Genomic DNA, 115,343 nt, shown 5'->3' with positions numbered 1-115,343 from the left:
TGAACCGGTCGCCTCTGGGTCCGAACTGCATGCTGCCGATTTGCTGCCACTGGTTTTGCGACATCAACGCCTGATGCACTTTCTCAATCACGGCTCGACTACCCTCCGCTGCCGCCTCGTCACCGAGGCTGCGTCATTTTGCGCTATGTGGGCGTGCCTTGAAACACCGGCTCCGGCAAACCTTGTCGCCCGGGCGTTGCGATAAACACGCCGCCCGCATGCGAATCGCTCGCGAGCGCGGTCGCGTCGAGATCGATGCGCGCGCTCGTGATGTACAGCGTGTCCAATTCCACGAAGCCCTGCGCTGGAAGTCCGCTTGGGGGACCGCCAAACGCGACGCAACTCGGCTGCGCCGTCGGCACGTCGACGCGCTCGGTTTCCACGCCGTCAGGGCCATATCGCACCACTCGCCTGCCGCCCCATTGCGCGTTCCACAAACCCCCGTCGCGGTCGATCGTCGAGCCGTCGGGCTCGCCAGTTGCGTCGGTCAATGTCGTGAACACGCGGTCGTTGGCGATGCTGCCGTCCGCGCGATAGTCGCACGTACGAACTTCACGCGCCGGCGAATCGCAGTAGTACATTGTCGCGCCGTCGGGACTGAACGCGATGCTGTTCGCGATCGCCGGCGCGGGCAACGGCAAACGCTCCAGCGACAAATCGTGATTCAGGCGATAAAACCCGCCCACAGCTTGCAGCGGCGAGCCCTCGTCTTTGGTACCGAATACGAAGCGCCCCTGACGATCGCAGCGGCCATCGTTCACGCGCGTATTCAAGCCAGGTTCGACGTCGACGATACGCTGCGTCTCGCCGGTTGCCAGATCAAAAAACGCCAGATGGGTTGCCAATCCAAGCAGCAGATAGCGCGGATTGGCGCACAGCGCGAACGTTGCGAGCCGCTCGGGCATGCGCCAGGACGTGCTGCCCCCTTCGCTCGGGTCATAGCGCCACAGGCGCGCGCCTTCGATATCGGTCCAGTAGAAGCGGCCGGTTTCCGCGCACCACGTCGCGCCTTCCCCGAGCGTGCATTTCGTGTCGAGCAGCAGCGCCGCCTGAGGTGGCGGCAACCCCGCGCGCGTATCCGTACTCACGCCCAGCCCCCGTCGACGATCATGTCCTGCGCAGTGATCATCCGGCTGTCGTCGGCGGCGAGGAACAGCGCCATGCGGGCGAGATCGGCGGGTTGCAGTTCAGCGTCGATGCACTGACCTTCCTTGATCGAGCGGCGGCCCGCGTCGTCGAGCCACAAACGCTTCTGCTTTTCCGTCATCACCCAGCCCGGCACCAGCGTATTGACGCGAATATTGAAGTGACCGAGGTCGCGCGCGAGACCACGCGTCAACCCCTGCACCGCCGACTTCGACATCACGTACACCGGATAGCCGCCGTTCTTCAGCATCCAGCTAATCGAGCCGAGGTTGATGATCGAACCGCTGTTGCCGGCTTTCATGTCCTCCATCACCGCTTGTGCCGCGAAGAACTGATGACGGATGTTCACCGCGATGCCTGCGTCGAAAGACTCGCGCGTGACTTCGCCGATCGTGTGGCGCTTGTCGTTTGCCGCGTTGTTCACCAGCACCTGAATCGGGCCGAGCGCGGCCTTCACGTCGGCGATCGCTTTTTGCAGCGCGTCGACGTCGGTCAGATCGCAAGGCAAAAACAGCGGCTTGTGTTTCGAATCGCCGAGTTCGTCGGCGAGCGCTTCACCCGCTGTCGCATCGATATCGAAGAACGCGACGCGCGCGCCCTGCGCCGCGAAATGCTCGACGAACGACGCGCCGATACCGGTCGCGCCGCCCGTAATCAACACGGTTCGGTCGACGAGACTCGGATAGCGGGCAAACGCGTTATCCGCGAGACGGTCGTTTGCATTGGCCGGAGACGACATCGTTCGATTCCTTTAAGAGCAAAGTGAGGTAGCCGCAGGTTTAGTCCCGCGAACCGCGGTTCTTCAACTGGTCGAGCAGCACGGCGGCAAGCAGAATCGCGCCGCGCACGAGGTACTGATAGAACGCGTCGATGTTCATCAGGTTCATCACGTTCTCGACCGTGCCCATGATCAGCACGCCGATCACGACACCAGAAATCGTCGCGCGGCCGCCGAGCAGCGACACGCCACCCAACACGCACGCCGAAATCACGTTCAGCTCGAAGCCTTCCGCCGCATTCGGCTGACCCGACGTAATCCGCGAAGCCAGAATCACACCGGCCAGCGCGGTGACCGCACCCTGAATCAGGAAAATATAAACGCGCGTGCGTTCGACGTTGATACCGGCGAGACGCGAAGCTTCCGGATTACCGCCAATGGCCAGCGTATTGCGGCCGTACACGGTCTGATTGAGCATCACGCCGAACACGATGAAGCACAGCAGCGTGACCCAGATCGGCAGCGAAACGCCGAAGAAGCTCAACCCGCCCAGCGCGATAAACGTATCCGACGACACGCCCACGGCCTGCCCGTGCGACACGATAAAGCCGAGACCCCGGACGATTTCCATCGTGGCGAGCGTCGTAATCAGCGCGTTGATGCGCAGATACGCGATCACCGCGCCGTTGACGAAACCGATCACAGCGCCCGCAAACACCGCCGCAATGATTGCAATAAACGTATTGCCGGTCGCATTCAGCACCATCGCGCAGAGCACGCCCGCGAACGCGACCGTCGAGCCCACCGACAAGTCGAAATCGCGCGAAGCCAGGCAGAACATCATCGTGCACGCGACCATGCCGATCTGCGAAATCGACAAGGCGAGACCGAGCATGTTCTCGATCGAGAAGAAGTGATCGACCATCAGCGACATCGTGATGAACATCACGACGAAGATCAGAATCAGGCTGTACTCGGTGATCTGCTGCCACCATTTCGCCTTGTCGTTCGACTGCGGAATCAGCGCTTCGGCCGCGCTTTTCGCGGCTTGTTGCGCGAGGTTTTCTCTGGCTTGCATTTTGAAGACTCCTCCCGTTCCCCACGGGTTGCCGGACTTTCGTCCAAATAATGTTCAGGCCGCTTGCTCGGTGGCTGCGGTTCCGGGCAGCGCGGTCGAGCTTTGCGGCAACGCGAGGCCCAACACCGCTTGTTCGGTTGCTTCCTTGCGCGACAGCTCGCCGGAAATCCGGCCCTGACGCATCACGACGATCCGGTCGGACACGCCAAGCACCTCCGGCAATTCCGACGAGATCATCACAATCGCGCAGCCGCGCTCGGCGAGCTGATAAATCACGTTATAGATCTCATGCTTCGCACCGACGTCGATTCCGCGCGTTGGTTCGTCGAGAATCACCACCTTCAGATCCGGCTCGGCCAACCAGCGCGACAGAATCGCCTTCTGCTGGTTGCCGCCCGACAGAAAACGAATCTTCTGGCGGCGGCTCGGCGTCTTGATCTTCAGCAGCTTGATAAAACGGTCGGCGGTTTCCGCTTCCTTCTTGCGGTCGAGGAACATCCCCGCGCGCAGATAGTGGCGGCGGCAACTGATATTGATGTTCTCCGACACGGTCGCCATCGCGACGATGCCCTCTTCCTTGCGGTCTTCCGGGCACAGCACGATGCCGTGTCTGATCGCCTCACCCGCACTGCGCACCTTGATCGGCTTGCCGTCGAGCACGATCTCGCCGCCCTTCTTGTGGTCGGCGCCATACACGAGGTGCATCAGTTCGCTACGGCCCGCGCCCACCAGACCGAAGAAGCCGAGAATCTCGCCACGCCGCACTTCGAAACTGGCCGGCTGCGCGAGCGCATGGCCTTCAATCGCTTTCGCCGCGAAGCGCACGTCACCCAACGGACGCGCTGAATAGTTATAGATGTCGGCGATTTCGCGGCCCACCATCTCGCTCACGATGGTGTCGCGCGACACGCCTTCGAGCGTGGGATGCGAGGCGATCTTGCGGCCATCGCGGAAAATCGTGCAGGCGTCGCAGAGTTCGTAAATCTCGTCCATGCGGTGCGAGATGTAGATCATCGCGCGGTTGTCCGCGCGCAGATCGCGCACCAGCTTGAACAGCACTTCGGTCTCGCGATGCGACAGCGAGCTGGTCGGTTCATCCAGTGCGATCACGCGCGCGTTGCGCAGCAGCGCCTTGCAGATTTCGACCATTTGCCGTTGCGCGATCGAGAGCTTCCGCAGCTTCGCATTCGGATTGAGCGCCACGCCCATCGCTTCAAGGCGTTCACGCACGAAGCGTTTTGCCTCGCGCTTGTTGACCCAGCCGAGCGCATTCGGCAGTTGGCCCAGCAGCAAGTTTTCCGCGACCGTCAGATCGGGCACGTATTGCAGTTCCTGGTGAATCACCGCGATCCCCGCCGCGATCGACGACGCCGCGCTCGTAAAGCGCACCTCGTTGCCATCGATCATCACGCGACCGGAGTCGGGCTGGTATTCACCACCGAGAATCTTCAGCAGGGTCGATTTCCCTGCGCCGTTTTCGCCCATCAGGCCGTGCACCTGGCCGACGTTGACGTCGAAGGACACACCGTCGAGCGCACGCACGCCTGGAAAGACTTTGCCGATATTGTCAAAACGTAGCGTCGCTGACACTTCGCCTCCTTTATCGACCGGAGTGAGTGCTTCTGCACTTGCTCCGGTCCCATGCAATCAATTGCTGCTTCGTGTGAACCGTGCTTCTATCGCGCCCCATGGGCGCAAAGCGTGGCCTGTCTCAACTGCTCGTCTTTTATTGCTGTTGCCGGCGCGCCCAATCCTTGGAGAAACGACGCACCGGCAGTTCACTTCATTTGACTACGCTACACCCGCTTAATTTGCCGCGAGGCCCATCTTCTGGCGCACATCGGCGACGTTGTCACGCGTGGCCAGCATGCCGGTCGTCAGCGTGAGCATCGGCGGTTCCTTGCCTTGCGTGATCCAGTCGTACATCAGCGTCGAGGTTTCTTCGCCGTGACGCTTCGGGCTGATGATGACCGTGCCGTAGAAGCCGGTCGGGGTCGGCTTCTTGAACTCGTTCAATGCCGAGTCCGAACCGCCGATACCGATGCCGATCATGTTGTCCGCCTTGAAGCCGCGGCCTTCCGCTGCGCGCACCGCGCCGAGCACGCCTTCGTCGTTCAGCGCGTAAGCCACCCAGTGCTTGAACTGCGGGTTCTTGGTGAACGCGATGTTGGCTGCGTTGAAGGCGTTTTCCGTGTCGGTCTTCGCTTGCGGCGCTTCGATCACGTTGGCCTTCGGGAAACCGGCGGCGACGAGCGCAGCGGTTGCACCGGTGGTGCGGTCAACTGCGGTGGGCAACTGGTTGTAGGTCACGTCGATCGCGCCGACGTCCTTCATGTCCCAGCCGCGCTTCTTGATTTCCGCAGCCAGGCCGTCGCCCACTTGCTTGCCGATGTTGTACGCCGAGATGCCCATATGCGGCACCGATGCGATCGGCTTGCCCGCGCCGTCCACGAGGCGGTCGTCCACCGTCATCATCTTCAGGCCGTCGGCCTTCGCCTTGGCGACGATGCCCGGTCCGAGCTTGACGTCAGGCGTGCAGATCACAAAGCCTTGCGCTTTTTGAGCCGACAGGTTGTCGATTGCGCTCATGACCTTTTCACCCGACGGCGCGCCGATCTTGACCAGCGTGAAACCCTTCTCCTTGGCGGCCATTTCCGCGAACTTCCATTCGTCCTGGAACCACGGTTCTTCAGGCTGCTTCACGAGGAAGCCGATCTTGACCGGATCCGCGGCTTGCGCCACCGGTGCGTTGAAGAGCACACCCGTCGCCGCTGCTGCCAGCGTGAGGAAAATTCTTCGTTTCATAATGCGTGTCTCCTGACCAATTGATAACGAGAAGGTATCGGCCGCGTCTTCTTGTACCGGTTGTGACACACGCGGCCAGCGCGTCGTCCGGTGAAACCTGGCTATCGGTTAATGCTCGTTCTTGCTACGGGTTCTGCTTTCTGTTGCGTACGGGTTCGCTACGGTCAGTCGTTTCAGTCGTGATAGAGCGCCGAGCGGCCGCCATCCACGGTGATGCAGGTGGCGTTGATGAACGGCGCTTCATCCGAGGCGAGGAACACCGCCGTCATCGCCACTTCTTCGGGGCGGCCGATGCGCTTCATTGGTTGCAGATCGAGCGTGGCCTGTTTCGCGGCGGCCGGATCGGCTTGTTCGTTCCACCAGTTGTGCGTCAATTGCGTTTCGATGTAACCCGGCGCGATCGCGTTGACTCGCACATTGCGCGGCGCGTATTCGATGCCGAGCGCGCGGGTCAAGCCAATCACGCCGTGCTTCGCGACCGGGTACGGAAAACAGCCCGGAATGATCTTGAAAGCATGCGTCGACGCGATATTCACGATGCTGCCCGCGCCGCGTTCGACCATACCCGGCAACACCGCGCGACAGCCGTTCCACACGCCGTCGAGATCGACCGCGAAGCAACGGCGCCAGTCGTCGTCGGTCATCGTCAGCGGATCGCAGAACACGTTGATGCCGGCGTTGTTGACCAGCACGTCGAGCGCGCCGAACGTGCGTTCCGCCTCGCTCACCGCGTGCTGAACCGAGGCCGATTGCGTCACATCGGTCTGCACCGCAAGCACTTTTGCTTCGCTGGATCCGTGCGCTCCGCGCGTGTCGTCTACGCCTGCACTTGCTTCGAGCGCCGCCCGGATTTCACGCGCGGTGCGCTCGGCCATTTCGATATCGAGTTCCGCCAGTACGACCACCGCGCCCTCGCGCGCAAACGCGAATGCGATCGCCGCGCCGATGCCGCGCCCGGCGCCGGTGATCAACGCGACTTTGTCGGCGAGGCGCTTCATTTCTTCGCGCCTGCGCGGGCGATGCGCAACCCGTTGATGAACGCCTTCGCATGCGAGGCCGTTACCGCCGCGCTCTGCCCCGGCTTATACAGCGCCGAACCGAGACCGAAGCCGTTCGCACCGGCAGTCAAAAACGGGCCCATGTTGTCCGGCGTGATTCCACCGACCGGCACCAGCGGCACTTCCGCCGCGATCACCGCGCGCCACGCCTTCACGACCTGGCAGCCGAGCTGTTCCGCAGGGAACATCTTCAGCACATCCGCGCCGTTTTTCAGCGCGATGAAAGCTTCATTTGGCGTCGCCACGCCCGGCGCGCAGGCCATGCCTTGCGCTTTCGCGGCGACGACGACCTCCGGGTCACTGTGCGGCATCACAATCAATTCGCCACCCGCCGACTTCACGTCGTTGACAAAACTCGGATGCAACACCGTGCCCGCACCGACGATCGCATCGGCCGGCAACGCCTTGCGGATCGCCGCGATGCTGTCGAACGGCTGCGGCGAATTCAACGGCACTTCGACAATACGAAAGCCGGCTTCGTACAACGCCTGACCATGCCCGGCGGCATCCGCGGGCGTCACGCCGCGCATGATCGCGATCAGCGGACAAAGCTCGAACGCCGCGATGAGACCCGCGTGCGGCATGTACGGGGCGGGCAGATTGATGTGAGGTTGCATGTCGGTTCCTTGTTTCATGAGCGGCGGCGCTGCCGGTTAGCCGGCGTGCGCGGCTTGCGACGTGGGGTTGACGAGCCCCGCCTGGGTCGCGACGCGCCACAAACCGCGCTCGGTGGCGTGCTTCACCAGCTCCGCGTGCGTGCAGCCGAATTGCGCCAACGCCACCCGATAGCGCTCGCACAGCGCTTCATTGCCGATCAGGCGCAAGTGCTGCCCGGCGAGCGAGTTTTGCTGTTGCGTGAGCACGGCTTCGAGACCGGCCAGTTCGTGCCCGATCAGCAAGCCCGACAGATAGTCCGGCTGCTGTTCGCGCGAAAGTTCTCCGGTGAGCCCGAGCGTGCGAGCGCTGAATACGGTGGCCAGCATCCCCGCCTGACCTTTGTCGCGTGCAATCTTCACGCCGTGCAGGAATGCATCGGTATCCGGACGATCCGGCGTGACCATCGTGCGGCCGAGAATGGTGTGCTCGCGCAATGCCGCGAACACTTCACCGGTCATGAAGGTATGAAAACGTTCGATGCGGCCCGCCTGCACGACGGCCCATTTCGCGTGGGTGCCGGGCAAGCCGATCAGCGCGCGCTGGGTGCTGTCTTTACCGTCATGTTTTCCACCATCCGTCGCGCTTGCGTTCTCGCCGATCGCGCCGAAAATCTGCGTTTCTTCGCCGCGCATCACATTCGGCAATTCGCCGCGTTGCAGAACGCCTGGCACGATATGCAACGTCACGCCGCACGCTGCCTCCACGCGCACAATGCCGGCAACCAGCGCTTCGGCACTCGCCGGCGCGTCGACATATGGCACTTCGACCCAGCCTTGCGCGCTGCCGACCATGCCTGCCGCGATGACCGGCAAGCCCGGCGTCTGGTCGAGCCAGGTGCGGCACGTATCGTCGAAAGCGGCGTCGAAGCCGCCTTGCTCGGCGCTACGCGGCAAATTCATGATGCCGGCCGTCGAGGCGCGCGTATCCAGCACGTTGCCTGCGGCGTCGAACAGATAGGCGCGCAGCGATGTCGTGCCCCAGTCGAGCGCGATCAGTGCTGCGTGCTCGATCTTCGTGTCGACGGCGCCGGCTGCGGCGTAGTTGACTGCCGGCGTGGGAGAACCCGCATGCTTCATCGCTTGATCCTGCGAGTGGCCGGCTGCGGGGCACGCCAACCGAGTTCTTCCGAGATCGAGCGCGCTTCGCGCTGCACGACCGGGATCAGCTCATCCATGCGTTCGAGCGACATATACGGAATCGTGCTCGCCACTGACAGCGCCGCCACCACCGCGCCGGACGCATCCCGCACTGGCGCCGCGACGCAACGGATCGACGCTTCGTTTTCTTCGAGGTCGAAGGTGTAGCCGCCGGCGGCGTAGTTCGTCATGCGCTGCATGAAGGTCTGCGCGTCGGGACGGTTATCCGGCTTGAAACTGACGCTGGCGAGCGCGCGCCGCGATGCGTCGAACAGCGACTGCCAGACGTTGGGGGTGAGGTCGAGCATCATGGCTTTACCGATACCCGTCGATGCGAGCGGCATCCGGTGACCGACGCGCGAGCGCATTTCCAGACCGCGGGTGCCGGGAATCTTGTCGATGTACAGGACGTCGTCGCCATCGCGCACGCCGAGGTGGATCGTATCGAGCGTTTGTTCGGCCAGCGATTCGAGATGCGGGCGGGCGACTGCGGTGAGCGGCATCTGTTCGAGGGCGATGGTGCCGAGTTCGATCAGCTTCGGGCCGAGCAGATAGCCGCCTTGCACCTGACGCAGATAGCGCGCTTGGACGAGGCTGCTCACCAGCCGGTGCGTGGTGCTGCGGGTCGTGCCGAGCGCGGCGCCGAAGGTGCGCAGATCGCGCACGCCGGCCGCGGCGGCTTCCAGAATCGCCAGTCCGCGCAGCAGGGTTTGGGTGCCAGCTTGTTGCGGTGTGATGTCGAGCAGCGTGCTCGGCAACGCGATTTCGTCGGTCACGGCCGGTTGTGCGGCGACGCGCGGGGCTTTGGCGGCCTGGATCCGCTGCGGCTCGGCGCCGGACGCATGATCGGCTGACGGCGCCAGCTTGGCTTCGGACACGCCGGCGGCGTGAGTGGGCATCGCTTTGTTCATGGCGATTGGCTTTTCGGTGGTTTTTTGCGCTTACAGCGCGGGGCCGGAGAGGAGGCCAGTTTTGCTCGCGGCACGGCGGGTGCTGCCGGTGGCGCGGGTGTACGGCTGCTGCCTTTGAGTCTTGGGCATGGTTTGGCTTGTCTCCGGTTTTTTTCTTGCTGCTGATCGCGGCCGGTTTTTTTCGGCTGGCGATGCGTGTTGGCTGGATTGTAGGGCGGTTTTTGAGAAATCTTCAATATGTGAGTGTTTGATTCATATAATGGGATTTTGCCTTGCCGGGGGGCTGGGGTTTGGTTGGTTGAGTTGCCTGCGGCGGTGGGCTTTTCTTGATGTGTTTGCCTGCGTGGCGCTTGTGGGTTGTTCGCCTGCGGCGTTGGCCTTTCCTTGTTTTCTTTTTGGTTTATTAGCGTCGCCCCTGTGCGGGGCGGCACCTACTTCTCTTTGCCGGCCGGGCGAACCCCACGGCGAGCCGTTATCGGTGTTGATGCGCAACGGCAAACCGTAGTGCCCGAACGCTTCCCGTAATCCCGCCTGCACGGTTGCGGTATCGGTTGGCCCACAGGCGCGCAGCAGGATGCTGAAGCGCGAGTGGTCGTCGAGCACGGTCAGGGGATTTCAACGCCCTTCCTGAAGGGTCTCGAAGTGTCCCTTGAAATCCATCTGCCAGAGTACGTTGGGCTGCTCGTGCTCAAAGCGCTTCCAGGGTTCGCTCATCGCGGAATCGGCCGGCAGGATCAGGTTGTGCCGGTGCAGGATGTCGGTCACGGTGCTGGGCTGTGGCGCCGCCTCAAAGCCCAGATCCCGCAGGCGTCGACTGATCTTGCGCCCACCCCAACGCGGATGTGCCTGACGCAGCCGCACCACTTCCTGCTCCATCGCAGCGGGTGTCTTCGAGGGACTGCTGGCAGGGCGTCGGGATTGATCTGACAGCGCATTCTCGCCGCGCCTGAGCCATTTGTAGCCGGTCTGCCGGCTGATGTTAAAGCGCTGGCACAGCTCGGTGATCGTCAGCGTGTCCTGACTGGCCAGATGAACAAATTCCTCTCGGAGGCTCATGGTGTCTCTTGCGTTCCAGGGCATGGTTGGGACCGGGCGTTTTAATACCCGGAAGTGTCAACCATGTCCCCGCACACCTGTCAGCCATGTCTCCGGTCTATACACGGCCGGCAAAGAGAAGTAGGTGCCGCCCCGCACAGGGGCAACGCGAATAGACCAATAACAAAACGAGGAAAGGCCAACACCCCAAGCGAACAACCCAAAAGCGCCGCGCAGGCAAACACATCAAGAAAAGCCCACCGCCGCAGGCATACAAACGAACAACCGCCGAACAGGCAAAAACCCAAACCTCAGTCCGGCAATTCCGCCGCCCCCATCCGCCGCGCGATCACGCGCGAACGTTGAGCCAGATACCCCGAGCCCCTGTGCTCGTCAAAATACTTAGGCTGCGGCAGCATCACAGCCAGCCGAGCCGACTGCGCAGCAGTCAACTTGGCCGCGGAAGTCTTGTAGTAATAATGCGCGGCCGCCTCAGCGCCATAAACCCCATTCCCCCACTCAACGGAGTTGAGATAAATCTCAAAGATCCGCTGCTTATCCATCAAAGTCTCGAGCATCCACGTAATGATCAATTCCTGACCCTTGCGGATATAACTCTTCTCCCGGGATAAAAACAGATTCCGCGCCAACTGCTGGGTAATCGTCGAGCCGCCCCGAACAATCTTGCCCTTGGCCTTATTGCGCTCCCACGCCTGCAAAATGGCGTCGGTCTCGTAACCATTGTTGTTCACGAAATTCGCGTCCTCGGAAGCGATAATCGCCCGCTTCAAATTGTGCGAAATCTGCTCGTACGGCACCCACGTATGTTGCACCGAAAGATCAGGCCGATCCTCCGACAACCGCCACGCATCCGAGCGCATGAAGGCCGTTGACTGAGGATTCACGTAATTCCACACCGCGATCTGCGCGAAGTAAAACGCCTGCGTCGCAAGCCACGCGATCGCCACCACCGTGCCCAGATAAAACACCCATCGCCCCGGACCTGGCCGGCTCGCGCGCCGCGTCGCTGTCATCGTGCGTGAAGTCCTAAAGTCGGTGAATCAGTGAGTCTGCGTGTTCCAGAAAGAAACGGTCTAGGCGTGCGACGGCGCCGTCAACAACGCTCGCAATTCGGCCAGCACCGGCGCGCCGTCAGGCCGCACGCCTCGCCACACGTAAAACGATTCGGCCGCCTGCTCGACCAGCATGCCGAGACCATCGGCGCCGCGCGCACCCAGCTTTCGCGCGTGCTCCATAAACACCGTCGGATGTGCGCCGTACATCATGTCGTAAGCGAGCGTGCCGCTGCCGAACGCGCGGTCGTCGCACTCAGGCAACGACGCATCCAGACTGCCCGCCGTCGCGTTGACGATCACGTCGTATGTGCCCGCTTCGATCGCTCGCGCGCTTCCGCCGGTCAGGCGGCAAGCGGCGTCGCGCGCGGCTTGCGCGAACTGGTCGACGAGCGCTTCCGCCTTTGCCGCCGTACGGTTGACGATGGTCAGCGTGTGCGGCGCGCGGTCCAGCATCGGCAGCACGACGCCACGCGCGGCACCGCCCGCGCCAAGCAGCAAAATCCGCGCACCCTTCAACGAAACGCCAAGATTCACCTCGATATCGCGCACGAGGCCGAAGCCGTCCGTGTTGTCGCCGTAGACACCGCTCGCGTCGAACCGCAGCGTGTTCACCGCGCCCGCTGCCGCCGCTCGCGGCGACAGGGTATCGGCGAACGCGTGCGCGTCGAGCTTGAACGGCACCGTGACGTTCATGCCGCGTCCGCCCGCTTCGATAAAAGCCTTCACGTGCGGCACGAAAGCGTCGACCGGTGCCAGCAAGTGGCCGTACTCAATCGGCTCGCCGGTCTGCGCGGCAAAGCGGCCGTGAATGAACGGCGACTTGCTATGGCCGACCGGGTTGCCGATGACGGCGTAGCGGTCACGTGACTCATTCGTGCTCATCGTCCTGGCTCCGCGACGTGCTGCTGATCGGCTGCGGCTGCCGCATCGCTGGCGCCGGCGCCGTTTTCGGCGTCGCCCTGCTCTGCCGCACCGCCGTCGAGGTCGGCTTCCGCCTGGGCCTCGGCTTCGCCTTCGGCGCTTTCATCCGCCACGTCGATGATTTCTTCTTCGCCCTCGTCGGCTTCTTCAGCCTCGCTGCCGCTCGTCACGGTCGGCGCGTCGAGTACGTGCAACAGGCGCACGGACGCTTCGACGGTCAATTCGTCGATCGACATCACTTCCATCTGCAAGCGCGTGCCGCGTGCGTGCACGCCGAGACCCGGCACGTGCAGCAACAGCGGAATCTCTTCGAGGCGCACGAGATCGCCCTTCACCACCGACGCCACCACCTGCTTCCGGTTCTCCTGCTTCAGCCAACGCAGGCACCAGAAGTACTCCATGCGGCGCTGATGATCGGCATACGCACTGTAGGTGTCGTCGAACCCTTGCACGACGGCGAACAGATCGGCGTCCTTCGGCTTGAACGGCGCGGCCAGTTTTGCGGTCACGCCATGCTGCACGCAGGCGATCAACTGCCATTGGTTCACGAGGTCGACATAACGGCGCAGCGGCGACGTGCTCCACGCGTATTGCGTTACGCCCAGGCCTTCGTGCGGCGCGGCGTTGGTCTGCATGCGGGTGCGCTTCGGGCCGGTCGGCGCGCCGAACGCGCGTTGCGAGCGGTAGATGCCCGGCACGCCGTGGTCGTGCAGGAACGCGCCCCACGACGAGTTGGCGAGAATCGCGAGCTCCGCGACGATCGTGTCGAGCGGCGACCCGCGCCGGCGCGGCGTGATCGTGATGTGCTCGCCTTCGACATAGAAGTTGAAATCGGTGTTGCGCTGCACTTCGCGGCGCAGGCCGTAACCGGCACGCGCCGTCTGACGCTTTTCGAACAACGCCTGCGCGAACGGCCACAGCACGGCGATGTCTTCCTTGTGCGGATAGTCACCCGTGCCGGCAGCCAGCGCCTCTTCGGTAACCAGTTCGTCCAGCGTGTTGTGGCGCAAATTATTCTTCACGAACACGCGCTCGGCGCGCGTTTCGCTCGCCACGATTTCCTGCGTTTCGCGATTGATGATCACATACAGCGACAACGCGGGCCGCAAGCCGCCTTCAGCCAGCGTGAACGCCTCGACGACGCTATCGGGCAGCATCGTGATCTTGTCGCCTGGCATATAGACGGTCGACAAACGCGTGCGGGCAATCGCATCGATATCGTCGCCACGCGCGATGCCGAGCGCCGGCGCAGCGATGTGCACGCCGATCCGCACGCGGCCGTCGGCCAGATGCTCGACGGAGAACGCATCGTCGATTTCAGTGGTGGTGATGTCGTCGATCGAGAACGCCTTGACATCGGCTTCAGGCAGATCTTCCGGCAACGCGCCAACCGTCACCGGCGGGAAACCGGTGCCGTGCGGGAAAAACTCGGAGAGGAACTTCGCCTCGTGCAACGCGCGGGCCGACGGAATACCACCGCATTCGAGCATCAGCCGCGCCTGCGAGATGCCGCGCGCCGCTGCCGCGCCTTCGAGCGCCTTGTATTCGATCGTGTTCTTGTCGGGCCTCGTGAGCAAAGCCAGCGCCTTGCTGCCGCTGAAGCCTTCCGGCAGGCGGCCTGCCTTCAGTTCATCTTCGTAACCGGCCTGCACCAGCGCCTGCTGACGCTTGCGCTCCAGTCCGGCGAGCGCCATCTTGAGCTGTTCCTGCGGCGCGCGCTGGTACATGCCGCGGCCCTTGCGGCGAAAGTACACCGGCGAGCCGTGCATGCGCAGCACCAGCGCCGCGCGCTCGATGGAACCAAACGCTTCGCCGAAGTACTCGGCGCCCAGCGTGGCAAAGGGGAATTCGTCATCCGGCGCGCACTCCCACAGGAAATCCAGATCGATCTCCTGCGCGGCGGCGTCGGCCTGCTGCATCAACTCGGCGGCGCTCGGCTTGTCGAATTCGATCAGCACGTCTTTCGCGCGCACCTTGGCGCGCCGGCCGCCCGGCAACTCGACCTGAAAAGCATCGCCCTGGCGCGACAGCACGCTGCCCGCCTTGAAACTGCCCGATTCCTCGAAGAAAACGTTCACTCAATACTCTCGTTCTGACTTGCATCCGCCGGCGCGCCCGATTGGGTTCAGCTATCGGTCACTGCGTGCGCGGCACGGCAACGTGTTCGTGGTAGTGGATCCGCGGCGCGATACGCGCGCCTGCGGGTTGAATCTGGTGATCCGCAACGGACTCGCTGCTGGATCGTCGGCGTGATCAGGCCGCTTCGCGCGGCGCCGGCGGCTCGACGTCTTCGGCATCGCAAAAGGCCAGCACCTCGTCGACGTATCGCGCGAATTCGCTGATCGCGTGGTCACTCCCTTCGATCAGCGTAGTGCGCGCGCCCGGATAGTGCGCAAGCATTTCGCGGTAATCGAGCACTTCGTCGCCGGTGGCGGCCATCAAATAATAGCGTTCGGGCCGCGTGATTGAAGCGACGCCAAGCGCGCGCAGCTCGTCCAGATGATGCGGCTCGACCGTAATGCTGCCGCCGCCGTGCCACAACTGCTGCTCGCCGAGATAAGCGCTCAGGTCGCGCTGCGGCACCACCGCCGGGTTGAGCAGCACCGCCGGCCAGCCGTGCTTCTCGGCGAGATACGTGGCGAAGTAGCCGCCCAGCGAACTGCCGATCACCGTCACGTTGTTCGGCTTCGCGGCGGCCACCAGCGATCCGGCGAGCGCCACGGTCTCGAACGGCGAGACCGGCAGCATCGGGCAGCACCATTCGTCGGCGCGGCCGAGCTCGCCGAGGCGCGCCGCCAGCACCCGCGCCTTGAACGATTTGGGTGAGGAGCGGAAACCGTGCAGGTAAAGGATCACGACGTGCCTCGTACGGATAGTGCGTCGAGCAGCTTCTGATGCACGCCGCCGAAGCCACCGTTGCTCATCACCAGAATCTGGTCGCCGGGGCGCGCTGCGTGGACCACGGCTTTGACTAGCGCGTCGAGATTGTCGAAAGCTTGCGCTTTGCCGCCGAGCGGCGCGAGTGCTTCGCCGAGATTCCAGCCAAGCGCGTCACGGCCGGCAGGCGCGCCGTAGCCGAACACCAGGTCGGCGTCGGCCAGACTCGCCGGCAGTTGCGCTTTCATCACGCCGAGCTTCATGGTGTTCGAGCGCGGCTCGAGCACGGCCAGAATTCGCGTGTTGTCGTGGCCGACGCGGGCGCGCAGCCCGGCCACCGTGGTCTCGATCGCCGTGGGGTGATGGGCAAAATCGTCGTAGACGGTCACGCCGTCGACGCTGCCGCGCACTTCCATGCGGCGCTTCACATTCCGGAAGCTCGCCAGCGACTTCGCGGCTTGCGCCGGCGGCACGCCGACATGGCGCGCGGCGGCGATCGCGGCCAACGCGTTCATGCGGTTGTGCTCGCCCTGCACCTGCCACTCGACCACGCCAACGCGCTCGCTGTTGTGATAGACGGCGAAACGCTCGTCGACCGGCTCGCCGTCTTCCGCGGGCAACGTCTCCCAGCCGCCTTGCACGCCGAACCGTTCGACTTCGCTCCAGCAACCGCGCGTCAGCACGCGCTCCAGCGCGTCTTCACGACCGTTCGTGACAATGCGGCCGATGCCCGGCACCGTGCGGATCAGATGATGGAACTGCGTTTCGATCGCCGCCAGATCCGGGAAAATGTCGGCGTGATCGAACTCGAGGTTGTTCAGGACCGCGGTTTTAGGCCGGTAGTGAACAAACTTGGAACGCTTGTCGAAGAAGGCGGTGTCGTATTCATCGGCTTCAATCACGAAGAAGCTCGAATCGGTCAGCCGCGCCGACACCCCGAAGTTCAGCGGCACGCCGCCGATCAGGAAGCCCGGATTGAGACCCGCGTCTTCGAGCAGCCAGGTCAGCATCGAACTGGTGGTGGTCTTGCCGTGCGTGCCGGCCACCGCCAGCACCCACTTGCCGTTCAGCACATGCTCGCCGAGCCACTGCGGACCGGAGACGTAAGGCAGGCCGCGATCCAGGATGGCTTCCATCAGCGGATTGCCCCGCGAGACCACATTGCCGATCACGAACAGGTCGGCGTTGAGGCCGTTCAACTGCTCGGCGTCATAACCTTCGATCAGACGAATGCCTTGCGCCTCGAGCTGCGCGCTCATTGGCGGATAGACGCCGGCGTCGCAGCCCGTCACGGTGTGACCCGCGCCGCGCGCGAGAACCGCGAGTCCGCCCATGAACGTGCCGCAGATACCGAGGATGTGGATGTGCATAAGCCTGTCGTGCCGCGCGGGCGTATTTTTTGCGAGAGATGGGAAGTGCAGAGGAGCGGTCGAAACGACCGTCTGCAAAGGACGCTATTGTAACCGACGCCTCTGAATCGCCCTATGAACGGGGCCGCCAGATTGGCCGGGTGCCCCACCCAGGCAAAGCACCCGGCCCGAACCGCCCGGAAAGGGCGGTCATCAATCTCTAGTATGATTGAGAGATGGTTCGCAAATCACATTTCGATCCGCAGCGCGTGCGCGAGGAAATCGCCATCGCGGCTGCCCGGATGATCGCCGAAGACGGTCTGGACTATGCAACGGCCAAGCGTAAAGCGGCACGGCAGGTAGTCGGCGAGAGCCGTGTTGCCGGCGAATGGCTGCCGGATAACGACCAGATCGAAGAAGAAATCCACGAATATCAGTCGCTTTTCCAGGGTGACAGCCAGCCGGCGCTGTTACGGCGGCTACGCCTCATTGCAATCGACTGGATGGAGCGGCTCGCGCCGTTCAATCCGTATCTGACCGGCGCAGTGCTCGGCGGCACTGCTGGCGAGCACTCGGATATTCACCTTCAGGTGTTCTGCGACAACCCGAAAGAAGTCGCGATCTACTTTCTGAATGCCAACATTCAGTACGACGTTTCGGAGACACGGCATTTTGCCGGCCGCGGCTACGTCGAGACGCTGAGCTTCCTCTGGCGCCCCACCCATGAAGGGCGCGAGGCGGAACCGGCCGGCATCCACGTCGCCCTGTACGAAACTGACGACTTGCGCGGCGCGGTACGGGCCGACGCACGCGGCCGCACTGCCCGGGCGAATCAGCAGGCGGTTCAGGCACTGCTCGACAGCAGCGGTGTCGCCCCTTCAACTAATTAGACAGACCTGGAATGAATACGAGACGGATTCTGGCAGGCGCGCTTGTCGCGATCGTCGCTGCGGGCGGCGGGGTGCTGGCCAATCACTGGTTAAGCGGTAACCCGGAAGTCGCCCACGCGGCGCAACCCGGTTCCACGCAGAGCGCGGTCGAGCAACTTTGGACCGCGCCGGTCACGAACGTCGACGGCAAGCCGCAATCGCTAAGTTTGCTCAAAGGTCACCCAATCGTCGTCAACTTCTGGGCGTCGTGGTGCGGACCGTGCGTCGAAGAGATGCCTGCTCTTTCGCAGCTTCAGCGCGACTATGCAAAAAAAGGCATCCAGTTCGTCGGACTTGGCGTCGATTCGGAGAAAAACGTGCAAGCGTTCCTGCAGAAGGTGAAAGTGGCCTACCCCGTCTACGTGACCGGGTTCGGCGGCGCCGACCTCGCGCGCGCGTTCGGCAACACCGCCGGCGGTTTGCCCTTCACTGTCGTCATTGACGCAAAAGGCAACGTTCGCGCGACAAAACTAGGCCAGATCGACCCGCACGCGCTGAAACAGACGCTCGACGCGCTCTAATTTTCACATTCTTTTGACGATCAGATCGGGGCCAAAGGCGCAAAATTACGCGCAAATCGCCCAAATTTGAGAGAAGATGGGCGCCCGGAGAGGCCGTGAAAGGCCGCCAAGATCAATCCTAACGCGCAGGAAACTAGACAAGTTTCTCTAATCAGCGCTAAAGTGCGCCCAATTCCACGGAAAAAGAAGCGACCATGACGCGACTGCTGGTACTGCACGGCCCCAACCTCAACCTTCTCGGCACCCGGGAACCCGAGGTCTACGGCCGCGTGACGTTACCGCAGATCGATCAGGCGCTGGCGGACCGCGCAGCGGACGCAGGCGTCGAACTCGCGTCGTTCCAGAGCAATCATGAAGGCGCTCTCGTCGATCGCATCCAATCCGCACGGACTGAAAAAACCGATTTCATACTGATCAATCCCGCCGCGTACACGCACACCAGCGTGGCCATTCGGGACGCACTGTCGGGGGTCGGCATCCCGTTCGTCGAGATTCATCTGTCGAACGTACATCGCCGCGAACCGTTCCGGCATCACTCGTATTTCTCCGACCAGGCAGAGGGCGTCATTTGCGGCCTCGGCTGGAAGGGATATATGTACGCGCTCGAATTCGCGCTCGACCGGCTGTCCGCCGGCTCGTCGCGCGGCTGATTCCAAACACGTCTAATTTGCGCCGGCTGCGTATGCGCCGGCACTTTACGCATTGAAAGGGGCTTCCTGATGGATCTACGTAAACTGAAAACTCTGATCGACCTCGTCTCGGAGTCCGGTATTTCCGAACTCGAAGTGACCGAAGGCGAAGGCAAGGTCCGCATCGTCAAGAATGCGCCGCCGGTTTACGTGCAACCGTCCGCTTCGTACGCTCCGCAATATGCCCAGCCGGCACCGATGCCAGGCGGCGAAGCGCCGGCCGCAGCAGCGGGCGCCCTGGCTACCCCGGTCGCCGCCGCGCCGCAAGGCCATCTGGTGACCTCGCCGATGGTCGGCACCTTCTACCGTGCGCCGTCGCCGGGCGCCGAGCCGTTCGTCCAGGTGGGCGACACGGTCAAGGAAGGCCAGACGATCTGCATCATCGAAGCGATGAAGCTGCTCAACGAAATCGAGTCGGACAAGTCCGGCGTGGTGAAGGAAATCCTCGTCGAGAACGGTCAGGCGGTCGAGTACGGCCAACCGCTGTTCGTGGTCGGCTAACGCGGCACGCTTTGCGCCTTTTTTGCGCTTGCCGCCCGCGCACCTGCCCTCCCGGGGTGCGCGACCGATCCTCTGAGGCAGCCTGTGTTGCGATCAACCGGGCGCCCATTGATGAGTCGAAAATCCGCTATGTTTGAAAAAATTCTCATTGCCAATCGTGGCGAGATCGCGCTTCGTATCCAGCGCGCCTGCCGCGAACTCGGCGTCAAGACAGTCGTCGTCTATTCGGAAGCCGACAAGGAAGCCAAGTACGTGAAGCTCGCCGACGAGGCGGTCTGTATCGGCCCGGCACCTTCGAATCTGAGCTACCTGAACATGCCGGCGCTGATCAGCGCAGCAGAAGTCACGGACGCCGAAGCGATCCACCCCGGCTACGGCTTCCTGTCGGAAAACGCCGACTTCGCCGAGCGTGTCGAACAGTCCGGCTTCACCTTCATCGGCCCGCGTCCGGAAACCATCCGGATGATGGGCGACAAGGTGACCGCCAAGCAAACCATGATCAAGACCGGCGTGCCCTGCGTGCCGGGTTCTGAAGGCGCGTTGCCGGACGATCCGAAAGAGATCGTGAAAATTGCCCGCCAGGTTGGCTACCCGGTGATCATCAAGGCCGCCGGCGGCGGCGGTGGTCGCGGCATGCGCGTGGTGCACACGGAAGCGGCGCTGGTCAACGCGGTCAACATGACGCGCGAAGAAGCTGGCCGTGCGTTCGGCAACCCGCAGGTCTACATGGAGAAATTCCTGGAGAACCCGCGGCACATCGAAATCCAGATCCTGTCCGATTCCTTCAAGAACGCGATCTGGCTGGGCGAGCGCGATTGCTCGATGCAGCGCCGTCACCAGAAAGTGATCGAAGAAGCGCCGGCGCCGGGCATCGCGCGCCGCCTGATCGACCGCATCGGCGATCGCTGCGCGGATGCCTGCAAGAAGATGGGCTATCTTGGCGCCGGTACGTTCGAGTTCCTGTACGAAAACGGCGAGTTCTACTTCATCGAAATGAACACGCGCGTGCAGGTCGAGCACCCGGTGACCGAATTGATCACCGGCGTCGACATCGTGCAGGAGCAGATCCGCATCGCGGCAGGCGAGAAGCTCGCCTTCCGTCAGCGCGACATCGTGTTCAAGGGTCACGCGATCGAATGCCGGATCAACGCGGAAGATCCGTTCAAGTTCATTCCGTCGCCGGGTCGTTTGACGTCGTGGCATATGCCGGGTGGCCCCGGCATCCGCGTCGATTCGCACGCCTACAATGGCTATTTCGTGCCGCCGAACTATGATTCGATGATCGGCAAGCTGATCGCTTACGGCGCGACGCGCGAGCAGGCGATCAAGCGGATGCGCATCGCGCTGTCGGAAATGGTGGTCGAAGGCATTCAGACCAACATCCCGCTGCACCGCGAGCTGATGCTGGACGCGAAGTTCGTCGAAGGCGGCACCAGCATTCACTATCTGGAAAACCGGTTGGCCGCGAAGCAGCAGGCCGCGCCGGAAGAAGCGTAAGTCATGAGTTACCGGGAACTGATCGCCGAACTGGCACGCGAGCACGCGGAGGAATTCTCCGACGCGCTGCTCGAGTTGGGTGCGCTGTCCGTATCGGTCGAAGATGCGGACGCCGACACGCCCGACGAGCAGCCGCTGTTCGGCGAGCCCGGTCTCACGCCGGATCGCACGGCATGGCAGCGTTCGCGGGTGATTGCGCTGCTGGCGCCAGAACACGAGCCGGCGGTGCTGCTCACCGCGGCGGCCAATGAGGTGGGCCTGGAAACCGCACCGACGTTCACCGTGCGGGAAGTTGAAGAGCAGGATTGGGTGCGTCTCACGCAATCGCAATTCGATCCGATTCCGATCGGCGAGCGCATCTGGGTCGTGCCCTCGTGGCACGATGCGCCGGACCCCGACGCACTCGTGCTGGAACTCGATCCGGGTCTCGCCTTCGGCACCGGCAGCCATCCCACGACACGTTTGTGTATGGAATGGCTGGAGCAATCGGTGAAGGCGGAGCAATCCGTGCTCGACTACGGCTGCGGCTCGGGCATCCTCGCGATCCTTGCGAAGAAGTGCGGCGCCAATCCGGTGTACGGCATCGATATCGACCCGCAAGCGGTCGAATCGGCCCGCCACAACAGCGAGCGCAACCGGGCGGACGTCACGTACGGCTTGCCCGACGAATGCCCCACCGGCGAGTTCGATATCGTAGTCGCCAATATTCTGTCCAACCCGCTCAAGCTGATGGCGTCGATGCTGTCGTCGAAGGTCAAGCCGGGCGGCCGGATCGCGCTGTCAGGCATCCTCGCGCGCCAGGCCGACGAAGTGGCGCAGGTCTATGCACGCTGGGTCGACATCGGCGTATGGCGCGAACACGAAGGTTGGGTATGTCTCACGGGAATGCGCCGCGAAAGCCATTAGAATAAGGCGTATTGTCCAACCAACGGCCTCTCGGCTTACCGGCTCAATATGCTCCTGGCAACGCGTTGCCCCTTCTGCGAAACCGTCTTCCGCCTGCAACCGGCGCAGCTCGCGTTGCGCCGCGGCCTTGTGCGCTGCGGGCATTGCCATGAAGTATTCGACGCGTCGAGCAGCCTGTTCGAACTGAACGAGGACGGCGACTTCTCCACCGCCAAACCGGTCGCCGCAGCGGCGGCGATCGAGGCGTTGTCCGGTGTACGGCCCAAGGACCCCGATTTCAGCGCCGAAGCGTGGAACCCGTGGGCACCGGCGCCCGACACCGCGATCGACGACCGCCTGCTTCACAACGCGCGCAATCTGCCGCTTACGGCGGTGTCCACCGGTGCGGGTGTCGCGGTCACGCCGCGTCATGCTACCGAGCCGGAACTGCCGGCGAGCGCGTTCGCCACGCCACTTCCGCCCGACCACGAACCCACGCTTGCGGACACGCCACGCGAACCCTTCGCTCACGAGGCCGACGCGCCTGCTGACACCCCGCGCGAGCCTGTCGCCCAGTCGGCGGAAGCGCCTGCGGAGGCAGCGCCGCGGGTCTGGCACAAGACTGAGCGCCCTTCTGAACATCTTGCCGACGCCGACGAACCGGTTTTGCACGAGCCGGCCAGCTTGCATGGCATTCCTGACAATGAACCGCATTTTGGCGCGGCCGGCTTAGGCGCGGCCGGCTCCGGCGCGACCAGCGCGGGTGGCCTCGGCTCACGCGGCGGCAGCGGCTCTGACACCGGCGGCCCCGGTGGCCCCAGCACAGCCTCATTCGGATCGAGCGGCGAACCCTTCGCGGTCCACCCGGTGAATGACGGCGGCGATCCGTTCCAGGTGGTGCGTGAAACGCGCCCGGCCGAACCGCGCCGCCTCGGCTGGATCATCGCCGGCTCGGTGGTCGCTGCACTGCTGGTTATCGCCTTGCTCGCGCAACTCGCCTGGTGGCAGCGCGAAACCGTGCAGGTCGCCTTCCCGCGCTCGCAGACGCTCTATGTCAAAGCCTGCGCGCAGCTTGGCTGCCAGATCACGCCGCCGCACGACATCGACGGTTTGCAGGTCGAACCATCCGATCTGCGGCAGATCGACGGCCCGCACAAGCTCGAACTGAAGATGCCGCTGCGCAACCGCTTCAATATTGCGCTGGCCTACCCGGCCATCGAGCTCACGCTGCTCGACGACCAGAACAACGTCGCCGTGCGCCGCGTGCTGTGGCCGCAAGACTACGTCGCACCCGGCACGCCGATCGCGGCCGGCCTGCCGGCGCACACGACACAGACCATGATCGTTCACCTCGACACGGGCAACGCGGTCGCTTCCAATTTCCGCGTACAGATTTTTTATCCGTAACGCATCCTCGCGCGCCCGGTACTGACCGGGCGTATTCACCGTCAAACCTGACGAATTTTCGGAGCGCAACAACATGAGTCAAGTCACGCTGGGTGGCAACCCGATCGAAGTAGCCGGCAGTTTCCCGACCGTGGGCCAGAATGCCCCCGCCTTCTCGCTGGTGGGCAAGGATCTGAAGCCGGTATCGCTAGCCGACTTCGCCGGCAAGCGCAAGGTGCTCAATATCGTCCCGAGTCTCGACACGCCGACCTGCGCCACGTCGACCCGCAAGTTCAACGAAGCCGCAGCCAAGCTGACCAACACGGCCGTGATCGTCGTGTCGGGCGACCTGCCGTTCGCCGCGTCGCGCTTCTGCACGACCGAAGGCATCGAGAACGTCGTCACGGCGTCCACGTTCCGCGGCCATGAGTTCGCGCAAGCCTACGGCGTCGACGTGACGAGCGGCCCGCTGACGGGTCTGACGGCACGCGCCGTGGTGGTCGTCGACGAAAACGACAAGGTCGTGCACGCTGAGCTGGTCGGCGAAATCAAGAACGAACCGAACTACGACGCTGCACTCGCCGCGCTGAAGTAAAACCTTCGCGCGCGACACGCCGGCGCCGCGCTTCATGCGCGGCGCTGTCACATCGTCGCGCCCATTCCCTTTATCGATTTTTACAGGAACGCTCGCCTTGGATACGTTGATTTGCGGTTCGCTCGCCTACGACAACATCATGACCTTCGAAGGCCGCTTTCGGGATCACATCCTGCCGGAGCAGGTCCACATCCTGAACGTGAGCTTCCTCGTGCCGACGATGCGCCGCGAGTTCGGCGGCTGCGCGGGCAACATCGCCTACTCGCTGCATCTGCTCGGCGGCAACGCGCGCATCATGGGGTCGCTCGGCGCGATCGACGCGCAGCTCTACATGGACCGCTTCAAGCAGCTCGGCCTCTCGACGGAGAACGTGCTGGTGGTGCCGGACACCTATTCGGCCCAGGCGATGATCACCACCGACCTCGAAAACAATCAGATCACCGCGTTCCACCCGGGCGCGATGATGCAGTCGCATCTGAATCGCGCCGATCAGGCACGAGGGATCACGCTCGGCATCGTCGCCCCCGATGGCTACGACGGCATGATCCAGCATTCCGAGCATCTGGCAGCGGCCGGCGTGCCGTTTATCTTCGATCCAGGCCAAGGTTTGCCGCTGTTCGACGGTGAGTCGCTGCGCCGCATGATTGAACTTGCTACTTACGTAGCTGTCAACGATTACGAAGCCAAACTGGTGAGCAACAAAACGGGTTGGTCGATCGAAGAAATCGCCGGCAAGGTCGAGGCGCTGATTGTCACGCTCGGTGAGCAAGGCGCCCAGATCCATCACGCGGGCGGCGTCGAAGCGATTCCGGCGGTCAGGGCACAGCAGGTGCTCGATCCTACAGGCTGCGGCGACGCGTTCCGCGGCGGGTTGTTGTACGGTATCGAGAACAAGCTTGGCTGGGCCACCACCGGGCGTCTGGCGAGCCTGATGGGCGCGCTGAAGATCGAACACCAGGGGCCGCAAAACTACACGCCCAGCCGGGCGGAGATCAACGAACGGTTCAAGCAGGCGTTCGGATACGACCTGCCGTAATACCGCAAGCTATTGGAGTTAGGGAATGAGAACAACGAGTCGCCTGGTCGTGGCCGCCTTGATCGCCGGTTCACTGGCCATGTCGGGGTGTGCGTACAACAGCAGCTCTGCCGACGTCTACACGGCGTCGCAGGCACAGCGCGAAGAAACGGTCCGCATGGGTACGGTCGACAGCGTTCGCGCCGTCAAGATCAGTTCGAACAACGGCCAACCGAGCGGCTTGGGCGCGATCGGCGGCGGCGCCTTGGGTGCCGTGGCCGGCAGCGCGATTGGCGGCGGCCGCGGCTCGATCGTGACGGGCATCATCGGCGGTCTGGCCGGTGCGGTGGCCGGTAACGCGGTCGAAAACGGCGTCGCCGTGCACGACGGTCTCGAGATCACCGTGCGACTCGACAACGGCGACATGCGAGCAATCACGCAAAGCGCCACCGGCGAAATCTTCCGCGCCGGCGAGCGCGTCCGTCTGCTCTCCAGCGGCGGCGTCACGCGCGTCACACACTAAAAGTTTCCCCTCTCGCGCGGTCGCGCTTTACGCGCCGCCGCGGCGACCTCAAACGCATGCCCTCCCCTGTGCATGCGTTTTTTTCGCCTGCCGGTTTGGAAGTCGTTCGTTGAACCAGGCGCGTGTGCGAACGCCAAAAAAAATCCCGTCGCCAGAAACCCGGCAACGGGACCCTGACCGAGTAGCGCTCGGTCTTGCTGCTGCTTAAGCGCTACTCGATCATCGACACTTGGTACGGCGTGTCGAAGTACTTCAACAGCTTATTGGCCAATTACGGACGGCTGCCCGTCGGGAACGGCCATGCCGCTGCCGGGTTCAGCGCGGTCTTCACCGTCGCCGCCGGTGCGCTCGAGACAGAAGTCGCAGCGGGTGCAGGAGCCGCCTTCTTGGCGACAGCCTTCTTCGCAGGAGCAGCCTTCTTGGCAGGAGCAGCGGCCTTCTTCGCGGCAGCCTTCTTGGCAGGCGCAGCCTTTTTAGCAGCAGCCTTTTTCGCAGGCGCAGCTTTCTTGGCAGCAGCCTTCTTGGCAGCAGCCTTCTTAGCCGGTGCGGCCTTCTTTGCTGCGGCCTTCTTTGCCGGCGCTGCCTTCTTCGCTGCAACCTTCTTCACTGCCGCTTTCTTTGCCGGCGCCTTCTTTGCTGCAACCTTCTTCACTGCGACTTTCTTTGCAGCGACTTTCTTCGCCGGAGCAGCTTTCTTAGCAGCAACCTTCTTGGCCGGTGCTGCCTTCTTCGCTGCAACCTTCTTCGCTGCAACCTTCTTCACTGCGACTTTCTTTGCAGCGACTTTCTTCGCCGGAGCAGCCTTCTTAGCCGGCGCAGCCTTCTTTGCTACAACCTTCTTGGCCGCGGGTTTCTTAGCTGCCGCTTTCTTTGCAGTTGCCATCATTTTCTCCTTCAGGTTTTCAGATGAGAGTCAGTTCAAACTACACCCTTCGTCAAAACCCGCTTCCCGCGGACGCTTCTCAGGGCGCGCGCTACGAAGCGGGCTATTCATCGGCGTACGCAGGTGCTGCGCGCTTACGCTAATGAATGCGGTAAGGCGCGCCGTGCCCTTGGGCACCGCGCGCCAGATCTGGTCGGCGCTGCATTGCAACGCCGGCAATTGCTTGATCGGGCCGCTGGCGACGACGCCAGCGGCTTTTTCCGGGGGAAGTTTGCCCATCCCACTGAAGGGTTCGCAAAGTGCCAGCCATGTTTGTGGGCCGCGAAGGCACGCGGCGCACCGGGCACAATTTGCATCAGGCGGTTCTGCTCCTAACTAAATTGCCGCGGCCGAAGCTCGACGGCATCCCCAAAATGAATGCATCTGCGACACGAACCCGGATCACTCCCAGGTCAGCGCGCCGCCAGTCTGATATTCGATCACTCGCGTCTCGAAGAAGTTGCGTTCCTTCTTCAGGTCGATCATCTCGCTCATCCACGGGAACGGGTTTTCCTCGTTCGGGTACAGCGGATCGAGACCGATCTGCTGGCAACGGCGGTTGCAGATGAAGCGCAGATAGCTCTTGAACATCGACGCATTCAGGCCGAGCACCCCGCGCGGCATCGTGTCTTCTGCGTAACGATATTCAAGTTCGACCGCTTGCTGGAAGATCTCGCGGATTTCCGCGCGGAACTCAGCCGTCCAGAGTTGCGGGTTTTCGAGTTTGATCTGGTTGATCAGGTCGATGCCGAAGTTGCAGTGCATCGACTCGTCGCGCAGGATGTATTGGTACTGTTCCGCCGCGCCGGTCATCTTGTTCTGACGGCCGAGCGCCAGGATTTGCGTAAAGCCGACGTAGAAGAACAGGCCTTCCATCACACAGGCGAACACGATCAGCGAGCGCAGCAGGGTCTGGTCTGCCTCGAGCGTACCCGTCTTGAAGGCCGGGTCGGTCAGCACGTGGATGTACGGAATCAGGAATTCGTCTTTCGCGCGGATCGAGGAGACCTCGTGGTACGCGTTGAAGATTTCGCCTTCGTCGAGGCCCAGCGATTCGACGATGTACTGGTAAGCGTGCGTGTGGATCGCCTCTTCGAACGCCTGGCGCAGCAGGAACTGGCGGCATTCGGGCGCCGTGATATGGCGGTAGGTGCCCAGCACGATGTTGTTGGCGGCGAGCGAATCCGCCGTCACGAAGAAGCCCAGGTTGCGTTTGACGATGCGGCGCTCGTCTTCGGTCAGACCGTTCGGGTCCTTCCAGAGGGCGATGTCGCGTGACATGTTCACTTCTTGCGGCATCCAGTGGTTGGCGCAACCCGCCAGATACTTTTCCCAGGCCCACTTGTATTTGAACGGCACCAACTGATTGACGTCGGTCTGGCCGTTGATGATGCGCTTGTCGGCGACATTGACCCGCGCTTCGGAAGCGGCAGCCGCTCCGTCAGAGTGAGAGCCGGAAACAACGGGAGCGACAGCGATGCCGTTCGCGAAGATGTCTTGAGCCGAGGGAGCGTGAGGAGCGGAACGCGTTCCGACTTGCGAACCGACAGCCGATCCCGCAGCGTTGCGCAACACATTCTGTTGCGTAGCGCTCGAGGGAGTTACGGCAGTGATCTCGTCATCCCAGTTGAGCATAAATGTCACCATCAATTTAGAACGGTTTGTACCATCTTTTCACGAGCGATAAAAGAGTTCGCTGATGAAAAATCCTGTTTTCGATTCGCGTTGCTACGTTCATACAACACTTTGTTCAACAGACTGTGTGTGTCGCCTCAAGTGAAGCGTGTTGAACGTGTGTCGTCGAGGTGCTTCGCGAGCTCGAAGAGCAATGTGTCGAAGCGACGTTTCGCTGCTCTATCTATCTGTATTGCGGAGTGTGCTTGCAGCGTTTTGCGAGTGCTTCCTGCTGCCTCGCCGACGTGACGGTTGCCTCGTGATTGCCTCGCGGTTGCTTCTTCCTCAGTGCTAGCGAGGTGAGGTTCAACGCAATGCCGGGCGATGCATCGGGCCGGCTGAGTCGATCGACCATCGGCCGGAGCGTTTGCTGAGCGCTTCATGTCGAGCGCTTCGTCTGTGCCGCCGACTGCTGACTGCTTCGTCTACTGCTTGCTTACCGCTTCACGACTTCAGTTGCTTGCCGTGCTTCGCTGCTTTTCGACGAGCGGCGCAACGTCGATTTCGTTTCGCCGCGCCGCTCGTCTACTTCACTTCTGCATCACTTCCGTCAGGCTTGCTGATCGCTGCATGCAGGTCTTTACCTACACCTACCGACAACCCGTTTAGCAAGCAGCGATCCTGCTGCCTCCTTCGCTCTCGCCTGGCGATTGCCAGGCAATTGCCAGGCGCTTACTGGCAAGCCTCGCATTCGTCGAAACCCGGATCGCCCGGACGCATCATGCACACCGGACCATCCGCTTCCGGTGCTGCTTCGACTGCAACTGCCGGTGCTGCCGCCGCGACCTGGATGCCGCCCGAAGCTGAACCACCGCTCGCGCCGAAGCCGCCTGCCGCGCCACCGCCGACTCCACCCGCGCCGCCCGAGCCTTCGCCACCACCCGAGCTCACCGCGTTCAGCGCGCCGTGCGCCACCGTCGACTTCTCGACGTGCGTCGCCGCCATCGTGCGGAGGTAGTAGGTCGTCTTCAGGCCACGCACCCATGCGAGCTTGTAGATTTCGTCGAGCTTCTTACCCGAGGCGCCGCCCATGTAGATGTTCAGCGACTGGGCCTGGTCGATCCACTTCTGACGACGCGAAGCCGCTTCGACCAGCCACACCGGATCGAGTTCGAACGCGGTCGCGTAGATCGCGCGGAGGTCGGCCGGGATGCGGTCGATGCGCGAGAGCGTGCCGTCGAAGTACTTCAGGTCGGCGACCATCACTTCGTCCCACAGACCGCGTTCCTTCAGGTCGCGCACCAGGTAGTCGTTGACCACCGTGAATTCGCCCGACAGATTCGACTTCACATACAGGTTCTGGAACGTCGGTTCGATACAGGCCGACACCCCGATGATGTTCGAGATCGTCGCCGTCGGCGCGATCGCGACGCAGTTCGAGTTGCGCATGCCGTAGGTGGCGATACGCGAACGCAGTTCGGTCCAGTCCATCGATTCGCTCGAATCGACTTCCACATAACCGCCACGCGCTTCGGCCAGCAGCTTCACCGAGTCTTGCGGGAGGATGCCGCGATCCCACAGCGAGCCGCGGTAGCTGGAGTAACGGCCGCGTTCCTGCGCCAGTTCCGTCGACGCGTAGTAGGCGTAGTAGCAGACCGCTTCCATCGACGTGTCGGCGAACGCGACAGCCTCTTGCGACGCGTACGGCGTGCGCAGCAGGTGCAGGCAGTCCTGGAAGCCCATGATGCCCATGCCGACCGGACGGTGCTTCAGGTTCGAGTTACGCGCCTTGGCCACCGCGTAGTAGTTGATGTCGATCACGTTGTCGAGCATGCGCATCGCCACGCTGACGGTGCGCTTCAGCTTGTCGTGGTCGAGCGCCAGGGTGCCGTCGGCCTGTTCCTTCAGGTGGGCGACGAGGTTCACCGAGCCCAGGTTGCAGACTGCGATTTCGGCGTCGCTGGTGTTCAGGGTGATTTCCGTGCACAGGTTCGACGAGTGGACGACGCCGACGTGCTGTTGCGGCGAGCGCACGTTGCACGGATCCTTGAACGTGATCCACGGATGGCCGGTTTCGAACAGCATGCCCAGCATCTTGCGCCACAGTTGCGCCGCCGGAAGCTTCTTGAACAGCTTGATCTCGCCGCGCGCGACCTTGTCTTCGTAAGACGTGTAAGCCGTTTCGAATTCCGCGCCGAACTTGTCATGCAGATCCGGGCAGGTGGACGGCGAGAACAGCGTCCAGTCGCCCCCTTCCATCACACGCTTCATGAACAGGTCGGGAATCCAGTTCGCCGTGTTCATGTCGTGGGTGCGGCGACGGTCGTCGCCCGTGTTCTTACGCAGCTCGAGGAATTCTTCGATGTCCAGGTGCCACGTTTCCAGGTACGCGCAGACCGCGCCCTTGCGCTTGCCACCCTGGTTGACCGCCACCGCCGTGTCGTTGACGACCTTCAGGAACGGCACCACGCCTTGCGACTTGCCGTTGGTGCCCTTGATGTGCGAACCGAGCGCACGCACACGCGTCCAATCGTTGCCCAGACCGCCGGCGAATTTCGACAGCAGCGCGTTTTCCTTCAGCGCTTCGTAGATGCCGTCGAGGTCATCGTCCACCGTGGTCAGGTAGCACGACGACAGTTGCGAGCGGCGCGTGCCCGAGTTGAACAGCGTCGGCGTGGACGACATGAAGTCGAAGGTCGACAGCACGTTGTAAAACTCGATCGCGCGCGCTTCACGGTCGATCTCGTTCAGCGACAGACCCATTGCCACACGCATAAAGAATGCCTGCGGCATTTCGATGCGCACACCGTCGTGATGCAGGAAGTAGCGGTCGTACAGCGTTTGCAGGCCTAGGTAGCCGAATTGCAGGTCGCGGCTGTTGTCGAGTGCCGCGCCGAGGCGCTTCAGGTCGAACTGCAGTAGCTTGTCGTCGAGCAGTTCGGCTTGCACGCCGCGCTTGATGAATTGCGGGAAGTACTCGGCGTAGCGGTCGGCCATTTCCGTTTGCGTGACTTCCTCTTCGAGGATTTCGCGGCGGATCGTGTGCAGCAGAATGCGTGCGGTGACCTGGCTGTAGGCCGGGTCTTTTTCGATCATCGTGCGGGCAGCCAGGATTGCCGAGTCGTAGACCTGGCTCATCGGCACGCCGTCGTACAGATTCTTGACCGTTTCCGCGATGATCGGATCGGCGCTCACGACCTCGCCCAGGTTCGAGCAAGCCAACTCGATGACGCCGCGCAGCGCTGCCATATCGAGCGGACGCGTCACGCCGTTATCGGTGACGTTCAGACCCGGCGTGCTGGCGACAATCTGGTCGTCATGACCGCGCGCCTGAGTGCGCTTCTCGCGATACAGCACGTACGCACGCGCGACGTTGTGTTCGCCGCCGCGCATCAGCGCGAGTTCGACCTGATCCTGGATGTCTTCAATATGGAACGTGCCGCCGTTCGGACGGCTGCGCACGAGTGCGCGCACCACGCTCTGCGTGAGTTGCTCGACCAGTTCGCGCACGCGTGCCGACGCCGCGCCTTGACCACCGTTGACGGCCAGAAATGCCTTCGTCACGGCGATGGCGATTTTCGACGGTTCGAACGACACCACGCTGCCGTTACGGCGGATCACCTTGTAGTCGGCGTAGGTCACTTGCGGCGCGAGCGGCTGGGCGCCTTGTGCCTGGCTGAAGGCCTGGCCAGTCGGTGAGCCCTCGTACCGGGTCGTCGAGTTGTCGGTGGTTTGCATGTGCAAAGCTCCTGGTCTTGGAAATGTTGCGGAGAAAGCCGCGGATTAAAACGAACGCTGCGCCGCCGCGTGCGCAAGCGATGGGGTGCAGGAAAACGGCTGGCTCGCCTGGGTGGCGGGATGCGACAGCGATGAAGCCTGGTTCGAATTGATAACGGTCTTCATCATGTGTATCGCGATCACTTTCTGGCCCTTTTCCTGAATGTTTCTGGACGTTGCCGGTTCCCGCTACCGGCACCGCCGCAGGAATTTTTTCGCTGCCCGGAATGCCTGCGGCGCCATGCTCGGAGAGTGGGCGCCGCCGACTTATGCACCCAGTTGTGCACTCAGTTATTCACATGGTTATGCACAGAGCAACACAAGATATAGTGCAAAACTGAATTTCAGGCACCAAGTATAGTGTAGTTTCAAGACAGGTCAAATCGATTTATTTGCTTTCGAAGGCTTGACATTTGCATCGCGCGGCGCGAACGCAGCGCGATGCCGACTCCCCGGAGAACAAGGCAGCGCCTTGTTCTCCTCGCATCACGCGAAGTCGCACGCAGGGTCGTTACGGCGTTTTGGAAAACTTGAGATAGGGGAAGTACTGATCCGCCAACGCGGTGTCGCGCTGCAGACGTTGCCACTCGAAATGGGGCCCTGGGTCGGTCTTGCGGCCGGGGGCAATGTCCGAGTGACCGGCAAGCCCTTCGACCGGATAACGCGCCTTGAGCGCCGTCACCAGTGCGCCGAGCGTGCGGTATTGCGCCGCTTCGAAAGCAGTTGCGTCACTGCCCTCCAGCTCGATGCCAATCGAGAAATCGTTGCAGCGCTCGCGGCCGAAAAAATTCGATGGGCCGGCGTGCCATGCGCGCTCGTTGCAGGACACGAATTGCTCGAGCGCGCCGTCGCGATGGATCACGAAGTGCGCCGAGACCCGCACGCCGCGCAGATGCTTGTCGTAGTACGGGTGGGCGTCGCAGTCGAGTGTGTTCAGGAACAGTTCGGCGATCGCCGTGCCACCGAACTCATTGGGCGGCAGGCTGATGTTGTGCACGACGATCAGCGTGGGCACCGCGCCTTCGGGTCGTGCTTCGAAATTCGGCGATGGCAGTTTGCGTGCGGTGCTCACCCAACCGTCGGCGTCGACGGTAAACGCGACGCTCATCGGGCGTCGCGCCCCGAAGGACGCGCGCCATGACGCTGCGCGTGCGCGGCGCTGCAGAACGCCTGCCCCGCCACCACCACGGAATCGCTCTTCGGCGCGTGCACGCCGCACTCCGCACAGCGGATCATCGGTTCGGCGAGCTGCGGCTGCGCTTGCGGCGCATTCGGCCCACGCGCCGCGCCGTTCGGGCCTTTTGCACCACTGGCACCACTGGCACCGGCGGCGCCATTCGCGCCAGCGCCCGTGCGCTGCGACGCTTGCGCGTCATGACGACGCAGCGCCTTGACCAGCCATTGGCCGACGATGAACAACAGGATCAACAGAAAAATTTGTCGCATGGCAGAACACTCACACTACAGCGCGGTGCAACAGCACCTCGAATACGAAACGACTGCCGACGTACGCCAGCAGCAGCGCGACGAACGACGCCAGCACCCAGCGCAATGCCGCACGGCCGCGCCAGCCGGACACCTTGCGCGCGGTCAGCAGCGCGCCGAACATCACCCAGGAAAGAATCGCGAAGACAGTCTTGTGATCGAGCCGCAATGCGCGATCGACCAGTTGCTCGCTGAACAGGATGCCCGACACCAGCGTGAGCGTAAGCAGCACGAACCCGGCGCCGATCAGACGGAACAGCAACTTTTCTAAAGTGAGCAGCGGCGGCAGCGTATCGAGCCAGCTCGACAGCCAGCCGTTGCCCGCCGCAGCCGCATTCCGTTGCGACATGCCACCGCGCATGGCGTGCAGACGCCGCTCGACCATCAGCATCAGAATCGCGTGCAGCGCCGCGATCGCGAACAAACCGTACGCGATATTGGCGATCAGGAAATGCAGCTTGAACATCGGCGCGGCCGAATACGGCAGCACGCGCACACCATTGAATGCCAGCGGTAATAAAGAAGCGACGCAGGCGAGCGGCAACACCAGCAGACGCAGGCCGTCTAGCGGAAAGAAAAAACTTTCGATCCAGTAGATGCCGGCGCCGAGCCAGAACATCGCCGACAGCGCGAACGCGAAACCGAACACCATCGCGTTCTGAGGAAAGATGGTGGTATGCAGCAGCACGCCGTGCGCCAGCAGCGCGACAAACAGCAGCGCGCGGCCCGAGCTGCTCATGCCGGAAGCAACCGACGAACCCGATGCGCCCGGCCTGCCCGCGGCGACGGGCACCGCCGGCACGCTCTCAAGCATGGGGCGCACGGCGGTGTGCCGGTGCGAGCGCCAGCCGGCCACGGCGAGACCGCCGTAGAGGAGCGCAGTGAGGGCATACAGTACAATATCCATATTCGAAGTTTACACTAGGCCCCTGCTCCGCGACGTCTCCCGCATCGCGCCCCGCTCCGGCCGCACTGTTCATCGCACCCCATGCTCGACAATCTGACTCAACGGATGGCGCGCGTCGTCAAGACACTGCGCGGCGAAGCCCGGCTCACCGAGGCGAACACCCAGGAAATGCTGCGCGAAGTGCGCTTGGCGCTTCTCGAGGCGGACGTGGCACTGCCCGTCGTGCGCGAATTCATCGCCAAGGTGAAAGAAAAAGCGCTTGGCGAAGAGGTGATCAGCAGCCTGTCGCCAGGTCAGGCGCTGGTCGGCGTGGTGCAGCGCGAGCTGACCGCGATCATCGGCGGCGACTATGAAGGCAAGGCGGTCGAACTGAATCTCGCCGTCACGCCGCCAGCCGTCATTCTGATGGCGGGTCTGCAAGGCGCCGGTAAGACCACCACGGTCGGCAAGCTCGCCAAGCTTCTGCGCGAAAAGTACAAGAAGAAGGTCTTGACCGTCTCGTGCGACGTTTACCGCCCGGCTGCAATCGCGCAGTTGAAGATGGTGACCGAGCAGGTCGGTGCCGACTTCTTCCCGTCGGAACCCGATCAGAAGCCGGTCGATATCGCGATCGCCGCAGTCGATTGGGCCAAGCGCCACTATCACGACGTGCTGCTGGTCGACACGGCCGGCCGTCTGGGTATCGACGAAGCGATGATGCAGGAAATCACCGCGCTGCACAGCACGCTGAAACCGGCGGAAACGCTGTTCGTCGTCGACGCCATGCTCGGTCAGGACGCGGTCAACACGGCGAAGGCCTTTAGCGACGCATTGCCGCTCACCGGCGTGGTCCTCACCAAGCTCGACGGCGACTCGCGCGGCGGCGCTGCGCTCTCCGTGCGCCACGTGACGGGCAAGCCGATCAAGTTCGTCGGAGTCGCCGAAAAGCTCGACGGCCTCGAAATTTTCTATCCGGATCGCATGGCGAACCGGATTCTCGGCATGGGCGACATTCTCGCCCTCGTCGAAGAAGCACAGCGCGGCGTGGACGTTCAGGCCGCGCAGAAGCTCGCCGACAAGGTCAAGAAAGGCGGCGACTTCGACCTCAACGATTTCCGCGCGCAACTCACGCAAATGAAGGGCATGGGCGGCCTGTCGTCGCTGATGGACAAACTGCCGGCCCAGTTCCAGCAAGCTGCCGCCGGCGCCGACATGGGCCAGGCCGAAAAGCAGATGCGCCGCATGGAAGGCATCATCAATTCGATGACACCGCTGGAGCGCGCGAAGCCCGATCTGATCAAGGCCACCCGCAAACGCCGCATTGCCGCCGGCGCGGGCGTGCAGGTGCAGGAAGTCAACCGCATGCTGAATCAGTACGACCAGATGCGCACGATGATGAAAAAGCTGAAGGGCGGCAATCTGCAGAAGATGATGCGCGGCATGAAGGGCATGATGCCCGGCATGCGCTAAGCTCTAGCAAGACGGCGGCGCGCGTGCTTCCGTGCATGAACAACGGCACGCGCGGCTGACTCCGGATTTATGCGGGTTTATTCTGTACCGCACACCGCCGCTCTCACTCACACTATGTATACAGTTACCGCCCGTCAGACGTCATGAACCGCGAAGAAGCTCTCCACATTTTTAGCCACTCCGAAGAAATCGTTTCGGCCGATGACGTCAACGCGTCGATCAGCGGCATGGCTACCGCTATCCGCAATGAGATGAGCGAGGACTTTCCGCTCGTGCTGTCGGTGATGGGCGGCGCGGCGGTGTTCACCGGCATGCTGCTGCCGCACCTCGATTTCCCGCTCGAGTTCGACTACATCCACCTGACCCGCTATCGCAACACCACCAAAGGCGGCAATGAGATGCAGTGGCGCGTGGCGCCGGCCGAGTCGGTGAAGGATCGCGTCGTGCTGGTGCTCGACGACATTCTCGACGAAGGCGAGACGATGGCCGCGATCCGCGACCGTATCCTCGCCATGGGCGCGAAGCGCTTCCTGAGCGCCGTGCTGTGCGAGAAGATCATCCCGAAGGCGAAGCCACTGCGCCCGGATTACTGTGGTTTCGAAGTGCCGGACCGCTACGTGTTCGGCTGCGGGATGGACGCCAAGGGCTACTGGCGCAACCTGCAGACTATTCGTGCGCTGACCGAGGGCGCTTAAAGCCTGGCTACTTCAGTGCCGCCCTTGTCGGCGCGCATCGACGTAAAAAAAGCGGCCCGCGGGCCTAATGCCGTTCAGTTAAGCAACTGAACGGCATTTTTGTTTGACCCAAACAAACCGGTTGTAAACAGCGGACGGCGATGTTAACTTGCATCGCCATGCTTGCCGACGACCTCACCTATCTTGTCGAATCGCAGCAGCCTGTCGATCTGAACCGGCTGGGCGAGCATCCGCCCTACGATTGGATCGAGGATGCGGTCCAGGCGACCGGTGTGGCCAGTATTCGTCGGCGACGTTTGCCGGCGCAGCAGGTGGTGTGGCTGGTCATCGCACTGGCGCTGTACCGTCATCAGTCGATCAGCGAGGTCGTGGACGAGCTTGATCTCGCCTTACCTGCACGCGACGCGTCATTTGTCAGCAAAAGCGCGGTGGCTCAGGCACGACAGCGCATCGGAGCCGCGCCTCTGGCCTGGCTGTTTCGCGAATCGGCCCGCAACTGGGTCGCTCAGGATCAGGCGCAATATCAGTTCAAAGGATTCTCGCTGTTCGCCCTGGACGGCACGACGTTGCGCACGCCCGACAGCGCGGCCAACCGAGATCATTTCGGTGCCCCGGCGTGCGTGCACGACCGGGTGGGAAGTTATCCCCAGCTGCGCGCAGTGACGCTCACCGCCATTCCCACGCACCTGGTGCGCGACGTCGAGTTCGGCCCCTACGGCATCAACGAGATGCTATCGGCTGGCAAACTCATCCCTCGCGTACCTGAGAACTCCATCACAGTGTTCGACAAAGGGTTTCTGTCGGCACAGATCCTGTGCAATCTGGTCGCAGGCGGCCAGAATCGGCATTTCATCATTCCCGCCAAATCCAATACGTGCTGGGACGTGGTGGCAGGTCAACCCGGCGACCAGATGGTACGCATGCGTGTGTCGCCCCAGGCCCGAAAAAAATGTCCCGGATTGCCTGAGTTCTGGCAGGCACGCGCGATTCTGAGCGTTGACGCACGCGGGCGTCAACGCATCCTGCTGAGCTCGCTGACCGACAGAAGACGCTTCAAACCGGCCGATATCGTTTCGTGTTACGAACGCCGCTGGCAAATCGAGACCAGCTATCACGCGCTGAAGCAGTCGATGCTGGGCATGGAGCTGACCCTTCGTAGCCAGACCGTGGAAGGGATCTACCAGGAAGTGTGGGGGAGCCTGATCGCCTACAACCTGATTCGACTGGAGATGGCCAAAGCCGCACTTGAGGCCCGGTGTGCGCCAGAAGCGTTGAGCTTTATTCGCGCGTTCCACATGTTCCAGTATGAAATGACATGGGCGGCAGCGACACACTCGTACGGCAAGCTCCCCGCCTTGCTCAAGCGTTTGCGTGAACGCCTAAAGCAACTTCCCAACGAAAAACGGCCCGGGCGCAGGTGCGCTCGGGCCGTTAAATCCAGACCTTTCCGTTACACCGTTCGATACCTGAAAAAGAACCTTAACTGAACGGCATTACGGCTTGAGTTCGTTTTTTTGTTTGCCAGGCTTGTTAACCGTGCACCGGATCTCACTCAAAGCTGATGCACAAAAGACCGGATACCGCCAAGCATCATCTCCACCGAGATCGCCACCAGCACGAGCCCCATCAAGCGCTCGAAGGCCATCATCGCGCGTTCGCCTAGCCACGCCTGAATCCGCTCCGCCAGCATCAGCACGATCGCGCAGACGACCATCGTGACAGTCAGTGCGCCGATCCACTCGAACATCTTGCCCGGCGCCTGCGACGTCAACAGCATCACCGTTGCGAGCGCCGACGGACCCGCCAGCGCCGGAATGGCGAGCGGCACGATGAGCGGCTCGCCGCCGCGCGTGTCGCCGCCGAACGGACCGTCCGGATGCGGAAACACCATCCTGAGCGCAATCAGGAACAGCACGATTCCACCGCCGATGCGCAACGACTGATCGGTCAGACTCATCATGCGCAAGAAGCGGTCGCCGACCACCATGAACACCAGCAGGATCGCGAAGGCGATCGCCACCTCACGAAGGATGACGATCGTGCGGCGCTTCGGCGACACGGCCCGCAGGCAACTGACAAAGAGCGGAATGTTGCCGAGCGGGTCAGTGATCAGAATCAGCAGGACGGTCGCGGACAGGAAGGTGTACTCCACCGTCCGCTCCGCTTAGCGCGCCAACGCGGCGCGAACCTTGCCGATCACCGTTTGCGCGGCGTCCTCGACCGGCAGCAGCGTCGCTTCGGCGTCGCGGCGGCCTTGATACTCAAGCTTGCCGTCCTTGAGACCACGATCGCCGATCACCAGACGATGCGGCACGCCAATCAGCTCCCAGTCGGCGAACATCACGCCAGGGCGCTCGCCGCGATCGTCGAGGATCACGTCGACGCCAGCTGCGACCAACTCCGCGTACAGCTTGTCGGCCTGTTCGCGCACGGCATCGCTGCGGTCATAACCCATCGGGCACAGCACGACCTCGAACGGCGCGATCGACTCCGGCCAGATGATGCCCTTGTCGTCAAAATTCTGTTCGATCGCCGCGCCCAGAATACGCGTGATGCCGACGCCGTAGCAGCCCATTTCCATGGGGCGCGGCTTGCCGGTTTCGTCGAGGCACGTGGCGTTCATCGCCTCCGAGTACTTCGTGCCGAGCTGGAACACGTGGCCGACTTCAATACCGCGGCAGATATCGAGCACGCCCTTGCCGTCCGGCGACGGGTCGCCCTTCTTCACGTTGCGAATATCGGCGACGACCGGCTCCGGCAGATCGCGGCCCCAGTTCACGCCGGTGGTGTGATAGTCCACCTCGTTCGAGCCGACCACGAAGTCGCTCATGTTCGCGACCGTGCGATCCGCGACGACCTTGACCGGCTTCTTCGTGTTGATCGGACCGAGGTAGCCCGGCGGCGTGCCGAACGTTTCGATAATCTCGGCTTCGGTCGCCATGCGGAAATCGGCGAGTCCCGGCAGCTTGCTCGCCTTGATTTCGTTCAGATCGTGGTCGCCGCGCAGCATCAGCAGCCAGATGGCCGGCTCGGCGCCTTCGTTTTCCGTGGCGAGGACGATCGACTTGATCGTGCGCTCGAGCGGAATGTTCAGCAGTTCAGCCACGGCTTCGCACTTCGCCTTGCCCGGTGTCGCAGTCTTCTTCATCGCCTCGGTCGGCGCCGCACGTTCCGCGTACTGCGGCAACGCTTCGGCCGCTTCGACGTTCGCTGCGAATTCCGAGGTCGGGCAATACGCGATCGCGTCTTCGCCCGTGTCGGCGATCACGTGGAATTCATGCGAGCCGCTGCCGCCGATCGAGCCGTTGTCCGCCGCCACCGCACGGAAATCCAGGCCGAGACGCGTGAAGATGCGCACATACGCGTCATACATCTTGCGATACGACTCGCGCAGACCTTCCGCGTCCTTGTCGAACGAGTACGCGTCTTTCATGATGAACTCGCGACCGCGCATCACGCCGAAACGCGGACGGATCTCGTCGCGGAACTTCGTCTGGATCTGATAGAAGTTCACCGGCAACTGGCGGTAGCTCTTGATCTGGCCGCGCGCGATATCCGTAACCACTTCTTCATGGGTCGGTCCAATCACGAAATCGGATTGCTTGCGATCCTTGACGCGCAGCAGCTCGGGGCCGTACTTTTCCCAACGGCCCGATTCCTGCCACAGTTCGGCCGGCTGCACCGCGGGCATCAGCAGTTCGATCGCGCCTGCCCGGTTCATTTCTTCGCGCACGATGGCTTCAACCTTGCGGATCGAACGCAGACCGACCGGCAGGTAGTTATAAATGCCACCGGCGACGCGGCGAATCATGCCGGCGCGCACCATGAGCTTGTGGCTGACAATCTCGGCGTCGGCGGGCGCTTCTTTCAGCGTGCCGATAAAGAAACGGGAAGCTTTCATTCAGATTTTCCAAAAGCGGCGGCTCCGGAGGGACCGCCCGAAAGGTGAAAACGGTGGGGAAATCGACACAGACCCGGCCTAGAGCCGGCACGGACTCGCCGGACACCCGGCTAGAGTCTCGCCAGAACCCGGCTCGGCTCCGGCGAATGGCACACACCTGTACCAGGCAAAACCCAAACAAACCCCCGGCAAAACCGGCCCGATCGCGGCGCTGAAACCGCCGCGCAAAGCCTTTGCAGCAAGGGGTAAGGCACGGAAAGGCTGTCAGGCTACCGCAAAAGCAGGCCTTTTGCGGCGAATCGTTCCAATCTGGTGCGAATCGGTGCGTCGGGTCCGTTATCTGTTTATAATCAAAGCAATTTTAAAGGATTCGAAGGTGGTTGTATGCTGGATCGTGAAGGCTTTCGCCCGAACGTCGGCATCATCCTCTTGAACGCGCACAACGAGGTGTTTTGGGGCAAACGGCTCCGTGAACATTCCTGGCAGTTTCCGCAAGGGGGCATCAAGTACGGAGAGACCCCCGTGCAAGCGATGTATCGGGAGTTACACGAAGAAACCGGGCTGCTTCCTGAGCACGTCAAGGTGATCGGTCGCACGCGCGACTGGTTGCGTTACGAGGTGCCTGACAAGTTCATCAAGCGCGAAGTACGCGGTCATTACCGCGGCCAGAAGCAAATCTGGTTTTTGCTCCGGATGGTTGGACGCGATTGCGACATCTGCTTGCGCGCCACCGACCACCCTGAGTTTGATGCGTGGCGCTGGAACGAGTACTGGGTGCCACTCGACTGTGTGATCGAGTTCAAGCGGGATGTGTATCAGTTGGCGCTGACGGAGCTATCCCGTTTCATGCGCCGGGCTGCGCCGCGTGCGGAAAAACCTGTCGGACACCATGGGCCCCGCTATCCCCGGATAGCGTCGTCAATGGAAAGTCCGCCGGATTCGACGATGATGACGGTCACCACCTCGGTGACCACACTCAGCATCGAAACGTCGATTCACACGACGATCGCGTCTGATTGCGGTCCGGGCTCCGGGTCGGTAGCCGAGGTTGGCTCCGGGTCGGAACACGAAGACGAATCGGATCGCGAAACCGCCGCCGGCTCGCTGTTCCGTCCCGGCGTACGCAATTAACAACTCTGTGCGGCTGCCCACGCCGCCTCTGCTGGCGCGGCTCGATGAGCCGTGCCAGTCTTTCGAGGAAACCATATTGAAAGCACTTGCTCTCGTCGTGGCGTGCGTCGCCACCGGCGCCCTGCTGGCTGGTTGCTCAAGCGCCGGCAAACCCACCAATCAGGACGACAGCACGTTTGCCTACCTGCTGGACCGGCCGAGCAATTGGGTTGAAAACAAGGTGGACACGTTACCGCCGCTGCCGCAAGACTCGAATCTGCTGCCTTTCGAGGTCTCTGGCAACACGCCGTTGCACTTCGCGATCGATAAAAATTCGCTTAGCGTCGGCACCGACGGCGTGGTGCGCTACACCGTCGTCGTCACGAGCTCGAGCGGCGCGCGCAACGTGAACTACGAAGGAATTCGCTGCGATACGTATGAATGGCGCCAGTACGCGGGGCTAAACGCCGATCACGACGGCTGGGACCAAACCGTCGCCAACGACTTCCGGCGTATCGAGAATGGCGCGCTGAACGCCTATCAGGCATCGCTGTATCAGGATTATTTCTGTGCGAACAAGATGCCGATCGGCAAAGCGCAGCAGATTGTCGAGAACATCCGCTACAAACGCACGCAAACCTCGCTGATTCACTAAGGCGGTTTTCGCGAATGTAAAAAAGCCGTTCCAGCTCACGCTGAAACGGCTTTTTTGTTAGTCGCGTGCCTTGCCCGGAAGTCAGACCAGCACAAGATTGTCGCGGTGGATCACCTCAGGCTCCAGCATATAGCCGAGCACCGATTCAATCTCGCCGCTCGGACGCCGCTGGATCAGCTTGGTTTCCGTGCTGCTGTAGTTCGTCAGGCCACGCGCCACTTCACGGCCTGTCGCGCTCAGGCAGGCGATCACTTCGCCGCGTGCAAACGCGCCCTGCACACCGACGATGCCGATCGGCAGCAAACTCTTGCCGCCTTCGGTCAGCTTTTCGACCGCGCCGTCGTCGATGACCACGTGGCCGCGCACTTGCAGGTGATCGGCCATCCACTGCTTGCGCGCCGCCATGCGTGCCGTGCGCGCGATCAGCTGCGTGCCGATCGCCTCGCCCGAGGCCAGCCGCGACAGCACATCCGCTTCACGCCCGCTCGCGATCACCGTATTGGCGCCGCTGTGCGCCGCGCGTTTGGCGGCGAGAATCTTGGTCAGCATGCCGCCGCGGCCCAGGCTCGAACCCGCTCCGCCCGCCATCGCTTCAAGTTCTGGCGCACCAGCATCCGCCTGCTGGACGAGCGTTGCGTTCGGATCCTTGCGCGGGTCGGCGGTAAAAAGTCCTTGCTGATCGGTGAGGATAATGAGCGCGTCGCCTTCGATCAGATTCGCGACCAGCGCGCCCAACGTGTCGTTGTCGCCGAACTTGATTTCGTCGGTGACGACCGTGTCGTTCTCGTTGATGATCGGCACAACGCCCAGACGCAGCAGCGTCAGCAACGTGGAACGCGCGTTCAGATAGCGTTCGCGGTCGGCCAGATCGGCGTGGGTCAGCAGAATCTGCGCGGTCTGGATCGAATGCTCGGCGAAGCGGCTTTCGTAGACCTGCGCGAGGCCCATTTGACCGACAGCCGCGGCCGCCTGCAATTCGTCGATTTCGCGTGGCCGCTTGGTCCAGCCGAGCCGCTGCATCCCTTCGGCAATGGCGCCCGAGCTGACCAGCACGACTTCTTTGCCTTGCGCGCGCAGTGCGGCAATCTGAGCGGCCCAGCGGCCGATCGCGGCATGATCGAGGCCGCGCCCGTCATTGGTGACGAGGCTGGAGCCAACTTTCACTACCAATCGCCGTGATTCTGCGATGACGGAACGCATTGTGCGCGGTCTCCCAAGATGACGCGTGATGCAGGCCGGCAGCCCTTGCAGCCCCCGGCGCTCAGGCTTGTTATTACTGCGGGTCGGCGGCGGAGTCGTCTGCGGCCGCAGCCGGCGTTTCCGGCTTCTCGCGGAAACGCACGTCAGCGGCGAGATCTTCCGCTTCGGCCGCGCGCTGCGCGTCTGAATGCGCAGCGATGTGGTCATACACCGCGTAGCAAAGACTCTCGCAACCCTGGCCGGTCAGCGCCGAGATTTCGAACACTGGGCCATCCCAGCCGAAGCCTTCAAGGAATGCCGACACGCGCGCTTCGCGCTCGTCTTCGGGCACCATATCGAGCTTGTTCAGCACGAGCCAGCGGGTTTTCTCATAGAGCAGTTCGTCATATTTGCGCAGCTCGTTGACGATCGCCTTGGCTTCCGCGACCGGATCAACCGCCTCGTCAAACGGCGCGAGGTCGACGATGTGCAGCAGCAGGCCGGTACGCTGCAGGTGGCGCAGGAACTGGTGACCGAGACCGGCGCCTTCCGCCGCGCCTTCGATCAAGCCAGGAATGTCGGCAATCACGAAGCTGCGGCTCGGCCCGACACGCACCACGCCGAGATTCGGCGCGAGCGTCGTGAACGGATAATCCGCAATCTTCGGCCGTGCGTTCGACACCGACGAGATGAAGGTCGACTTGCCGGCATTCGGCATGCCGAGCAGACCGACGTCGGCCAGCACCTTCAGTTCGAGGCGCACCATGCGGCGCTCGCCGGGCTTGCCGTCGGTCTTTTGACGCGGCGCGCGGTTCGTACTGGATTTGAAATGCAGGTTACCGAGACCGCCCGCTCCGCCTTGCGCGATCTGCACGCTCTGGTTGTGCTCGGTCAAGTCGGCGATCAGCTCGCCGGTTTCCATATCGGAAATGGTCGTGCCGACCGGCATGCGCAGCGTGATATCGTCGCCGCCCTTGCCGTAGCAATCCGCGCCGCGGCCGTTTTCGCCGTTGCGCGCCAAATGTTTTTTCGCGTAGCGGTAGTCGATCAGCGTGTTGATGTTGCGGTCTGCGACCGCGATCACGCTGCCGCCCCGGCCGCCGTCGCCGCCATCCGGGCCGCCGAACGGAACGAATTTCTCGCGGCGCATCGACGCGCTGCCATCCCCTCCGTCGCCGGCGATGACTTCAATCCTCGCTTCGTCAATGAACTTCATGCGTAACTCCGTCCCGTGGTGTGCTGCTAGATGGTGCTGCTGGGTTGATGCTTTCAGATGATGCTATTTTGCCGCGCCCGCCGTGCGGTGAGCAATCAGCCGATCGGCTAATCGCGCCGACATGGCCATTCGATCCGCCCATTCTTCGGACAAAAAGCGCTGCAATAAAAAAAGCCCCGCGAACTTCGCGGGGCCTTTTTCCGGTCCTGAAGCCCGTGCCTGATTAAACTCAGACTGCTGCCGGGACGACGTTGACCATGTGCTTCTTCGCTGCGCCCTTCGTCGAGAAATTGACGTGGCCGTCCGTCAGCGCGAACAAGGTGTGATCCTTGCCGATACCGACGTTTTCGCCCGGGTGCATACGCGTACCACGTTGACGAACGATGATGCCGCCAGCGTTGATAGCCTGACCGCCGTAAACCTTCACGCCAAGGCGCTTCGATTCGGAGTCACGGCCGTTGCGGGATGATCCGCCTGCCTTTTTGTGTGCCATTTGATTTGCTCCTTAACCGTTGCGCTTACGCGTTGATCGCGTCGATGCGCAGTTCGGTATAGTTCTGGCGGTGGCCGCCATGCTTCTGGTAGTGCTTCCGGCGACGCATCTTGAAGATGGTCACTTTTGCGTGACGACCTTGCGACACGACGGTAGCCTTGACGGAAGCCCCACTGACCAGCGGCGTACCGAACTTAATCGATTCACCTTCGCCCACTGCGAGAACCTGGTCGAGCGTGATTTCAGCGTCAATGTCTGCCGGTATCTGTTCTACTTTAAGTTTTTCGCCGACGGCAACTTTATACTGCTTGCCACCGGTTTTTATGACCGCGTACATTGAGAACCTCACTCTGTGTTCATTTTTCCCACGCACCGCGCGCGGAAACCCGTGATTATACATAGAGTTAGCTACTCGGTCAAAACTCATTGAGAGTTGCCGTGCGCGCCGCCCGGTGCCTCGCCGTCCGGCCCCGGCACGCGGCCTTGCCGCCGCCTTCGTCGCGCCGTGCCGCAGCCTGCGACCCGGAACTGCCGCGATTCGCCTTATAATTCGCGGCACTACCCAATTCAGCCATCATGTCGTCGACTGCCACCCCCTCCTCCAACGCCGCCAGCCTGCTCGCTCCGATCGCCGAAGACATGCAGCAGGTCAATCGCGTCATACGGCACCGTCTGGCTTCCGACGTGATGCTGATCAATCAGATCTCCGAGTACATCATCAGCGCCGGGGGCAAACGGCTGCGGCCCGCGCTGCTGCTGCTGGTGGCGGGCGCGCTGGGCGAGACCACCGGGCATCGGCATGAACTGGCCGCGGTGGTGGAATTCATCCACACGGCCACGCTGCTGCACGACGACGTGGTCGACGAGTCCGATCTGCGGCGCGGCCGCCAGACCGCCAACGCGCTGTTCGGCAACGCCGCGAGCGTGCTGGTCGGCGACTTCCTGTACTCGCGCTCGTTCCAGATGATGGTGGGCGTGGGCAAGATGCGCGTGATGGAAATCCTGTCGGAGGCGACCAACATCATCTCCGAGGGCGAAGTGCTGCAGTTGTTGAACATGCACGACGCCGACGTGGACGAAGCGCGCTACATGCAGGTGATCCGCTACAAAACCGCCAAGCTGTTCGAAGCCGCCGCTCAACTCGGCGCCGTGCTGGCCGGTTCGGATGCAAAAACCGAAGCCGCGGCGGCGGAATTCGGCCGCCGTATCGGCACCGCGTTCCAGATCATGGACGACTGGCTCGACTACACGGGCACGGCTGAATCAATGGGTAAGAACGCTGGCGACGATCTGCGCGAAGGCAAGCCCACGCTCCCGCTGATTTACCTGATCGAACGGGGTACGCCTGAACAGTCGGCGCTTGCGCGGGAAGCCATCGAGCAAGGCGGCACGGACCGTTTCGACACTATTTTCGAAGCGATCACGCGCTCCGGCGCGCTAGACCACACCCTCGAGTGTGCGAAGCAGGAAGCGCTCGCCGCAGCTGCAGCAATTTCTTCATTTCCCGATTCCATTTTCAAAGATAGCCTGCTAGAATTATGTTCTTACTCGACGGCAAGACAGTCTTGAACGGGACTGAAACACCGTAGGAGTCCAGCAGTACAAATCGGGGTGTAGCTTAGCCTGGTAGAGCGCTACGTTCGGGACGTAGAGGCCGGAGGTTCGAATCCTCTCACCCCGACCAATTCAACCTGTTGATTGGTCAAGCAGTTTCCGCCAATCCCAGCACTGACGGGCCACATGCCCTTTGTGGATGCTACACAGAGGGCTCCATGTGTACCCATCTCCAGAAGCGTGACGGTCGGTATTACTTCCGCCGTCGCGTTCCTCTCGATCTAGTTCCACTCCTCTGTAAGACAGAAATCTCGAAGGCTCTTGGTACGTCCAATCGCGCCGAGGCCATCCGGTTATGTCGCGCCGAAAGCCTGAGCACGGACGAACAGTTCGCGTCGTTGCGTTCCTCGAAACGTTCGGACCCTCCCGCGCCCGATCCCGTCTCCAGCAAGGTACAGTCCATCCTCGCCGCCGACGCCCCTGAGCCTATCCCGCATTGGGCGGTCCCGCCTGAATACACCGGTCCCACGTACTACGACGAGGAATACGAACGCATCCAGCAGCTTATTGCGGACGCCCGGGACGAAGGGGTAGACGAGGACGCGCTCATCGCTGAGGAGAACGCGATCCTGCAACGGATGTACATAGAACGTGAGGCCCTCCGACGCCTTAAGGCCGAGGAGGCAGCCATGCCGCAGGCTATCCACCAAGCCATCGAGAGGCCGCAGCGGCGCCCCGCCAGCAAGTCCGCGCTGTACCTCCCTGCCCTTATCGACGCATGGGCCAAGGAGCGCACGCCGGATGCTCGCACTGTCCGCAAAGCGGAGTTGGTCGCTCGCCGCTTCCGTGCGATGGTTGATCTAATCCCAGTCCCATCAATCGAGCGCCGCCACGCCATCGCCTTCAAAGATGCGCTGCTTGCCTCCGGGCAATCGGCGTCCAACACGAACAAGCAGCTTGAACTGCTCTCGGTCCTGCTCAACTTCGCCTGTGCCAATGAGATGACCGAGACGAACGCGGCGCAGGGCATACGCGTACTGGTCAAGAAGGGCGCAAAGGCCAAGGCCCGCATCTCGTTCAGCCTGCCCGCCTTGCAGGCGATCTTCTCCAGTCCCGTCTACGCTGAGGACTTCCGCACGGCTGGCGGCGCGGGCGAAGCCGCGTACTGGCTCCCCCTGCTTGGTCTGCTGACCGGCGCACGGCTTGAGGAGTTGTGTCAGCTAGCACCCGATGATGTATCCGAAGAAACCTACCTCGACGCCACCGGCACAAGGCGCACCGTCTGGTGTATGCGATTCGTCCATAACGAGGAGCGCGGCCAAGGCGTCAAGAATGCAGGCAGTGTCCGCCGCATCCCAATCCACCCGGACCTGCTCGCCCTTGGCTTCGTGGAGTACGCGCACAACCACAAGGGCAAGCCCCGCATCTTCCCTCATCTCAAGCCGAACAAGTACGGCGAGGAGTCGGCGCAGTGGTCGAAGTGGTTCGGCAAGTACCTTCGTGGCCCGTGCGGCGTCACCGACGAGCGCATGGTGTTCCACTCGTTCCGGCACGGCTTCAAGGATGTCTGCCGCGAGTGCAGTATCGGCAAGGACTTAGCGGACGCCATACAAGGTCACGATGACGGCGACGCCTCCAGTGACTACGGCGGCGAGTTTTACCCGCTGCGCCCGCTGGTCGAAGCCATGTCGCGATTCCGCATCCACGACCTGACTATTCCCGGCCTGAATGCAACGCTGCTGCCCGCCCTACAGTTTTAGCCACGTGGCAGCGCGGAAGCAGGCGGCAAAGAAAGCCGCCGCAGCCAAGAACGAGCCACCCCCGATCAGAAACGGCCCCAACATGCCCCAACGACGGTGGCTCTCCTGAATCTCAATCGTTTCGTCGATCAAGCGCGAGATCGCTACTCGAAGCTTCGCGGTGTCAGTACGGGTATCGGGTATCTCCATGTCGAGCCACCATGTGGGCAGTGAGCAATGCGTCGATTATGCCGGACCCGAGCGCGCCCGGCAGCTTGTCGCTCGCGTATCGTTCAAACTAGCACACACATTGATTAATTCGTCTGTGTGCGCCGTCAGCCAAGGCTTCAGGCGGTTCGGAATGCGTGCAAAGTGCGACCCTGAATCTAGTCCACTGGGAACAGCATCCGCATCAGCACGCCTTCAGGATCAGGCACATCATCGAACCCGGACCAGCCCGCCCATCGCAGCGCCAATGGCAAACCGGGCGCACCGTTCGCCGCAATCTCGCGCACCTTCTCCAGCGGATCAGGGAACGTCGATAGCCATGCCCCGAAGTCGGGCACGTCGAGCCCACGCCAGCCCGTAGCCGATACCTTCAGCTTGTCGGACTTCGGCACTCGCCGCGCCGTAACGCCTCCGTGTGAGAACGTCTCAAAACCCTCTCCAGTCGTGTCCGCATGCTTCTCTGCTTGCGCGATTTCCTGTAGCTCGCGCCTGCGCGCACCGCTCATCAGGGGCACTTCGCCCCGCTCGACGCGCCAGCGTGTGCCGTCGCCCACCGCCACGCGCTCGAACTTCCAGCCCGGCTTACGGCAGCCGATACAGGAACCGTTCGAGACGCGGTAATGCCAGCCTCCACACTTCGGGCAGTGTGAGCCAACGAACTTGGACTGGCCCCGAAGCCACGCTTCGAAACGTCCACTGGAGACGCCGCCCGCAATCTGCCGCGACCACACCCGCTGGCAACGCGAGCAGCCGCGCACATGCTCACGGATGATCTGGCCTTGCGGCGGCGCGGCAAGCGCCGATGCAGCCCGCGCCTTCCGCTCTGTCGGCAGGTAGCCGTTACGCGGGTTCACGCAATGCGGCCCCGCTTTAGGCTCGTGCCTAGTTCTGCGAAATCCCTTAGGTGGTGCCATCCGCTGCCTCATCCCCCACATTGTTCATCGTTAATCCGTCACCGTGCGTCTGCGCATGGGCGCACGCCTGCGCGGCGCTCCGGTTCCACTCCGCATCCAGTTCATCGGTAGCCGCACCAGCGTCAACCGGCTCCAGCGCGGCCAAAATGGCGAGCAGGTCTTCCGGCTCTCCCCCCGCAGGTGGCACCTCGTGCTCGTTGCGTTCCAGCACCCCGCCATTCTTCATCACGTGGTCGGACTTCCAACGGTTCCAATACTCCACGCGCCGCCGCCGCTTCTCGTCAGGGGTCCGCTCCACACGCACGCGCTCGACCTCATCCTGCTCAGCAGAACGCTTGACTCGCTGCCGCGCCCCAACAGGACGGCCAGCCCTGGCCCGCCTACCGCCGCGAGGCTTCGCTGGCCTCACCGTCATCCAGGTAGGGACGGAGCCATACGCGAGCCTGACGAAGTCGATCACGTCAGCCTGTAGGGTTGGCGTCTGCCCGTCGAACAGCCGCCGCAGTGCATCCAGCTTGCCCAGCGGGTGCGCGTCATCGTCGGCGGGGAAGGCCACGGCACGCGAGACCGCAGCCGCTAGCCCTGACTTCGGTACAGTGTCAGTGTCCTCGTTCAGCATCTTCTTCTCCAGCCTGAAGGTACCGGGCGGCATGCATAGGCCACGCATCGTTGGGCCGAAGGCAAAGTGCGCAATGCGCCGGATGAACGGTCTGAGCTTCCGCGTCTCCGCAGCCCGGATAGCGTCGATCAGGGCGGTCCGGTTCCACGGATGCTCATCGCTGAAGTACGTGTGCCCCGCAACATGACAAGCCAACCGGAACGCGTACAGCGCATCCTCCCGACTATCAATGGCCGGTCGCCTGTAGCCCCTCGGTAGCAGCTTGCCGAGTTCCTTCTCCGCCTCGGCAACGATCCCGTCCAGCGTCGGCCTCTCCGCAGCCCGACGCCACGCCTCGGCCGCCAGCGCGTCCGCAATGGTGTCCCGGCCTTGCTTCCGCCTGCGCACCCGCGCCTCGTGCGCCTTCTGCTCCTCCACCGTAGGTAGCTCGACGGCCAGCAGTCGCGCCTCATACGCCTTGTGGTCAATCATGGTTTTGGCTCGTCTCTGCGCTGGTGGAGTCATGCAGCAGTCCGGCAGCACGCAGGGCGCGTGCAATAGTCGGCCTCGTGGTCTTCAGCGTGTCGGCGATCTGGCTGTACGTCATGCCCCGTTGCTTCAGGTCAACAATCCTGCGGTGCATGTCGGCATCTGCCTTGCGGCCCGCGTAGCCCTTCTGAGTCGTCTCGCCGCGTGCGTCCCGTGCCTGCCTGTCGGCAACGCCCTGCGCAGCCCTTGCGCGCCGCATCTCGTAATCCTCGCGAGCCTTCGCCGCCGCGATCTCGATCATCAAGTCATTCACCATCTCATGCGCCGCGTCTGCGATCCAGTCGCGCCGCGCCGACTGAGTTTGCGTCAAGCGTGCGTGAGTACTGTCCAGCCACTTCGCGACAACTACTACGCCCTTCGCCTTGATCTCGTCGCGTAGCTCCTTCCAGTCCTCCAGCTTCAGGCGCGTCAGACGATCAATGGCTTCTACTAGCAGCACGTCGCCACGCTTCGCCTCAACGAGCAGACGGCGCAACTCGTCCCGGTCGGCGGTCGCTCCGCTCGCGTTCTCGACGTAGTACGTGTCGATGTGCGCGCCTTTCTCCGCAGCCCACACCGTCAAGTCATCTTTAGCGCGGCTGGCGTTCTGGTCGGCGGTCGATGCACGCAGATAAGCGCGGACGGTCATTCGCACCTCAGGTAATGTTTAGGTGTGTGAATCGTAACTAGTAACGTATGGGTTGTCAACGTACGATTACCGTAACCGCTAGGCCTGTCGTTCTCCGGTAACGTTGAGACATGCCCTAACGTACCAGCCCGGCAGCTCGTTACCCACCGCCGCCAGTAGGTCAGCGCGTGGTCCGGTGTGCTTGACGGCACGGCGCGCTGCGCGCTCACCGCTGCCACGCCGCCTCCAGCGCAAGGCGTCTCCCGGATGGTCGCGCTCCTCGCGCTTTAGAGGTGGCCGCACGGGGACGGTCAGTGCGCAATCGGCGCTGTAGGGCCTCGCAGATAAGCGCAGCACAATTGGGTCCGCTATTATTCGTTGACCAGCGAACTCTTACGACAAATGAAACGCATCGACAACGGCCAAGAGCGCATCATCCCCTACTGTCGGGCCTTCAAGGAAGACCTCGAAGAAATCATCGATTTCATGACCGTGAACGGTGATCCGCCCAAAATAACCAGCGGCGATTTCGAGTTCGAGAACGCTGACGATCTATTTCGATTTCTCGGTGAACGGGGAAAGCCCGACATAACCATCCGCCGCCCCAGTGCTCCTGCCGTCAACTTGACGACCGTCCTTGAGAGCGTCCAGGTAAAGGCACTCGACAGTTCCGATCCGAGCATTGCACTACTCCATCGCGTTAGCGAAGTTTTGAGTAGGTGTTCAGGGTACGTGCCGGGGAGGGGCCTGATAAACCTTCTTCGAGGAGCGCTCGCAGGAACCTTGACCTATTTCGCCCTCCACCTCAAAACGACGTGGCTCTCATTGACATTCGTGGCACTGGCCGCCGTTGTCGCCTTCGCCTTTCCTAGGCAAACGTTCGCAGGGCCCCGCATAGAGAACCGGTTTTACGGCGTGTCCAGAGACACCCACAAATCATTCTGGCAAAGGAAGGGCGACGATTTGATTGTGTCGCTTCTCTCCGGCATAGTTGGGGCCATTCTTGGAGCCCTCCTCGGCGTCGCAGGAACCCTGTTCGTCCAAGCGCATACGGCCACCAGCCCGCAGAACTCAGGAGCGCATTCGAGTGCGACTATCTCGGCGGGGCGGCCGAATTCCGGCTAAACATGACGCGCAACCAGCGTTGCAAGTCCGCGCAGATAAGCACAGCAGATTTGGGGCGGGATTACTCACGGGAGTGACAGGCCACCGCCTCGACGAAGCTGCTTGCCGAGCCGGGAGGGATGTCGGTAAATGGCTTGCCCGTCATGTCGGGGGAGCCGAGAAGGTTGCCCTGATGGTCGAACAGCTTTAGGGACAGCACTTGGTAGCGGTCTAGCTTGCAGTCAACTGAGACCCGCTCGATCATTGTCGTCGCCGTCATGTTGCCGTTCGTGATCGGCTTCTGCGAGTAGTCGCCGTAAGTCCAAATCAGTCTGTACCCTGCGTCGTCCGTCTTGATGCTATTGGGATCAACATAGACGATCAATCCGTCGCTATCGAAGACCTTGACCCAATTGACAGCAACCGCCGTGCTGATGACACCGGCCAAGCACAGACCTACCGCGAGTCTTTTCACGATCCTCATGACCGCCCCGTCATTAGAATGATGGGTGAACGTCACTTGTATGTCGGGAGCGCCATCAATGCGGCGGTCGCAGCACCGTCGTCCCCGAAGCTCTCCAGATACTCGTGCTGTCCCGGCTTCACTCGAACCTTATCGGTGTGGCGGTACGAGCCGGGACCGTCAGGCACGATGACGAACACGGTGTCACCATCTACGATCAGACTGGCAACCTCGTGATAGGCCATCGCCTTACCCTCATCTAATCCGATGCTGCCGTCCTTGTCCTTACTGAATTGATGCACCTTCGCCTCGGCCACTTCATCCACCGCCACATCTAGCTTAATCATCGAGATACCGTAGATGCTCATTGTCGTCCCCGGATCGATCAGACGGTTTCACCGCCGATAGGATACAGCGATCCGACCGGCGTGGCTGCGACAAGGCACGGCAGCTCGTGAGGCAGGTCGCTCGAAACCCCGGCAGTACGGTGTCCTGCCCGAAAAGTCGGGACGACGCAGGGTGCCTCTGATAGACTGGACGCTCGTCGCACCTACGGGTGCTACACAACCGCATCCCACAACGGGCAGCGGCCAGCGTCAGAGCCTTACGGGGCGGGCCTCAGAGAGAATCGAATCCTCTCACCCCGACCAGATTTGCCTTGTTAGTTCAAGGCTCGAAAAACCGCCCAGCTTGCTTGGCGGTTTTTTTGTTTTGGGTCGCGTTTTCTTGCGCCTCGTCAGCGGCTTGCCATTGCGTGCGAGTTTTCTTAGGCGTCCCAGGCCGTCCGCGCAGCCGGTTCGCCCGGCCCCCTCTGCTATATTCTCTCCATCCAATCCCCTATCCATCACTACGCGTGGAACAACTTCCCTTATGGGCGCAGATCGGCGCCGTCTTTCTGCTGCTTATCTGCTCCAGCTTCTTTTCGATTTCCGAAACGGCGATGATGGCGATCAACCGCCATCGCCTGAAACACCTTGCCAACCAGAACGCGCTCGGCGCGAAGACCACTCAGGGTCTGCTGGCGCACACCGATCAACTGCTGAGCGTGGTCCTGATCGGCAACAATCTGTTCAACACGATCATCCCGGTGCTCACCACCTCGATCGCGCTGCATACCTTCGGCCGTAACAACGTAGTGCTGTCGATCGCGACCGGCATCGTCGCGTTTCTGATCATCGTGTTCGCGGAAATCACGCCGAAGATTGTCGGCGCAACGTTCCCTGAGAAGATCGCGCTGCCGGCCAGCCTGTTGATCGCACCGATGATGCGAATCGGCAAGCCGCTCGTCTGGTTCGTCAATCTGTTCGCGAACACGATCCTGCGAGTGCTGCATATCAATACCAAAGGCGCGCACGATCAGCGGCTTTCCACTGAAGAGCTGCGCACCATCGTGCTCGAATCCGGCAGCTTCATGCCGACCAAGCACCGCAGCATTCTGCTGAATCTGTTCGACCTCGAGAACATTTCCGTCGACGACGTGATGATCCCGCGCCGCCGCATCGAAGCGCTCGACTTCGACGCGCCGTTCGAGCAGATCCTGCATCAGCTGGAAACCTGTTATCACAACAAGCTGATCGTCTATCAAGGCGACATCGACCGCGTGCTCGGCGTGCTGCACGTACGCAAGACACTGGCTGCGCTGCACAACCAGGAACTGGAGCGCGAGACGCTGCGCGAGTTGCTGGCCGAGCCGTATTTCGTGCCGACCGGTACACCGGTATTCCAGCAACTGCAGTACTTCCAGGAGAGCCGTCACCGCACGGCGCTGGTCGTGAACGAATACGGCGAGTTGCAAGGGCTCGTCACGCCGGAAGACATCATCGAAGAGCTGATCGGTGAGTTCACCACGTCGATTCCGCGTGGCGCCAATTCGCGCGGCGGCTGGAACGAGAAAGGCGAATGTATCGTTGCGGGTAGCATGCCGCTGCGCGAACTGAATCGCTGGCTGCATCTCGCGCTGCCGACCGACGGACCGAAAACGCTCAACGGACTGATTCTCGAGATACTCGAAGACATTCCCGACGGCGACGTGTGCGTGCAGATCGGCGAAGTGAAACTCGAGGTGATGCGCAGCGACGACCAGGCGATTCGCACTGTCAAACTGTTCAAACCGCCTACTCGCGCGAGCGCGAAAGCCGTCAAGGCTGCGCGCGGCTAGGCCCAGGGCCCCTTTCAAGTCGCAGCATCGCACATGGGCGCAGCGCGCGCCATTAGCCGATTGGCTGAATGGCGGTGCCGGCGCACTAACCGGATGATGGAGCCGTCATGTTCCACAGGCGGCTCATCACCGGTCCCACATGCAAGACTCTTTTCAACGCGCGGCGTCGTTGCGGCCGGTTGCAGTCGATAGCGAAAGCCCCGCCAAACCCAGGCACAACGCGTTTGCGACTGACGCCACTGTCAGTGCCAACCTCAACTCCAGTCTGACCGATTCCGACAACGCGCCGGCCGTACGCCTTCTGACCGACACGTTGCTGGAAGCAACCCGACGCAATGCGTCGGATCTGCACATTGAACCTGAGGAGCATGGCTGGCGCGTGCGTTTGCGCATCGACGGCGTACTGCATGAAATCCCCCGGCCCCTGCGCATCTACGCGACGCGTTCATCACGCGTGTAAAGGTGCTGGCGCGCATGGATATCGCCGAACGGCGCGTACCGCAGGACGGCCGGCTGCGTATTGCCACTTCGCCCGGCCGCGTCGAGGACTATCGCGTCAACTCGCTACCTACCCTGTTCGGCGAAAAGCTGGTGTTGCGCAGGCTCGACGCGTTGCCTACCGATCTTTCTCTCGACTCGCTCGGCCTCGATCCACAACAACGTGAATCGGCCGGTGCCGCGATCCGCGCGCCGCACGGCCACGTGCTGGTCACCGGGCCCACTGGCAGCGGCAAGACGCTGTCGCTGTACTGCTTCCTGCACATGCTCAACGACGAGGCGCGCAATCTGTGCTCGGTAGAGGATCCGGCGGAAATCCAGTTGACAGGTATCAACCAGGTGAGCGCGCGCGAAAAGGCTGGCCTGACATTCGCGGTGGCGCTGCGTGCGTTTCTCCGTCAGGACCCCGATGTGATCATGGTTGGCGAAATCCGCGACGACGAAACCGCCGATGTTGCCGTTAAAGCCGCGCAGACGGGCCACCTGGTACTGTCGACCTTACACACGAACGACGCGCCTGCTGCCGTCGCACGCCTGATCGACATTGGCGTCGAACCGTACAACCTGGCCGCCGCACTAAAAATGGTGACCGCACAACGGCTGGTGCGGCGGCTCTGCGTGGCATGCCGCGCACCCGCGCCGCAATCGGAGGCGGCCTTGCGAGCAGCAGGCTTCGCCGACGATCCGCTCGACGGCTGGCATCCATTCGGCGCCCCCGGATGCGCAGCGTGCCACGGCATCGGCTACCGCGGCCGCGTCGGCGTTCACCAGGTGATGCCAGTCTCCGACGCGATGCGCGAGTTGATCGTGGCACGCGCTGGCACTCATGAGCTGGCCCGGCTCGCGCAAACCGAACATGTCGCCACGTTGCGCGACGCGGCCTTGGCGCGTGTGCGCGACGGCACGACGAGCCTCGCCGAAGCGCTTGCCGCGACCAAGATCGCATGAACACCTCCACACCGGCTCAGCCAACGGTAACCGACTTGCGTTTTAGATGGCGCGGCGTCGACGCCGACGGCGTGCAGAAGAATGGCGCACTGATCGCGCCGGATGCCAGCGCCGCGCGAGCGATGCTCAAGCGCGACAATCTGTTCATCGTCGAACTGGCGGCCCGCGGGCCGGCGCCACGCCCCAGGACCCGCGCCACCGACGTGACGATATTCACCCACCAGCTTGCCAGCCTGCTACGCGCCGGTTTGCCGCTTGCACCCGCGCTCGATCTTCTCGCTCAAGCGCAGAGTTCGCGCCAGTCCGGTATGCCGCGAATCGTCGGCGCGCTGGCGCGTGATATCACCGGCGGCCTGCGTTTTTCGGCGGCATTGCAGCGGCATCCTGCGCAATTCAATGCGCTGTATTGCCAGCTCGTTGAGGTTGGCGAAGCGGCCGGCGCATTGGCAACGGTCCTCGCCCGGCTCGCCGACGATCGCGAACGCGCCGCCGCGCAACGTGCCAAGGTGCGCGCAGCGCTGACCTATCCGGTGGCGATCCTGCTGCTTGCGATTGCCATTGCCGCGGCGTTGCTGATTTGGGTCGTGCCTACGTTCAAGCAGATCTTTGATGGCTTCGGCGCGAAGCTGCCCGCGCCCACGCAGTTCGTACTGGCTTTGTCGACAGGTGCCGCGCAATGGAGCATTCCGCTCGCCGTCATGACCCTCGCAGCGAGTTCGGCTGTGACATTTCTGCTACGACGTTGCGAAGCAGCGCGCATCCGGTTCGCGCGCGTATCGCTGACAATGCCGGTCGCCGGTCCGTTGCTACGTACCTTGTGCGCGGCACGCTGGAGCCGCGCGCTCGGCACCTTGCTGTCGGCAGGCACACCGCTCGCGGACGCGTTCGATTCGCTGACTCACGCCACCGGCAACGCTTATTTCGACCGTGCCACCGTGGAGATTGCCGCCCGGCTGCGGCGCGGCGAACGGCTCGCCGCAGCCATGCGCGCGGCGCACTGCTTTCCACCCGAGGTCGTCCAGCCGATTGCGGTTGCCGAGGAGTCCGGAGCGCTCGACACGATGCTGATCGATGTCGCGTCGCTCGCCGATCGTCAGGTAGACGAAAAGATCGGCATGCTCTCGAGCCTGTGCGAGCCACTTGTCATCATCGTGCTGGGTACGCTGGTCGGCGGCCTGGTGATCGCGATGTATCTTCCCATTATTCAACTCGGCAACGTGGTGTAGCATCGCAGCCAAATCCCACCCTTTAACTATGCAGGCCACCATTCCGCTCGTGTCAGATACCTCTTCCAGCCTGCTTTCGGTTCTGCTGCCCGGCCACGTCGCAACCGGTCTCGAGCTCGCGTTCGGCAGTTTGCCCAACGGCCTGCAGATTGCATTCGCGATCGTATTCGGTCTGGTGATCGGCAGCTTCCTGAACGTGGTCGCGCATCGGGTGCCGATCATGCTGGAGCGTGCGTGGCGCGAAGAGGTCAGCGAGGCCACCGAAGAACCGCTTGAAACCGATGGCTTGCCCGCCCGCTACAACCTGTGGGTACCGCGCAGCGCGTGCCCTCACTGCGGCCACGTGCTCAGCGCGTGGGAAAACCTGCCGGTGCTGAGCTACCTGCTGCTGCGCGGCCGCTGCTCCGCATGCAAGACACGTATCAGCCTGCGCTACCCGCTGCTCGAAATCGCCAGCGCCGCCTTCGCGGCAGGGGCGCTCGCGCTGTACGGGCCGACCGGCATGGCGCTCGCCGCCTTCGGACTCTGCGCCGCGTTGCTCGCCATGAGCGCGATCGACATCGACACCCATCTGCTGCCGGACTCCATGACGCTGCCGCTCCTGTGGGCCGGCCTGATCGTGAACTTCAACGGCATGTTCGCGAGCCTCCACGACGCCGTGCTGGGCGCGATCTTCGGCTATCTGGTGTTGTGGGCCGTACATTGGCTGTTCCGGTTGATACGCGGCATTGAAGGCATGGGTTATGGCGATTTCAAACTGCTGGCTGCGCTCGGCGCATGGCTCGGCTGGGCGGCGCTGCCGCAGATCGTACTGATCGCGGCGGTCGCCGGCGCGGTGGTCGGTCTCGCGGCGACGTGGCGCGGCCGCATGCGCTTCGAAGAGCCGCTGCCGTTTGGGCCGTTTCTCGCGGCGGGCGGTGCTGTTACGCTATTTCTCGGCACACCGCTTTATCTGGCGTTGGGAGGCTGAAGCATGTTTGCTGTGGGATTGACCGGCGGCATCGGCAGCGGCAAATCCACCGTGGCTGACCTGTTCGGCGCGCGCGGCGTTCCGCTCGTCGACACGGACCTGATCGCTCACCGCATCACGGCGCCGCACGGCATTGCGATGCCGCAGATCGCCGTGGAGTTCGGCGATTCGTTCATTGCGGCAGACGGCTCGCTCGACCGCGCCCGCATGCGCGCGCTGGTGTTCAGCGACGAGGGCGCACGCGAACGCCTCGAAGGCATCACGCATCCGTTGATTCGCGCGGAGACCGAGCGCGAACAGCGTGAAGCGCAAGGGCCCTACGTGATCGTGGTGGTACCGCTGCTGGTGGAGTCGGGTAGCTGGAAGACGCGCGTGAATCGCGTGCTGACGGTCGATTGCAGCGTCGAGACGCAAATCTCGCGCGTGATGAGCCGCAACGGGTTCAGCCGTGAACAGGTGCTGGCGATCATCGCCCGCCAGGCGACGCGCGAAGCCCGCCTCGCGGCAGCTGACGACGTCATCGACAACGACAACGCACCGCTCGATGCGCTCAAGTCGCAAGTCGATGCTCAGCATCGCGTCTATCTGTCGCTAGCGGGTGCATGAGAATTCGCTGAGCGTGGCTTGTTGCGCGGTTTGCTCGGCGGCGCAACGGCACGTACGCATGGCACGCAGAAAACCACCCGAAGCACGTGAAAAAAATTCCAAAAGTGCGCTGAAAAAGTGCGTGATTGCTAGGGTAGTCTCACGGCATTAGAATGTTCTGCATTCCCGTCACCGACCACGCCCGAGGCGAGCCCGCTTGATCCTTTACGAGTATCCCTTCAACGAGCGAATCCGGACGCTATTGCGCCTCGAAGATCTGTTCGAGCGCTTCACGTTCTTTCTAACTCAGGAAGACGCCAGGGAGCATCACGTCGCACTGACAACGTTGTTCGAGATCTCAGAGGTCGCGGGTCGCGCGGATCTGAAGTCCGATCTGATGAAGGAACTCGAACGCCAGCGGCAAACCCTGGCGCCGTTCCGGGGCAATCCAGGCATCGAGCAGAACGCGCTGGAAGCGGTGCTGGGAGAAATCGAGCAGACGTTGGCGGGACTTTCGCAGATGCAGGGCAAGACCGGCCAGCATCTGGCAGATAACGAGTGGCTCGCCAGCATCCGCAGCCGCGCGATCATCCCGGGTGGCACCTGCAAGTTCGATCTGCCTTCGTACTACGCATGGCAGCAGATTCATCCCGATCAGCGCCGGCAGGACATCGCCAAATGGGTCACGCCACTGCTGCCGTTGCGCGATGCGGCAACGATTGTGCTGCGTCTCGCGCGCGAATCGGGTCAGGCGTCCAAGGTCATGGCAATGCAGGGTAGCTACCAGCAGATGCTGTCAGGCCGTTCATATCAGTTGATGCAAGTACGGGTGGCGCCTGAATTGCGGGTAATTCCGGAGGCCAGCGCTAACAAGTACATGCTCTGGGTGCGATTCACGGTGCAGGACGGCGATCTGCGTCCGCGCGCGGTAGATGTCGACGTGCCGTTCCAGCTCACGTTGTGCAGCCTGTAACGGCCGCCTCATACTCTTCGAACTGAAGCGCGGGGCAACGCCTTTAAAGCGGCGAAAAATGCCCCTATATTCATTACTTGTTCCGTTTCCGATTGCCTGCCTGACTGTATGCCTACCGTCGTCAAATGCCCCACTTGCGGCAAGGATGTCCGCTGGACCCCTGAAAACCGCTTCCGCCCGTTCTGCTCCGATCGCTGCAGGCAGATCGATCTTGGCGCCTGGGCCGCCGAGAAGTACAAGATAGGCGGCACAGATCAAGAAACGCCGCCGGATGAATCGCCTGGCGGGGATTACAACCCGCATTGAAGGCGGAAGGCCGCAAACGCACGCAGCAGTGTGTTGCAGTCGCGCTGGACGACGCTGCTTACGCAGCGCCGCCGGCAACCGTGCACCATTTTTCTAGTTTTTCTCAGCGGCAAGCCATTCCAGCACGGGGATGGTGGCCGGCAACAACGGCGAAACATCTGCCGGCAGCGCCTGCCAGACAAATGCCTGGCCTTCGCGGCCATGCGGTTCGCCCGTCCATTCCGTCACCTTGCAGAAGAACAACCGCACATAGGCGTGCGGGTAGTCGTGTTCGAGCGTGTGCCAGCGATGGCTCGCCTTGACGTCGATACCCAGCTCCTCATGCAACTCGCGGGCTAGCGCGGCCTCGACCGACTCGCCCGCCTCCAGCTTGCCACCCGGAAACTCCCAGTACCCTTCGTACGGTTTGCCGGCCGGGCGCTGCGCCAGCAGATAGTGTCCGTCCGGTTGAATCAGCACGCCGACGGCCACTTCGGTCACCGGGCGGCCAGCCGTGTTCTTCTGCGCGTCGCTCATGCCGAGGTCTTCCGGCCCGACCAGTCGCGAGCAAATTGCCATGCGACGCGCCCTGAACGCGACCCGCGCTCCAGCGCCCACACCAGCGCATCGCCGCGCGCCGCTTCGACTTCCGCGTCGTCGCAGCCGAAATAGCGCAGCCAGTGGCCGATGATCGACAGGTAATCGTCCTGCTTGAACGGGTAGAAGCTGACCCACAGCCCGAAGCGCTCGGACAGCGAGATCTTTTCTTCGACCAGTTCACCCGGATGAATCTCGCCGTCGGACGTGTGCTTGTACGTCTCGTTGTCGCTCATGTACTCGGGCAGCAGATGGCGGCGATTGGATGTCGCGTAGATCAGCACGTTGTCCGACTGCGCGGCAATCGAGCCGTCGAGCGCGACCTTCAGCGCCTTGTAGCCCGACTCGCCGTCTTCGAACGAGAGGTCGTCGCAGAACACCACGAAGCGCTCCGGCCGTTGCGCAATCAGATCGACGATGTCGCCCAGATCGTGCAAATCGTCCTTATCCACTTCGATCAGGCGCAGGCCGTCTTTCGCGTAGGCGTTCAGGCACGCCTTGATCAGCGACGACTTGCCCGTACCGCGCGCGCCCGTCAGCAGTACGTTATTGGCCGGCTGCTTGTGCACGAACTGACGCGTGTTCTGCTCGATCAACCCTTTCTGGCGATCGATGTTTTGCAGGTCACCGAGCGTGATCGACGAAATGGCGTGCACCGGCTGCAAATAGCCGCGCCCCTGGCGCTTGCGCCAGCGAAAAGCAACCGCGGCCGACCAGTCGATCTCCGGTTCGGCAGGCGGAAGCATCGCTTCGAGGCGGACGAGCACGGCTTCGGCCCGGGTCAGAAACTGTTCGAGTTTGTCCATGGCTGTGAAAAAAGCGGCCAAAGCGCCGCGTAATGAACCTGGTTACGAACGATAGTCGGCGTTGATGCTCACGTAGTCGTGAGACAGGTCGCAAGTCCAGATCGTGGCTTGCGCATCGCCGCGGCCGAGTACGACACGAATGCCGATCTCGCTCTTTTTCATGACGCGCTGGCCGTCTTCCTCACGGTAGGCCGGATTGCGGCCGCCGGAAGTTGCGACCAGCACGGCGTCCAGATACAGATCGATCTTGCCGACGTCGAGATCGTCCACGCCGGCATAGCCGATGGCCGCGAGAATGCGGCCGAGATTCGGGTCCGATGCATAGAAGGCCGTCTTCACGAGCGGCGAGTGGCCGATCGCGTACGCGATCTGGCGGCATTCGCCGACGCTCGAGCCGCCTTCGACTTGCACGGTCATGAATTTGGTCGCGCCTTCGCCGTCGCGCACGATCAGTTGTGCGAGGGTCTGGGCGGCTTCGGTCACCGCGTCGCGCAACGCTGCATAAGCGGGCGAATCGGTGGACGTGATCGCCGGCAGGCTCGATTTGCCCGAGGCGATCAGGATGAAAGAATCGTTGGTCGACGTATCGCCGTCGATCGTGATGCAGTTGAACGAACGGTCCGCCACGTGCTTGACCAGCGCGTCGAGCACGGGCTGCGCGACGGCAGCGTCGAACGCGAGGAAACCGAGCATGGTCGCCATGTTCGGCTTGATCATGCCGGCGCCCTTGCTGATGCCGGTGAGCGTAACCGTATGGCCGTCGATCGTGACCTGGCGCGAGGCGGCTTTCGGCAGCGTGTCCGTGGTCATGATCGCCTGGGCGGCGTCATACCAGTTCGCTTCCTTGCGGTTCGCCAGCGCGGCCGGCAGACCTGCCTTCAGACGATCGACCGGCAGCGGTTCCAGAATCACGCCCGTCGAAAATGGCAGAACTTGCTCCGGCGCGATGTCCGCGAGGCGCGCGAGTTCCGCGCAGGTCTCGCGTGCTGCAACGAGGCCCGATTCGCCGGTGCCCGCGTTCGCATTACCGGTGTTGATCACGAGCGCGCGAATCGGCTTGCCGCCCGCACGCACGCGCTCCAGATTCTCACGGCACACCGTGACCGGCGCGGCGCAAAAGCGGTTCTGCGTGAACACACCGCCTACCGTCGCGCCAACGCCAACGGAAATGACCAGCACGTCCTTGCGGTTCGGTTTGCGGATATTCGCCTCTGCCCAGCCCAGCGTGACGCCGGCGACAGGGTGAAGTTGAGCGGGATCGATCGAGGGGAAATTGACAGCCATGGTCGCGACCTGTCGAAGAAAATGCCGGCAGGCGCCGGCATCGAGGAACGGAAACTGATGGCTCGGGCGCGTTGCCGAACCACCGCGAAATCACCAGCAAAACGCTGTGTAAAACGAAGCGGCGCGCTTAAAGCGCGCCGCTTTCGCCATTATGCAATCCTACCGTGACACTGCTTGTACTTCTTGCCGCTGCCGCACGGGCACGGGTCGTTACGGCCGACCTTCGGCACGTTGTCCGCGCCCACGTCCGACGCGACGGCGTGCGAGGAGCCGTGGCTCATCGCCTCGCCGATCATGGCGGCCGTAGCCGCTTCCGCGGCGGCAGGCGCTGCTGCTGCCGCTTCGGCGAATTCGGCGTGACGGAACTCGACGTTTTCGAGGTGGCTGCCTTGCTCTTCGTACTGCTCGGCGGCCTGTTCCAGCTGTTCCGGCGACTGGATCTGCACGTTCATCACCACGCGGGTGACTTCAAGCTTCACGGCGTCGAGCATCGCGGCGAACAGTTCGAACGCCTCGCGCTTGTATTCCTGCTTCGGATTCTTCTGCGCGTAACCGCGCAGATGGATGCCCTGGCGCAAGTGGTCGAGCGCGGCCAGATGTTCGCGCCAGCTGCGGTCCAGCGTTTGCAGCATGATCGAGCGTTCGAACGCGCTGAACGATTCGCGGCCGACCTGTTCGACCTTCGATTCATACGCTTCGTCCGCAGCGGCTTCGACCGCCTCCAGAATCTCGTCCGCGCTGATCGAGTTCGACTCGTTGATCATTTCCTGAATCGCGAGGTCGAGCTGCCATTCGTTGCGCAGCACTTCCTCCAACTCGGGCACGTCCCACTGCTCTTCAATGCTGCCGGCCGGCACGAACTGGTGAACGATATCGGCGATCACGCCATGACGCATGGCGCCAATGGTTTCGGTGATGTCGTTCGCTTCGAGCAATTCATTGCGCTGCTGATAGATCACCTTGCGCTGATCGTTCGACACATCGTCGTATTCAAGCAATTGCTTGCGAACGTCGAAATTGCGCGCTTCAACCTTGCGCTGCGCCGATTCGATCGAACGCGACACGATGCCCGCCTCGATCGCCTCGCCTTCCGGCATCTTCAGGCGGTCCATGATCGCGCGCACGCGATCGCCCGCGAAAATGCGCAGGAGCGGATCTTCCAGCGACAGATAGAAGCGCGACGAACCCGGGTCGCCCTGACGGCCGGCACGGCCGCGCAACTGGTTGTCGATCCGGCGCGATTCGTGACGTTCGGTGCCGATGATGTGCAGACCGCCCGCGGCCTTCACCTGATCGTGCAGCGCTTGCCATTCGTCGTGCAGCTTCTGGATGCGGCGCTGCTTGTCGTCCTCAGCGAGCGTTTCGTCCTGCTCGATGAACGACGCCTGCTTCTCAGCGTTGCCGCCGAGCACGATGTCGGTACCGCGACCGGCCATGTTGGTGGCAATCGTGACACGCTGCGGACGGCCGGCTTCGGCGACGATCTCGGCTTCACGCGCGTGCTGCTTGGCGTTCAGCACTTCGTGCGGCAAGCCGGCCTGCTTCAGCAGATGCGACAGTAATTCCGAATTTTCGATCGACGTCGTGCCGACCAGGACCGGCTGACCGCGCTCGTGGCAATCGCGGATGTCGCGGATCACCGCGTCATAACGCTCCTTGGCGGTCTTGTAGATCTGATCCTGCTTGTCGATCCGCTTCGGCGGACGGTTGGTCGGGATCACGACCGTTTCGAGACCGTAGATCTCGTTGAATTCGTACGCTTCGGTGTCGGCCGTACCGGTCATGCCGGACAGCTTCGCGTACATACGGAAGTAGTTCTGGAACGTGATCGACGCGAGCGTTTGATTCTCGCTCTGGATCTTGACGTGTTCCTTCGCCTCGACAGCCTGGTGCAAGCCATCCGACCAGCGGCGGCCCGACATCAGACGGCCGGTAAATTCGTCGACGATCACGACTTCGCCATTCTGGACGACGTAGTGCTGATCCTTGAAAAACAGCGTGTGCGCGCGCAATGCGGCGTACACGTGGTGCATCAGCGTGATGTTCTGCGGTGCGTACAGGCTTTCGCCCTCGCCGATCAGGCCCCATTCGGCGAGCAGACGCTCGGCCTTCTCGTGGCCCGATTCCGTCAGGAAGACCTGGCGGCCTTTCTCGTCGAGCGTGTAGTCGCCCGGCTTTTCGACGCCGGTGCCGTCCGCCTTCTCTTCGCCGATCTGGCGTTCGAGCAGCGGCGGCAGCGCGTTCATGCGCACGTAGAGTTCGGTGTGGTCTTCGGCCTGGCCGGAGATGATCAGCGGGGTGCGGGCTTCGTCGATCAGGATCGAGTCGACCTCGTCGACCACCGCGAAATTCAGGGCTCGTTGCACGCGCGCTTCGGTCTCGTAGACCATGTTGTCGCGCAGGTAGTCGAAGCCGAATTCGTTGTTGGTGCCGTATGTGATGTCAGCGGCGTACGCTTCCTGCTTCGCGCCGTGATCCATCTGCGACAGGTTGATGCCGACCGACAGCCCCAGGAAGTTGTACAGGCGCGCCATCCATTCGGCGTCGCGCTGGGCAAGGTAGTCGTTGACGGTGACGACGTGCACGCCGCGGCCGGACAGCGCATTCAGGTACACCGGCAGCGTAGCGACGAGCGTCTTGCCTTCGCCGGTGCGCATTTCGCCGATCTTGCCGTAGTGCAGGACCATGCCGCCGATCAGCTGCACGTCGAAGTGGCGCATTTTCAGCGTCCGCTTGCTGGCCTCGCGACATACCGCGAAGGCCTCCGGCAGCAGCTTGTCGAGCGACTCGCCACTCGCGACGCGCTGGCGGAATTCACCCGTTTTGGCGCGCAGTTGGTCGTCCGTCAATTGCTCGATCTGCGGCTCGAGCGCATTGATCGCCATGACGGTCTTTTGATATTGCTTGACTAGCCGCTGGTTGCGGCTGCCAAAAATCTTCTGTAGAAAACCGGTGGTCATCGGATCGGTGTCTGCGTCGCGGCTTCGGCTGGTTCGCGGCGTGCGGTTCATGCACGTGCGCTCCGGGGTCGGAAGGGCCTCGGCGGCTTAGTCCAAGAGTGAATTCGAATCGGGCATTTTAGCACGCGCCCCCGCCCGCGCCTGTGTCAGCAGTGCGACGGCAGCAAGGCACGGGACGCCCGCTGCGGCGACCTCCGACAGGACACGTTGAGGCGGTTCCGCGTGCATCCCGCGCGGTACAATCGCGGCGTGAGCGTACATCCGGTGCGACACGCCGCCACGACCAAACATGAGCCGTTTTCCGTCCTTTTCAAGGCCGCCGCCCAAGCAGTTCAAAGCGCGCCGCCCGCAGCCCCTCGCCGAAGTGCTGAATCGCACCGACGCGTACGCGGCCCTGCGCGCGGGCGTCGAGCAGATTGCGGCGCTGGAAAAGGATCTGCGCGAGTTGCTGCCCGATTATCTGGCCACGAGCGTGGAGCCGAGCTTCATTAAAGAAGGCGTGCTGGCCCTGTTTGCCGGCCACAATGCGCTGGCGGCGCGCTTGCGGCAGATTGAGCCACGGTTGCTGTCGGATTTGCAGCAGCGCGGCTGGCCGGTCAATGCGCTGCGGATTCGAGTACGGCCGCAACCCCTCAAGGAGCCACCGCCGGTCAAGCAGGCGCGCATGACGCCGGCCGGTGCGGACGCGCTGCAAGCGCTCTCCGAATCGCTCGCGCCCTCGCCGCTGCAGGAAGCGTTGGCGAAAATGGCCGCGCGGCATCGGCGAAATCGTTGAACAAAAAATAAGCGGCCCATCTGGGCCGCTTATTTTTCATCCATTCGCTTCGGACAATTCACCCGAAGCCGCTACGCACATTACGCAAACGCCGTCTGCGTTTCGTACGCAAAGCCGCGCGGCGCCTTCTGCGTGTCTTCGAACGTGACGACTTCGTACGAATCCTCATGCGCCAGCAACTCGCGCAGCAGCGCGTTGTTCAGGCCGTGGCCCGACTTGTACGCCGTGTACGAAGCCAGCAACGGATGGCCGACCACATACAGATCGCCGATTGCGTCGAGCATCTTGTGCTTCACGAATTCGTCGTCGTAACGCAGCCCGTCGTTGTTCAGAATGCGGTATTCGTCCAGCACGATGGCGTTATCCATGCTGCCGCCGCGTGCCAGACCGAGTTCGCGCATCATTTCCACTTCATGCGCAAAGCCGAACGTACGCGCACGGGCAATTTCCCGCACATACGACGTATTGGCGAAATCCACTTCCAGCGCCTGGCCGGTTTTATCCACAGCCGGGTGACGGAAATCGATGGTGAATTTGAGCTTGAAACCGAAGTACGGATCGAGACGCGCGAATTTATCGCCGTCACGAATTTCCACCGGCTTGGTGACCTTGATGAATTTCTTCGCCGCGTTCTGTTCTTCAATACCAGCCGACTGAATCAGAAACACGAACGAACCCGCACTGCCGTCCATGATCGGAATTTCTTCAGCGGTGACGTCGATATAGAGGTTATCGATGCCGAGGCCTGCGCATGCGGACATCAAATGCTCGATGGTCGACACGCGCGCGCCGTCTTTCTGCAATACGGAAGCCAGGCGCGTATCGCCAATCGCCATCGCCGACGCGGGAATATCCACCGGCGTGGGCAAATCCACGCGCGAAAACACGATGCCGGTGTTCGCCGCCGCCGGGCGGAGCGTCAGTTCGACTTTGCGGCCGGAATGCAGGCCGATGCCGACTGTCTTGACGATTGATTTGATAGTGCGCTGCTTCAGCATGGTGATCTTCTATTCGATTGAAAATCCCAATCGGGACTTTTTATTCCATAGCGCGAATTATACTCCAATACCCTAAGAAGCGTCGTTGCACGGAACGTATCAATCTGTTTCGGTGCATTACCTATTGGGCGCCCGTCAGGGAAGCGTGACGGGCCGACGTCCGGAACGGAGGCGTTTCCGGTCGTCGGCCCGCGTAACGGCCTGTCACAAAAGCTTCTTATACGCCGTTGCCCTGATACAACGCGGTAACCGCGCAGTTTCGGGGCGTCGGCATTGAACGCAACCGTAACTAGCTCAACGTCGCGAGGATACTCCTTGCATCGCTCACTTCAAATTTGCCGGCAGCCTCGACGTTCAACGTCTTGACCACGCCGTCGTCGACAACCATCGCGTAGCGCTGGGAACGGATTCCCATGCCGCGCGCCGACAAATCCTGCTCAAGACCGAGCGCCCGCGTGAAAGCCGCACTGCCATCCGCCATCATGCGCACCTTGCCCGAGGCGTGCTGATCGCGTCCCCACGCGCCCATTACGAACGCGTCGTTGACGGACACGCACCAGATCTCGTCGATGCCAAGCGCGCGCAACTGCTCGGCGTGCTCGACGTAACCCGGTACATGTTTGGCCGAACAGGTCGGCGTGAACGCACCCGGCAATCCGAAGATCACCACGCGCTTACCCGCCGTCTGCTCACGCACGTCGAAGCTGTTGGGCCCCAGCGTGCAACCCGCCCGCGCGTCTTCGACGAACTCGAAGAGCGTCGCGTCGGGCAGCTTTTCACCTGTTTGAATCATGCTCAGTCCTTTGCATCGATGCGAAGCACGCTCGCACGTTGTCGTGTCGCAGTGAATTCAGCGTCCGCCCAACAAGGGCCCCGCCCTCCGGCGACAGTTGCCCCATCCGCTTCGCGAATCCGAAGAGGGCACTTGTCCTTGCCGCGAATCAGACGATACGCGGCTTGTTCGCCGTTCACCCGCCACGCTCGTGCATTCATCCGCCAGCGCTGCACTGCTTGACAACCCGCAGCGCGGCAACGAAAGCCTGCTCGTGCGCTCAGTCCGCCTGCTTGCGCAGGAATGCCGGAATGTCGTACGTATCGACGCCCTTTTCCTGCAGCGCCTGCACGTGCGAAGCCGCCGTATCGCGCGAGGTGCGCCACACAGCCGGCGTATCCAGCGCGCCGTAATCGGCCGTGCTTGCATGCGAGGACGACGGTGCGTAAGCAGCGTGCTGCATCGCGCCGATCGGCTGATTGTCGGTGCCGGTGCGCAGCAGCGTCATCGGTGCCGATTGCTGCTTCTTCGCCGCACGGCCCAGACCCGTGGCCACGACCGTTACGCGCAGCGCGTCGCCCATTGCATCGTCGTACACCGCGCCGAAGATCACGGTTGCGTCTTCTGCCGCATAGCTCTTGATGGTGTTCATCACTTCGCGCGTTTCCGACAGACGCAGCGAACGGCTCGACGTGATGTTGACCAGCACGCCACGCGCGCCCGACAGATCCACACCTTCCAGCAGCGGGCTGGCCACAGCCTGCTCAGCCGCCAGACGCGCGCGATCGACGCCGGCAACCGTCGCCGTGCCCATCATTGCCTTGCCCTGCTCGCCCATCACCGTCTTCACGTCTTCAAAGTCGACGTTCACCAGACCGTCGACATTGATTATTTCCGCGATGCCGGCAACTGCGTTGTTCAGAACGTCGTCTGCGCACTGGAAGCACTTGTCCATCTCGGCGTCATCGCCCATCACCTCGAACAGCTTGTCGTTCAGAACGACGATCAGCGAGTCGACGTGATCCTCCAGTTGCTGCGAACCAGCTTCTGCCACACGCATGCGCTTGCCGCCTTCGAATTCGAACGGCTTGCTGACTACGCCAACAGTCAAGATACCCATTTCCTTGGCGATCTGCGCGACCACCGGTGCTGCACCCGTGCCCGTGCCGCCACCCATACCGGCGGTGATGAACACCATGTGCGCGCCGCGCAGTGCGTCGGCGATGCGCTCACGTGCTTCTTCCGCTGCGGCGCGGCCCATTTCCGGCTTGGCGCCGGCGCCCAGACCCGTGTTGCCGAGCTGGATCACCGCCGAGGCGCGCGAACGCGACAGAGCCTGCGCGTCCGTGTTCATCACGATGAAGTCGACGCCTTGCACGCCTTTATTGATCATGTGCTGAACGGCATTGCCGCCAGCGCCACCGACTCCGATCACCTTGATGATGGTGCCGTTCGTTTCGGTTTCCAGCATCTGGAATTCCATGTTGCCTCCGTCAAGATAAAAAATTACAGCCACTCGGCCGTTATTCGGCAGGAGATCGGGCAACCTCCTGTCGCGCGCCAGCCGCCGGCACCAGCGCGAGTTTTCGAAACCTGTTCTTAAAAACGAATTCTTTAGAAGTTGCCGAGGAACCAGTCTTTCATTCGCGTGAAGACCTGGCCCATCGACCCCGACTGCACTGCGACCTTGCGGCCGCGCATCCGTTGCGAGCGTCCTTCGACGAGCAGACCCATCGCCGTCGAATAACGCGGGTTCCGCACGACATCGGCGAGACCGCCCGCGTATTCCGGCACGCCTATGCGCACCGGCTTCAGGAAAATGTCCTCGCCGAGTTCGACCATGCCGAGCATCATCGACGCGCCGCCGGTCAGCACCACGCCGGAGCTCAGCAGTTCCTCGTAACCCGACTCGCGCACCACCTGCTGCACGAGCGAAAACAGTTCTTCGACACGCGGCTCGACCACGGCCGCCAGCGCCTGGCGCGACAGCGTGCGCGGCCCGCGCTCGCCGAGACCCGGCACCTCGATCATTTCGTCCGGATCGGCCAAAGCCTGCTTCGCAATGCCGTAGTCGACCTTGATGTCTTCCGCGTCCGGCGTCGGCGTGCGCAAGGCCATCGCGATGTCGCTGGTGATCTGGTCGCCGGCGATCGGAATCACCGCCGTGTGACGAATCGCGCCTTCGCTGAAAATCGCGATATCCGTCGTACCGCCGCCGATGTCGACCAGCACCACGCCGAGTTCCTTTTCGTCTTCCGTCAGCACCGCCAGCGACGAAGCGAGCGGCTGCAGGATCAGATCGTTCACTTCGAGCCCGCAACGGCGCACGCACTTCACGATGTTCTGCGCCGCGCTTACCGCGCCAGTAACGATATGCACCTTCACTTCCAGCCGGATGCCGCTCATGCCGATCGGCTCGCGCACATCCTCCTGACCGTCGATGATGAATTCCTGCGTCAGGATGTGCAGCACCTGCTGATCGGTCGGGATGTTGATCGCCTTCGCCGTCTCGATCACGCGCGCGACGTCCGTCTGCGTGACTTCCTTTTCCTTGATCGCCACCATGCCGCTCGAATTGAAGCTGCGGATATGGCTGCCGGCGATCCCGGTGAATACGTTCGTGATCTTGCAGTCGGCCATCAACTCGGCCTCTTCGAGCGCGCGCTGAATGGACTGCACGGTGGCTTCGATATTCACCACCACGCCCTTCTTGAGCCCCTTCGATTCGCTCTGGCCGAGGCCGATCACCTCGTAGTGACCCTCGCCCTTCAACTCGGCGACGATAGCCACTACCTTCGACGTCCCGATGTCGAGGGCGACCAGCAGATCTTTATAGTCTTTACTCATAGCGTGCTCATTGCGTGTGATGTCCGTTTACTTCTTGCCCTTGTCGGGTTCGCTGATAAAGCGCATGCCAGCGGCACGAATCGCGAAACCGTTCGGATAGCGCAAGTCCGCATGCTCGATATCCTTTCCCCAACGTTGCGTCACCGCGTTCCACGCCGCGGTCAGGCGCCTGCTGCGATCAAGCAGCGTGTCCTGATTCCGTTCGCGCCCCAGTTCCACCTGCATGCCGTTCGACAGCTTCACCGTCCACGCGTAACGCGGCGACAGCGTGACTTCTTCGGGCGTTGCGCCTAACGGCGCAAACCACTTCTTGAAGTCGCCATAACGCGCGACGACTTCTTTGGCCGTTCCGTCCGGGCCGTCGAACGCGGGTAGCTCTTCTTCGAGCTCACCCTGGTTCGCGGTGAACAGATCGCCGTCCACGCTCACCAACTGATCGCTGCCCCACGTTCCAAGCGGTTTGTACTCTTCAAGCGTGACAGCCAATGCATTCGGCCAGACCCGCCGCACGCTCGCATGACGCACCCACGGCATCTGCTCGAACGCCTGCCGTGCGACATCGAGATCCACCGTAAAAAAGTTGCCCTTCAACCGCCCTACTACCCCGGCGCGCACCGTCGGCGAATTGATGTGCTCGGTATCGCCGTCGATCTGGATTTCGCGCAACGCGAAATTCGGGCGCTGAATCAGCCAGTAACCGCCAGCCGCCAGCAGCACGAGCACCAGCAACGCATGCAATGCGTTGGCGGCGAGATTGAGCTGGCGAACGTTGTTCCACATGGTGTTGCTTTCGGGTTGCCCCGGTTAGTCCTTTGTTAGTCCTTGAGCGTCAGCGCCAACACGCCGACAACCAGTTCCTGATAGCTGATGCCCACCGCGCGCGCCGCTTTCGGCGGCAACGAGTGATCGGTCATGCCAGGCGCCGTGTTCACTTCCAGGAAGTACGGATTGCCGTCGGCGTCGAGCATGAAATCGGCGCGGCCCCAATCGGTACAGCCGAGTACGTCGAATGCGCGGCGCGCCAGCACTTTCAGGCGTGATTCTTCGTCAGCGGCCAGACCACACGGAATCAGATACTGCGTGTCGTTGGCAATGTACTTCGCGTGGTAGTCGTAGAACTCGCCGGCCGGCACGATGCGGATCACCGGCAGATCCAGATCGCCCGCGATGCATGCCGTGTATTCACCGCCGCCTTCAATGCTCTTTTCCACCACGACGATCTTGTCGTACTTGATCGCTTCGAGCAGCGCGGCCGGCAATGCGTCGGCGCTTTTCACCTTGATCACCGCGACGCTCGAGCCTTCGCTGGCCGGCTTCACGAACAGCGGCAAGCCGAGCTTCGCGACGATGTCTTTCGCACGCGCTTCGTAATCGTCGCCGCGCAGCACGGCCTCGAACGGCGGCGTCGGAATGCCGAGTTGCTGCCACACGAGCTTGGTACGGAACTTGTCCAGACCGAGCGCCGAACCGAGCACGCCGCTACCGGTGTAACGGATGCCGTAAAAATCCAGCGCGCCCTGAATCTGGCCGTTCTCGCCATAGCCGCCATGCAGCGCGTTGAACGCGCGCACGAAGCCTTCGTCCTTCAACGCGGCAAGCGGACGCTCGGCCGGATCGAACGGATGCGCGTCGATACCGGCGTCGCGTAGACCTTGCAGCACGAGGCGGCCGGAATTGAGCGACACCTCGCGCTCGGCAGAGTCCCCACCGAGCAGCACTGCCACTTTGCCGAATTGTTTAGCGAGCTCGTCCGCTTTAATGCTGCTCATTTCACTCACACCTTCGTTTCTTGCGCCAGGCGACCCGGCACACCGCCGATCGAACCCGCGCCCATCGTGATCACCACATCGCCGTCGCGCACTACTGTTGAGAGCGCGTCCGGCACTTCATCCACCGTATCGACAAATACCGGCTCGACCTTGCCCGCCACGCGCAGCGCACGCGCGAGCGCGCGGCCATCCGCGGCGACGATCGGCGCTTCACCGGCCGAATAGACCTCGGTCAGCACCAAGGCGTCGACGGTCGACAACACTTTCACAAAATCTTCGAAGCAATCGCGCGTGCGCGTGAAGCGGTGCGGCTGGAATGCGAGCACCAGGCGCCGCCCAGGAAACGCGCCGCGCGCCGCCGCCACCGTTGCCGCCATTTCGACCGGGTGATGGCCGTAGTCGTCGACCAGCGTGTACGCGCCGGCCGCTTTACCTTCCGACACGACCGGCACTTCGCCGTAGCGCTGGAAGCGCCGGCCCACGCCGTTGAAATCCGCCAGCGCTCGCTGGATATCGGCATCTTTCACTTCAAGTTCAGTCGCAATTGCGATTGCAGCCAACGCGTTCTGCACGTTGTGCTCGCCAGGCAGGTTCAAAACGATGTCGATCGGCGCCGCGTCTTCACGCATTGCCGTGAAATGCATCTTGCCGCCGCGCGCTTCGACGTTGACCGCGCGCACCTGTGCGTCCGGCGCGAAACCGTAACGGATGATCGGCTTCGACACGAACGGCAGGATCTCCTTCACGTTCGGATCGTCGACGCACAGCACCGCGATTCCATAGAACGGCAGACGATGCGTGAATTCGATAAACGCCTGCTTGAGCCGCGCGAAGTCGTGCCCGTAGGTGTCCATGTGATCGGCGTCGATGTTCGTGATGACTTCGATCACCGGGAACAGATTCAGGAACGACGCATCCGACTCGTCCGCTTCGGCGACGATGAAGTCGCCCGTACCCAGACGCGCATTTGCGCCGGCGCTGATCAGTCGGCCGCCGATCACGAACGTCGGATCGAGCCCGCCCGCGGCCAGCACGCTCGCTACCAGCGAGGTGGTGGTGGTCTTGCCGTGCGTACCGGCAATCGCGATGCCCTGCTTCAGGCGCATCAGTTCCGCGAGCATCACGGCGCGCGGCACGATCGGAATGCGGCGATGACGCGCGGCCAGCACTTCCGGATTGTCGCTGCGCACCGCCGTGGAAACGACCACGGCGTTCGCGCCTTCGATGTTCTCCGCCGCGTGACCAATCGCGATCCGCGCGCCGAGTGCGGCAAGCCGATCAGTCACGGCGTTGCTCGTCAGGTCCGAGCCGCTCACCTGATAGCCGAGGTTGACCAGCACCTCCGCGATGCCGCTCATGCCGACACCGCCGATGCCGACAAAGTGAATATGTTTGACGATGTGTTTCATTGCTTTCCTTCTGGGCTCGCGCCCGAAATCGAACCCGCCACAGTCGCGCAAATCTTTGCGACCTGTTCCGTGGCGTCGGGTTTCGCGAGCGAGCGCGAACGCTCCGCCATCTCCGCGAGGGTTGCTCGCGTCTGGCTGCGCAACCAGTCGGCGAGCATTTCCGCCGACAGATCGCGTTGCTGCACGACCAGCGCCGCGCCGTTATCGGCGAGGAACGCTGCATTAGTGGTTTGGTGATCGTCTACTGCAAACGGAAACGGCACGAAGAACGCCGCCACCCCTACTGCGGCTATCTCCGATACCGTCATCGCGCCCGAACGGCAGATCACCAGATCCGCGTTCGCGTACGCACTCGTCATGTCGTCGATGAACGGCACGAGCTCGACATCGGCGCCCGCTTGCAAGCCGGCCACCGCGTAGTTCTCGCGCAGCGCTTCAATATGCTTCGCGCCCGCCTGATGCACGATGCGCGGACGTTCATTCGGCGCCAGCAGCGCAACCGCGCGCGGCACCACTTCATTCAATGCGGCGGCGCCCAGACTGCCGCCCACCACCAGCACATTCAGCGGACCGCTGCGCGCTGCGTAGCGTGCTTTGGGTGCAATTGCGCGCGCAAGTTCCGCACGAATCGGGTTTCCGGTCCATTCGCCGTGCGGCAGCGCATTCGGGAATGCGACCAGCACGCGCCTGGCGACTTTCGCGAGCACCTTGTTGGCGAGACCCGCGATCGAATTCTGTTCATGCAGCACCAGCGGACGGCCGCTCAACGCAGTCATCAAACCCGCTGGAAACGTGATGTAACCGCCCATGCCGAGCACGACGTCCGGCTTCACGCGACGCAATACGCTCAGACTTTGCGAGCAGGCACGCAGCAGATTCAGCGGCAGCATCAGCTTGGTCTTCAGGCCCTTGCCGCGCAGTCCGCCGAAGCGCACGTATTCCATCGGGATGCCGTGTTTCGGCACCAGCGTGGCTTCCATACCCGCGGGATTTCCGAGCCATACGACCTTCCAGCCCCACGCCTGCATCAGGTGCGCGACCGCAAGCCCCGGGAACACGTGTCCCCCGGTGCCACCGGCCATCACCATCAGCGTGCGTTGCGGGAGAGCCGTCATACTTTGCCTCCACGCATCAACACCCGGTTCTCATAATCGACACGCATCAACACGGCCACCGCCACGCAGTTCAGCACGATGCCCGAGCCGCCGTAGCTAACGAGCGGCAACGTCAGACCTTTGGTTGGCAGCAGACCGAGGTTCACACCCATATTGATAAAGGTCTGCGCGCCGAACCAGATGCCGATGCCCTTCGCGACCAGCCCGGCAAACGTGCGGTCGAGCGCGAGCGCCTGACGGCCGATCTCAAACGAGCGGCGCACGATCCAGTAAAACATCAGGATCACGACGAGCACGCCGACAAAACCGAGTTCTTCGCCGATCACCGCGAGGATGAAGTCGGTATGTGCTTCCGGCAGATAGTTGAGCTTCTCGACGCTGCCGCCCAAACCCACGCCAAACCACTCGCCGCGTCCGAAAGCGATCAGCGAGTGCGTCAATTGATACGCCTTACCCTGCGCATAACGGTCGTCCCACGGATCGAGGTAAGCAAAGATCCGCTCACGACGCCACGGTGACGCCCACACCAGCAAGCTGAACGTGCCGACTGCGGTGGCCACCAGACCGCCGAACAGCTTGCCGTTCACGCCGCCGAGGAACAGCACGCCCATCGCGATCGCTGCGATCACCATGAACGCGCCCATGTCCGGCTCGAGCAGCAGCAACGCGCCGACGAGACCCACCGCCACCGCCATGGGCAGAAAGCCCTTGGCGAAGCTGTGCATGTATTCCTGCTTGCGCACCGTGTAGTTCGCCGCGTAGATCGTCACGGCCAGCTTCATGATTTCCGACGGCTGCATGTTCGTGATGCCGAGCGGAATCCAGCGACGAGCACCGTTCACGCCCTTACCGATGTGCGGAATCAACACGATCACCAGCGCGGCCAGCGAAATCAGGAAGAGCTTTGGCGCGTACTTATCCCACGTCGAGATCGGAATACGGAACGACACGACGCCGATCACCGAGCCCATCACAACAAAAATGATCTGGCGCACGAGGAATGCGTAGTCGCGGTACGACGCGTACTTCGGCGAATCGGGCATCGCAATCGACGCCGAATACACCATCACGACGCCGAGACCGAGTAAGGCGACGACCACCCACAGCAGCGAGTGATCGTAATCGAGCATCCGGGAGCGCAGCGGACGCACGCCGTTCACGGCGCTCGCGAGACCGCTTCCGCCGGTGCGTCCCGAAGTGCGACCCGTGCTGCCTGTATCGCCATTGCCGGCACGGGAGCCGGCAAGGCGCGAACCGAATCGTTCCGACCAGCTCATATCATCGTCCCCCGTTCGGCCGCGATGTCTTCCACCGTGCTGCGGAATACCGCCGCGCGATGGGCGTAACCCTTGAACATGTCAAAGCTCGCGCAAGCCGGCGACAGCAGCACGGCGTCGCCCGGTTGCGCCAATGCGGTGGCGGCCCGCGTCGCTTCTTCGAGCGTCGCATGGTCGGTCATCGCGATGCCGGTATCTTCCAGCGCGGCGCGAATCTGCGGTGCGTCGCGGCCGATCAGCATCACGGCACGGCACCACCGCATCACCGGCGCGGCGAGCGGTTCAAAATCCTGGCCCTTGCCGTCGCCGCCGGCGATCAGCACCGCGCGTTGCGCGAGACCGTCGAGCGCGGCAACCGTCGCGCCGACGTTGGTGCCCTTGCTGTCGTCGACGTAATCGATGCCTTCGATCGACGCGATCAATTCCACGCGATGCGGCTCGCCATGGTATTCGCGCAGGCCGTGCAGGAGCGGCGCACCAGGCAGAGCGATCGCGCGCGCCAGTGCGTACGCCGCCAATGCATTTGCGGCGTTGTGCAGGCCGCGAATGCGCAGCGCGTCCGCGGGCATCAGGCGTTTGAGCGCGATGTGCTTCGGTGCCGCCACTTCGTTCTTGCGACGGCGTGTCGGCGCGGGTTCATCGCTGGGGTCTCGATCGTGCGCTTCGACCAGCCAGATCATGCCGTTGTCGCGCAACAGACCATAGTCGCCGTCGTTCTTCGGTTCGGTGACGCCGAAGGTGATCACCGCTGCGTCAGCGTCCGCCAAAGGCGCCAGCGCCATCACGCGCGAGTCGTCGCGATTCAGCACGCGCACGGTTTGTGGCCCGAAAATGCGCCCCTTCGCGGCGGCGTACGCATCGAGGCCGCCGTGCCAATCCAGATGATCCTGCGTGATGTTCAGCACGACGGCTGCATCCGGGGAAAACGTGTGTGCGGTTTCCAGCTGAAAGCTCGACAGTTCGAGCACCCACACATCGGGCAACGCGGTGTGGTCGATCGCTTCGCTGAGCTTGTCCAGCGCGGCCGGGCTGATGTTGCCCGCCACCGCGACCTTCTTGCCCGCGCGTTCGCACAGCAGGCCGGTGAGGCTCGTCGTCGTGGTCTTGCCGTTGGTGCCGGTGATCGCGATCACCTTCGGCGCGTAACCGCTTTCTCCGAGCGTCTTCAACGCTTGCGCGAAGAATTCGAGCTCACCCCAGACGGGGATGGCCCGCTCACTCGCCGCAGAGATCAGCGGCAGCAAGTCGGCGGCGAGCGGCGACAAACCCGGGCTGATCGCCACGAGTTCGACGCCTTCAAGCAACGAGAGCGAGAACGGGCCGCCGACAAACTCGGCATCGACGCCGTGCGCTTCCATTGCGGACAGGTTCGGCGGGACCTCGCGCGTATCGGCCACACGCAGCCGACAGCCGTGCCGCGCGCACCAGCGCGCCATCGCGAGACCGGATTCACCCAGTCCCAGCACGAGCACCATCGGCTTTTGCCGATCCCGAAACTTCTCGCCAAACATCGCCTGCTTCCCCTAAAACCGACTTAACGCAACTTGAGCGTGGACAAACCGAACAGACACAACATCAGCGTGATGATCCAGAAACGCACGACCACCTGCGTTTCCTTCCAGCCCGACAATTCGAAATGGTGATGCAGCGGCGCCATCTTGAAGAGACGCCGCCCTTCCCCGAAGCGACGCTTGGTGAACTTGAACCACGTGACCTGCAACATCACGGAAAGCGTCTCTGCGACGAAAATGCCACCCATGATGAAGAGCACGATTTCCTGGCGCACGATCACCGCGACCGTGCCGAGCGCGCCGCCCAGTGCCAGTGCGCCGACGTCGCCCATGAACATCTGCGCCGGGTGCGTGTTGAACCAGAGGAACGCGAGCCCTGCGCCGCCCATCGCCGAACAGAAGATCAGCAATTCGCCTGCCCCGGCGATATGCGGAAACAGCAGGTACTTCGAATAGACCGAGCTACCCATCACATAAGCGAACACGCCGAGCGAAGCGCCGACCAGCACGACCGGCATGATCACGAGGCCGTCGAGACCGTCGGTGAGATTCACCGCGTTGCTCGCGCCGACGATCACCAGATACGTCAGCACGATGAAGCCCCACACGCCGAGCGGATAGCTGATCGATTTAACGAACGGCAGCATCAGGTCGGCACGTGCCGGCAAGCCCATCGACAAACCACTACGCACCCACGCCATGAACAGATCGAACACGCGCACGTTGCTCGCTTCGGACACGCTGAAGGCGAGATACACCGCCGCGAACAGGCCGATCACCGACTGCCAGAAATACTTTTCACGCGACGACATGCCGCGCGGGTCTTTGTAGACCACCTTGCGGTAATCGTCGACCCAGCCGATCACGCCGAAACCGAACGTCACCAGCATCACGATCCAGATGAAACGATTGGTCAGATCGGCCCACAGCAGCGTTGCCACGGCGATACCGAGCAGGATCAGCACGCCGCCCATAGTCGGCGTACCGGATTTCACGAGGTGCGATTGCGGACCGTCTTTACGAACGGCCTGGCCGACCTTCATCGCGGTCAGCTTGCGGATCACCGCCGGGCCGCAGACGAGCCCGATCAGCAGCGCGGTGATGGTGGCCATCACCGCACGGAAAGTCAGATAACTGAACACGCGCAAGAAGCTTGCGTCATTCTGCAGCCATTGCGCCAGCGCCAGTAGCATGCTTCGGTCCTTCTAGATCAATGTGCAGCGGGCGTACTGCCCGCTGCGTTGGGTTGTGGACTCGTTACGGCGTCCACCACGCGCTCCATTTGCATGAAGCGCGAGCCTTTCACGAGAAGCGTTGCAGCAGCGCCGAAACCCGCCTGCTGCAATTGCGCGACCAGCGTGCCGACATCGGCAACGTGATGCGCGCTCGCACCGTACGCGGTGCAGGCGTCGCGCGAGGCGTCGCCCATGGCGTACAGCGCGTCGATACCGCGTTCCTTTGCGTAAGCACCGATCTCGCGGTGAAACGCCGGGCCGTTGTCGCCGACTTCGCCCATGTCGCCCATCACCAGCACGCGCGGTGATTCGCGCGACGCGAGCACGTCGATCGCCGCACGCATTGAATCGGGATTCGCGTTGTACGTGTCGTCGATCACGGTTGCGCCGGCGAGTGTGCCGAGCGCGGCTCGCTTCACCTGCAAACGGCCTTTCACGGCGCCGAATGATTCGAGGCCGCGCTTGATCGCGTCGAGCGACACGCCTGCGGCGAGCGCGGCCGACGTCGCGGCCAACGCGTTGTGCGCGTTGTGGTTGCCGAGCACTTGCAGCGCGACGTCGATATGGCCTTCAGGCGTGTCGATGCTCAGAACGTTGCCTTCGAACGAGCCCGTGACGGCGGCTTCGGTCACGCGCTCAGCGGAGTTCAAAGCGAAGTCGACGATGCGGTTGCCCGTTGCCGCGACGCGCCAGATGCTCGCGTAGGCGTCGTCGGCGGGGAATACGGCGACGCCTTGCGGCGTCAATGCGTGAATCACGCTGGCATGTTCGAGCGCGACGGCTTCGACGGTCGCCATGAATTCCTGATGCTCGCGCTGCGCGTTGTTCACCACTGCCACCGTCTGCTCGGCGATCTTCGCGAGCAGCGAGGTTTCGCCCGGATGGTTCATGCCGAGTTCGACCACCGCCAGTTGATGCGCGGCGTGCAGACGGAACAGCGTGAGCGGCAGGCCGATATCGTTGTTGAAGTTACCGGCCGTCGCGAGGCGTGCGTCCGCACCGACCGCTGCGGCGAAGATCGACGCGATCATTTCCTTGACCGTCGTCTTGCCATTGCTGCCCGTCACGGCGACGAGCGGCATGCTGAATTTGCGCCGCCAGCCGCGTGCGAGTGCACCGAGCGCGACACGCGTATCGGCCACGCGCAGCGCGGGCACATGCCAGTCGCTTGGCGTGCGCGTCAACAGGACGGCCGTCACGTTGCGCGACGCGACTTCCGGCAGGAAATCGTGCGCGTCGAAACGCTCACCCTTGATCGCGACGAACAGATCGCCCGGACCCGCGCTACGGCTATCGGTCGACACGCGTTCGAACGTGACGCTATCGTCACCGAGCACGGTTGCGCCGGGGATCAGCGCGGCGGCTTCGCGCAACGAAAACATGACGGTACGCCGCCCGGTCATTCGCCACCTCCGCGTGTGTGCGTCGCCCGCGCCGCGAGCGCAAGGCGAGCGTGATCCTGATCGGAGAAAGCGCGTTTCTTGCCCATGATTTCCTGTGTTGCTTCGTGCCCCTTACCGGCCAGCACGATGACGTCTTCGCGCGCGGCGCCGCGGATCGCCTGCAGGATGGCGCTTGCGCGATCCTCAATGCGACGGACCTTCGACGCGTCTTTCATACCTGCGACGATCTGCTCGATGATCGATTGCGGATCTTCGCTGCGTGGGTTGTCGCTGGTCACGACGACGCTATCGGCGATCTTTTCGGCAATCGCGCCCATCAGCGGACGCTTGGTGGCGTCACGGTCGCCGCCGCAGCCGAACATGCAGATCAGTTCACCGCCGCGTGCGGTCGCCATCGGGCGCAGTGCTTCGAGGGTCTTTTCCAGCGCGTCCGGCGTGTGTGCGTAATCGATCACGACGAGCGGTTCGTCGTTCTGCAAGCGCCCGCCGAGACGCTGCATGCGTCCATTGACCGGCTGGAGCTTCGCCAACTCGACAAGCGCGGCGTCAAACGGCACCTCGGCGGCGAGCAATGCGCCGAGTACGCCGAGCAGATTGCTGACGTTGAATGCGCCGAGCGTTTGCACTTCGACTTCAGCATTGCCCCAGTCTGATGTGGTCAGATGGAACGCTGTGCCGGTCGCGGTTGCGCGCACATTCGAGGCGAGCAGCAACACGTCTGCTTGCGGCGCGTCTTTGAGCGCATCGTCGAGACCATAGGCGATCGTGCGAGCATGTCCCTTCGTGCTCGCGAGCAGACGGCGACCGGCGGCATCGTCGCGATTGATCACCGCCGCGCGCAGTTCCGGCCAGGCGAACAGACGCGCCTTGGCGGCTTCATAGGCTTCGAACGTGCCGTGATAGTCGAGGTGGTCTTGCGTGAGATTCGTGAACACGGCGATGTCGAACGCCGTGCCGTTCACGCGGCCTTGATGCAATGCGTGCGACGAGACTTCCATCGCCACCGCCCGAGCGCCGGCGTCGCGCAACTGCGCGAGACTGCGTTGCAGTTGCGGTGCGTCGGGCGTCGTGAACCCGGTGTGTACGAGTTGACCCGGCAGACCTGTGCCGAGCGTACCGATAATCGCGCAACGTTTGCCGAGCGCGGTCAGCGCCGCGGAAATCCATTGGCTGCACGAAGTCTTGCCATTAGTCCCGGTGACGCCGAGCGCCAGCATGCCGTCGCTCGGATCGTTATACCAGGCGCTCGCAATCGAACCCGCGAGTTCGTTCAATGCCGGCACGGCCAGCGTCATGGAGGGATCGATTGCGCCGCTAAAGCCTTCGGGCTGAACCAGCACGGCTGCCGCGCCACGCTCGATCGCGCCGTCGATGAACGGGCGGTTGTCCGCACCGTCGACCGCATAGGCGAAAAACGCGTCGCCCGCCGCGAGCGATCGCGTGTCAGCATGCAGATGCGCGCCTGGCTGCACGCGAGCGTGCAGCCAGTTAAGCGCGTCGGCGATTTGCCGGTGCGCTGGATGCTTCTTACGCAGCGCGCTCATCGCACAACTCCGGGATGGCTTTTGGCATTGGCGGAGATCGTCATCTTCTTCGCGCCAGTGCTGGTGGAGAGTTTCTTGACCGTCGCGGGCGAAGGCGGTGCGCTCGGTGCGGCAGGCGCAGAATCGTCCGACACGACCATCTGCTTGACCGGCATATCTGGCGGCACATTCAGCGAACGCAGCGTATCGCCGACGATCGCCGAGAACACCGGACCCGACACCTGACCGCCGAAGTGGCTACCCGCCGTCGGTTCGTCGACCGACACGGCGACCACGATGCGCGGATTCGGCATGGGCGCCATACCAACGAACGACGCGCGGTACTTCGAATGGTCGTAGCCGTGGGCGCCGTGCTTGTAGGCGGTACCGCTCTTGCCGCCGACGCGATAGCCCGGCACGGCCGCGTCCGGCGACGTGCCGCCCGGCGCCGTGACGGTCTCGAGCATCGCACGCACTTCGCGAGCGGTGGTGGGTGCGAAAATTTGCGGCCCCGTGGCCGGCTGATCGCCTGGCGTGCGGAAAATCGACACCGGCATGATCTCGCCGTCATGCGCGATCGCGGTGTAGGCACGGCCCAACTGGAACAGCGACACCGACAAGCCGTAGCCGTATGACATGGTCGCCTGCTCGATGCGGCGCCAGCTCTTCCACGGACGCAGACGGCCCGCCGCCGCGCCCGGGAAGCCGACCTTCGGCGCCTGGCCGAGACCGATGCTGGTATACATGTTCCACATCTCTTCGGGCTTGAGCTGCATGGCGATCTTCGTCGCGCCGATGTTGCTCGACTTCTGGATCACGCCGCCCACCGTCAGCACGCCGAACGCGCTGTCGTCGGTAATCGGCGCACCGTCGAGCACAAAGCGGCCCGGCCCCGTATCTACCAGTGTAGTCGGCGTCACGCGGTGCAGATCGAGTGCGAGCGACACCGTGAATGGCTTCATGATCGAGCCCGGCTCGAAGGTGTCCGTGAGAATACGGTTACGCAACTGGTCGCCCGTGAGGTGCGAACGGTCGTTCGGGTTGTACGTCGGGTAGTTAACTAGCGCCAGCACTTCGCCGGTCCGCACGTCGATCACCATCGCCGCGCCAGCCTTCGCCTTGAACTTCTCGACGGCCGCTTTCAGGTTCGTATAAGCGATGTACTGGATCTTGCTGTCGATCGAGAGATCGACGTCCTGGCCGTTATGCGGCACGACCTGCTCGTCCACGTCCTCGATGATGTGGCCCATGCGGTCTTTAATGACGCGGCGGCTGCCCGACATGCCCGCGAGCAGCTTCTGGTCGCCGAGTTCGACGCCTTCCTGGCCTTCGTCTTCCACATTGGTAAAGCCGATCAGGTGAGCCGTGATCTCGCCTTCCGGATAGAAGCGCTTGTATTCGTCGCGCGCGTAAATGCCGGGAATGTCCAGCGCGGTGACTTTCGCGGCGACGTCGACCGGCACCTGGCGCTTCACGTAGACAAAGTTTTTGTCCTCCGACAGCTTGGCGCGCAACTCCTTGTTCGTCATGCCGAGCAGCTTGCCAAGCGCGGTCAGCTTGTCAGCGCCCAGGTCGTCCGGCACCGATTCAGGAATCGCCCAAATGGCGCGCACCGGCAGACTCGTGGCCAGCACGAGGCCGTTGCGGTCGAGAATCTTGCCACGCGTGGCCGGTAATTCGAGCCGGCGCTGATAGCGGATCTCACCCTGCTTCTGATAAAAGGCGTTGCCCGGCCCCTGAATCCAGAAGGCGCGCGCGGTCAGCGCGACAAACGCCATGAACAACATGAACACGACGAGTTTCGAGCGCCACATGGGCAGGCGCACCGACAGAATCGGGTTTGCCGAGAAGGCGACGCTCTTGCGCGTGGACGATTTTTTCATCGCACGCCTCCGCGACGGGTCGCAGCCGGCGCCGAGGCCGGCCCGGAAGTCGGAATCGGCGCGTCTTCAGCCTTGGCGGCACCCGGGTCGAGCGTCAGGTACTGGGTGCGCCCGGTCGTGACCGATTGCATTTTCAGAGAATCAGTGGCGAGTTGCTCGATGCGCGACGTCTTCGACAACGCGCTCTGCTGATATTGAAGCTGTGAATAATCCTGCTGCAGCTGACGCTCCTGCGATTGCGCGCGCTGCAACTGGATAAAAATCTGACGCTGCTGATTGGTTGCGTTGACGACAGACAAGGCGCAGCCCATCACGATCATCAGCAGGAAGATATTGAGGCGATTCATGGTGCGATCCGCTCCGCCACACGCATCACGGCAGAACGGGCGCGCGGGTTCGCGGCGACTTCAGCGTCGCTTGCGAACACGCGGCCGATGATTTTGAGCGGAGGGCTCGGCAGATCGACTGCACGGATCGGCAGACGGCGGTCCACCGCAGGCGTACTGGCGTGCGCCTGCATGAATCGCTTGACGATCCGGTCCTCGAGCGAATGAAAGCTGATGACCACCAGCCGCCCCCCTTGCTCCAACAGCGACAACGCTGCTTCTAAAACGACTTGCAGCTCCGCAAGCTCTTGATTGATGTGAATCCGTATAGCCTGAAAGGTGCGGGTTGCCGGATCCTTGCCCTTCTCACGGGTTTTGACGACGTTAGCCACGATTTGGGCAAGCTCGCCCGTGCTGACGAGAGGCCCAAGACGGTCGGACTCTGCCCGGCGAGCAACAAGCGCCTTTGCAATCTGAAAAGCAAACCGTTCTTCCCCATAATCTCGTATCACCTCCGTCAGTTCCTGCACCGTGGCCCGCGCCAACCAGTCAGCCGCGGACTCGCCGCGCGTCGGGTCCATCCGCATGTCGAGCGGGCCGTCGGCGCGGAAGCTGAAGCCCCGCTCCGGATCGTCGACTTGCGGCGACGACACGCCCAGATCCAGCAAAACACCCGACACCCGCCCGACTCCGCGCTCGGCAATCGCGTCACGCAGTGAAGCAAAACTTTCGTGCACGATGCCAAAGCGCGGATCGGCGATTTGCTGCGCCGTGGCGATGGCGAGCGGGTCTTTGTCAAACGCAATCAGGCGCCCCGACTCACCCAGTTTCTCCAGCACCAACCGGCTATGACCGCCGCGCCCGAACGTACCGTCCACGTACACGCCGTCCGCGCGTGTGACCAACGCCTCGACCGCTTCTTCCAGCAGCACCGTGCGATGCTGCAATTCGTTTCCCATCGCAGGTGCCATATATGTAGTCCGCGATCAGAACGTGAAATTCTTTAACGCTTCGGGCATGCCCTCGGCGATCGCTGCCTGTTCCTTTGCTGCGTAAGTTTGTGCGTCCCACAACTCGAAGTGGCGCCCCATGCCAAGCAAGGTCACTTCTTTTTCCAACCCGCCGGCCGTGCGCAATTCCGGCGACACGAGCACGCGACCCGCGCCGTCCATATCGACGTCCATGGCATTGCCGAGAAAAATGCGCTTCCACCAGGCGGCGTTCATCGGCAGCTTGTCGACCTTGTCGCGAAAGATCTCCCACTCCGGGCGAGGAAAGAGCAACAGGCAGCCGTCCGGGTGCTTGGTGATCGTCACCCGGCCCTCTGCCTGTGTTTGCAGCGCATCCCGATAACGAGAGGGAATCGACATCCGCCCTTTCGCATCGAGCGTCAGCGCCGACGCCCCTTGGAACACTTCGTTCTCCCCATACGGCGTTTTTGCGCCGGCTGTCCGATTCGTGAAAATCTACCCGAAACCACCCGTGAGATCACACAAAAATACACTTTCTCACACTGTCTCCCACTTTAGAGGAACGCTAAACAGGGGTCAAGGGAGATAGACGCTTTTCGAGCGAATTTTGTTTGTTAGAACAAGGACTTAGCGCGACTCTTTCACGTCAGACATAAAACGGAAAAACCGTTATAAATGAATGAGCTAGTGAAACTTGTGAAGGTGATACGTGAAAAGTACGAGGGAAAGGCGTGGAATGTAAGAGATCGTGAAGCGTGATCGGGGATGTTTGCTGGTGTTCCGGGTACGTCAGGCGGACGGCGCGCGAGGCGCCGTCCCACTTTCAGGCCGTGTGTGAGCGGAGGTCCCGAACTTATATGTAATAGGCGGTGCGTGTCATGACTTTCGATACTGCCCGCATCAGCGCGCGCGCAGGAAACGGCAACTCGACGCCGCCTGCGTCCATAGCGGATTTACCGTGCTCCGCCTCGTCCACGCGCATCTGTTCGACGATCGCCCGCGATTCACGGTCGGCTACGGGCAATTGATCAAGATGACTATCCAGATGCTGTTCGACCTGGCGTTCGGTTTCGGCCATGAAGCCGAGACTCACGCGATCACCCAGGCGGCCTGCCGCGAGGCCGATTGCCAACGCGCCTGTATACCAGAGCGGGTTCAACAGGCTTGGACGCGAATCGAGCGCCGTAAGGCGCTTGGCGATCCACGCCAGATGATCCTCTTCTTCGATGGCAGCGTGATTAAACACGGCCCGCAAAGACGGTGACCGGGTAGCGAGTTTCTGAGCCTGGTAAAGCGCCTGGGCGCACACCTCACCGACGTGGTTCACACGCATCAAACCGGCCGCATGCGCGCGTTCCGCCGGTGAGAGTTCGACGGACTCCGCCGCCGATTCTTGCGGAACCGGTAACGGACGACTCATCCGCGACACCCCGGTCATTGAGCGTAAACCCCTATCAAACTCGCTAATCAACTCGTCCAGAAACATTCGGCACTCCCGATTCGACAACCGTCCCGCCGCGCTGACGAGTCCGCGCGATAAGGCTTTGCTGGGCAAAACCGGCTTCGCGAAGACCTTGAATTCAAACGATTCCGACGGCCAATTCCTGATTTTAGACCATGTTGCGTAAACGAAACAGGACCCGTCCTGGCCGTCTCCTTTTGCTTTGTGCCATGTATGCCTTTTGTTACATTACGTGCAACTTCTCGCGAAGTTGGACAAGCAAGGCCTCAACGCTAGATAAATATTCGCCTTGTACAAAAGATTCGTAATCCTTGGAGATCATTCGATGAAAAAGTCGCTTCTCGCTCTCGCAGCACTGGGCGCATTCGCAGGCGTCGCACATGCTCAGAGCAGCGTGACCCTGTACGGCATTATTGATGAAGGCTTCAACATCAACACCAACGCTAATGGCAAGCATCTGTACAACCTGTCCAGCGGCGTTCTGCAAGGCTCGCGTTTCGGCCTGCGCGGCACGGAAGATCTGGGCGGCGGTCTGAAGGCAATCTTCGTGTTGGAAAACGGCTTTGACGTGAACAACGGCAAGCTGGGTCAAGGCGGCCTGATGTTCGGTCGTCAGGCTTACGTTGGCCTGTCGAGCCAGTTCGGTACGGTCACGCTGGGTCGTCAGTATGACTCCGTGGTTGACTATGTCGGCCCGCTGGAAGCCGGCGATCAATGGGGTGGCTCCATCGCAGCTCACCCGAGCGACCTCGACAACTTCAACAACTCGTTCCGCACCAACAACACGGTCAAGTACACGAGCGCAAACTACGGCGGCCTGACGTTCGGCGGCACGTATAGCTTCGGCGGTCAAGCAGGCAATTTCTCGCAAAATCAGATCTGGTCGTTGGGCGCTGGCTACAACAACGGTCCTCTCGTTCTCGGCGTTGGTTACTTGAACGCACGCAGCCCGGCTAACGCGGGTGGCCTGTTCAACACGCCTGCCACGCCGTCTGCGGCAAACGCAGCGGTGTCGTCGGGCCTCACGTACGCTGGCTTCGCGTCGGCTAACACATACCAGGTCATTGGTGCAGGCGGCGCATATACATTCGGCGCGGCAACGATCGGTGCAACGTACTCGAATATCCGTTTCGGGAACTTAGCTTCTACATATTCAACGACTGGATTGGCACAGTTCAAGGGCCAATCGGCTACGTTCAACAACGCGGAACTCAACTTCAAGTATCAGTTGACTCCGGCGTTGCTGATCGGCGCTGCATATGACTACACCCGCGGCGTTGAAATCGCTGGTGCGTCGCGCGCTCAATACCATCAAGGCGCAGTTGGCGTGGACTATTTCCTGTCCAAGCGTACCGACGTGTACGTGACGGGTGTGTACCAGCACGCTCTGGGCGATACGCTGGATGCTTCGGGCAAGGTGGTTACTGCAAATGCGGCCATCGCCAGCATCACCCCGTCGGCAAGCCAGAACCAGTTCACGGCTCGCGTCGGTATTCGCCACAAGTTCTAATAAGTCGTAATAAAGCAGTTTGCCTCAAAGGCGCCTTCGGGCGCTTTTTTTTATGGGTGCGCGCCGGTCCGTGCATGGGCGCGCTGACTTGTGTGGAGACGACGCACCAAAGAGAAAGGCCCGGCAGACTTTTCGTCTGCCGGGCCTTTCTCTTTTTCACCGTATTGCGTTACTTCATGTCGATGCTGTATCTGGGTTCCGGCCGATGGGCCTAGCGCGCGTGATGCGCTTACGCCCGGCCGTCGCGCAATTCCCGACGCAGAATCTTGCCGACATTGCTCTTGGGCAGTTCAGTGCGGAATTCGACGATCTTCGGCCGCTTGTAGCCGGTCAATTGCGTCTTGCAGTAAGTGAAGATGTCCGCATCAGTCAACGCCTGGTCCTTTTTCACAACGAACAGCTTTACCGCTTCGCCGGAATGCTGATCCGGCACGCCGACCGCGGCGACTTCGAACACGCCCGGCATCTTGGCGACCACGTCTTCGATTTCGTTCGGATAGACGTTGAAGCCGGAGACCAGAATCATGTCCTTCTTCCGGTCGACAATCTTGATGAAGCCGCCTTCGTTCATCAAGCCGACGTCGCCCGATTTGAAGAAACCATCCGGCGTCATGACCTTGGCCGTTTCGTCCGGCAAGTTCCAGTAGCCCGCCATCACTTGCGGACCGCGGATGCAGATCTCGCCCGGCTGGCCGAGCGGCACTTCGTTACCTTCGTCGTCGCGAATCGAGATTTCCGTCGACGGCAGCGGCAAGCCGACCGTGCCGCTGTACTCCGTCACGGTGACCGGGTTGCAAGTCGCGCACGGCGACGTCTCCGACAAACCGTAGCCTTCGATAATCGGCGTATGCGTAAGCTCGAACCAACGCTTGGCGACGGCTTCCTGCACCGCCATACCGCCGCCATTTGCTGCGATCAGCTTCGAAAAATCGAGTTTGTGGAAATCCGGGCTATTCAGCATCGCGTTGTACAGCGTGTTGACGGCGGGAATCGTCGTGATCGGATAACCTTCCAGCGCTTTGATCATGCCGGGGATGTCGCGCGGATTGGGAATCAGCACACCGAGGCCGCCTGTGCGGATCGTCAGCAACCCGCAGACCGTCAGCGCAAAGACGTGATACAGCGGCAACGCGACAACCGTGATGAACTGATCGATGTCCGTGCGGTTAGCGCGAACCGGGTTGAGCCAGATTTCCGACTGCAGCACGTTGGCAATCAGGTTTCGATGCAAAAGCGTCGCGCCCTTGGCCACGCCGGTCGTGCCGCCCGTGTACTGTAGAAACGCGACGTCGTCCGGGCCTTGCTGGACCGGCTTGAAACTTTGACGGCCGCCCTCGGCGATCGCGGTGTTGAATTTGACGCGCCCCGGCAGATTCCACGCCGGCACCATCTTCTTCACACGGCGCACGACGAAGTTCACCAGCGCACCCTTCACGCCCATCAGATCGCCCATCGCGGCGACAACAATGTGCTTGATCGAGGTATTGCGCACGATCGCCTGCAGCGTGACAGCGAAGTTTTCGAGCAGAATAATCGCTTCCGCGCCGCTGTCCTTGAGCTGATGCTGGAGTTCCCGCGGGGTGTAGAGCGGGTTCACGTTCACCACCACGTAGCCCGCGCGCAAGATTGCCGCAATCGCAACAGGATATTGCAGCACGTTCGGCATCATGATCGCGATGCGCGCGCCGCGGACAAGGCCCTTCGACTGAAACCACGCGGCCAGCTTGCGCGAGAGCACGTCGAGCTCGCCGTAGCTGATCTCCTTGCCCATGCAGACGAACGCCGGTTTGGCGCGGTGGTCGCGGAAGGCTTCTTCGAGCAGTTCGGCGACGGACGAATAGCGAGTCGGGTCAATCTCTGCGGGAACGCCAGGTGGATAAGATTTCAGCCAGATTTTGTCCATGCAGCGTCTCCTCCTTTATTTTCGAATGGTCGTGCTAAAAACGCATCGTAGCATGGGCACCCCGTTGCTATTCGCGAAAAGCGGCTGGGTTAGACTGCGGCCTCGAACCCATTGGAGACCGAAGCAGCAAGATTTTTGAGCGTGTTTTCAGGCGCGTTGAACTTCGACCAGGCAGTCGTAGAACGTGGCCGATCCGCCCAGATCGGTGAGCGCCTGGCTAGTGACCTGATTGGCGTTACGGCCGTCGGGCGCGAGCTTCTTCCACCAGATCGACAGGCCAACAACAAGCCCTTCGCGTGCCTTGTCGGTGACACGAACGCGCGCCTGCAGCGCGCCGCGATCGTTGAATATGCGCACCTGATCGCCGTCGGCGATGTTTCGCTGCTGCGCGTCGGCCGGATGCATGTCCAGGTGCGGCTCGCCTTCTGTCGAACGCAGGCTTTCGACGTTCACAAAGGTACTGTTCAGGAAGTTGCGGGCAGGCGGCGAGATCATTGCAAGCGGGTAACGGGCGGCAAGCTCAGGCGCACCGTCAGCGGATTCGTAAGGCGGCAGATAGTCGGGCAACGGATCGAGCCCTTGCTGCGCGAGGCGCTCGCTAAAGAACTCGCATTTGCCGGACGGCGTGCGAAAACCGCCCTCGGCGAATGGCGCGTCGGGCAGATGCAGCGCTGCCCAGCCGGTTTTCTTCAGCGAATCCCAGGTGACGCCTTCGAGCGTTTTATCACTCCAACGAAATGCAGACTGCGCGATAGCGTCGTCGCTATCGTAGAGCGCCGGCTCCTGCAAGCCCATATGGCGCGCCAGGCCGCGAAAAATCTCCGTGTTCGGGCGTGCATCGCCGACCGGCGCGATCGCCGGCAAGTTCACCATCACGTGGGTGTGCCCGTATGACTTGTGCACATCGAGATGTTCGAGTTGTGTCGTGGCAGGCAGGAGCAGATCGGCGTAATCCGCGGTGTCGGTCTGAAAGTGCTCGAGCACGATCGTGAACAGGTCTTCGCGCGCAAAACCTGCGGCAACCCGTTCCGAGTCCGGCGCGACCGCCACCGGATTCGAGTTATAGACGATGATCGCTTCAACTTTCGGGCCGAACGTGGCGTCGCCCGGGTGCAGCAACGCGTCGCCGATTGCGTTCATATTGATGGCGCGCGGCGCCTTGGCAGGCCAGCCCGGCATCAGGTCCGGGCGCTGCAACGCATGCGAATCCACCGGCGCCCATCCGCCCGAAGACAGCAATACACCACCCGCCCGCTCGCGCCACGCACCTGTCAGCGAAGGCAGACAGGCGATTGCGCGCACAGCGTTGCCGCCGCCACGGACCCGCTGCAAACCATAGTTCATCCGGATCGCGGCCTTTTTCGTGCTGCCGTAAAGGCGCGCGAGATCGACGATCACTTGCTCGTCGACACCGCAAATTTGAGCGGCACGCGAGGGGGGATAACCGTGCGCGCGCGCCTTCAGTTCATCGAAGCCCAGGGTATGGGCCGCGATGTACGTGTGATCGAGCAGATTTTCCGTGATCAACACGTTGATCATGCCGAGCGCCAAAGCACCGTCAGTACCTGGTTTCAATGCAATGTGCTGGTGGCATTTTTCCGCTGTCAGCGACCGGTACGGATCAATTGCAATCAGCCGCGCACCGCGACGCTTGGCTTCCTGGGCGCGCGTCCAGAAGTGCAGATTCGACGCGATGGGATTTGAGCCCCAAATCAGGATGACCTCGCTCTCCGCGAAAAACTCGGTGAGCATGCCGAGGCTGGCACCGTAGGTGTATTTCAGCCCCGCCGCGCCGGCAGCTGCACAGATCGTGCGTTCCAATTGTGATGCCCCGAGTTTATGAAAGAAGCGCTGCGCAATACTGTCACCCTGAACCAAACCCATCGTGCCGGCGTAGCTGTAGGGCACGATGGCTTCTGGCGCGCGATTCGCGATCTCCGACAGGCGTGCCGCGGCCAACTCGAACGCCTCGTCCCAACTGATCGGCTCAAAACGGCCTTCGCCTTTGCGGCCGACGCGCTTCAGCGGTGTCGTCAACCGATGCGGATGATGTACCCGCTCGGCGTAGCGGCTGACTTTGGCACAGAGCGCGCCTTGAGTCGGAGGATGATCAGGATCGCCGACAACTTTGACCGCCCGTCCGTCTTGGACGGTTACGCGCATGGCACAGGTATCAGGGCAATCGTGCGGGCACACCGCGCGGGCGAATTCAGTCGGAGCATTCATCGGCGGTCCGTCCAGGAGAGCGGTAAGCGTTGGGGCGACTCCGAATTTTATTACGTTCGTCGCCCGCTGACCCGCATAGTGCCGTCATAAATGCCTTCGGCGTAGAATCGATTATCAACGTGCCCGGGCGATATGGCCCCGAGCGATTCCACGCACAGCAAAGCACAAGCGCACCATCATGAAACTGATCCCAGAAATCCAGGCCGCCCACGGCGAAATTCAGACCCTCCGACGAACGATTCATGCACATCCCGAACTGCGTTACGAAGAAACAGCAACGGCGGATCTGGTTGCCAGGACACTTGAGTCCTGGGGCATCGAAACTCATCGCGGATTGGGCAAAACAGGCGTAGTCGGCGTACTGAAACGCGGCAACGGATCGCGCTCGATCGGACTGCGCGCCGACATGGATGCGCTGCCGATCCAGGAGCTCAACAGCTTCGAGCATCGCTCGCAAAACGACGGGAAAATGCACGCGTGCGGACATGACGGGCACACCGCGATGCTGCTCGGCGCGGCGCGACATCTGGCTAAGCACGGCGAATTTGACGGCACGATCGTATTCATTTTTCAGCCGGCGGAAGAAGGTGGTGCAGGCGCACAGGCAATGATCGACGACGGCCTGTTCACGAAGTTTCCGGTCGATGCCGTGTTCGGAGTCCACAACTGGCCGGGTATGCCGGCTGGCCAGTTCGGCGTCACCGAAGGCCCGATCATGGCGTCCAGCAATGAATTCCGCATTGAAATAAAAGGCGTAGGTTCGCATGCAGCACTGCCGCACAATGGCCGCGACCCCGTGTTCACGGCGGTGCAGATCGCGAATGGACTGCAGAGCATCATCACGCGAAACAAGAAGCCGCTCGATACCGCGGTACTGTCAATCACTCAGATCCACGCCGGCGACGCCGTCAATGTCGTTCCAAACGATGCCTGGATCGCCGGCACCGCGCGAACTTTTACCACCGAAACGCTCGATCTGATCGAAGCACGCATGCGCAAGATCGCCGAGAGCACGGCCGAGGCTTACGATTGTTCGGTCGAGGTCCACTTCCATCGCAACTACCCGCCGACCATCAACAGTAGCGAAGAAACCCGCTTTGCCGCGTCGGTCATGAAGGAAATTGTCGGCGCAGAAAATGTCGACGACGCGGTCGAACCGACGATGGGTGCTGAGGACTTTTCGTTCATGTTGCTCGCGAAGCCGGGCTGTTATGCGTTTCTCGGCAATGGCGACGGTGGTCACCGGGACTCAGGACATGGTGCCGGGCCTTGCATGCTTCATAACGCGAGCTATGACTTCAACGACGAACTATTGCCAATCGGCTCAACGTACTGGGTTCGACTGGCACAACGATTCCTGGCACAGGAAAAATAAGGGGATTGAATGGATTTTGTCAACGGGTTATAGCTCGGCTCTCGCTGCATGTCCGCGTAAGTATGCTGCGGATATGGGCCTGGCCGGATCAGATAGCGTACGACGCCGGGACACAACCCTCGCCGGCCGCTTCCCGGCCGTATTGACGGTGTTTTTTCCGGCCGTCCTGCTGACGGGTGACGCAAAGGCGGCGGACCGGCGGAAACGGACGCGCCTTTGCCGGGGTCATGATGCCGCAAGCGTACTGACGCCGCTTCTTTCTTGCCGCTGTTTTTTGCGGGCTGTAAACGCAGAAACCCCACCTTTGCGGGTGGGGTTTCTGTTTGCTGCGGGGGAGCCTGACGATTACCTACTTTCACACGGGAATCCGCACTATCATCGGCGTGGAGTCGTTTCACGGTCCTGTTCGGGATGGGAAGGGGTGGGACCGACTCGCTATGGTCATCAGGCATGACTTGTTGCCGTGTCGCCCTGGTGGGCGGCACAACCAATCGGGAAGAAGTAGTTTCTGATGATGGTTTCATCAGATGAAGTCTGGGCTGTGTTGTTTCCGGCACAACACTGATCTCAACCGTGCGTGTGTAAAACACACCGGTTATAGGATCAAGCCTTACGGGCAATTAGTATCAGTTAGCTTAACGCATTACTGCGCTTCCACACCTGACCTATCAACGTCCTGGTCTTGAACGACCCTTCAAGGGGCTCGAAGCCCCGGGGATATCTCATCTTAAGGCGAGTTTCCCGCTTAGATGCTTTCAGCGGTTATCTCTTCCGAACATAGCTACCCGGCGATGCCACTGGCGTGACAACCGGTACACCAGAGGTTCGTCCACTCCGGTCCTCTCGTACTAGGAGCAGCCCCCTTCAAATATCCAGCGCCCACGGCAGATAGGGACCAAACTGTCTCACGACGTTTTAAACCCAGCTCACGTACCTCTTTAAATGGCGAACAGCCATACCCTTGGGACCGGCTACAGCCCCAGGATGAGATGAGCCGACATCGAGGTGCCAAACACCGCCGTCGATATGAACTCTTGGGCGGTATCAGCCTGTTATCCCCAGAGTACCTTTTATCCGTTGAGCGATGGCCCTTCCATACAGAACCACCGGATCACTATGACCTGCTTTCGCACCTGCTCGACTTGTCGGTCTCGCAGTTAAGCACGCTTATGCCATTGCACTATCAGCACGATTTCCGACCGTACCTAGCGTACCTTCGTACTCCTCCGTTACACTTTGGGAGGAGACCGCCCCAGTCAAACTGCCTACCATGCACTGTCCCCGACCCGGATCACGGGCCAAGGTTAGAACCTCAAACAAACCAGGGTGGTATTTCAAGGACGGCTCCACGCAAACTGGCGTTCACGCTTCATAGCCTCCCACCTATCCTACACAGATCGGTTCAAAGTCCAATGCAAAGCTACAGTAAAGGTTCATGGGGTCTTTCCGTCTAGCCGCGGGGAGATTGCATCATCACAAACACTTCAACTTCGCTGAGTCTCGGGAGGAGACAGTGTGGCCATCGTTACGCCATTCGTGCAGGTCGGAACTTACCCGACAAGGAATTTCGCTACCTTAGGACCGTTATAGTTACGGCCGCCGTTTACCGGGACTTCAATCAAGAGCTTGCACCCCATCATTTAATCTTCCGGCACCGGGCAGGCGTCACACCCTATACGTCCACTTTCGTGTTTGCAGAGTGCTGTGTTTTTATTAAACAGTCGCAGCCACCAGTTTATTGCAACCCCTTCACCCTTCTCGCGCAGGCGAGTCAGGCTACAGGGGCGTACCTTATCCCGAAGTTACGGTACCAATTTGCCGAGTTCCTTCTCCCGAGTTCTCTCAAGCGCCTTAGAATACTCATCTCGCCCACCTGTGTCGGTTTGCGGTACGGTCTTGTTAAACTGAAGCTTAGAGGCTTTTCTTGGAACCACTTCCGATTGCTTCTTCACCTAAGTGAATGGCCTCGCACCCTTGAATTGCGCGCCCGGATTTGCCTAAGCGCCTTCTCCAATGCAAGGACCGGGACTTCCAACACCCGGACAACCTTCCGCGATCCGTCCCCCCATCGCATTTAACAATGGTGCAGGAATATTAACCTGCTTCCCATCAGCTACGCATTTCTGCCTCGCCTTAGGGGCCGACTCACCCTACGCCGATGAACGTTGCGTAGGAAACCTTGGGCTTACGGCGAGGGGGCCTTTCACCCCCTTTATCGCTACTCATGTCAGCATTCGCACTTCCGATACCTCCAGCGCACTTTTCAGTGCACCTTCGCAGGCTTACGGAACGCTCTCCTACCATGCACATCAATGTGCATCCGCAGCTTCGGTATATTGCTTAGCCCCGTTACATCTTCCGCGCAGGACGACTCGATCAGTGAGCTATTACGCTTTCTTTAAAGGATGGCTGCTTCTAAGCCAACCTCCTGACTGTTTTAGCCTTCCCACTTCGTTTCCCACTTAGCAATATTTGGGGACCTTAGCTGGCGGTCTGGGTTGTTTCCCTCTTGACACCGGACGTTAGCACCCGATGTCTGTCTCCCGTGATTGCACTCTTCGGTATTCGGAGTTTGCTATGGCGTAGTAATCCGCAATGGACCCCACAACCATGACAGTGCTCTACCCCCGAAGGTGATACACGAGGCACTACCTAAATAGTTTTCGGAGAGAACCAGCTATTTCCAGGTTTGTTTAGCCTTTCACCCCTATCCACAGCTCATCCCCTAACTTTTCAACGTTAGTGGGTTCGGACCTCCAGTACGTGTTACCGCACCTTCATCCTGGCCATGGATAGATCACCTGGTTTCGGGTCTACACCCAGCGACTGAATCGCCCTGTTCGGACTCGCTTTCGCTACGCCTGCCCTAATCGGTTAAGCTTGCCACTGAATGTAAGTCGCTGACCCATTATACAAAAGGTACGCAGTCACCCCTTGCGAGGCTCCTACTGTTTGTATGCATGCGGTTTCAGGATCTATTTCACTCCCCTCCCGGGGTTCTTTTCGCCTTTCCCTCACGGTACTGGTTCACTATCGGTCGATCACGAGTATTTAGCCTTGGAGGATGGTCCCCCCATCTTCAGACAGGATTTCACGTGTCCCGCCCTACTTGTCGTACCCCTGGTTCTTCCTCGCTGTTTTCGTCTACAGGGCTATCACCTGCTATGGCGGCACTTTCCAGAGCCTTCGACTAACAATGAAGATAAAGAGTACAGGCTGGTCCCATTTCGCTCGCCACTACTCTGGGAATCTCGGTTGATTTCTTTTCCTGCGGTTACTTAGATGTTTCAGTTCACCGCGTTCGCTTCACATGACCTATGTATTCAGTCATGGATGACCCATTCGGGCCGGGTTTCCCCATTCGGATATCGGTGGATCAAAGCTCGTTTGCCAGCTCCCCACCGCTTTTCGCAGGCTACCGCGTCCTTCATCGCCTGTGATCGCCAAGGCATCCACCACATGCACTTGTTCGCTTGACCCTATAACGGGTGTGTCTCCCACCTCATCCACTGGGAATGACGTGTTCCTCACAATCGCTACAGGTTGAGTATTCGTGTTGCGCCGTATTCCAAAAGCGATCTCTCGATCCCTCTTTTCATACATTGATACAATCACAACCCTGATTCACCTACTCAATCACCCATCTCCAGGCGATCTTTCGTGAATCTCTTTACTACTTCTTCCTGATTGTTAAAGAACGACAGCCGATATTGCGGTTGCTATAACCGCATATCACTCTGACTGGCTCAATCGCCAATGCCCGTTTCACTACACCGCAAACCTCTTTCAGGGTTTGCCGCAGTAAAACCGGCATTGAAGATTGGTGGAGGATGACGGGATCGAACCGACGACCCCCTGCTTGCAAAGCAGGTGCTCTCCCAGCTGAGCTAATCCCCCAGTCACACAAGTACCTCAGGTGTCTCCGGTTGGTTAGTTCAGCCACCGCAGAAACAGTGGTGGGTCTGGATGGATTCGAACCATCGACCCCCGCCTTATCAAGACGGTGCTCTAACCAACTGAGCTACAGACCCCTGAGTCTGTCCTGTTCACAGCCGATAAGCGTGAGCGCTCAACGCATTGACACGTTAGCTCGAGAAAGGAGGTGATCCAGCCGCACCTTCCGATACGGCTACCTTGTTACGACTTCACCCCAGTCATGAATCCTACCGTGGTGACCGTCCTCCTTGCGGTTAGACTAGCCACTTCTGGTAAAACCCACTCCCATGGTGTGACGGGCGGTGTGTACAAGACCCGGGAACGTATTCACCGCGGCATGCTGATCCGCGATTACTAGCGATTCCAGCTTCACGCACTCGAGTTGCAGAGTGCGATCCGGACTACGATCGGTTTTCTGGGATTGGCTCCACCTCGCGGCTTGGCGACCCTCTGTTCCGACCATTGTATGACGTGTGAAGCCCTACCCATAAGGGCCATGAGGACTTGACGTCATCCCCACCTTCCTCCGGTTTGTCACCGGCAGTCTCCCTAGAGTGCTCTTGCGTAGCAACTAGGGACAAGGGTTGCGCTCGTTGCGGGACTTAACCCAACATCTCACGACACGAGCTGACGACAGCCATGCAGCACCTGTGTTATGGCTCCCTTTCGGGCACTCCCACCTCTCGGCAGGATTCCATACATGTCAAGGGTAGGTAAGGTTTTTCGCGTTGCATCGAATTAATCCACATCATCCACCGCTTGTGCGGGTCCCCGTCAATTCCTTTGAGTTTTAATCTTGCGACCGTACTCCCCAGGCGGTCAACTTCACGCGTTAGCTACGTTACTAAGTCAATGAAGACCCAACAACTAGTTGACATCGTTTAGGGCGTGGACTACCAGGGTATCTAATCCTGTTTGCTCCCCACGCTTTCGTGCATGAGCGTCAGTATTGGCCCAGGGGGCTGCCTTCGCCATCGGTATTCCTCCACATCTCTACGCATTTCACTGCTACACGTGGAATTCTACCCCCCTCTGCCATACTCTAGCCCGCCAGTCACAAATGCAGTTCCCAGGTTAAGCCCGGGGATTTCACATCTGTCTTAGCGGACCGCCTGCGCACGCTTTACGCCCAGTAATTCCGATTAACGCTTGCACCCTACGTATTACCGCGGCTGCTGGCACGTAGTTAGCCGGTGCTTATTCTTCCGGTACCGTCATCCCCCCACCGTATTAGGGCGGAGGTTTTCTTTCCGGACAAAAGTGCTTTACAACCCGAAGGCCTTCTTCACACACGCGGCATTGCTGGATCAGGGTTGCCCCCATTGTCCAAAATTCCCCACTGCTGCCTCCCGTAGGAGTCTGGGCCGTGTCTCAGTCCCAGTGTGGCTGGTCGTCCTCTCAGACCAGCTACAGATCGTCGCCTTGGTAGGCCTTTACCCCACCAACTAGCTAATCTGCCATCGGCCGCCCCTGTAGCGAGAGGTCCTAAGATCCCCCCCTTTCCTCCGTAGAGCGTATGCGGTATTAATCCGGCTTTCGCCGGGCTATCCCCCACTACAGGACACGTTCCGATGTATTACTCACCCGTTCGCCACTCGCCACCAGGGTTGCCCCCGTGCTGCCGTTCGACTTGCATGTGTAAGGCATGCCGCCAGCGTTCAATCTGAGCCAGGATCAAACTCTTCAGTTCAAACCTGTTACTGTTTTTCGGTCTCTTTCGAAACCGGTCGCTCACTCAACGTACTGACGAATGATCATCCTGCCAGCATGAATCCATACCAGCAGGAAAACCTTCCTTTAATACTAGTGTGAGACTTGATACTTTCGCTTACGCCAGATCCCGAAAGATCCGGCTCGCGTCGCGCATCAAGCGCCCACACTTATCGGCTGTTAATTTTTAAAGATCGAGTCCGCATCCACTACCAGACCGGCACCGCGCTGCAACCATCACAACACCCGGCACCGCTTCGTTCTGCGTCGCTGCATCAGCAGCAGAGAAACGAGATTATGAAGAACTTTCGCTACGTCGTCAACAGGTTTCTTTAACTTCCTGAACCCGTTCACTTCGCTCAAAGCCTTGCCACTACTGGCTCTCCCGCTTCCCGTGCCCCGCTGTCCGGAGCACGAAAGAGCGAGATTCTAGCGAGCCGCACCGCGCCTTGCAAGCATTATTTTGACAAGCGTATTAACGATGCTTGAAAACCGGTTTGCGCTTCTCAACGAATGCAGCCATCCCTTCCTTCTGATCCTCTGTAGCGAACAGTGAATGGAAGAGACGGCGCTCGAAATGCACACCTTCTGCTAGCGTCGTTTCGTACGCACGGTTAATCGATTCCTTGACCATCATCACCGCTGGCAGCGGAAATTCAGCGATAGTTGCGGCCGCAGCCACCGCCTCGTCAAGCAGGGAAGCCGCGGGAATCACCCGCGAGACCAATCCAGCGCGTTCTGCCTCAGCAGCGTCCATGAAGCGGGCGGTCAGACAAAGGTCCATCGCTTTCGCCTTTGAGACGGCGCGCGGCAGTCGCTGCGTACCGCCAGCACCCGGCATGATGCCGAGCTTGATTTCCGGCTGGCCGAACTTCGCAGTGTCGGCGGCGAGAATAATGTCGCACATCATCGCCAGCTCGCAACCACCGCCAAGCGCGAAGCCCGCCACCGCGGCAATGATCGGCTTGCGGATGGACCGCACCGTTTCCCAGTTGCGAGTGATGTAGTCGCCTTTGTAGACATCCATATAGGTGTAGGTCGCCATCATGCCAATGTCGGCGCCGGCGGCAAATGCTTTCTCGCTGCCCGTCACCACAATCGCACCAATCGCGTCGTCGGCATCGAACTCGCGCAACGCCGCACCCAGTTCGTCCATCAGGGCGTCGTTCAGCGCGTTCAGCGCCTTCGGGCGATTCAACGTGACCAGACCGACCCGCCCGCGCGTCTCAACCAGAATGTTCTCGTAAGTCATGCCGCCTCCTAATGGTTAATGGCGCGCGAAAACGCTTCGCGCGGCCGTCTTAATAATGCTACCATTCCCCAACCAACCGGTCGGTCAATTATTCGACAGGCTTTTCCCAACGTACAGCCAAGCCCCTCTGCCATGACACATCCGCTATTCACCAAGCACGAAGACACGCTGCAAAAGGCACTTACCGCGATCGAGACGCGCGGCTACTGGAGTCCGTTCGTCGAGATGCCCAGTCCGAAAGTGTACGGGGAAACCGCCAGCGCAGACGGCGAAACCGCATTCAAAGCACACCTGAACAAGACGTTCGAGCTCGACCAGCCGTCAACCGGCGAAACCGTCGGCGCTGAAGTCTCGCCGTTCGGATTCCCGCTTGGAGTCCGCTATCCGAAAGCCGATCCCGACGCGCTAATCTCCGCGGCGGCCGCCGCGCAGCGCGGCTGGCGCATAGCCGGCCCGCAGGCGTGGATCGGCGTATGCCTTGAAATCCTCACGCGCGTGAATCGCGCCAGCTTCGAAATCGGCTACAGCGTGATGCACACGACCGGTCAGGCATTCATGATGGCCTTCCAGGCTGGCGGCCCGCATGCGCAAGACCGCGCACTCGAAGCGGTCGTCTACGCATGGGATCAACTGCGCTGCATCCCCGCCGATGCCCACTGGGAAAAGCCGCAAGGCAAAAATCCGCCGCTCGCCATGCACAAACGCTACACCGTCGTACCACGCGGTACCGGACTCGTGCTCGGCTGCTGTACTTTCCCGACGTGGAACGGCTATCCGGGCCTCTTCGCTGATCTGGCAACAGGCAACACGGTTATCGTCAAGCCGCATCCGGGTGCGATTCTGCCGCTCGCGCTGACTGTACGAATCGCGCGTGACGTGCTGCGCGAAGCCGGTTTCGATCCGAACATTGTTACGCTGCTGGCAACGGAACCGAACGACGGTCCGCTCGTCCAGGATCTGGCACTGCGCCCGGAAATCAAATTGATTGACTTCACGGGCAGCACACAAAACGGTACCTGGCTTGAGCGCAATGCGCATCAGGCTCAGGTCTACACCGAAAAAGCCGGCGTCAACCAGATCGTGATCGATTCCGTGGACGACATCAAAGCCGCTGCTCGCAATATCGCCTTCTCGCTCGCGCTGTACTCGGGCCAGATGTGCACCACGCCGCAAAACATCTATGTACCGCGTGCCGGCATCCGCACCGCTGAAGGCACGCTCGGTTTCGACGAGGTCACTCAAGCCATCGCCGGCGCAGTGCAAAAACTGGTTGCAGACCCAGCGCGCGCCGTCGAACTGCTCGGCGCGATCCAGAACGAAGGCGTGACCCAACGTATCGACGAAGCAGCCAAACTCGGCCGCGTTCTGGTAGAAAGCCAATCGCTCGACCATCCGGCCTTTGCCGGCGCCCGCGTCCGCACACCGCTCGTACTCCAACTGGATGCTGCAACCGACCACGCCAAGTTCACCAAAGAGTGGTTCGGCCCGATCTCGTTCGTGATCGCGACGGACTCGACAGCGCAGTCGCTCGAGCTTGCTGGCGCAATCGCCGCCGAACACGGCGCGCTGACGCTGTCGATCTACAGCACGGATGAAGCCGTGCTCGAAGCGGCGCACGAAGCATCGATCCGCGGCGGAGTAGCACTCTCGGTCAATTTGACGGGCGGCGTTTTCGTCAATCAGTCTGCGGCCTTCTCCGACTTCCACGGCACAGGCGCAAACCCGGCGGCAAATGCCGCGCTGGCCGACGCAGCCTTTGTCGCGAACCGCTTCCGCGTCGTTCAAAGTCGCGTTCATGTTGAACCGAAAGCAGCGCCGGCGGTAGCTGGCTGAATGGCATAAGACCAACGCCCGGCTTTCGTCCTATGCCGTTTGGCCGAATAGACCGGGCGGTGCCCCCCAACTAACATGAGACATCGGTTCGGCATGTTTCGCCGATCCGTTCCAGTAGGAGCCCATATGAACGACGCCTTCATTTGCGACGCGATTCGCACGCCAATCGGCCGCTACGGTGGCGCCCTCAAGGATGTCCGCGCCGACGACCTCGGCGCGGTACCGATCAAGGCACTGATCGAGCGCAATACTGGCGTCGACTGGCGAGCCCTCGACGACGTAATCTACGGCTGCGCCAATCAGGCAGGTGACGACAACCGCAACGTCGCCCGCATGTCGGCATTGCTGGCCGGCTTGCCTACGGAAGCGTCCGGCACAACCATCAACCGCCTGTGCGGCTCGGGCATGGACGCGGTCGGCACCGCTGCTCGTGCCATCAAAGCAGGTGAAGCACGGTTGATGATCGCCGGCGGAGTGGAAAGCATGACGCGCGCGCCGTTCGTGATGGGCAAGGCCGCCAGTGCATTCTCGCGGCAAGCCGACATTTACGACACGACCATCGGCTGGCGTTTCATCAACCCGATAATGAAGCGCCAATATGGCGTCGATTCGATGCCGGAGACCGCGGAAAACGTTGCCGTCGAGTTCGGCATAAGCCGTGCGGATCAAGATGCATTTGCGCTCTCGAGCCAGCAAAAGGCAGCCCGCGCGCAGCACGACGGAACGTTGGCTCAGGAAATCGTCGGCGTTGAAATTGCGCAGAAGAAAGGCGACCCCGTACGCGTGATGCTCGACGAGCATCCGCGCGAAACGTCGCTTGAAAGTCTGGGCAAGCTCAAGGGCGTGGTCCGCCCCGACGGCAGCGTGACCGCCGGCAACGCATCGGGCGTGAACGACGGCGCGTGCGCGCTACTGCTCGCGAGCCAGGATGCCGCCGATCAATACGGGTTGCGCCGTCGCGCGCGTGTGGTGGGCATGGCGACGGCGGGCGTGGAGCCGCGCATCATGGGCATTGGCCCGGCGCCGGCCACGCAAAAGCTGTTGAAGCAACTGAATATGACGCTCGACCAATTCGATGTGATCGAGTTGAACGAAGCCTTCGCATCGCAAGGGCTTGCCGTCCTGCGCACACTCGGTCTGCGCGACGACGATCCGCGCGTCAATCCGAATGGCGGAGCGATTGCGCTCGGCCACCCGCTCGGCGCGTCGGGCGCGCGCTTGATCACCACGGCGCTTTACCAGCTTGAGCGGATCAACGGCCGCTTTGCGCTGTGCACAATGTGTATCGGCGTGGGTCAAGGCATCGCCCTGGTGATCGAGCGGGTCTGACATCAACGCCGCCCCGCCGGTCAAAGAGACTTTGAGGAGACACCCAATGTCATATGAAGCGATTCGCCTCGACATCGATACGTCGAGTCGTGTAGCGACCATCACGCTGAACCGCCCTGACAAGCTCAACAGCTTTACGCGCGCGATGCACCAGGAATTGAGCGCCGCTCTCGACCATGTCGAGACATCCAACGCCCGTGCGCTCGTGCTGACCGGTGCGGGCCGCGGCTTCTGTGCCGGACAGGATCTCGCGGATCTCGACTTCACGCCAGGCGCGATGACCGATCTGGGCGAACTGATCGATGCGCATTTCAATCCGCTAATTCGCCGTCTGCAAGCACTGCCGCTGCCCGTGATTGCCGCGGTCAACGGCACGGCCGCCGGTGCCGGCGCCAATCTCGCACTGGCTTGCGATCTCGTGCTTGCCGCTCGTTCGGCCGGTTTCATCCAGGCATTCGTGAAGATTGGTCTCGTGCCGGACTCGGGCGGCACGTGGTTCCTGCCGCAACGCGTCGGCATGGCGCGCGCATTGGGTCTCGCCATCACCGGGGACAAACTGAGCGCGGAGAAAGCCGAAAGCTGGGGCCTGATCTGGCAAACGGTTGATGACACCGAACTGGCCACCACGGCAAGCAAGCTCGCTGCACATCTGGCGCAGCAACCCACGCGCGCCATCGCCGCGATCAAACAGGCGATGCGTGCGGGCATGACGCAGACCCTGGATCAGCAGCTCGATCTCGAACGCGATCTGCAACGCGAACTCGGCGCTTCCCACGATTACGCGGAAGGCGTGCAAGCATTCGTGGAAAAACGCGCGCCGCGCTTCGAGGGTCGCTGATATGTCCGCACAACCGAACCATCCGGCCCAAATGACCCCCGACGAACTCGCTCGCGCAACCGCGGCCGCCATGTACGAAAACGACGCGTGCAGCCGCGCGCTCGGCCTCGAAATCGTGGAAGTGCGCCCAGGGTACGCGCGCCTGCGCATGGCCGTGCGCGACGACTTCCTGAACGGTCATCAGATTTGCCACGGCGGCCTGATTTTCACGCTCGCTGATTCGACATTCGCTTTCGCCTGCAACACGTACAACATCAACACCGTTGCAGCCGGCTGCTCGATCGAATTCCTGCGGCCGGTAAAAGGCGGCGACGTATTGACCGCCGAAGCAGTCGAGCAAACGCTGAGCGGCCGCACGGGTATTTACGACATTCGCGTCACGAATCGCGCAGAGGAGACCGTGGCTATGTTTCGCGGCAAATCTGCACAGATCAAAGGCAACCTGATTCCTGCGGGCGATTGAATAGCAGATTGAACAGCAGAGTCGCGCCAGAATCGCAGCAGAGTCGAGGCGCATCCGCGACACATTGGCAGCGCATCCATAGATAGCAACGAGTCCCCGGTTTTCGCGCGCAAGCGCACCGCATCCCAGACCCCAAGCATTGAGGCAGTAAGGAGACATTCGATGACCACCGCCCTCCCGCTCGATCCCATCGAGACAGCCAGCCGCGACGAACTCGCCGCGCTCCAACTCGAACGGCTCAAATGGTCGCTGAACCACGCGTACGAGAATTCGCCGGTCTATCGACAAAAATTCGATGAAGCCGGCGTCCATCCGAGCGAAGTGAAGACCCTCGCGGACCTGGCGCGCTTTCCCTTCACCACCAAGAAGGATCTGCGCGACAACTACCCGTTTGGTATGTTCGCGGTGCCGCAGGAACAGATTTCGCGGATCCACGCGTCGTCCGGGACGACGGGTAAGCCGACGGTCGTCGGCTACACGGCGCGCGATATCGATACGTGGGCGAATCTTGTCGCACGTTCGATCCGTGCCGCAGGCGCGAAGCGCGGCGACAAGGTTCATGTGAGCTATGGCTACGGCTTGTTCACAGGTGGCCTGGGCGCGCATTACGGCGCCGAGCGCGCGGGGCTGACGGTGATCCCGTTCGGCGGTGGTCAGACTGAAAAGCAGGTGCAACTGATTCAGGACTTCCGGCCCGACATCATCATGGTGACGCCGAGCTATATGTTGTCGATCGCCGACGAGCTCGAACGGCAAGGCATCGATCCGGCGAATTGCTCGCTGCGCATCGGCATTTTCGGCGCGGAGCCGTGGACGAACGACATGCGCCAGGCGATCGAAAAGCGCATGGGCATCGACGCTGTCGATATCTACGGTCTATCTGAAGTGATGGGGCCTGGCGTTGCGTCGGAATGCGTCGAGACGAAAGATGGCCCGACTATCTGGGAAGACCATTTCTACCCCGAGATCATCGACCCCGAAACCGGCGAAGTGCTGCCGGACGGCGAGCTCGGTGAACTGGTATTCACATCGTTGACCAAGGAAGCGCTGCCGATCGTCCGTTACCGAACGCGCGATCTGACGCGCCTCTTGCCAGGCAGTGCACGCACCATGCGCCGGATGGAAAAAATCACGGGCCGTTCCGACGACATGATGATCGTGCGCGGCGTCAATGTATTCCCGACGCAGATCGAAGAATTGCTGCTCAAGCAGCACGCCCTCGCGCCTCACTATCAGATCGTGCTAACCAAGGAAGGCCCGCTCGACGTACTGACGTTGAACGTCGAGCCCTGCCCGGAGTCAGCGCCCGATACTGCTGCGCTGACCACGGCGAAGCAGGCGTTGACCTATGAGATCAAGGCGCTGATCGGCGTGAGCGCAGTGGTGAACGTGCTGGCTGTCAACGGGATCGAGCGCTCGGTGGGCAAAGCACGGCGGGTGGTGGACAAGCGGAAGTCGGGGCTCTAAGCGGTACGCGGATGCGTCGGAGGTTGATGCTTGATAACGGAGCTGATCAGCGTCAGCCCCGTTATCAAATATGAAGTCCGTGAATCGGGGCTAACCGTGCGGCAGGCAAAGCACAGCAGGTGGCGCGCCAACGTAAAACGGAGAGAGCCAACGCCAGCGGCAAAGTCTGTATCTGGAAGCTGCGCCGCTAGCTGAAGCCACATGCGGGGAAAACTAGCCACGCAACGGTTTTCAACCAGGAACCAGGAACCAGGAACGAGAAAACCCGCTGCCGCCCGCCAAAACCTCACGAATTCGGCAACAACAACCACATCCGGCCGCCCTGCTTCATCTTGCCGGCCAGATCGCCAGCATCGTCGCCAAGACCCCAGAAGTAGTCCGCGCGCACGCCGCCTTTGATCGCAGAACCGGTGTCCTGCGCAAAGACGAGGCGATTCATCGGTGAGTTCGTCAACGGGCGCGTAGTCTGCAAGAACACCGGCGTACCCAGCGGAATCGAGGTCGGATCCACGGCGATCGACCGCTCCGGCGTCAACGGCACACCTAGCGCACCGATCGGACCATCGGCCCCGCCACTCGGCTCGCTCTCACCCGACGGCATCTCGCGAAAGAACACGAAGCGCGGATTCGTATCGAGCAACGCGGCAACCCGTGTAGGGTTCGCGCGCGCCCACGCCTTGATGCCCTGCATGGTCGCCTGGGCCGGTGTCAGTTCGCCGCGATCGAGCAGCCACCGCCCAATCGACTTGTACGGCTGATTGTTCGTGCCGCCAAATCCGACCCGCATCACGCTGCCATCTTCCATCACAACGCGCCCCGATCCCTGCACCTGCAGGAAGAAGGCTTCGATCGGATCGTCGACCCACACGAGTTCATTGCCGTTGAGCACGCCCGCACGCTCGAGTTGCGCACGCGCCGGCAGCGGCGCACCTGCGCGATAACCGGAGGGCCAGCGGTACAGCGCCGTTTGATACACGCCGTGCTGCGTGCGCGAACCGCGCAGCAATGGCTCGTAGTAGCCGGTGACGAGGCCGTCGAGCGTGCCGTCGTTATTGGCTAACTGGAACGGCGTGAAGTACGCCTCGAAAAACGCCCGCGCACTGGTAACGTCGAGATCGTCGATCTGAGAGGCCGCCGCGCATGCGCGAGCCCAGTTAGGTTGACGCGCAAGCCTCAGGCAGTTTTGCCGCAACGCTGCCGTTGCGCCGATCAGCGAATCGTCCTGCCACCCCGGCACCTGCTGCCAGGCTACCGCGGTGAGCCGCGTCACGGCGATCTGCCCGGGTATGATCGCGGCACCCGTTGGCGGAGAAACCGAAGGCCGAACTGCGCCGCCGCCGCCGCAGGAAGCCTGCATCACCGCAACCGAAAGCGCCCCAAGCCATGCTCCGGCCGTGCGGACAAACCGCATACAATGTTCGTTCTTGATGGAAACCGCCATGTCTGATCTGTTCGACGAATACCCGATGCTCATCTTCGCGCTGGAATCGCTCCTCGCGCTCTTCCTGCTCGTCTTTATCGTTGTATGGACGTCGTCCGGCAAGAAAAAGGCCGCGCGCGCCGCCAGCAATAAACAGCAAAAGCAGCAAAAATCCCAGTAACGCTGCGCCGTAAAGCTTCTTAAAGACCGCGAGCCGCGCCCTCGGTTCAATGCAAAGTACGCGGCATACGCAGAATGAACTCGGGAACCGGTGCGTCGAAGCGCTCGCCGTCCTCCGCCACGCAGAAATACTCCCCGCGCATGGTGCCGACGGGCGTGGCGATCACCGCCCAACTCGTATATTCAAAGTGCTCGCCCGGTTTGAGCAGGGGCTGATGCCCGACCACGCCCAGGCCTTTGACTTCCTGCACGTTGCTGTCGCTGTCGGTAATGACCCAGTGACGCGCAATCAGCTGCGCCGGCACGAGGCCGCTGTTACGGATAGTCAGCGTGTATGCAAACGCATACTGGCGGCGCTCCGGGTCCGACTCTTCGGGCAGAAACTGCACCTGCGCCGAGACGCTGAATTCGTACTGGCTCATCCTGATTCCGGTCTGATGAAACGGGCTAAAAAATCGCGGAAAGCCCCGAACGCCAATGGTTTGCAGGCGCATTGGCACTGCGGCGCTTATGGTTTGGCATTCTGCTTGATGCGCGGCACGCCCGCAACCGGACAAATCCCTCTGGCCAAGGGCCGCTAAGGCGTTTTGTCACTTTTGCCGCGCGCTTCTGGTGCAGGCATCAACCCGCCCGCGAGACGCTTCAGCCGCGCACAAAACGGTAAAATGGCGATTTCCCGCTCGCACCCGCCCCCGCCATGACGCAATTCCGCATCGCCCCCAGCATTCTGTCCGCCGATTTCTCGCGCCTCGGCGAAGAAGTCCGCAACGTTGTCGCCGCCGGCGCCGACTGGATTCACTTCGACGTGATGGACAACCATTACGTGCCGAACCTGACAATCGGCCCGCTCGTCTGCGAAGCGATCCGCCCGCACGTCGACGTGCCGATCGACGTGCATCTGATGGTGCGCCCGGTCGACCGGATCGTGCCGGACTTCGCCAAGGCCGGCGCGAATCTGATCAGCTTTCACCCGGAAGGCTCGGACCATATCGACCGCACGCTGTCGCTGATTCGCGACCACGGTTGTAAAGCCGGTCTCGTGTTCAACCCGGCCACGTCGCTGAACCATCTGGACTATGTGATGGATAAGGTCGACCTGGTGCTGATCATGTCGGTGAATCCGGGCTTCGGCGGTCAATCGTTCATTCCTGAGGCGCTCGTCAAACTGCGCGAAGCGCGTAAGCGGATCGATGCCTACACGGAAAAAACCGGTCGCGAGATTCATCTCGAAGTGGACGGCGGCGTGAAGGTCGACAACATCGCCGAAATCGCAGCGGCTGGCGCGGACACGTTCGTGGCAGGCTCGGCGATCTTCGGCGCGCCGGATCACAAAGTGGTGATCGACAAGATGCGCGCCGCACTCGCCAACATCGAGCACTGATCGAGCCCCGATCGATCGCTGAGACCCCACGCACAAAATGACGACTTCGTTCCCTGCCCCGACCTTCACCGGCCCGCGCCTGCAAGCCGCGATCATCGACCTCGATGGCACGATGATCGATACCGCAGACGATTTCACCGCCGGCCTAAACGGCATGCTTGCGCAACTCGACGCGACAGAAACCTCGCGCGAGGAAGTGGTCGGCTACATCGGCAAGGGCTCGGAGAATCTGATTCGCAGTGTGCTGGCTCAGCGCTTCGAAACAGACCACGCACAGGACCGTTTCGACGAGGCGCTCGCGATCTATCAGGAGGAGTACGCCAAGATCAACGGCGTGCACACGCGGCTCTATCCCGAGGTCGAAGCCGGCCTCGGCGCCATGCGCGATGCCGGCCTCAAACTCGCCTGCGTGACCAACAAGCCGCACCGTTTCGCTGTCGAATTGCTGGAGCAATACAGGCTCAGCCAGTATTTCAGCGTCGTGCTCGGTGGCGACAGCCTGCCGAAAAAGAAACCGGATCCGCTGCCGATGCTCGCCGCCGCGGCGCAGCTAGGCGTCGAGCCGCAAGCCACGGTCGCCATCGGCGATTCGGAAAACGATGCGCTGGCAGGCCGCGCTGCGGGCATGGCAACGCTGACCCTGCCGTACGGCTACAACCACGGCCGAGCTATACAAGAAATAAAATCCGATGGTATAGTTGCCTCGCTGCTCGATGCCGCCAAGGCTATCGCAGCGCACCATTCCACGACCTGAAAAGTCCCTCATCCTCATGTTTCTGAATAAAAAACGGAGTCTGATTAGCATCGACCGGGGAGCCTGGCCCTGGCGTCGCTGGTCGCGCTAACCTCGCCTGAGGTACGCTGAAGCTCGTCTTCGGCAACCGTTTTTTACTTCGCTGCGCTCACGCGTTTTTTCCATCACCTTGTTTCGCTGCACTGGTTGATTTGGCCCTCGTGTACCCGCAAAGTACATCTGTGCGCTGAAACCCCTTGCATGCGTCGATGGGAAACTCGCGCCGGTCGGTATCATCGTGTCGTCACATCGAACGAACGCCTGACCGGGCGCGCCGCGCCCCGCTTTGTCCGACGCATAGTGCCGTCTGACGTACGTACAGGATCGGAACATGACCGAACTCGAATTCCAGTCCCTCTCCAACGAGGGTTTCAATCGCATTCCGCTGATCGCCGAAGCGCTCGCCGACCTCGAAACGCCGCTCTCGCTGTACCTGAAGCTTGCTCAGCCTGAACGCAACGGCGCCAACTCGTTCCTGCTGGAATCGGTGGTGGGCGGCGAACGCTTCGGCCGCTATTCGTTCATTGGCTTGCCGGCGCGCACGTTGCTGCGCACCCGCAACGGCGTGTCGGAGGTGGTGAGGGACGGCCAGGTCGTCGAAACGCACGAAGGCGATCCGCTCGAATTCATCCAGCAATTCCAGGGCCGCTTCAAAGTGGCGCAGCGCCCCGGCCTGCCGCGTTTCGCGGGCGGCCTGGCGGGCTACTTCGGCTATGACGCGGTGCGCTACATCGAGAAAAAACTCGCGCACACCGCGCCGCAAGACGACCTGAACCTGCCGGACATTCAGCTGCTGCTCACCGAAGAAGTCGCGGTGATCGACAACCTCGCGGGCAAGCTCTACCTCGTGGTGTACTCGGATCCGACGCAACCCGAAGCGTATACAAAAGCCAAACAGCGTCTGCGTGAATTGCGCCAGCGTTTGCGCTCGACCGTGCAGCCGCCGGTCACGTCCGCCAGCGTTCGCACCGAGACCTATCGCGAGTTCGCCAAAGACGATTATCTGGCCGCCGTGCGCAAAGCGAAGGAATACATCGCCGCCGGCGAGTTGATGCAGGTGCAGGTCGGCCAGCGTCTGATCAAGCCTTACCGCGACAATCCGCTCTCGCTGTATCGCGCGCTGCGCTCATTGAATCCGTCGCCGTACATGTACTACTACAACTTCGGCGACTTCCACGTGGTCGGCGCGTCGCCGGAAATTTTGGTGCGCCAGGAAAAGCGCGGCGAAGATCGCATCGTGACGATCCGGCCGCTCGCCGGCACGCGACCGCGCGGCAATACGCCCGAACGCGACGCCGAGCTCGCCACCGAACTGCTGAACGATCCGAAGGAAATCGCCGAACACGTCATGCTGATCGACCTCGCGCGTAACGACGTGGGCCGCATCGCCCAGATTGGCTCGGTGGTCGTCACGGACAAGATGGTCATCGAGAAGTATTCGCACGTGCAGCACATCGTGAGTTCGGTCGAAGGCAAGCTGAAGCCCGGCACCACCAATTTCGACGTGCTGCGCGCCACCTTCCCGGCCGGCACGCTGTCCGGCGCGCCGAAAGTGCGTGCGATGGAATTGATCGACGAACTGGAACCGGTGAAACGCGGCCTCTATGGCGGCGCCGTCGGCTATCTGTCGTTCACCGGCGAAATGGATCTGGCCATCACGATCCGCACCGGCGTGATCGCAAACGGCAATCTGTATGTGCAGGCGGCAGCGGGCGTAGTCGCGGATTCGGTGCCGGAATCCGAATGGCAAGAGACCGAGAACAAGGCGCGCGCCGTGCTGCGCGCCGCCGAGCAGGTTCAAGACGGCCTCGATAGCGACTTCTGACCGGAGATATACCATGCTGCTAATGATCGACAACTACGACTCGTTCACCTACAACCTGGTGCAGTACTTCGGCGAACTCGGCGAAGACGTGCGCACCTATCGGAACGACGAAATCACGCTGGAAGAAATTGCGAAACTCAACCCGGAGCGTATTTGCCTGTCGCCCGGTCCGAGCAACCCGCAACACGCCGGTATCACGCTCGACGTGCTGCGCGAGTTCGCCGGCAAAACGCCGATTCTCGGCGTCTGCCTCGGCCATCAGGCGATCGGTGAAGCATTCGGCGGCCGCGTGGTGCGCGCGCAAACCATCATGCACGGCAAGGTGAGTACGATCGAAACCGACTGCAAAGGCGTGTTCGCCGACCTCCCGAAGCATTTCGTCGTGACGCGTTATCACTCGCTCGCGATCGAACGCGAATCGCTGCCTGACTGTCTCGAAGTGTCCGCATGGACCGAAGACGGCGAAATCATGGGCGTGCGTCACAAGGAACTGGCGGTAGAAGGCGTGCAGTTCCATCCGGAATCGATCCTGTCCGAACACGGCCACGCGCTGCTCGAAAACTTCGTGAAGCAGTCGAAGCTCGCAACAGCCCACCGCAACGCTTGATCAGGAGAGACGAAATCATGTCGATTACGCCCCAGGAAGCGCTGCAACGCACGATCGAGCACCGCGAAATTTTCCACGACGAAATGCTGCATCTGATGCGGCTCATTATGCGCGGCGAACTGTCACCCGTGATGTCGGCGGCGATCATCACCGGCTTGCGCGTCAAAAAAGAGACCATCGGCGAAATCACCGCTGCCGCTACGGTGATGCGTGAATTTGCCCGGCACGTCGAGGTGCAGGACAACTCGAACTTCGTCGATATCGTCGGCACCGGCGGCGACGGCTCGCACACCTTCAATATTTCCACGGCGACGATGTTCGTTTCGGCCGCTGCCGGCGCCAAGGTCGCGAAACACGGCAATCGCGGCGTGTCGAGCAAGTCGGGCAGCGCGGACGTGCTCGAAGCGCTCGGCGTGAATATCGATCTGCAGCCGGAACAGGTAGCGGCCTCGATTGCGGAAACCGGCATGGGCTTCATGTTCGCGCCGAACCATCATCCGGCGATGAAAAACATCGCGCCGGTGCGCCGCGAACTCGGCGTGCGAACCATCTTCAACATTCTCGGGCCGTTGACCAATCCAGCCGGTGCCCCGAATCAGCTGATGGGCGTGTTTCACGCCGACCTCGTCGGCATTCAGGTGCGCGTGATGCAGCGACTCGGCGCGAAGCACGTGCTGGTGGTGTACGGCATGGACGGCATGGACGAGGTCTCGCTCGGCGCAGCCACGCAAGTCGGCGAGTTGCGCGACGGCGAGGTGCACGAATACGAAATCCATCCGGAAGACTTCGGCATGCAGATGGTGTCGAACCGCACGCTGAAAGTGGCCGACGCGGCCGAGTCCAAACTGATGCTGCTCGAAGCGCTCGACAACAAGCCGGGTGTCGCGCGTGAAATCGTCACGCTGAACGCGGGCACGGCCCTCTATTCGGCGAACGTGGCGGCGTCGATTGCCGACGGCATCCAGTTGGCGCGCGAAGCGATCGCGAGCGGCAAGGCGCGCGCGAAGGTCGACGAACTGATCCGCTTCACCCAGCAATTCAAGCAGTAACTACGTAGCGAGATACTCATGAGTGACATCCTCGACCGCATCATCGCGGTCAAACGCGAAGAAGTCCGCGTGGCCGAACAAAGCGCGCCGCTCGAAGAACTGCGCCTCGAAGCTTCGTCGCGCGACATTCGCGATTTCGTCGGTGCATTGCGCGCGAAACACACGGCCGGTCTTCCCGCGGTGATCACCGAGGTGAAAAAGGCGAGCCCGTCGAAAGGCGTGCTGCGCGAACATTTCGTGCCGGCCGAAATTGCGCGTTCGTATGAAAAGCACGGTGCGGCCTGCTTGTCCGTCCTCACCGACGTGCAATTCTTCCAGGGCAGCGTGGCGTATCTCGAACAGGCGCGCGCCGCTTGCAATCTGCCCGTGCTGCGCAAAGATTTCATCGTCGATCCGTACCAGATCGTCGAAGCCCGCGCGATGGGTGCGGACGCGATTCTGCTGATCGCTGCCGCGCTGGAAACCTCCCAGATGCAGGACCTGGAAGCGCTCGCGCATTCGCTGGGCCTCGCGGTGCTGGTCGAGGTGCACGACAGCAATGAGCTGAAGGAAGCGCTCACGCTGAAGACGCCGCTGATCGGTATCAACAACCGCAATCTGCGTACCTTCGAAACGTCGATCGAGACGACCATCGGCATGCTCGAATCGATTCCTGACGACCGCATTGTGGTCACGGAGTCGGGCATTCTGTCACGCGTCGATGTCGAACGTCTGCGGGCGATGGACGTGCATACGTTCCTCGTCGGCGAGGCGTTCATGCGCGCGGAAGAGCCGGGTGTGGAACTTGCGCGGATGTTTTTCTAAGCGCGGGTTCAACACGCAGGCTACGTAGCGGAGCAGGTCATGGGCATGGAACGTGAAATCAAGCTGGCGCTGCCGGTGAGCCAGGTGAGTCCGGCGACACAGTGGTTCGTCGCGCGCACGGGCAACGAGGGTCGCCCGATCGAGCTGGCGAATATTTACTTCGATACGCCGACGCTGGCGCTCGCTACTTCGAAAAGCGCGCTGCGCCTGCGGCACACGCCGGACGGGTGGCTGCAAACCTTCAAGACGGTAGGCAACGCCAAGGATGGTTTGCACAGCCGGCATGAGTGGGAAATGCCGGTGGTGGGTGAAAAGCTGGAAATCGACGCTTTGCTGCGTGAGTGTGACGAGCCAACGGCGGCTGAAGCACTGCGTCAGGCGGCGCCAGATCTGATCGAATTGTTCCGCA

General features: G+C 61.7%; 99 protein-coding genes, 3 tRNA genes, 3 rRNA genes and 3 pseudogenes (1 of these 108 only partly in view). 41 read left to right on the top strand and 67 right to left on the bottom strand.

Annotated elements, in window-relative coordinates:
• Positions 1 to 143 precede the first annotated feature (143 nt).
• The 15 genes and pseudogenes from B0G76_RS01430 to mpl form a co-directional block, all read right to left on the bottom strand.
• On the bottom strand, positions 144 to 1,094 hold the full coding sequence (locus tag B0G76_RS01430; RefSeq protein WP_409076743.1) for an SMP-30/gluconolactonase/LRE family protein: 951 nt from the start codon (positions 1,092 to 1,094) through the stop codon (positions 144 to 146).
• Entirely contained in the window at positions 1,085 to 1,885 is an 801-nt protein-coding gene (locus tag B0G76_RS01425) for an SDR family NAD(P)-dependent oxidoreductase (RefSeq protein WP_120289507.1), read from the bottom strand. Before B0G76_RS01425 ends, B0G76_RS01430 begins: the two co-directional genes overlap by 10 nt.
• 40 nt (positions 1,886 to 1,925) lie before the next feature.
• On the bottom strand, positions 1,926 to 2,942 hold the full coding sequence (araH, locus tag B0G76_RS01420) for an L-arabinose ABC transporter permease AraH (RefSeq protein ID WP_120289505.1): 1,017 nt from the start codon (positions 2,940 to 2,942) through the stop codon (positions 1,926 to 1,928).
• 54 nt (positions 2,943 to 2,996) lie between these two features.
• Positions 2,997 to 4,532 (bottom strand): L-arabinose ABC transporter ATP-binding protein AraG, encoded by a 1,536-nt coding sequence (gene araG / locus B0G76_RS01415; protein ID WP_120289503.1) that lies wholly within the window; start codon positions 4,530 to 4,532, stop codon positions 2,997 to 2,999.
• Positions 4,533 to 4,748: 216 nt separating this feature from the next.
• Positions 4,749 to 5,747, bottom strand: coding sequence for an arabinose ABC transporter substrate-binding protein (locus B0G76_RS01410; protein WP_120289501.1), 999 nt, complete (start codon positions 5,745 to 5,747; stop codon positions 4,749 to 4,751).
• Positions 5,748 to 5,920: 173 nt separating this feature from the next.
• Positions 5,921 to 6,745, bottom strand: a complete 825-nt coding sequence (locus B0G76_RS01405; protein ID WP_120289499.1) for an SDR family oxidoreductase — start codon at positions 6,743 to 6,745, stop codon at positions 5,921 to 5,923.
• Positions 6,742 to 7,422: a 2-dehydro-3-deoxy-6-phosphogalactonate aldolase gene (locus tag B0G76_RS01400; RefSeq protein WP_120296129.1), complete on the bottom strand. Its 681-nt coding sequence runs from the start codon at positions 7,420 to 7,422 to the stop codon at positions 6,742 to 6,744. Before B0G76_RS01400 ends, B0G76_RS01405 begins: the two co-directional genes overlap by 4 nt.
• Before the next feature lie 36 nt (positions 7,423 to 7,458).
• Positions 7,459 to 8,538, bottom strand: a complete 1,080-nt coding sequence (locus B0G76_RS01395; RefSeq protein ID WP_120289497.1) for a 2-dehydro-3-deoxygalactonokinase — start codon at positions 8,536 to 8,538, stop codon at positions 7,459 to 7,461.
• A complete protein-coding gene (locus tag B0G76_RS01390; RefSeq protein WP_120289495.1) occupies positions 8,535 to 9,509 on the bottom strand; it encodes an IclR family transcriptional regulator in 975 nt (324 codons plus the stop codon). Before B0G76_RS01390 ends, B0G76_RS01395 begins: the two co-directional genes overlap by 4 nt.
• Positions 9,510 to 9,953: 444 nt before the next feature.
• Positions 9,954 to 10,589: pseudogene (locus B0G76_RS01385) on the bottom strand (DDE-type integrase/transposase/recombinase); the annotation flags it as partial.
• A 266-nt stretch (positions 10,590 to 10,855) separates the two neighbouring features.
• Positions 10,856 to 11,578: a monofunctional biosynthetic peptidoglycan transglycosylase gene (gene mtgA, locus B0G76_RS01380; protein ID WP_120289491.1), complete on the bottom strand. Its 723-nt coding sequence runs from the start codon at positions 11,576 to 11,578 to the stop codon at positions 10,856 to 10,858.
• 60 nt (positions 11,579 to 11,638) lie between these two features.
• Entirely contained in the window at positions 11,639 to 12,502 is an 864-nt protein-coding gene (gene aroE, locus B0G76_RS01375; RefSeq protein ID WP_120289489.1) for a shikimate dehydrogenase, read from the bottom strand.
• Positions 12,499 to 14,619, bottom strand: a complete 2,121-nt coding sequence (locus tag B0G76_RS01370) for a ribonuclease catalytic domain-containing protein (RefSeq protein ID WP_120289487.1) — start codon at positions 14,617 to 14,619, stop codon at positions 12,499 to 12,501. The genes aroE and B0G76_RS01370 overlap by 4 nt, the downstream gene beginning before the upstream one ends.
• 175 nt (positions 14,620 to 14,794) lie before the next feature.
• Positions 14,795 to 15,397: a YqiA/YcfP family alpha/beta fold hydrolase gene (locus B0G76_RS01365; protein ID WP_120289485.1), complete on the bottom strand. Its 603-nt coding sequence runs from the start codon at positions 15,395 to 15,397 to the stop codon at positions 14,795 to 14,797.
• Positions 15,394 to 16,788, bottom strand: coding sequence for a UDP-N-acetylmuramate:L-alanyl-gamma-D-glutamyl-meso-diaminopimelate ligase (mpl, locus tag B0G76_RS01360; RefSeq protein WP_120289483.1), 1,395 nt, complete (start codon positions 16,786 to 16,788; stop codon positions 15,394 to 15,396). The genes B0G76_RS01365 and mpl overlap by 4 nt, the downstream gene beginning before the upstream one ends.
• A 215-nt stretch (positions 16,789 to 17,003) precedes the next feature.
• Between mpl and B0G76_RS01355 the strand changes: the two genes are divergently transcribed.
• From B0G76_RS01355 to B0G76_RS01310, 10 genes are all read left to right on the top strand, one after another.
• Positions 17,004 to 17,657, top strand: a complete 654-nt coding sequence (locus B0G76_RS01355; protein WP_120289481.1) for a UDP-N-acetylmuramate--alanine ligase — start codon at positions 17,004 to 17,006, stop codon at positions 17,655 to 17,657.
• 11 nt (positions 17,658 to 17,668) lie between these two features.
• On the top strand, positions 17,669 to 18,217 hold the full coding sequence (locus tag B0G76_RS01350) for a TlpA disulfide reductase family protein (protein ID WP_120289479.1): 549 nt from the start codon (positions 17,669 to 17,671) through the stop codon (positions 18,215 to 18,217).
• Positions 18,218 to 18,411: 194 nt separating this feature from the next.
• Positions 18,412 to 18,867 (top strand): type II 3-dehydroquinate dehydratase, encoded by a 456-nt coding sequence (aroQ, locus tag B0G76_RS01345; RefSeq protein WP_120289477.1) that lies wholly within the window; start codon positions 18,412 to 18,414, stop codon positions 18,865 to 18,867.
• 69 nt (positions 18,868 to 18,936) lie between these two features.
• Complete coding sequence (gene accB / locus B0G76_RS01340; RefSeq protein ID WP_120289475.1) at positions 18,937 to 19,407, top strand: acetyl-CoA carboxylase biotin carboxyl carrier protein; 471 nt, start codon at positions 18,937 to 18,939, stop codon at positions 19,405 to 19,407.
• A gap of 129 nt (positions 19,408 to 19,536) precedes the next feature.
• Positions 19,537 to 20,904, top strand: coding sequence for an acetyl-CoA carboxylase biotin carboxylase subunit (gene accC / locus B0G76_RS01335; protein WP_120289473.1), 1,368 nt, complete (start codon positions 19,537 to 19,539; stop codon positions 20,902 to 20,904).
• A gap of 3 nt (positions 20,905 to 20,907) precedes the next feature.
• Entirely contained in the window at positions 20,908 to 21,810 is a 903-nt protein-coding gene (prmA, locus tag B0G76_RS01330; RefSeq protein ID WP_120289471.1) for a 50S ribosomal protein L11 methyltransferase, read from the top strand.
• A 48-nt stretch (positions 21,811 to 21,858) separates the two neighbouring features.
• The gene (locus B0G76_RS01325; RefSeq protein WP_120289469.1) at positions 21,859 to 23,196 is read left to right on the top strand and encodes a zinc-ribbon and DUF3426 domain-containing protein; all 1,338 of its coding nucleotides are present in this window, start codon (positions 21,859 to 21,861) and stop codon (positions 23,194 to 23,196) included.
• A gap of 73 nt (positions 23,197 to 23,269) precedes the next feature.
• A complete protein-coding gene (gene tpx / locus B0G76_RS01320) occupies positions 23,270 to 23,770 on the top strand; it encodes a thiol peroxidase (protein WP_120289467.1) in 501 nt (166 codons plus the stop codon).
• A 97-nt stretch (positions 23,771 to 23,867) separates the two neighbouring features.
• A complete protein-coding gene (locus B0G76_RS01315; RefSeq protein WP_120289465.1) occupies positions 23,868 to 24,806 on the top strand; it encodes a carbohydrate kinase family protein in 939 nt (312 codons plus the stop codon).
• A 25-nt stretch (positions 24,807 to 24,831) separates the two neighbouring features.
• The gene (locus tag B0G76_RS01310; protein WP_054040737.1) at positions 24,832 to 25,308 is read left to right on the top strand and encodes a glycine zipper 2TM domain-containing protein; all 477 of its coding nucleotides are present in this window, start codon (positions 24,832 to 24,834) and stop codon (positions 25,306 to 25,308) included.
• A 271-nt stretch (positions 25,309 to 25,579) separates the two neighbouring features.
• On the opposite strand, the gene B0G76_RS01305 is transcribed toward B0G76_RS01310, so the two are convergent.
• The 8 genes and pseudogenes from B0G76_RS01305 to B0G76_RS01275 all read right to left on the bottom strand — a co-directional run bounded on the left by B0G76_RS01305 (position 25,580) and on the right by B0G76_RS01275 (position 34,013).
• Complete coding sequence (locus B0G76_RS01305; protein WP_120296128.1) at positions 25,580 to 26,191, bottom strand: histone H1-like DNA-binding protein; 612 nt, start codon at positions 26,189 to 26,191, stop codon at positions 25,580 to 25,582.
• A gap of 30 nt (positions 26,192 to 26,221) precedes the next feature.
• Positions 26,222 to 26,547, bottom strand: a pseudogene (locus B0G76_RS01300) (hypothetical protein).
• A gap of 85 nt (positions 26,548 to 26,632) precedes the next feature.
• Positions 26,633 to 27,865: a ribonucleotide-diphosphate reductase subunit beta gene (locus B0G76_RS01295; RefSeq protein ID WP_120289463.1), complete on the bottom strand. Its 1,233-nt coding sequence runs from the start codon at positions 27,863 to 27,865 to the stop codon at positions 26,633 to 26,635.
• A gap of 711 nt (positions 27,866 to 28,576) precedes the next feature.
• On the bottom strand, positions 28,577 to 31,582 hold the full coding sequence (locus B0G76_RS01290) for a ribonucleoside-diphosphate reductase subunit alpha (RefSeq protein ID WP_120289461.1): 3,006 nt from the start codon (positions 31,580 to 31,582) through the stop codon (positions 28,577 to 28,579).
• Positions 31,583 to 31,627: 45 nt separating this feature from the next.
• Positions 31,628 to 31,750 (bottom strand): hypothetical protein, encoded by a 123-nt coding sequence (locus B0G76_RS43435; protein ID WP_259460482.1) that lies wholly within the window; start codon positions 31,748 to 31,750, stop codon positions 31,628 to 31,630.
• Positions 31,751 to 32,132: 382 nt separating this feature from the next.
• Positions 32,133 to 32,729: a 1,6-anhydro-N-acetylmuramyl-L-alanine amidase AmpD gene (gene ampD / locus B0G76_RS01285; protein ID WP_120289459.1), complete on the bottom strand. Its 597-nt coding sequence runs from the start codon at positions 32,727 to 32,729 to the stop codon at positions 32,133 to 32,135.
• Entirely contained in the window at positions 32,726 to 33,067 is a 342-nt protein-coding gene (locus B0G76_RS01280) for a PP0621 family protein (protein ID WP_120289457.1), read from the bottom strand. Before B0G76_RS01280 ends, ampD begins: the two co-directional genes overlap by 4 nt.
• 10 nt (positions 33,068 to 33,077) lie before the next feature.
• On the bottom strand, positions 33,078 to 34,013 hold the full coding sequence (locus tag B0G76_RS01275; protein ID WP_120289455.1) for an inner membrane protein YpjD: 936 nt from the start codon (positions 34,011 to 34,013) through the stop codon (positions 33,078 to 33,080).
• A gap of 81 nt (positions 34,014 to 34,094) precedes the next feature.
• Here B0G76_RS01275 and ffh point away from each other — a divergent pair, with 81 nt between their 5' ends.
• The 3 genes from ffh (at position 34,095) to B0G76_RS01260 (ending at position 37,644) form a co-directional block, all read left to right on the top strand.
• On the top strand, positions 34,095 to 35,462 hold the full coding sequence (ffh, locus tag B0G76_RS01270; RefSeq protein WP_120289453.1) for a signal recognition particle protein: 1,368 nt from the start codon (positions 34,095 to 34,097) through the stop codon (positions 35,460 to 35,462).
• 143 nt (positions 35,463 to 35,605) lie between these two features.
• Positions 35,606 to 36,157, top strand: a complete 552-nt coding sequence (locus tag B0G76_RS01265; protein ID WP_120289451.1) for a hypoxanthine-guanine phosphoribosyltransferase — start codon at positions 35,606 to 35,608, stop codon at positions 36,155 to 36,157.
• 158 nt (positions 36,158 to 36,315) lie between these two features.
• Entirely contained in the window at positions 36,316 to 37,644 is a 1,329-nt protein-coding gene (locus tag B0G76_RS01260; protein WP_120289449.1) for an IS4 family transposase, read from the top strand.
• A gap of 65 nt (positions 37,645 to 37,709) precedes the next feature.
• Here the strand turns inward: B0G76_RS01260 and B0G76_RS01255 are convergent, their stop codons facing one another.
• Together B0G76_RS01255 and B0G76_RS01250 are read right to left on the bottom strand one after the other, a co-directional pair.
• Positions 37,710 to 38,309, bottom strand: a complete 600-nt coding sequence (locus B0G76_RS01255; RefSeq protein WP_120289447.1) for a MarC family protein — start codon at positions 38,307 to 38,309, stop codon at positions 37,710 to 37,712.
• Positions 38,310 to 38,321: 12 nt separating this feature from the next.
• The gene (locus B0G76_RS01250; protein ID WP_120289445.1) at positions 38,322 to 40,058 is read right to left on the bottom strand and encodes a proline--tRNA ligase; all 1,737 of its coding nucleotides are present in this window, start codon (positions 40,056 to 40,058) and stop codon (positions 38,322 to 38,324) included.
• Positions 40,059 to 40,442: 384 nt separating this feature from the next.
• Here B0G76_RS01250 and B0G76_RS01245 point away from each other — a divergent pair, with 384 nt between their 5' ends.
• Positions 40,443 to 41,189: an RNA pyrophosphohydrolase gene (locus B0G76_RS01245; RefSeq protein WP_120289443.1), complete on the top strand. Its 747-nt coding sequence runs from the start codon at positions 40,443 to 40,445 to the stop codon at positions 41,187 to 41,189.
• Between the two features lie 76 nt (positions 41,190 to 41,265).
• Positions 41,266 to 41,823: a CNP1-like family protein gene (locus B0G76_RS01240; RefSeq protein WP_120296127.1), complete on the top strand. Its 558-nt coding sequence runs from the start codon at positions 41,266 to 41,268 to the stop codon at positions 41,821 to 41,823.
• An 81-nt stretch (positions 41,824 to 41,904) separates the two neighbouring features.
• Here B0G76_RS01240 and proB read toward each other — a convergent pair whose 3' ends face one another.
• From proB to rplU, 4 genes are all read right to left on the bottom strand, one after another.
• Complete coding sequence (gene proB, locus B0G76_RS01235; protein WP_120289441.1) at positions 41,905 to 43,023, bottom strand: glutamate 5-kinase; 1,119 nt, start codon at positions 43,021 to 43,023, stop codon at positions 41,905 to 41,907.
• A gap of 73 nt (positions 43,024 to 43,096) precedes the next feature.
• A complete protein-coding gene (cgtA, locus tag B0G76_RS01230) occupies positions 43,097 to 44,218 on the bottom strand; it encodes an Obg family GTPase CgtA (protein WP_120289439.1) in 1,122 nt (373 codons plus the stop codon).
• 229 nt (positions 44,219 to 44,447) lie between these two features.
• Positions 44,448 to 44,711, bottom strand: coding sequence for a 50S ribosomal protein L27 (gene rpmA, locus B0G76_RS01225; RefSeq protein WP_007180330.1), 264 nt, complete (start codon positions 44,709 to 44,711; stop codon positions 44,448 to 44,450).
• 25 nt (positions 44,712 to 44,736) lie between these two features.
• Positions 44,737 to 45,048 carry a 50S ribosomal protein L21 gene (gene rplU / locus B0G76_RS01220; RefSeq protein ID WP_007180329.1) on the bottom strand — a complete coding sequence of 104 codons (312 nt, stop codon included), beginning with the start codon at positions 45,046 to 45,048 and terminating at the stop codon, positions 44,737 to 44,739.
• A gap of 239 nt (positions 45,049 to 45,287) precedes the next feature.
• Between rplU and B0G76_RS01215 the strand changes: the two genes are divergently transcribed.
• From B0G76_RS01215 to B0G76_RS01205, 3 genes are all read left to right on the top strand, one after another.
• On the top strand, positions 45,288 to 46,280 hold the full coding sequence (locus B0G76_RS01215) for a polyprenyl synthetase family protein (protein ID WP_120289437.1): 993 nt from the start codon (positions 45,288 to 45,290) through the stop codon (positions 46,278 to 46,280).
• 38 nt (positions 46,281 to 46,318) lie between these two features.
• Positions 46,319 to 46,395 (top strand) — tRNA-Pro (locus B0G76_RS01210).
• A gap of 88 nt (positions 46,396 to 46,483) precedes the next feature.
• The gene (locus B0G76_RS01205) at positions 46,484 to 48,025 is read left to right on the top strand and encodes a site-specific integrase (RefSeq protein ID WP_120289435.1); all 1,542 of its coding nucleotides are present in this window, start codon (positions 46,484 to 46,486) and stop codon (positions 48,023 to 48,025) included.
• Here B0G76_RS01205 and B0G76_RS01200 read toward each other — a convergent pair.
• The 4 genes from B0G76_RS01200 to B0G76_RS01185 form a co-directional block, all read right to left on the bottom strand.
• A complete protein-coding gene (locus B0G76_RS01200; protein WP_120289433.1) occupies positions 48,014 to 48,214 on the bottom strand; it encodes a hypothetical protein in 201 nt (66 codons plus the stop codon). The genes B0G76_RS01205 and B0G76_RS01200 overlap by 12 nt on opposite strands.
• Before the next feature lie 176 nt (positions 48,215 to 48,390).
• A complete protein-coding gene (locus B0G76_RS01195; protein WP_120289431.1) occupies positions 48,391 to 49,086 on the bottom strand; it encodes a hypothetical protein in 696 nt (231 codons plus the stop codon).
• A 46-nt stretch (positions 49,087 to 49,132) separates the two neighbouring features.
• A complete protein-coding gene (locus tag B0G76_RS01190; RefSeq protein ID WP_120289429.1) occupies positions 49,133 to 50,236 on the bottom strand; it encodes a hypothetical protein in 1,104 nt (367 codons plus the stop codon).
• Positions 50,229 to 50,921 (bottom strand): recombinase family protein, encoded by a 693-nt coding sequence (locus B0G76_RS01185; RefSeq protein WP_120289427.1) that lies wholly within the window; start codon positions 50,919 to 50,921, stop codon positions 50,229 to 50,231. The genes B0G76_RS01190 and B0G76_RS01185 overlap by 8 nt, the downstream gene beginning before the upstream one ends.
• A gap of 381 nt (positions 50,922 to 51,302) precedes the next feature.
• Between B0G76_RS01185 and B0G76_RS01180 the strand changes: the two genes are divergently transcribed.
• Positions 51,303 to 52,025 (top strand): hypothetical protein, encoded by a 723-nt coding sequence (locus B0G76_RS01180; protein ID WP_120289425.1) that lies wholly within the window; start codon positions 51,303 to 51,305, stop codon positions 52,023 to 52,025.
• A gap of 61 nt (positions 52,026 to 52,086) precedes the next feature.
• Here B0G76_RS01180 and B0G76_RS01175 read toward each other — a convergent pair whose 3' ends face one another.
• Together B0G76_RS01175 and B0G76_RS01170 are read right to left on the bottom strand one after the other, a co-directional pair.
• On the bottom strand, positions 52,087 to 52,479 hold the full coding sequence (locus tag B0G76_RS01175; RefSeq protein ID WP_183081966.1) for a surface-adhesin E family protein: 393 nt from the start codon (positions 52,477 to 52,479) through the stop codon (positions 52,087 to 52,089).
• Positions 52,480 to 52,520: 41 nt separating this feature from the next.
• On the bottom strand, positions 52,521 to 52,835 hold the full coding sequence (locus B0G76_RS01170) for a hypothetical protein (protein ID WP_183081965.1): 315 nt from the start codon (positions 52,833 to 52,835) through the stop codon (positions 52,521 to 52,523).
• Between the two features lie 485 nt (positions 52,836 to 53,320).
• On the opposite strand from B0G76_RS01170, the gene B0G76_RS01165 reads away from it, so the two are divergent.
• The 7 genes and pseudogenes from B0G76_RS01165 to B0G76_RS01135 all read left to right on the top strand — a co-directional run bounded on the left by B0G76_RS01165 (position 53,321) and on the right by B0G76_RS01135 (position 60,131).
• The gene (locus B0G76_RS01165; RefSeq protein WP_120289421.1) at positions 53,321 to 54,625 is read left to right on the top strand and encodes an HlyC/CorC family transporter; all 1,305 of its coding nucleotides are present in this window, start codon (positions 53,321 to 53,323) and stop codon (positions 54,623 to 54,625) included.
• A 139-nt stretch (positions 54,626 to 54,764) separates the two neighbouring features.
• Positions 54,765 to 56,071 (top strand): annotated as a pseudogene (locus B0G76_RS01160) (GspE/PulE family protein).
• Complete coding sequence (locus tag B0G76_RS01155; RefSeq protein WP_120289419.1) at positions 56,068 to 57,297, top strand: type II secretion system F family protein; 1,230 nt, start codon at positions 56,068 to 56,070, stop codon at positions 57,295 to 57,297. Before B0G76_RS01160 ends, B0G76_RS01155 begins: the two are co-directional and overlap by 4 nt.
• A gap of 28 nt (positions 57,298 to 57,325) precedes the next feature.
• Positions 57,326 to 58,267: an A24 family peptidase gene (locus tag B0G76_RS01150; protein WP_120289417.1), complete on the top strand. Its 942-nt coding sequence runs from the start codon at positions 57,326 to 57,328 to the stop codon at positions 58,265 to 58,267.
• Positions 58,268 to 58,270: 3 nt separating this feature from the next.
• Complete coding sequence (gene coaE, locus B0G76_RS01145; protein WP_120289415.1) at positions 58,271 to 58,873, top strand: dephospho-CoA kinase; 603 nt, start codon at positions 58,271 to 58,273, stop codon at positions 58,871 to 58,873.
• Positions 58,874 to 59,069: 196 nt separating this feature from the next.
• On the top strand, positions 59,070 to 59,825 hold the full coding sequence (zapD, locus tag B0G76_RS01140; RefSeq protein WP_091798841.1) for a cell division protein ZapD: 756 nt from the start codon (positions 59,070 to 59,072) through the stop codon (positions 59,823 to 59,825).
• 108 nt (positions 59,826 to 59,933) lie between these two features.
• Entirely contained in the window at positions 59,934 to 60,131 is a 198-nt protein-coding gene (locus B0G76_RS01135; protein ID WP_120289413.1) for a DNA gyrase inhibitor YacG, read from the top strand.
• A 93-nt stretch (positions 60,132 to 60,224) separates the two neighbouring features.
• On the opposite strand, the gene B0G76_RS01130 is transcribed toward B0G76_RS01135, so the two are convergent.
• From B0G76_RS01130 to secA, 4 genes are all read right to left on the bottom strand, one after another.
• Positions 60,225 to 60,647, bottom strand: a complete 423-nt coding sequence (locus B0G76_RS01130) for an NUDIX domain-containing protein (protein ID WP_120289411.1) — start codon at positions 60,645 to 60,647, stop codon at positions 60,225 to 60,227.
• Positions 60,644 to 61,513: an ATP-binding protein gene (locus tag B0G76_RS01125; RefSeq protein WP_120289409.1), complete on the bottom strand. Its 870-nt coding sequence runs from the start codon at positions 61,511 to 61,513 to the stop codon at positions 60,644 to 60,646. The genes B0G76_RS01130 and B0G76_RS01125 overlap by 4 nt, the downstream gene beginning before the upstream one ends.
• A 42-nt stretch (positions 61,514 to 61,555) precedes the next feature.
• Positions 61,556 to 62,797, bottom strand: a complete 1,242-nt coding sequence (argJ, locus tag B0G76_RS01120; protein WP_120289407.1) for a bifunctional glutamate N-acetyltransferase/amino-acid acetyltransferase ArgJ — start codon at positions 62,795 to 62,797, stop codon at positions 61,556 to 61,558.
• 149 nt (positions 62,798 to 62,946) lie between these two features.
• The gene (secA, locus tag B0G76_RS01115; RefSeq protein WP_120296125.1) at positions 62,947 to 65,757 is read right to left on the bottom strand and encodes a preprotein translocase subunit SecA; all 2,811 of its coding nucleotides are present in this window, start codon (positions 65,755 to 65,757) and stop codon (positions 62,947 to 62,949) included.
• Positions 65,758 to 66,046: 289 nt separating this feature from the next.
• On the opposite strand from secA, the gene B0G76_RS01110 reads away from it, so the two are divergent.
• Complete coding sequence (locus B0G76_RS01110; protein WP_120289405.1) at positions 66,047 to 66,532, top strand: DciA family protein; 486 nt, start codon at positions 66,047 to 66,049, stop codon at positions 66,530 to 66,532.
• 80 nt (positions 66,533 to 66,612) lie between these two features.
• Here the strand turns inward: B0G76_RS01110 and lpxC are convergent, their stop codons facing one another.
• The 18 genes from lpxC to coq7 form a co-directional block, all read right to left on the bottom strand.
• Positions 66,613 to 67,530, bottom strand: a complete 918-nt coding sequence (gene lpxC / locus B0G76_RS01105; RefSeq protein WP_120289403.1) for a UDP-3-O-acyl-N-acetylglucosamine deacetylase — start codon at positions 67,528 to 67,530, stop codon at positions 66,613 to 66,615.
• A 289-nt stretch (positions 67,531 to 67,819) separates the two neighbouring features.
• The gene (locus B0G76_RS01100; protein WP_120289401.1) at positions 67,820 to 68,323 is read right to left on the bottom strand and encodes a peroxiredoxin; all 504 of its coding nucleotides are present in this window, start codon (positions 68,321 to 68,323) and stop codon (positions 67,820 to 67,822) included.
• A gap of 259 nt (positions 68,324 to 68,582) precedes the next feature.
• Complete coding sequence (gene ftsZ, locus B0G76_RS01095; protein ID WP_074282119.1) at positions 68,583 to 69,785, bottom strand: cell division protein FtsZ; 1,203 nt, start codon at positions 69,783 to 69,785, stop codon at positions 68,583 to 68,585.
• A gap of 131 nt (positions 69,786 to 69,916) precedes the next feature.
• Positions 69,917 to 71,149, bottom strand: coding sequence for a cell division protein FtsA (gene ftsA / locus B0G76_RS01090; protein WP_007180311.1), 1,233 nt, complete (start codon positions 71,147 to 71,149; stop codon positions 69,917 to 69,919).
• 27 nt (positions 71,150 to 71,176) lie between these two features.
• On the bottom strand, positions 71,177 to 71,929 hold the full coding sequence (locus tag B0G76_RS01085) for a cell division protein FtsQ/DivIB (protein WP_120289399.1): 753 nt from the start codon (positions 71,927 to 71,929) through the stop codon (positions 71,177 to 71,179).
• Between the two features lie 35 nt (positions 71,930 to 71,964).
• The gene (locus B0G76_RS01080) at positions 71,965 to 72,918 is read right to left on the bottom strand and encodes a D-alanine--D-alanine ligase (protein WP_120289397.1); all 954 of its coding nucleotides are present in this window, start codon (positions 72,916 to 72,918) and stop codon (positions 71,965 to 71,967) included.
• Between the two features lie 5 nt (positions 72,919 to 72,923).
• Positions 72,924 to 74,327 carry a UDP-N-acetylmuramate--L-alanine ligase gene (gene murC, locus B0G76_RS01075; RefSeq protein WP_120289395.1) on the bottom strand — a complete coding sequence of 468 codons (1,404 nt, stop codon included), beginning with the start codon at positions 74,325 to 74,327 and terminating at the stop codon, positions 72,924 to 72,926.
• On the bottom strand, positions 74,324 to 75,442 hold the full coding sequence (murG, locus tag B0G76_RS01070) for an undecaprenyldiphospho-muramoylpentapeptide beta-N-acetylglucosaminyltransferase (RefSeq protein WP_120289393.1): 1,119 nt from the start codon (positions 75,440 to 75,442) through the stop codon (positions 74,324 to 74,326). The genes murC and murG overlap by 4 nt, the downstream gene beginning before the upstream one ends.
• Positions 75,439 to 76,719, bottom strand: a complete 1,281-nt coding sequence (ftsW, locus tag B0G76_RS01065; RefSeq protein ID WP_120289391.1) for a putative lipid II flippase FtsW — start codon at positions 76,717 to 76,719, stop codon at positions 75,439 to 75,441. The genes murG and ftsW overlap by 4 nt, the downstream gene beginning before the upstream one ends.
• Complete coding sequence (gene murD / locus B0G76_RS01060) at positions 76,716 to 78,230, bottom strand: UDP-N-acetylmuramoyl-L-alanine--D-glutamate ligase (RefSeq protein ID WP_120289389.1); 1,515 nt, start codon at positions 78,228 to 78,230, stop codon at positions 76,716 to 76,718. Before murD ends, ftsW begins: the two co-directional genes overlap by 4 nt.
• Positions 78,231 to 78,253: 23 nt before the next feature.
• Positions 78,254 to 79,423, bottom strand: coding sequence for a phospho-N-acetylmuramoyl-pentapeptide-transferase (mraY, locus tag B0G76_RS01055; RefSeq protein WP_120289387.1), 1,170 nt, complete (start codon positions 79,421 to 79,423; stop codon positions 78,254 to 78,256).
• A 17-nt stretch (positions 79,424 to 79,440) separates the two neighbouring features.
• Entirely contained in the window at positions 79,441 to 80,868 is a 1,428-nt protein-coding gene (gene murF / locus B0G76_RS01050; protein WP_120289385.1) for a UDP-N-acetylmuramoyl-tripeptide--D-alanyl-D-alanine ligase, read from the bottom strand.
• Positions 80,865 to 82,412 (bottom strand): UDP-N-acetylmuramoyl-L-alanyl-D-glutamate--2,6-diaminopimelate ligase, encoded by a 1,548-nt coding sequence (locus B0G76_RS01045; RefSeq protein WP_120289383.1) that lies wholly within the window; start codon positions 82,410 to 82,412, stop codon positions 80,865 to 80,867. The genes murF and B0G76_RS01045 overlap by 4 nt, the downstream gene beginning before the upstream one ends.
• Positions 82,409 to 84,274 (bottom strand): penicillin-binding protein 2, encoded by a 1,866-nt coding sequence (locus tag B0G76_RS01040; protein ID WP_120289381.1) that lies wholly within the window; start codon positions 84,272 to 84,274, stop codon positions 82,409 to 82,411. The genes B0G76_RS01045 and B0G76_RS01040 overlap by 4 nt, the downstream gene beginning before the upstream one ends.
• Entirely contained in the window at positions 84,271 to 84,621 is a 351-nt protein-coding gene (ftsL, locus tag B0G76_RS01035; RefSeq protein WP_120289379.1) for a cell division protein FtsL, read from the bottom strand. Before ftsL ends, B0G76_RS01040 begins: the two co-directional genes overlap by 4 nt.
• Complete coding sequence (gene rsmH / locus B0G76_RS01030) at positions 84,618 to 85,571, bottom strand: 16S rRNA (cytosine(1402)-N(4))-methyltransferase RsmH (protein ID WP_120289377.1); 954 nt, start codon at positions 85,569 to 85,571, stop codon at positions 84,618 to 84,620. Before rsmH ends, ftsL begins: the two co-directional genes overlap by 4 nt.
• Positions 85,572 to 85,586: 15 nt before the next feature.
• Positions 85,587 to 86,015 carry a division/cell wall cluster transcriptional repressor MraZ gene (gene mraZ, locus B0G76_RS01025; protein WP_120289375.1) on the bottom strand — a complete coding sequence of 143 codons (429 nt, stop codon included), beginning with the start codon at positions 86,013 to 86,015 and terminating at the stop codon, positions 85,587 to 85,589.
• Positions 86,016 to 86,424: 409 nt separating this feature from the next.
• Positions 86,425 to 87,057: a 2-polyprenyl-3-methyl-6-methoxy-1,4-benzoquinone monooxygenase gene (coq7, locus tag B0G76_RS01020; protein ID WP_120289373.1), complete on the bottom strand. Its 633-nt coding sequence runs from the start codon at positions 87,055 to 87,057 to the stop codon at positions 86,425 to 86,427.
• 301 nt (positions 87,058 to 87,358) lie between these two features.
• On the opposite strand from coq7, the gene B0G76_RS01015 reads away from it, so the two are divergent.
• Positions 87,359 to 88,543 (top strand): porin, encoded by a 1,185-nt coding sequence (locus tag B0G76_RS01015; RefSeq protein ID WP_120289371.1) that lies wholly within the window; start codon positions 87,359 to 87,361, stop codon positions 88,541 to 88,543.
• A gap of 229 nt (positions 88,544 to 88,772) precedes the next feature.
• Here B0G76_RS01015 and B0G76_RS01010 read toward each other — a convergent pair whose 3' ends face one another.
• The gene (locus tag B0G76_RS01010; protein ID WP_120289369.1) at positions 88,773 to 90,446 is read right to left on the bottom strand and encodes a long-chain fatty acid--CoA ligase; all 1,674 of its coding nucleotides are present in this window, start codon (positions 90,444 to 90,446) and stop codon (positions 88,773 to 88,775) included.
• Positions 90,447 to 90,593: 147 nt separating this feature from the next.
• Complete coding sequence (locus tag B0G76_RS01005; protein WP_120289367.1) at positions 90,594 to 92,672, bottom strand: molybdopterin-dependent oxidoreductase; 2,079 nt, start codon at positions 92,670 to 92,672, stop codon at positions 90,594 to 90,596.
• A 178-nt stretch (positions 92,673 to 92,850) separates the two neighbouring features.
• Here B0G76_RS01005 and B0G76_RS01000 point away from each other — a divergent pair, with 178 nt between their 5' ends.
• On the top strand, positions 92,851 to 94,047 hold the full coding sequence (locus B0G76_RS01000; RefSeq protein WP_120289365.1) for a M20 aminoacylase family protein: 1,197 nt from the start codon (positions 92,851 to 92,853) through the stop codon (positions 94,045 to 94,047).
• Between the two features lie 336 nt (positions 94,048 to 94,383).
• Here B0G76_RS01000 and rrf read toward each other — a convergent pair.
• The 6 genes from rrf to B0G76_RS00970 all read right to left on the bottom strand — a co-directional run bounded on the left by rrf (position 94,384) and on the right by B0G76_RS00970 (position 100,945).
• A 5S ribosomal RNA gene (gene rrf / locus B0G76_RS00995) occupies positions 94,384 to 94,496 on the bottom strand.
• A gap of 150 nt (positions 94,497 to 94,646) precedes the next feature.
• Positions 94,647 to 97,526, bottom strand: a 23S ribosomal RNA gene (locus B0G76_RS00990).
• A gap of 342 nt (positions 97,527 to 97,868) precedes the next feature.
• Positions 97,869 to 97,944: transfer RNA gene (locus B0G76_RS00985), tRNA-Ala, on the bottom strand.
• Between the two features lie 57 nt (positions 97,945 to 98,001).
• Positions 98,002 to 98,078: transfer RNA gene (locus tag B0G76_RS00980), tRNA-Ile, on the bottom strand.
• 64 nt (positions 98,079 to 98,142) lie between these two features.
• Positions 98,143 to 99,673: ribosomal RNA gene (locus B0G76_RS00975) — 16S ribosomal RNA — on the bottom strand.
• The 16S, 23S and 5S rRNA genes sit together here with 2 tRNA genes alongside, the layout of an rRNA operon.
• Before the next feature lie 495 nt (positions 99,674 to 100,168).
• On the bottom strand, positions 100,169 to 100,945 hold the full coding sequence (locus B0G76_RS00970; protein WP_120289363.1) for an enoyl-CoA hydratase: 777 nt from the start codon (positions 100,943 to 100,945) through the stop codon (positions 100,169 to 100,171).
• Positions 100,946 to 101,077: 132 nt separating this feature from the next.
• Here B0G76_RS00970 and paaN point away from each other — a divergent pair, with 132 nt between their 5' ends.
• The 5 genes from paaN to paaK all read left to right on the top strand — a co-directional run bounded on the left by paaN (position 101,078) and on the right by paaK (position 106,875).
• The gene (gene paaN, locus B0G76_RS00965) at positions 101,078 to 102,778 is read left to right on the top strand and encodes a phenylacetic acid degradation protein PaaN (RefSeq protein ID WP_120289361.1); all 1,701 of its coding nucleotides are present in this window, start codon (positions 101,078 to 101,080) and stop codon (positions 102,776 to 102,778) included.
• Between the two features lie 126 nt (positions 102,779 to 102,904).
• Positions 102,905 to 104,107 (top strand): 3-oxoadipyl-CoA thiolase, encoded by a 1,203-nt coding sequence (gene pcaF, locus B0G76_RS00960; protein WP_120289359.1) that lies wholly within the window; start codon positions 102,905 to 102,907, stop codon positions 104,105 to 104,107.
• A 46-nt stretch (positions 104,108 to 104,153) separates the two neighbouring features.
• The gene (gene paaG, locus B0G76_RS00955) at positions 104,154 to 104,945 is read left to right on the top strand and encodes a 2-(1,2-epoxy-1,2-dihydrophenyl)acetyl-CoA isomerase PaaG (RefSeq protein WP_120289357.1); all 792 of its coding nucleotides are present in this window, start codon (positions 104,154 to 104,156) and stop codon (positions 104,943 to 104,945) included.
• A gap of 1 nt (position 104,946) precedes the next feature.
• The gene (gene paaI / locus B0G76_RS00950) at positions 104,947 to 105,408 is read left to right on the top strand and encodes a hydroxyphenylacetyl-CoA thioesterase PaaI (RefSeq protein ID WP_120289355.1); all 462 of its coding nucleotides are present in this window, start codon (positions 104,947 to 104,949) and stop codon (positions 105,406 to 105,408) included.
• A 162-nt stretch (positions 105,409 to 105,570) separates the two neighbouring features.
• Positions 105,571 to 106,875: a phenylacetate--CoA ligase PaaK gene (gene paaK / locus B0G76_RS00945; RefSeq protein ID WP_120289353.1), complete on the top strand. Its 1,305-nt coding sequence runs from the start codon at positions 105,571 to 105,573 to the stop codon at positions 106,873 to 106,875.
• Positions 106,876 to 107,161: 286 nt separating this feature from the next.
• On the opposite strand, the gene B0G76_RS00940 is transcribed toward paaK, so the two are convergent.
• Positions 107,162 to 108,286 (bottom strand): murein transglycosylase A, encoded by a 1,125-nt coding sequence (locus tag B0G76_RS00940; RefSeq protein WP_120296124.1) that lies wholly within the window; start codon positions 108,284 to 108,286, stop codon positions 107,162 to 107,164.
• A gap of 236 nt (positions 108,287 to 108,522) precedes the next feature.
• Complete coding sequence (apaG, locus tag B0G76_RS00935) at positions 108,523 to 108,897, bottom strand: Co2+/Mg2+ efflux protein ApaG (RefSeq protein WP_120289351.1); 375 nt, start codon at positions 108,895 to 108,897, stop codon at positions 108,523 to 108,525.
• 275 nt (positions 108,898 to 109,172) lie between these two features.
• Between apaG and rpe the strand changes: the two genes are divergently transcribed.
• The 7 genes from rpe to B0G76_RS00900 all read left to right on the top strand — a co-directional run.
• Positions 109,173 to 109,856 (top strand): ribulose-phosphate 3-epimerase, encoded by a 684-nt coding sequence (rpe, locus tag B0G76_RS00930; RefSeq protein WP_120289349.1) that lies wholly within the window; start codon positions 109,173 to 109,175, stop codon positions 109,854 to 109,856.
• Positions 109,857 to 109,893: 37 nt separating this feature from the next.
• Positions 109,894 to 110,610 (top strand): phosphoglycolate phosphatase, encoded by a 717-nt coding sequence (locus tag B0G76_RS00925; RefSeq protein WP_120289347.1) that lies wholly within the window; start codon positions 109,894 to 109,896, stop codon positions 110,608 to 110,610.
• Between the two features lie 370 nt (positions 110,611 to 110,980).
• On the top strand, positions 110,981 to 112,474 hold the full coding sequence (trpE, locus tag B0G76_RS00920) for an anthranilate synthase component I (RefSeq protein ID WP_120289345.1): 1,494 nt from the start codon (positions 110,981 to 110,983) through the stop codon (positions 112,472 to 112,474).
• 13 nt (positions 112,475 to 112,487) lie between these two features.
• The gene (locus B0G76_RS00915; RefSeq protein ID WP_120289343.1) at positions 112,488 to 113,081 is read left to right on the top strand and encodes an aminodeoxychorismate/anthranilate synthase component II; all 594 of its coding nucleotides are present in this window, start codon (positions 112,488 to 112,490) and stop codon (positions 113,079 to 113,081) included.
• 17 nt (positions 113,082 to 113,098) lie between these two features.
• Positions 113,099 to 114,130, top strand: coding sequence for an anthranilate phosphoribosyltransferase (gene trpD / locus B0G76_RS00910; protein ID WP_120289341.1), 1,032 nt, complete (start codon positions 113,099 to 113,101; stop codon positions 114,128 to 114,130).
• A gap of 18 nt (positions 114,131 to 114,148) precedes the next feature.
• Entirely contained in the window at positions 114,149 to 114,934 is a 786-nt protein-coding gene (gene trpC / locus B0G76_RS00905) for an indole-3-glycerol phosphate synthase TrpC (RefSeq protein ID WP_120289339.1), read from the top strand.
• 39 nt (positions 114,935 to 114,973) lie between these two features.
• Positions 114,974 to 115,343, top strand: partial view of a CYTH domain-containing protein gene (locus B0G76_RS00900; RefSeq protein WP_120289337.1) — the 5' portion only. It continues 257 nt past the right edge of the window; only the first 370 of its 627 coding nucleotides appear in the window; the start codon lies at positions 114,974 to 114,976; its stop codon lies off the right edge, out of view.

It is taken from the genome of Paraburkholderia sp. BL23I1N1 (assembly GCF_003610295.1).
Taxonomy (GTDB): Bacteria; Pseudomonadota; Gammaproteobacteria; order Burkholderiales; family Burkholderiaceae; genus Paraburkholderia.
The sequence above is the reverse complement of the archived record's forward strand: the minus strand, read 5'-3'. Positions and strand labels throughout refer to the sequence as shown.

Bases quoted from the DNA above. Each gene is read 5' to 3' on its own strand.
- B0G76_RS01425 (WP_120289507.1), bottom strand. From the start codon at position 1,885: ATGTCGTCTCCGGCCAATGCAAACGACCGTCTCGCGGATAACGCGTTT.
- araH (WP_120289505.1), bottom strand. From the start codon at position 2,942: ATGCAAGCCAGAGAAAACCTCGCGCAACAAGCCGCGAAAAGCGCGGCC.
- B0G76_RS01410 (WP_120289501.1), bottom strand. From the start codon at position 5,747: ATGAAACGAAGAATTTTCCTCACGCTGGCAGCAGCGGCGACGGGTGTG.
- B0G76_RS01405 (WP_120289499.1), bottom strand. From the start codon at position 6,745: ATGAAGCGCCTCGCCGACAAAGTCGCGTTGATCACCGGCGCCGGGCGC.
- B0G76_RS01400 (WP_120296129.1), bottom strand. From the start codon at position 7,422: ATGCAACCTCACATCAATCTGCCCGCCCCGTACATGCCGCACGCGGGT.
- B0G76_RS01395 (WP_120289497.1), bottom strand. From the start codon at position 8,538: ATGAAGCATGCGGGTTCTCCCACGCCGGCAGTCAACTACGCCGCAGCC.
- B0G76_RS01390 (WP_120289495.1), bottom strand. From the start codon at position 9,509: ATGAACAAAGCGATGCCCACTCACGCCGCCGGCGTGTCCGAAGCCAAG.
- mtgA (WP_120289491.1), bottom strand. From the start codon at position 11,578: ATGACAGCGACGCGGCGCGCGAGCCGGCCAGGTCCGGGGCGATGGGTG.
- aroE (WP_120289489.1), bottom strand. From the start codon at position 12,502: ATGAGCACGAATGAGTCACGTGACCGCTACGCCGTCATCGGCAACCCG.
- mpl (WP_120289483.1), bottom strand. From the start codon at position 16,788: ATGCACATCCACATCCTCGGTATCTGCGGCACGTTCATGGGCGGACTC.
- B0G76_RS01355 (WP_120289481.1), top strand. From the start codon at position 17,004: ATGGTTCGCAAATCACATTTCGATCCGCAGCGCGTGCGCGAGGAAATC.
- B0G76_RS01350 (WP_120289479.1), top strand. From the start codon at position 17,669: ATGAATACGAGACGGATTCTGGCAGGCGCGCTTGTCGCGATCGTCGCT.
- aroQ (WP_120289477.1), top strand. From the start codon at position 18,412: ATGACGCGACTGCTGGTACTGCACGGCCCCAACCTCAACCTTCTCGGC.
- accB (WP_120289475.1), top strand. From the start codon at position 18,937: ATGGATCTACGTAAACTGAAAACTCTGATCGACCTCGTCTCGGAGTCC.
- accC (WP_120289473.1), top strand. From the start codon at position 19,537: ATGTTTGAAAAAATTCTCATTGCCAATCGTGGCGAGATCGCGCTTCGT.
- prmA (WP_120289471.1), top strand. From the start codon at position 20,908: ATGAGTTACCGGGAACTGATCGCCGAACTGGCACGCGAGCACGCGGAG.
- B0G76_RS01325 (WP_120289469.1), top strand. From the start codon at position 21,859: ATGCTCCTGGCAACGCGTTGCCCCTTCTGCGAAACCGTCTTCCGCCTG.
- tpx (WP_120289467.1), top strand. From the start codon at position 23,270: ATGAGTCAAGTCACGCTGGGTGGCAACCCGATCGAAGTAGCCGGCAGT.
- B0G76_RS01310 (WP_054040737.1), top strand. From the start codon at position 24,832: ATGAGAACAACGAGTCGCCTGGTCGTGGCCGCCTTGATCGCCGGTTCA.
- B0G76_RS01305 (WP_120296128.1), bottom strand. From the start codon at position 26,191: ATGGCAACTGCAAAGAAAGCGGCAGCTAAGAAACCCGCGGCCAAGAAG.
- B0G76_RS01295 (WP_120289463.1), bottom strand. From the start codon at position 27,865: ATGCTCAACTGGGATGACGAGATCACTGCCGTAACTCCCTCGAGCGCT.
- B0G76_RS01290 (WP_120289461.1), bottom strand. From the start codon at position 31,582: ATGCAAACCACCGACAACTCGACGACCCGGTACGAGGGCTCACCGACT.
- B0G76_RS43435 (WP_259460482.1), bottom strand. From the start codon at position 31,750: ATGATGAAGACCGTTATCAATTCGAACCAGGCTTCATCGCTGTCGCAT.
- ampD (WP_120289459.1), bottom strand. From the start codon at position 32,729: ATGAGCGTCGCGTTTACCGTCGACGCCGACGGTTGGGTGAGCACCGCA.
- B0G76_RS01280 (WP_120289457.1), bottom strand. From the start codon at position 33,067: ATGCGACAAATTTTTCTGTTGATCCTGTTGTTCATCGTCGGCCAATGG.
- B0G76_RS01275 (WP_120289455.1), bottom strand. From the start codon at position 34,013: ATGGATATTGTACTGTATGCCCTCACTGCGCTCCTCTACGGCGGTCTC.
- ffh (WP_120289453.1), top strand. From the start codon at position 34,095: ATGCTCGACAATCTGACTCAACGGATGGCGCGCGTCGTCAAGACACTG.
- B0G76_RS01265 (WP_120289451.1), top strand. From the start codon at position 35,606: ATGAACCGCGAAGAAGCTCTCCACATTTTTAGCCACTCCGAAGAAATC.
- B0G76_RS01260 (WP_120289449.1), top strand. From the start codon at position 36,316: ATGCTTGCCGACGACCTCACCTATCTTGTCGAATCGCAGCAGCCTGTC.
- B0G76_RS01250 (WP_120289445.1), bottom strand. From the start codon at position 40,058: ATGAAAGCTTCCCGTTTCTTTATCGGCACGCTGAAAGAAGCGCCCGCC.
- B0G76_RS01245 (WP_120289443.1), top strand. From the start codon at position 40,443: ATGCTGGATCGTGAAGGCTTTCGCCCGAACGTCGGCATCATCCTCTTG.
- proB (WP_120289441.1), bottom strand. From the start codon at position 43,023: ATGCGTTCCGTCATCGCAGAATCACGGCGATTGGTAGTGAAAGTTGGC.
- cgtA (WP_120289439.1), bottom strand. From the start codon at position 44,218: ATGAAGTTCATTGACGAAGCGAGGATTGAAGTCATCGCCGGCGACGGA.
- rpmA (WP_007180330.1), bottom strand. From the start codon at position 44,711: ATGGCACACAAAAAGGCAGGCGGATCATCCCGCAACGGCCGTGACTCC.
- rplU (WP_007180329.1), bottom strand. From the start codon at position 45,048: ATGTACGCGGTCATAAAAACCGGTGGCAAGCAGTATAAAGTTGCCGTC.
- B0G76_RS01215 (WP_120289437.1), top strand. From the start codon at position 45,288: ATGTCGTCGACTGCCACCCCCTCCTCCAACGCCGCCAGCCTGCTCGCT.
- B0G76_RS01205 (WP_120289435.1), top strand. From the start codon at position 46,484: ATGTGTACCCATCTCCAGAAGCGTGACGGTCGGTATTACTTCCGCCGT.
- B0G76_RS01200 (WP_120289433.1), bottom strand. From the start codon at position 48,214: ATGGAGATACCCGATACCCGTACTGACACCGCGAAGCTTCGAGTAGCG.
- B0G76_RS01190 (WP_120289429.1), bottom strand. From the start codon at position 50,236: ATGATTGACCACAAGGCGTATGAGGCGCGACTGCTGGCCGTCGAGCTA.
- B0G76_RS01185 (WP_120289427.1), bottom strand. From the start codon at position 50,921: ATGACCGTCCGCGCTTATCTGCGTGCATCGACCGCCGACCAGAACGCC.
- B0G76_RS01180 (WP_120289425.1), top strand. From the start codon at position 51,303: ATGAAACGCATCGACAACGGCCAAGAGCGCATCATCCCCTACTGTCGG.
- B0G76_RS01170 (WP_183081965.1), bottom strand. From the start codon at position 52,835: ATGAGCATCTACGGTATCTCGATGATTAAGCTAGATGTGGCGGTGGAT.
- B0G76_RS01155 (WP_120289419.1), top strand. From the start codon at position 56,068: ATGAACACCTCCACACCGGCTCAGCCAACGGTAACCGACTTGCGTTTT.
- B0G76_RS01150 (WP_120289417.1), top strand. From the start codon at position 57,326: ATGCAGGCCACCATTCCGCTCGTGTCAGATACCTCTTCCAGCCTGCTT.
- coaE (WP_120289415.1), top strand. From the start codon at position 58,271: ATGTTTGCTGTGGGATTGACCGGCGGCATCGGCAGCGGCAAATCCACC.
- B0G76_RS01135 (WP_120289413.1), top strand. From the start codon at position 59,934: ATGCCTACCGTCGTCAAATGCCCCACTTGCGGCAAGGATGTCCGCTGG.
- B0G76_RS01130 (WP_120289411.1), bottom strand. From the start codon at position 60,647: ATGAGCGACGCGCAGAAGAACACGGCTGGCCGCCCGGTGACCGAAGTG.
- B0G76_RS01125 (WP_120289409.1), bottom strand. From the start codon at position 61,513: ATGGACAAACTCGAACAGTTTCTGACCCGGGCCGAAGCCGTGCTCGTC.
- argJ (WP_120289407.1), bottom strand. From the start codon at position 62,797: ATGGCTGTCAATTTCCCCTCGATCGATCCCGCTCAACTTCACCCTGTC.
- secA (WP_120296125.1), bottom strand. From the start codon at position 65,757: ATGACCACCGGTTTTCTACAGAAGATTTTTGGCAGCCGCAACCAGCGG.
- B0G76_RS01110 (WP_120289405.1), top strand. From the start codon at position 66,047: ATGAGCCGTTTTCCGTCCTTTTCAAGGCCGCCGCCCAAGCAGTTCAAA.
- lpxC (WP_120289403.1), bottom strand. From the start codon at position 67,530: ATGCTGAAGCAGCGCACTATCAAATCAATCGTCAAGACAGTCGGCATC.
- B0G76_RS01100 (WP_120289401.1), bottom strand. From the start codon at position 68,323: ATGATTCAAACAGGTGAAAAGCTGCCCGACGCGACGCTCTTCGAGTTC.
- ftsZ (WP_074282119.1), bottom strand. From the start codon at position 69,785: ATGGAATTCCAGATGCTGGAAACCGAAACGAACGGCACCATCATCAAG.
- ftsA (WP_007180311.1), bottom strand. From the start codon at position 71,149: ATGAGTAAAGACTATAAAGATCTGCTGGTCGCCCTCGACATCGGGACG.
- B0G76_RS01085 (WP_120289399.1), bottom strand. From the start codon at position 71,929: ATGTGGAACAACGTTCGCCAGCTCAATCTCGCCGCCAACGCATTGCAT.
- B0G76_RS01080 (WP_120289397.1), bottom strand. From the start codon at position 72,918: ATGAGCAGCATTAAAGCGGACGAGCTCGCTAAACAATTCGGCAAAGTG.
- murC (WP_120289395.1), bottom strand. From the start codon at position 74,327: ATGAAACACATCGTCAAACATATTCACTTTGTCGGCATCGGCGGTGTC.
- murG (WP_120289393.1), bottom strand. From the start codon at position 75,442: ATGACGGCTCTCCCGCAACGCACGCTGATGGTGATGGCCGGTGGCACC.
- ftsW (WP_120289391.1), bottom strand. From the start codon at position 76,719: ATGAGCTGGTCGGAACGATTCGGTTCGCGCCTTGCCGGCTCCCGTGCC.
- murD (WP_120289389.1), bottom strand. From the start codon at position 78,230: ATGTTTGGCGAGAAGTTTCGGGATCGGCAAAAGCCGATGGTGCTCGTG.
- mraY (WP_120289387.1), bottom strand. From the start codon at position 79,423: ATGCTACTGGCGCTGGCGCAATGGCTGCAGAATGACGCAAGCTTCTTG.
- murF (WP_120289385.1), bottom strand. From the start codon at position 80,868: ATGACCGGGCGGCGTACCGTCATGTTTTCGTTGCGCGAAGCCGCCGCG.
- B0G76_RS01045 (WP_120289383.1), bottom strand. From the start codon at position 82,412: ATGAGCGCGCTGCGTAAGAAGCATCCAGCGCACCGGCAAATCGCCGAC.
- B0G76_RS01040 (WP_120289381.1), bottom strand. From the start codon at position 84,274: ATGAAAAAATCGTCCACGCGCAAGAGCGTCGCCTTCTCGGCAAACCCG.
- ftsL (WP_120289379.1), bottom strand. From the start codon at position 84,621: ATGAATCGCCTCAATATCTTCCTGCTGATGATCGTGATGGGCTGCGCC.
- rsmH (WP_120289377.1), bottom strand. From the start codon at position 85,571: ATGGCACCTGCGATGGGAAACGAATTGCAGCATCGCACGGTGCTGCTG.
- coq7 (WP_120289373.1), bottom strand. From the start codon at position 87,057: ATGTTTCTGGACGAGTTGATTAGCGAGTTTGATAGGGGTTTACGCTCA.
- B0G76_RS01015 (WP_120289371.1), top strand. From the start codon at position 87,359: ATGAAAAAGTCGCTTCTCGCTCTCGCAGCACTGGGCGCATTCGCAGGC.
- B0G76_RS01010 (WP_120289369.1), bottom strand. From the start codon at position 90,446: ATGGACAAAATCTGGCTGAAATCTTATCCACCTGGCGTTCCCGCAGAG.
- B0G76_RS01005 (WP_120289367.1), bottom strand. From the start codon at position 92,672: ATGAATGCTCCGACTGAATTCGCCCGCGCGGTGTGCCCGCACGATTGC.
- B0G76_RS01000 (WP_120289365.1), top strand. From the start codon at position 92,851: ATGAAACTGATCCCAGAAATCCAGGCCGCCCACGGCGAAATTCAGACC.
- B0G76_RS00970 (WP_120289363.1), bottom strand. From the start codon at position 100,945: ATGACTTACGAGAACATTCTGGTTGAGACGCGCGGGCGGGTCGGTCTG.
- paaN (WP_120289361.1), top strand. From the start codon at position 101,078: ATGACACATCCGCTATTCACCAAGCACGAAGACACGCTGCAAAAGGCA.
- pcaF (WP_120289359.1), top strand. From the start codon at position 102,905: ATGAACGACGCCTTCATTTGCGACGCGATTCGCACGCCAATCGGCCGC.
- paaG (WP_120289357.1), top strand. From the start codon at position 104,154: ATGTCATATGAAGCGATTCGCCTCGACATCGATACGTCGAGTCGTGTA.
- paaI (WP_120289355.1), top strand. From the start codon at position 104,947: ATGTCCGCACAACCGAACCATCCGGCCCAAATGACCCCCGACGAACTC.
- paaK (WP_120289353.1), top strand. From the start codon at position 105,571: ATGACCACCGCCCTCCCGCTCGATCCCATCGAGACAGCCAGCCGCGAC.
- B0G76_RS00940 (WP_120296124.1), bottom strand. From the start codon at position 108,286: ATGCGGTTTGTCCGCACGGCCGGAGCATGGCTTGGGGCGCTTTCGGTT.
- apaG (WP_120289351.1), bottom strand. From the start codon at position 108,897: ATGAGCCAGTACGAATTCAGCGTCTCGGCGCAGGTGCAGTTTCTGCCC.
- rpe (WP_120289349.1), top strand. From the start codon at position 109,173: ATGACGCAATTCCGCATCGCCCCCAGCATTCTGTCCGCCGATTTCTCG.
- B0G76_RS00925 (WP_120289347.1), top strand. From the start codon at position 109,894: ATGACGACTTCGTTCCCTGCCCCGACCTTCACCGGCCCGCGCCTGCAA.
- trpE (WP_120289345.1), top strand. From the start codon at position 110,981: ATGACCGAACTCGAATTCCAGTCCCTCTCCAACGAGGGTTTCAATCGC.
- B0G76_RS00915 (WP_120289343.1), top strand. From the start codon at position 112,488: ATGCTGCTAATGATCGACAACTACGACTCGTTCACCTACAACCTGGTG.
- trpD (WP_120289341.1), top strand. From the start codon at position 113,099: ATGTCGATTACGCCCCAGGAAGCGCTGCAACGCACGATCGAGCACCGC.
- trpC (WP_120289339.1), top strand. From the start codon at position 114,149: ATGAGTGACATCCTCGACCGCATCATCGCGGTCAAACGCGAAGAAGTC.